This is a genomic window from Streptomyces mabaensis, from assembly GCF_053763515.1.
Genome location: NZ_JBSOPZ010000022.1, coordinates 1 through 115,343, shown reverse-complemented (window position 1 = coordinate 115,343; position 115,343 = coordinate 1). Strand labels below are relative to the sequence as shown.

Sequence of the window (115,343 nt, the reverse complement as noted above, 5' to 3'; positions counted from 1 at the left end):
CACGCCGAGCGTGAAGCGCCCGCCGGACGTCAGGTGCAGCAGCGCTGCCTGTTCGCCGACCGCCACGGGATGCGCGCTCGGCAGTACGCTCACCGCAGTCCCGACCCGGATCCGCCGCGTGCGGCCGAGGAGCAGCGCGGCCAGCGTCACGGCGGACGGGCAGACGCCGTACGGAACGAAGTGGTGCTCGGCGAGCCACACCGAATCCAGCCCCGACTCCTCGGCCAGGTCGGCGGTCCGCACCGCCCGGTGCAACGCCTCCCCGTGTCCCTGGCCCGGGAACTGGGCGGCCAGTACAAAAGCTCCAACGCGCATCGCCTTCTGCCTCCTTGCGGCCGACGCGGCACTCCCCTCATACGGCAATAACGTCTGACACGTGCCAAAGGCACGGCCGGACGGGGAAGTTATTGAGATTGTCGGGGAATCGTCCCTCGGGGCGCTGTTGGCCCCGGTCGTCACCATGCGCGTACCCGAGGCGCCTGCGCGTAGGCTGAAGCGAAACCGTCCGGACCGCCCGCCGAGTGAGGTATACGTGTCACCGCGCCGCAACCGCCCCCGTGGCGGCGAGAATCCGACCGAGCGCGAGACCGGTGCGGGCGGCGGGGACCGCTACGGACTGGAGCGCACCGAGGACTGGCAGGGCGAGGACTGGCTGGTCCGCCAGGTCAGCGGGGCAAGTGCCGCCGGCAAGCGCTACCGCTGCCCCGGCTGCGACCAGGAAATCCCGCCGGGGGTGCCGCACGTGGTGGCCTGGCCGCAGTACGGCGGCGGGGTGGACGACCGCAGGCACTGGCACAAGGCCTGCTGGAACGCGAAGGACCGCCGCACCACGCGGGTGCAGCGGTCCCGTAACGCGCCGAAGTACTAGACGTCCCGCTTCTCCAGCAGGGCGAACGATCCGGCCATCGCGACGGCCGTGACCACGGCCAGCAGCGCGAGCTGCTTCATGCCGTTGCCGTCGTCGCCCGTCATCGGCAGAGTGAAGATCGCGGACAGCGAGTTCGGGGCGTTGTACTCCATCACCTTCTCGGCCACCCCGCGGGTGCTCTCCCAGATGAAGAGGAACGCCGGCATGATCGCCGGGACCAGCACCACACCCAGCATCGTGGTGATCGCCCCCGCCGAGTGCCGCAGCATCGAGCCGACGGCGAGCCCGAGCATGCCGAGCAGGGTGACGTACAAACTGCCGCCGAGCACGGTCCGCGCCCACTCCCCGCCGGTGGTCGCGCGGGCGTCGGGGCCGCTGTGCAGGCCCGCCGTGACCAGGCCGACAAAGGCGATCGCGACGGCGGTGACGACGAAGGTGAGCAGGAAGAAGACCACGAACTTCGCGGCCAGTACACGCCAGCGCTGCGGCGAGGCGGTGAAGGTGGTGCGGATCATGCCGGTGCCGTATTCGGACGACACGACCAGCACGCCGAGGGTGATGACACAGATCTGGCCGAGCAGCAGTCCGAAGAGCGCGGGCACGGTGTACGGCGTGTCCGCGAAGTCGGAGTCACTGGTCTGGAACGCGGCCAGCAGCCCGATGCTGATCACCAGGAGCAACAGGATGCCGATCGTCCACATCGTCGAGCGGACCGACTTGATCTTCGTCCACTCGGAGGCGAGAGCATGGCCGAGGTGGGCGGACGTCACCGGGATCGGCGAGGTGTAGCCCGGCCCCGTCGGGGCCTGCTGCTGGTACGGGGTCGTCATCGGGCGTCCTCGTTGTCACTCTTGGTCAGGTACGGGTTCTCGCCCGGGGCGGGCGCCGAGGGCATCGCGGGCGGGGGTACCCCCGGGCCGGGCATCCCCGGGCCGGGCATCCCCGGGCCCGGCATCGCGAACGCCTGACCGCCGGCCTGCGGGGGCGGCGGTGCGTACCAGCCCTGCTGCGGGACCTCGGGCGGCAGCATCTGGGGGGCGTACCCCGGCGGCACGGGCTGCTGGAGGCCGGCCCGCAGGTCGGTGGTCGAGCGGTAGTCCACGGCGCCCTGCGTCATCCGCATGTACGCCTCCTCCAGCGAGGCCTGGTGCGGGGAGAGTTCCCACAGTCGTACGTCCGCGTCGTGCGCCACGTCGCTGATCCGCGCCAGCGGCAGTCCGGTGACCCGCAGCGCCCCGTCCGGCTCCGGCATGACCTGCCCGCCCGCCTCGGTGAGAGCGGCCGTCAGCTTCTCGCGCTGCTGCGGTTCGGTCTGCGGCGTCCGCACCCGGGCGAAGTCCGCGGAGTTGTGCGAGATGAAGTCCTTGACGCTCATGTCGGCCATCAGCTGACCGCGGCCGATCACGATCAGGTGGTCGGCCGTCAGCGCCATCTCGCTCATCAGATGCGAGGAGACGAAGACGGTACGGCCCTCGGAGGCGAGCTGCTTCATCAGGTTGCGGACCCAGAGGATGCCCTCGGGGTCGAGGCCGTTGACCGGCTCGTCGAAGAGCAGCACCTGCGGGTCGCCGAGCAGCGCGGCGGCGATGCCGAGCCGCTGGCCCATACCGAGGGAGAAGCCCTTGGACCGCTTCCTGGCCACGTCCTGGAGCCCGACCACGCCCAGGACCTCGTCCACCCGGCGCGCCGGGATGCCGGACAGCTGCGCGAGGCACAGCAGGTGGTTGCGGGCGTGCCGGCCGCCGTGCACGGCCTTGGCGTCCAGCAGGGCGCCGACCTGGCGGGGCGCGTTGGGGAGCCGGCGGAAAAGATGGCCGCCGATGGTCACATGGCCCGCGCTGGGCTGGTCCAGGCCCAGGATCATCCGCATCGTGGTGGACTTGCCGGATCCGTTGGGGCCGAGGAATCCGGTGACGGACCCCGGCCGCACCTGGAAGGAAAGGTTGTACACGGCCGTCTTGGCGCCGTAGCGCTTCGTCAGGCCGACTGCCTCGATCATTCTCCGCCCCTCGCCAGGCTGGGGCGGCCGTCGCCCCATAAGGGTTAGGAGGATATCCGGCCGTTGACGGTTCCGTTCTCGCACCGATTTTCGAAGATCGGAATCCCCTTGATCATTCCGGGCGGAAATCCTTTCGACCTGCGGCCGCGCGCACGCAAAGCCCCCCGCTCCGACAAGGGGGGCGGGGGGCTTCGGCCGCGAACGGGCGGGGATCAGGCGCGCAGGAACCAGCGCACCCGGTCCGGTGCCCGGGCTAGCGGGTCTGCTGTGCCGGGACGCCGCGCGAGATCGGCTCGTCGTCGGCCGGGGAGCCGGCCGCCGCGACGGCCGCACCGGTCAGCGTCGCGAGCATCTCGCGGACGTTGGTCAGCTGGGCGTTGATGGAGTCGCGGCGGTTGGTGAGCGCCGCCAGCTCGCGCTCGGATTCGCTGCGGATCCGGTCGGCCTTGGCGTTCGCGTCGGCCACGATGTCCTCGGCCTGGCGCTGCGCCGTCTCCACCGTCTGGCGGGCCCGGCGCTCCGCGTCGGTGCGCAGCTTCTCGGCCTCGAGGCGCAGCTGCTCGGCGCGGTGCTCGATCTCCGCCAGACGCTTCTCGGCCTTGGCCTGACGGGACGCCAGGTCGCGCTCGGACTGCTCGCGGCGCTTGGCGAGGTTCGTCTCGAAGTCCGCGGCGGCCTGGGCGGCCTTGGCGCGGGTCTCCTCGAAGAGCGCGTCCGCCTCCTCACGCTTGGACGCGGCGTCCTTCTGCGCCTCGCTGCGCAGCGAGGACGCCTCGCCCTTCGCCTTCTCGACGATCCGGACGCCCTCGTCCTCGGCCTTCGCCTTGCGCTCGGCGGCGAAGGACTCGGCGTCGTTGCGCACCTGCTGGGCGGCCGACTCGGCCAGCTCGCGGTGCTGCTCGGCGGCGCGACGGGCCTCCTCGCGCAGGTCCTTGGCCTCCTCCTCGGCGAGCCGGAGGATCTTCTCGACACGCGCGCCGAGGCCGGCGTACGACGGCTCGGCGTCGTTGACCTGGGCCTGGGCGTTCTGCGTCTCGAGGTGCAGCTCCTCGATGCGCTTTTCCAGAGAGGTGATACGGGACAGGGCGCTGTCACGGTCGGCGACGAGCTTGGTAATGCGGTCATCCACCTGACCGCGGTCGTAACCACGCCGCACGAGCTCGAAGCCGAAGGGGGAGGAAGTGTCGCTCATGGGGTTCCTGTCGAATGAGACCGGTGAGGTGATAGGGGGAATCCTAGGGGCCCAAGCGGCGTGTCATCGAGCCAATGCCCGTTTGATCTGGAGAATGAGACTCCTTTCGGGTGGCGAAACGCCGGAGCGCTTGCCACTCGTAAGGCTGAATGTGCTTGTTGTGCACACGGGGTGGGTCACTGGCTAGCCCTCAGACGTCTTGCCACTCGAACGAGTTGCCCCGGCTGCCGCACCCGCCTTGACCCCGCCCGCGGCGGAGCCGCTGTTGGACGCTGTCGTACCCCCTGCGGGCGCCTCGAACGACTCCAACGCCTCAAGTACGTCCTGGACGCGGGAAATCTCCGCCTGGATGTCCTCACGGCGGCGTACCAGCACATCGAGTTCGCGCTTGCCCTCCTCGACCGTGCGCTTCGCCTCGGCCTCCGCCTCGCGGTGCAGCCGCTCGGCCTCCCGTACCAGCTCGGCCTTCTTCTGCTCGGCCTCCTTGAGCAGCGCCTCCGCCTTCTTCACGGCCGCGATCCGGACCTTGCTCGCCTCGCTGCTCGCCTCGGACACCAGCTGCTTGGCCTTCGCCTCGGCCTCGGCCTGCTGCTCGGTGGCGGCCTTCACCAGCTTGTCCACGCGCTCGCCCGCCGCCTTCATCTGCTCGGCGGACTCACGCCGGGCGCGGTCGTGCAAGTCCTCGATCTCGCCCTCGATACGGGTACGCAGCTCCTCCGCCCGGTCCCTGATGGCGGTGGCGTCCCGGCGGGCCCCGACCAGCAGTTCGTCGGCGTCCGTCCGGGCCTTCTCCACCAGGGAGTTGCCCTGGACCGTCGCCTCGGAGGTGATCCGCACGGCCTCCTTGCGGGCCGCGCCGACCATCGTGTCGGCCTGCTCCTCCGCGGCGGTCGCCGCGGCGTGCGCCGCCTGCTGGGAGTCGGAGGTGAGCTTCTCGGCCTCCGCCGCGGCCTCGCCGACCAGCCGGTCGACCTGCTCGGCCGCCTCCGAGCGCCGCTTGTTGGCCTCCTGCCGGGCCTCGTCGAGCGTGCGCTCGGCCTCGGCGCGCGCCTCGGACCGCAGCCGCTCCGCCTCCGCCGCGGCCTCCGCCTTGACCCGCTCGGACTCGGAACGGGTCCGGGCGGCGTGCTCCTGCGCGGAGCCCACGGTCTCGGCGGCCTCGGCGCGCAGCCGCTCCGCCTCGCCCGCGGCCTCGCCGATCGTGCGGTCTGTCTTGGACCGGGTCTCCGCCTCCAGCCGCTCGGCCTCGGCAATGGCCTCGGTGAGCAGCCGGTCGGCCTGCTCGGCCGCCTCCGCCCGGAGCCGGCCGCCCTCGGCGCGGGCCTCGTCGACCGTCGCGGCGGCGTCCCGCTCGGCGTCGGCCAGCGCGGCCGCCGCGCCGGCCGTGAGCCGTTCGGCCTCCGCCGTCGCCTCGCCGACCAGCCGGTCGGCCTGGCTCGCGGCCTCCGAACGGATGCGGTTGGCGTCCTCGCGGGCCTCCGCGCGGGCCCGGGAGGCGTCCCGCTCCGAGGCCGCCAGCGCGTCGGAGGCCTCGGTACGCAGCCGCTGGGCCTGCTCCGAGGAGTCCGCGCGCAGCCGCTCGGCCTCCGCGATCGCCTCCCCGACGGTGTGTTCCGCCAGCGCCTTGGCGGCGTCCGTCTCCTCCCGCGCCTCGCGCCTGATGCGGGACGCGTCCTCGCCGGCCAGCTCGCGTTCGGTGTAGGCGTCGGCGCGGACCCGGTCCGCCTCCTCCTGCGCCTCGCTCTTCGTCCGCTCCGCCACATGCTCGGCCGCGTTGCGCAGCCCCGCGATCTCCTGCTCGGCCTGGTCCTGGAGACCGGCCACGGAGTCCCGTACCGCCTGCGCGGTCTGCTCGGCGGCGCCCACCAGATCGGTCGCCCGGCGGTCCGCCTCCTCGACCAGCCGCTGCGCCTCGGTCTGCGCCTCCGCCACGCGGTTGCGCGCGGACGCGAGCAGCTCCTCGCTCTGCTCGCGGGCCTGGCGACGCTCCTGCTCGGCCTCCTCACGGCCCGCGTGCAGCGTCTCCTCCGCCTCGCGGCGGCGGCGCGCGGCCTCCTCCTGGGCGGCGGCCAGCGTCTCGGCGGCCTCGGTGGCAAGCCGCTCGGCGGCGGTCCGCGCCTCCGCGCGCACCCGGTCGGCCGTCTCCTGCGCCTCGGTGCGCAGCCGCTCCGCCTCGGCGGCCGCCTCGCTGCGCAGCCGTACGGCGACGGACTCGCCCTCGGCACGCGACTGCGACGCGTCGGACGCGGCCTCGGTGCGCAGCCGCTCCGCCTCCGCCTCGGCCTGCGCCTGGAGCGTACGGATGCGCTCCGCCGCCTCGCCGCGCAGCCGCTCGCTCTCCTCGGCCGCCTCGCGGCGGATCCGCTCGGACTCGCCGCGCGCCTCGCCCAGCGCCTGCTCGGCGGTCTCGACCCGCTGCTCGGCCTCGGTGTGCAGCCGGGTGAGTTCACCGGCCGCCTCGGCCTGGCGCGCAGCCACCGCCCGCTCGGTCTCCTCGCGGCGCTCCCGGGCGGCTTCCTCCGCCTCGGCGCGGCTGCGCTCCGCCTGCTCCTCGGCCTCGGCACGCAGCCGGTCGGCCTCGGCGCGGGTGCGCTCCAGGGTCTCCTCGGCCTGCTTGCGCAGTGTCGTGGCCCGCTCGATGGCCTCCGTACGGACGCGCTCGCTCTCGGCGGTCGCACCGCTGCGCAGCTCGTCGGCGTCGGCCTTTGCCTTGGTCAGCAGCTCCTCGGCGGTCTTCGCCGCCTCCTCGATCTGCTGGACGGCCTCCCGGCGGGCCTCGCCGCGGATCCGCTCGCCCTCGGCGACCGCCTCGGAGCGCAGCTGCTCGGCCTCGCCGCGCAGCCGGCGGGCGTCCTCCTGGAGCTCGACCGTCCTGGCCCGGTACTCCTTGGTGTCGTCCTTGGCCGCACCCTTGAGCTCGTCGGCCTGCTCGGCCGCCTCCCCGCGGAGCCGGTCCGCCTCGGCCTCGGCCTCGCCGCGGATCCGCTCGGCCTCCTCGGCGGCCTTGCGGGTGGTCGCCCTGGCGTCCTCGGACGCCTTGTTGAGCACCTCTTCGGCGGTACGGGCGGCCTTGGCGAGCTGCGCCGCGGTGTCCTCGGCGGCGGACGTACGGGCCTGGTCGCCGGCCTCCGCGACCAGCCGCTCGGCCTGGGTCCGGGCGTCGGCGAGGGCCTGCTCGGCCTCGGCCTTGAGCGCCTCGGCCTCCGTGGTGGCCTCGCCGACCAGCCGGGCGATCTCGGCCTTGGCGGTCCGGGTGCGCTGCTCGTTGACGGACTCCGCCGAGGTCAGCTGCTTGGCCGCGGACTCCTTGGCCTCCGCGAGCACCTTCTCGGCCTCGGCGCGGGCCTCGCGCAGCGCGGATTCCGCCTCTTGCATCCGCTGCTCGGCGGACCGGCTCAGCTCGGTGGCCTGCCGCCGGGCCTGGTCCGACTCGCTGACGGTGCTGGTACGGAGCTGCTCCGCGTGGTCGGTTGCCTCCTGCGCCTGCGTGGAGGCAGCGTTCAGCAGCCGCTCGGCGTCCTTGCGGGCGCGCAGCAGGATCGCTTCGGCCTCGGAGCGGGCCGACTCGGCCTCGGAGCCGAGCCGCTGACGGGCCTCCTCGGCGAGCCGGGTGGCCTCGGCGCGGGCGGCGGCGAGCGACTGCTCGGCCTCGGCGCGGGACTCGTCGAGCAGCCGGCGGGCCTGCGACTCGGTACGGGCGCGGAGCTGCTCGGCCCAGGCGACGTTCTCGTTGACGTGCGCCTCGACGGTCTGCCGGCGCTCGGACAGCTCCTGGTCCAGGCGCTGGCGCCGGCTGACCGCCTCGGCGTGCAGTTCGGCCTGGAGCCGGGCCTGGTGCTCGGCGTGCTCCTGGAGGATCCGCTGGGTCTGCGCCCGGACGTCGCGCAGCTCGCGCTCGGCGTCGTTGCGCAGCTGGTCGGCCTGGATCTGGGCGTTACGGAGCAGCTGCTCGGCCTGGTAGCCGATGTCCGCCGCGTCGAACGAAGGGCGGGTGGCCAGATTGCGGCGCGCCTCGTGGAGCTTGGCGCGCAGCACTTCGACCTGGTAGCCGAGATCCTCGGCGTGCTGGACGGCCTTCTCCCGCTCGGTCTTCAGCCGGTCCATCTCGGCCTCGAACCGCGAGAGGTGGTCGGCCTCAGCCTGGTGGCTCTCCTGGCGTTCGTAGCCCCGCACTGCGCGGTCCCATCCGTCCCCTGGTCGCAAGACTCTCCCAACGGGCTCCGTCCGCCCGCTGAACGGCGCCCCCGGTGAATGGTGTCAGATCAACGCCGGGGTACGGCGCACAGTCCCCGACCCCGGCACAGCACCAACCCCCGGCCGAGCCGATCGCCACTCTACCGGCCGGGGAATCCGGAGGTCAGTGCTCCGTGTTGGACGTGACGAGTTCGGTCAGGACGCCATGGCAGTCCTTGGGGTGCAGGAACGTGATACGGGAGCCCATCGAACCGATGCGCGGCTCGTCGTACAGAACCCGTACCCCCTTGTCGCGGATGGCCTGGGCGTCGCCGTCGACGTCCGCCGTGCCGAAGGCGATGTGGTGGACGCCCTCGCCGTTCTTGGCGAGCCACTTGCCCACCGCCGAGTCGTCCCGGGTGGGCTCGAGAAGCTGCAGGTAGGAGGCGCCTCCGTCGGACGTTTCGTTGATCTTGAGCATGGCTTCGCGCACGCCCTGTTCCTCGTTGATCTCCGTGTGGAAGACCTCGAAGCCGTATGTCGCACGATAGAACTCGACAGTCTTGTCGAGGTCGAAACAGGCGATCCCGATGTGGTCGATTCGAGTCAGCATGGGTCCAGTGCACCGCTCACACAGGTGGTTACGCAACGTGCGCGCGATCACACCCGCCGACCGATGACCCGAGCGCGTACCGCTCAGTACATTGAGGTAAACCCTCGTTCACTCCTCATCATCCAAGGGGCCGTGCCTCATGTCTGGAACGAACAGCACCACTTCCGTGATCGTCGCCGGCGCCCGTACCCCCATGGGTCGGCTGCTCGGTTCCCTGAAGTCCTTCTCCGGCGCCGACCTCGGCGGCTTCGCGATCAAGGCGGCCCTCGACCGGGCCGGGATCGGCGGCGACCAGGTCCAGTACGTGATCATGGGGCAGGTGCTCCAGGCCGGCGCCGGCCAGATCCCCGCCCGCCAGGCCGCGGTCAAGGCCGGCATCCCGATGAACGTCCCGGCGCTGACCATCAACAAGGTGTGTCTCTCCGGGCTCGACGCCATCGCGCTGGCCGACCAGCTGATCCGCGCCGGTGAGTTCGACGTCGTGGTCGCGGGTGGCCAGGAGTCCATGACCAACGCCCCGCACCTGCTGCCCAAGTCCCGCGAGGGCTACAAGTACGGCGCGATCGAGATGCTCGACGCCATGGCGTACGACGGCCTGACCGACGCTTTCGAGAACATCGCGATGGGCGAGTCCACCGAGAAGCACAACACGCGCCTGGGCATCGACCGCGCCCCGCAGGACGAGTTCGCCGCCCAGTCCCACCAGCGTGCCGCGGCAGCGCAGAAGAACGGCGTGTTCGAGGCCGAGATCACCCCGGTCGAGATCCCGCAGCGCAAGGGCGAGCCGGTCGTCTTCGCCAAGGACGAGGGCATCCGCGCCGAGACCACCGCCGAGTCCCTCGGCAAGCTGCGCCCGGCCTTCGCCAAGGACGGGACGATCACGGCGGGCACCTCCTCGCAGATCTCCGACGGTGCGGCAGCGGTCGTGGTGATGAGCAAGGCCAAGGCCCAGGAGCTCGGCCTGGAGTGGATCGCCGAGATCGGCGCGCACGGCAATGTGGCGGGTCCCGACAACTCGCTGCAGTCGCAGCCGTCGAACGCGATCCAGCACGCGCTGAAGAAGGAGGGCCTGGACGTCGCCGACCTCGACCTCATCGAGATCAACGAGGCGTTCGCGGCGGTCGCGGTCCAGTCAATGAAGGACCTCGGCGTGTCCTCCGAAAAGGTGAATGTGAACGGTGGCGCGATTGCCCTGGGCCACCCGATCGGCATGTCCGGCGCCCGTGTGGTGCTCCACCTCGCGCTGGAGCTCAAGCGGCGCGGTGGCGGTGTCGGCGCGGCCGCGCTGTGCGGTGGCGGCGGCCAGGGTGACGCGCTGATCATCCGGGTCCCGTAGTCCTACCTACACACGAGTCATAAGGAGCGCAGCACGCATGGCGGTGGACGTCCCCCAACTGGTCGCCCAGGCACGTGAGGGCCGACCGCGGGCCGTGGCCCGGCTGATCTCACTGGTGGAGGGGGCGTCCCCGCAGCTGCGCGAGGTGATGGCCGAGCTGGCGCCACTCACCGGCGGCGCGTACGTGGTCGGTCTGACCGGCTCGCCGGGTGTCGGCAAGTCGACCTCGACGTCGGCACTGGTGTCGGCGTACCGGCGGGCCGGCAAGCGGGTCGGCGTCCTGGCCGTCGACCCCTCGTCCCCGTTCTCCGGGGGCGCGCTGCTGGGTGACCGGGTCCGGATGTCGGAGCACGCCTCCGACCCCGGTGTCTACATCCGCTCGATGGCGACCCGCGGCCACCTGGGCGGGCTCGCCTGGGCGGCCCCGCAGGCCATCCGGGTCCTCGACGCGGCCGGCTGTGACGTGGTGCTGGTGGAGACGGTCGGGGTCGGCCAGTCGGAGGTGGAGATCGCCTCCCAGGCCGACACCTCGGTGGTGCTGCTGGCGCCCGGGATGGGCGACGGGATCCAGGCCGCGAAGGCGGGCATCCTGGAGATCGGCGATGTGTACGTGGTCAACAAGGCCGACCGGGACGGCGCCGACGCGACGGCACGCGAACTCAACCACATGCTCGGCCTCGGGGAGTCCCGTGGCGCGGGCGACTGGCGGCCGCCGATCGTGAAAACGGTCGCCGCGCGGGGCGAGGGCATCGACGAGGTTGTCGAGGCGCTGGAGAAGCACCGCGCGTGGATGGAGGAGCGGGGCGTACTCGCCGAGCGCCGGGTTCGGCGGGCCTCCCACGAGGTGGAGACCATCGCGGTCACGGCGCTGCGCGAGCGGATCGGCGACCTGCACGGCGACCGCAGGCTGGGCGCGCTGGCCGAACGCATCGTGGCGGGCGAACTGGACCCGTACGCGGCGGCGGACCAGCTGGTGGAGGACATCACGGCCACGACGACGGCCTGACGCCGCGCCGCGCCCACGCCGCCGGTTGGGACCGCTCCCAGGACCTGCCCGGGCACGGCCCTCACCGGCGGCGATATACCCCCCAGACGCGCTACTGCTTGCCGCGGCGGCCGCGCAGGTGTTCCGCCACCGGAGCGAGTGACTCGCGTAGATCTGCGAGAGCCTCGGGGGAGAGCAGGTCGATGAAGTGCCGTCGCACCGACGCCACATGGTGCGGGGCGACCTCCTTCATCGTCTCCATACCCTGGTCGGTCAGCACCGCGTACAGCCCGCGGCGGTCGGACTCGCAGTTCTCGCGGCGCACCAGCCCGGCGTTCTCCATGCGGGTGATCTGGTGGGAGAGGCGGCTCTTCGACTGCAGGGTCGACGTGGCGAGGTCACTCATCCGCATCCGCCGGTCCTCCGACTCCGAGAGGTTGACCAGGATCTCGTAGTCGTTGTTGGTCAGGCCGAACGGCTGGAGGTCCTTCTCGAGCTGGTGCATCAGCAGTCTGCTGACGTCCAGGTGGGTGCGCCATGCGCACTGCTCGGAATCGCTCAGCCAGCGGGTGGGCGTCTCGGTCTCCATGTATGGATTCTACCTAAGAAGTTGAAAGCCGGACGAAATGTGGGGGTGTGACGCCGGACGTCCGTACGAAACAACGTACAGAACAACAAGGGCGCAGACGTTCGACGTCACACTCCGCAGACTACCGCTCACAGGCCGAAGCGACGCTGGAGGTCCCCCAGTTGACCGGGAAGGCGGGGTGCGGACCCCGGCTGACCTGGGCTTCCCTGTCCGCCGGGGACTCCCGGATGGCCAGGAACCGCGCCTACGGCCTGTTCGGCCATCAGCAGCTCGGTCGACTGCAGCAGCACCGTGCCAGCTCCGACGAACTCGAACTGGTGCTCCTCGCCGGACGCACCGCCGACCCCCGTCATCGCCCGCAGCCCGCCCATGACGCCCCGCATGTACCCCAGGTCGTAGTGGTGGCAGGGAGAGGGGCAGTCCGCCCAGCCCACCAGTGCCTGCGGGTCCACCCGGATCGGCGGCTCCATGAAGACCACCGGCCCGTTGGACGCGGCCACGAACTTTCCGGTTCCGATCAGCGTCAGAAAGCCCGGCACGATCGACTGCTTCAGCGCGAGCGTCGGCTGATAGGCCAGCAGGTTGCCGGAGCGGATGGTCAGGTTGCCGTTGTCGAGGTCGTACGAGTTGACGTCGAAGGCGCGGTCGGCGAGCAGCATCTTGCCCGAGCCCTCCGCCACCACCCAGTCGCTCGCGTGCAGCGGCGAATGGAAGCTGGTGCGCAGCAGTCCTTCGAACCGGCCGTGGCCGATGCCGTTGAAGTCGATGCGCCCGTAGTAGGCGATCATCTTCCCCTTCTGCAGGAACCACTGGCTGCCCTTGAGTTCCACGCAGAAGGTGTACGGATTGACGTTGTCGTCCGACGGCAGCGTGTGCGGGTCGAACACGACAGGACCAGTCACAGCTTCTCCTCCGAGGCCTGTACGTACACCGCGCCGTTGCCCGACAGCTCCAGCTGGAAAGCCTCGCCCGAGCCGCGCCCCACCATGTCGCGCCAGCCGAGCGCGGTGGAGAGCTTGTTGCGTACGTCGCCGTGGTGGGCGACATAGGCCTGCGGATCCACATGCACCGGGCGCTGCGGGGTGATGGGGAGTTCGATCACGCCGCCGTGCGCCATGACGGCGACCGCACCGTGACCCTTCAGGGTCGTGGTGAACAGGCCCTGGCCGGTGACCTGGCCGCGCACCATGCCCATGACGCCGCCCTGCGAGCCCATGAACATCGTGCCCTGCTGGAGTGTGCCGTCGAAGGCGAGCAGCCGGTCGGCCTCGACGTACAGCGTGTCGCCGGCCAGATTGATCACCTGGATGTGGTGGCCGCCGTGGCCGAACATCACGGTGCCGGCTCCCTCGACCGTCATCAGCGGGGTGGCCTCGTTGGCGACCCGCCGGCCGATCATGGACATCACGCCGCCCTGGCCGCCCTGGATGTTCGGCGTGAAGCTGACGTCGCCCTTGTACGCGAGCATGGCGCCGCGCTGGCTGTACATCTTCTGGCCGGGCAGCACCTGCGCCTCGACCATCCTCGAGTTGATCTCGCGGAAGGGCATCAGACGTCGCCCCCGATCGTGTTGCGCTCGCTGGGCTGCACGTACACGAGCCCCTCGCCCTCGAACCGGATCTGGAACGCCTCGCCCGAGCCCTCGCCGATGAAGGTGCGGAAGTTCACGCCGGACTGGAAGTGCTGCTGGAGGTTGCCGGTGTGCGCGACGTACGCGCCCGGGTCGACCTGCAGCGGGTACTGCGGGCTGACGCGCAGCACGACCGCCGGGCCGTCCGACATGATCGCCGCCTGCCCGGTGCCCTCCACGGTGGTGGTGAACAGGCCGTTGCCCGTCGCCCCGCCGCGCAGGCCGGTGAAGGTCGTGCCGGTCCGCAGGCCGCCGTCGGTGCACAGCAGATTGCTGGACTCGACGTACAGCTTCTCGCCGCGCAGGGCGACGAGGTTGATCTCGGTGGCACGGTCGGCGAAATAGCAGGTGCCGTGCCCCTTCACCTCCATCATCTCCATCTGCTCGCCGGTGAGGCGCCGGGTCACCATGCCGCGGATGCCCTCACCACCTCCGGACATCTTCTTGAAGGCCATCTGGCCGTCGTAGGCGACCATCGCGCCGTTCTTCGCCTTGACGGCGTCGCCGGTCATGTCGACGGCCAGCACCTTGCTGCCTTGGAGTCTGAACTGAGCCACGGGGTCGACGTTATCCGTCCGAAGCCGCCGAGTCCGCACCCTGCGCAAAAGATCGGTAAAGGCCGGTGCCACAATGGGACGAGCTTGTGCCCCCATTCACAAACGCCCCTAGCGAAGGTGCCCCCGTGGACATCAAGACCGCCTCTGCCGTCCGACGCCTGCGACTGGTGTCCGCCGTCGAAGCAGTGTCCTTTCTGCTGCTGCTCGTCTGCTCCGTGCTCAAGCGCACGACGGAGTTCAATGCGGTACCGGTGATGGGTGCCGTCCACGGTGTGCTCGTGGTCCTCTTCGTGCTCTTCCTGGCCGACGCGTGGAACCGGACCAAGTGGCCGGTCAAGCGCCCGCTGATCCTCTTCGTGCTGTCGCTGATCCCGTTCGGCGGCTTCTACGCGGAGAAGACGCTGCGCGCGGAGGAGCAGGACCAGGTCGCCGCCGCGCGGGTGCTCAAGGAAGAGGCGGCGACCGCGTAGCAGGCACCGCCCGCTCCCGCGACCCCCGGCCCCGGTGGCCGGGGGTCTTTTCTCGGGCTGCGACTTGAGCGACCGCTCAAATCCCGGTAGCTTGCGGTTGAGCGACCGCTCAAAAGCGTCGCCGAGCTGGGGGGTTGCCCATGAGGCTGTACATCGAGACGCAGATCTGCGCCGATCTGGACCTGATCTGGGAGCGCACCCAGGACCCGTCCCAGCATCAGCGCTGGGACCTGCGGTTCACCGAGATCGGCTACCTGCCGCGGGCGGAGGGCGAGCCGCAGCACTTCCGGTACGCGACCCGGGTGCTGCCCTTCCTGACCGTCGCCGGCACCGGGGTCTCGGCGGGGGAGAAGCTCCGGACCGGCGGCCCCCGCACCTCGGCTCTGCGGTTCGCCTCGCCCGATCCGCTCTCGCTGATCGAGGAGGGCCGCGGCTACTGGCGCTACGTTCCGACGCCCGACGGCAAGGTCCTCTTCCTTACGGGGTACGACTACCGGCCGCGCTGGGGCTGGTTCGGGAGAGCCGTCGACCGTGTCGTCTTCCGGCCGCTCATGGGGTGGGCCACCGCCTGGTCGTTCGACCGGCTGCGGCTCTGGTGCGAGCGCGGCACCACCCCCGGCCACTCGCTCGCGTACGCCCTGGCCGAACTCGCCGTCCGGTGCGCGCTCATCGCCTGCGGCCTGCTGTTCCCGTACGAGATGTTCTCCTTCGCCGGATACGGGTTCCCGCTCGTCGGCCTGGTCTGCATCGCGGCCGTCCTCTTCCTGCCGCCGCTGCCGGTCACCCCGGCCGCCCGGCGCTGCCGGCGCACGCCCCCGGGCTATGTGACGGAACCCAAGCTCCTCACCACCCTGGAGTGGTCATGACCTCGATCTTCCAGGCCGTCATGGGGGCTGACTTCGACCGCCTCCACCCGCAGATCCGGCGCCGCTTCTCCGTCGGGCTCGCGAGCGGCGAGGCGTGCGTCGGGCGCGGCACCATGGACCGGATCTGGCACGGACGCCGCTTCGTCAAGCCGTTCCTCGCGCTCGGCGGCAGCCGCAACATCCTGCTCCCGCGAGTCGGCCGGAACGTCCCCTTCACCATCGAGAACGTCCCCTACACCGACTCCCACGGGCGGGAGACCGTCACCTTCGTACGGACCTTCGGCCTGCCCGGCGGGCCGCGCCGCTTCGACGCGACCATGATCCACAGCCCGCGGCGGGGCTGCATCCTCGACTACCTCGGCACCCATCAGCACCTCGCCAGCGACCTTCACCTGAGCGCCGACGCCGACGGCGGGCTGGTCATCCGCTCCGGCGAGCACCGCTTCCGGGAGGGGCCGGTCGACGTACGGGTACCGGAGCTCATCGGCGGCGACGCCGAGGTCAGGGAGACGTACGACGAGGCGACGGGCCGGTTCCGGATCAGCGTCCGGGTCACCAACCGCCGGTTCGGACCGCTCTTCGGCTACGAGGGGTCCTTCACCGCGGAGTACGTCGACGTCCGCGCATGCGGCGTACGTCCCGGCCTGCGCCCGGTCCGGGAAGAGGTGCGCGCATGAGTGCGGACACCAAGGAGAAGCTGCTCGCGGGGGCCCTGCGCACGCTCGTCGAGCAGGGCATCGCCAAGACCTCGGCGCGCTCCATCGCCGCGACCGCCGGAGTGAACCAGGCGCTGGTGTTCTACCACTTCGGTTCGGTGGACGAACTGCTCGCCGCCGCCTGCCGGTTCGGCGCCGAGCAGCGGGTCGCCCGCTACCGCGAACGGCTGGCCGCGATCGGCTCGCTCGCCGAACTCCTGGAGTTCGGCCGGCAGATGCACGAGGAGGAACGGGCCGGCGGCCATGTCGCCGTCCTCGGGCAGCTGCTGGCCGGTGCGCAGACGCAGCCGCGCCTCGCGCCCGCCACGGCCGCCGGGCTCGCCCTGTGGATCGAGGAGATCGAGACGGTCCTGATCCGGGTGCTGTCCGCGACCCCCCTCGGCGAGTTCGCCGACCCCGCCGGGCTCGCGCGTGCCGTCGCCGCCTCGTTCGTCGGGATCGAGCTGTACGAGGGGGTCGACGAGGCGGGGGCGCGGCGCGCGCTGGACGCCCTGGAGCAGCTGGCCGTACTGGTGTCGGTGGTCGAGGAACTCGGTCCGCTGGCCCAGCGGGCGGTCCGCCACGGCCTGCGGCGGGGCACGAAGCGCTGACCGCTGCAGGGCCTGTCGTTTGGATCAGGCCGGATCAGGGAGCGGGTTCTGGTGCCGTGCATCGCAAGGCGGAGGAGGGAGCCATGGCGGAGCCCTGGCGACTGACGACAACGCGGCGAGGTGCGGTGCCAGGGCCCGCGAGCCCGGCAAGATCCAAACGACAGGCCCTACGCCGCGCCGCCCGTTGCCAGCGCGATACCGAGGGGCGTCCGCTCGTACAGCACCTGGTGCCCGTAACGGCGCGAGGTCAGCAGACCCGCGCCGCGCAGCGCCGACAGATGGGCCGAGACGGAGGAGGGGGCGAGGCCGAGCCGGTGCGCGAGCGCGGTCGTCGCGGCCGGCTCGTCCAGCGCGCACAGGACGTCGGCCCGCACCCGGCCCAGCAGCCGGCCGAGCGCCTCGGGCGTCCGGCTGCCGGCCTCGGTCCACAGCCCGCCGATGCCGCGCGCCGGATAGACGACGGTCGGCTGCCACGGCGGCTCGAAACCGCTCACCACGTCCGGCCAGCAGAACACGCTGGGCATCAGGACCAGGCCCTGGCCGTCCAGTGCGCGGACGTGGTCACCGGACCTCTCCAGGGTGAGCGTGCCGTCGCGCCACACGACCTGCGGATGCAGTTCCGCGAGCAGCCCCTCCAGGCCCCCCTGGGCGAGCCGCCGGGAGTGGAAGGCCACGTCCGCCTCCAGCAGGGCACGCAGCCGTGGCCAGTCGGGCGCGACCAGTGCCTCCCAGGCGCGCTCGATCAGGTCCGCCAGTTCGCCCACGGCGCGGGCCGGGTCCGCCAGCATGGCCCGCCCGGCCGGGGTCCGGGCCGCGCCCGGCGTGCACGCCAGCGATTGTGCGAGGTCATCACGTGCGGCGGCCGGGTCGACCGCCCGTACGGCGGCGATCTCCTCCTCGAACGGGACGGCCGGCCCGATCGGCGGCGGCCCGAGGAAGTCCGGGCTGTGCCCGCGCTGCGGCATCAGCAGCCACAGCGGCGCGAGATCGAGCCGGGCGGCGGCCGTGCGGATGCGGCGCAGCCAGGGCAGGTGGTATCCGTGCCGCTCGGGGCGCGCGAGGGTGCGCACGGCCTCCTGGGTCTCCCACAGCGGGGAGACGGCGAACCGGCAGCGCAGCAGGTCGCTCTCGCCGAAGTGCAGATGAAACGGCATGCGGGCGCCTTCCCGTCGGGGTCGGGGCGGGAGATTCGGCTGGAGCCGAAAGTCTAGGGCGCCCCGGTACCGGGCCAGCAGCCTGAATGCCATGCCCACACCTCATGACCCCACCCTCGACCCGCCCGCCCCCGCCCCGGACATCGCGCCGGCACCCCCGCCCGCCGAGCCGGCCCTCGCAGACCTGCCGACGGGCCCACCCGGTACCGGACCTGCGGCCGGCACGGGAGCCGGATACCGGGGCGTGTTCGGTGTGCGGGAGTTCCGTGCCGTCTTCGCCGCGCACCTCATGTCCATCCTCGGGGTGGTCGTCGCCGAGATCTCGCTGACCGTCCTCGTGTACGACCTCACCGGCTCACCCCTGCTGAGCGCCCTCACCTTCGCCCTCGGATTCCTGCCGTACCTCCTCGGCGGGACGCTGCTCGCCGGCGTCGCCGACCGGTACCCCGCCCGGCGGGTGCTCGTCGTGTGCGACCTGGTCTGCGCCGGCTGCGCCGTGCTCATGGTGCTGCCCTGGACGCCCGTCGCCGGTCTGCTCGTCCTGCGGTGTGCCGTCGCCGCCGTCTCGCCCGTCTTCAACGGCACCCGGGCGGCGTCGCTCGCCGACATCCTCGGCGAGGGCGACCTCTTCGTCCTCGGCCGGTCACTGCTGCGCATCGTCGCGCAGAGCGCGCTGCTCGTCGGATTCGGGGTGGGCGGGCTGCTGCTCGCGGTCGTGCCGGCCCGCGGAGCCCTCACCATCACCGCCGGTACGTTCCTGTGTTCCGCCGCGCTGCTGCGGTTCGGCACGCGGCGCCGGCCGGCCCGGACCGGCGGCCGGAGCGGCGCGCTGCTGCGCGACTCCCTCGCGGGCGCGCGGCTCGTCCTCGGCGACCGCCGGCTGCGCGCGCTGACGCTGATGTTCTGGGTGCCGCCCCTGTTCGTCGTGGCCCCGGAGGCGCTGGCCGTCCCGTACGCGGACCGGATCGGGGCGGGCACGGCGGCGCTCGGGCTGCTGATGTGCGCCATGCCGGCCGGGCACATCGCGGGGGAGCTGTGGGCCGGCTCGGCGCTGAGCCCGGCCGCCCGCTCCCGGATCGTCGCTCCGGTGGCCGCGGTCTGCCTGCTGCCCCTCGGCCTCTTCGCGGTACGGCCCGCCGTGCCCCTGGCGCTGGTCGCGCTGGTACTGACCGGGCTCGCGAGTGCGTACACCCTCGGCCTGGACCAGTGGTACGTCGACGCGCTGCCCGAGGAGCTGCGTGGCCGGGCGATGACGCTGATGACGGCGGGGATGATGACCGTCCAGGGCGTCGGGATGGCCCTGGCGGGCGTCGCCGCCGAGTTCCTGCCGGTGCACCTCGTGGTCACGGGCTTCGGGGTCCTGGGCACGGTCTGCGTGCTCGTACTCCTCGCGGAGGTACGGCGGACGAAACCGACCGAAGTGCGAGACGGGGCTGACCAGCATATGACCGGCCGGTAGTGTCGTGGCCGTGCCGAAGCCGCTCAGCCTCCCCTTCGATCCCATCGCCCGCGCCGATGAACTGTGGCAGCGGCGGTGGGGGCCCGTGCCCTCGATGGCTGCCATCACCTCGATCATGCGGGCGCACCAGATCCTGCTGGCGGAGGTCGACGCGGTCGTCAAGCCGTACGGACTGACCTTCGCCCGCTACGAGGCGCTGGTGCTCCTCACCTTCTCCAAGGCGGGCGAGCTGCCGATGTCGAAGATCGGCGAGCGGCTGATGGTCCACCCGACCTCGGTGACGAACACCGTGGACCGCCTGGTCAAGTCGGGTCTCGTCGCCAAGCGGCCCAACCCGAACGACGGGCGCGGCACGCTCGCCTCGATCACCGACAAGGGCCGGGAGGTCGTGGAGGCGGCCACGCGCGACCTGATGGCGATGGAGTTCGGACTCGGCGCGTACGACGCGGAGGAGTGCGCGGAGATCTTCGCGATGCTCAGGCCCCTGCGGGTGGCCGCGGCCGACTTCGACGAGAAGTGACCCCCGCGTAGATCGCGCAAATCGGGCCGTTACGCTCGTCTGCATGAAGAAGAGCGTGCTGACCCGCTACCGGGTCATGGCCCTTGTCACCGCTGTGATGCTGCTCGTGCTGTGCACCTGCATGGTCTTCAAGTACGGCTTCGACACCGGCGAGGACGTCACCTTCGTGGTGTCCCAGACCCACGGCCTGCTGTACATCGTCTACCTGGTCGTTGCCTTCGATCTGGGCTCCAAGGCGAGGTGGAAGTTCGGCCGGCTGCTGTGGGTACTGCTCTCCGGCACCATTCCGCTGGCCGCCTTCTTCGTGGAGCGCAAGGTCGCCCGGGAGATCGAGCCGCTGATCGCGAACGGCACCCCGGCCGTCGCCAAGGTGTAACAGTTTCGGCCGCGGCACAGCTCGCGGCCGTCTCCCATCGACATTTACTAGGACGTCCTAGTAAATTCGAAGGTATGGACGCTGACGCCATCGAGGAAGGCCGCCGACGCTGGCAGGCCCGTTACGACAAGGCCCGCAAGCGGGACGCCGACTTCACCACGCTCTCCGGGGACCCGGTCGAGCCGGTCTACGGGCCGCGGCCCGGCGACAACTACGAGGGCTTCGAGCGGATCGGCTGGCCCGGCGAGTACCCCTTCACCCGCGGGCTGTATCCCACCGGCTACCGGGGCCGTACCTGGACCATCCGGCAGTTCGCCGGCTTCGGCAACGCCGAGCAGACCAACGAGCGCTACAAGATGATCCTGGCCGCGGGCGGCGGCGGGCTCTCCGTGGCCTTCGACATGCCGACCCTCATGGGCCGCGACTCCGACGACCCGCGCTCGCTCGGCGAGGTCGGGCACTGCGGTGTCGCCATCGACTCCGCCGCCGACATGGAGGTCCTGTTCAAGGACATCCCGCTCGGCGACGTCACCACGTCGATGACCATCAGCGGCCCGGCCGTCCCGGTCTTCTGCATGTACCTGGTGGCCGCCGAGCGGCAGGGCGTCGACCCGGCAGTGCTGAACGGCACGCTCCAGACCGACATCTTCAAGGAGTACATCGCGCAGAAGGAGTGGCTCTTCCAGCCGGAGCCGCATCTGCGCCTCATCGGCGACCTGATGGAGCACTGCGCGCAGGGCATCCCCGCGTACAAGCCGCTCTCGGTCTCCGGGTACCACATCCGCGAGGCGGGCGCGACGGCCGCGCAGGAGCTCGCGTACACGCTGGCGGACGGCTTCGGGTACGTCGAACTGGGCCTCTCCCGCGGGCTGGACGTCGACGTCTTCGCGCCGGGTCTGTCCTTCTTCTTCGACGCGCACCTGGACTTCTTCGAGGAGATCGCCAAGTTCCGCGCGGCGCGCAGGATCTGGGCGCGCTGGATGAAGGAGGTGTACGGCGCGCAGACCGACAAGGCGCAGTGGCTGCGCTTCCACACCCAGACGGCGGGTGTCTCGCTGACCGCGCAGCAGCCGTACAACAACGTGGTGCGTACGGCCGTGGAAGCCCTGGCGGCGGTCCTCGGCGGCACCAACTCCCTGCACACCAACGCGCTGGACGAGACCCTCGCCCTGCCGAGCGAGCAGGCGGCGGAGATCGCCCTGCGTACGCAGCAGGTGCTGATGGAGGAGACCGGCGTCGCCAATGTGGCCGACCCGCTGGGCGGTTCCTGGTTCGTCGAGCAGCTGACGGACCGGATCGAGGCGGACGCCGAGAAGATCTTCGACCAGATCCGGGAGCGGGGCCTGCGGGCGCATCCGGACGGGCAGCACCCGATCGGCCCGATCACGTCCGGGATCCTGCGCGGTATCGAGGACGGCTGGTTCACCGGCGAGATCGCCGAGTCGGCCTTCCAGTACCAGCGTTCGCTGGAGAAGGGCGACAAGCGGGTCGTGGGTGTCAACGTGCACCACGGCTCGGTCACCGGCGACCTGGAGATCCTGCGTGTCAGCCACGAGGTGGAGCGCGAGCAGGTGCGGGTCCTGGGCGACCGCAGGGCGGCCCGGGACGACGCGAAGGTGAAGGCGTCGCTGGCCGCGATGCTGGCCGCCGCGCGGGACGGCGGGAACATGATCGAGCCGATGCTGGACGCGGTCCGGGCGGAGGCGACGCTGGGCGAGATCTGCGGTGTCCTGCGCGACGAGTGGGGCACGTACACCGAGCCGCCGGGCTTCTGATCCGGCACGCGGACGAGGTACCCGCGGGCGAGGCACCGCGCGGACGACGCAGCGGAAGACGCTGCGGATGACACAGGGGAGGCCGGGCCGTCGCGCCCGGCCTCCGCCGGTTGTGCCCCGCCCCGGCCGCCGCCGGTTCCATGCACGCCCGGCCCGCGTCAGGACTGTGCGACCGCCCGCAGGCCCGCCACCAGCAGTGCCGTGAACGTGCGGGCCCAGTCGGTGTCCACCGGCTCGGCGCTGACCAGCGCCCGGTGCACCACCGCGCCCGCGATCACGTCGAAGATCAGGTCGGCGCTGCGGGCCGCCGCCACCGGGTCTTCCTCGTACGGGAGTTCGCCGCGGGCCTGGGCGCGTGCCCGGCCCTGGAGCACCAGCCGTTTCTGCCGGTCCACGATCGCCGAGCGGATCCTCGCGCGCAGGGCGTCGTCCCGGGTCGACTCGGCAACCACCGCCATCAGGGACGACTTCGTCTCCGGCCGTTCGAGCAGCGCCGCGAACTGCAGGACCACGCCCTCGATATCGGCTTCCAGGGTTCCCCGGTCGGGGAGTACCAGCTCGTCGAAGAGGACCGCGACGGCGTCGACGACCAGCTCGTTCTTGCCCGCCCAGCGGCGGTAGAGCGTGGTCTTGGCGACGCCCGCGCGCGCGGACACGTCGCTCATGGTGAGCTTGCTCCAGCCCAGTTCCACCAGCGCGTCCCGGGTGGCACGCAGAATCGCCGCGTCCGCCTCGGCGCTGCGGGGGCGGCCGGCGGCGCGTGCCGTGCCTGTCGGTCGGGAACACATGGCGGTGACCATACCCGCGAGTAAGGAAGATGCCGCCGGGCGGCGAGTGTGGGGCAGATCACCGGGCGGCGAGGGCGGCGAGCAGATACGCTACGGGTCGTAGCGTAAAGAGTGACAACCACAGAGCGGCAACCACTGGCGCCCGGGTGGGGACCCTGCGCCGAACCCGTTTCCCCCAGGGGGAACACCGGGCTGTGTCCCGTTCGTTGGCCCCGCACACCGGCGGTGGACCGCGGACGGGCGCGGTTCATGTACGGACGGTTTCACCGTGTTTTCGTGTGCGCGCGCGGAAGGGGGAGGATGTACGCATGCAGCCTAGGAACATGTCCATGAGCGGCGTCGTCGACCTCGCCGCGGTGAAGGCAGCCGGCGAAGCCCGGCAGAAGGCGGAGCAGGCGCGCGCCGAGGCCGCCCGGCAGGGTGGCGGCGGTGCCGTGTCCCCCGCCGGTCTGGTGATCGATGTCGACGAGGCCGGCTTCGAGCGAGACGTCATCCAGCGGTCCACCGAAGTCCCGGTCGTCATCGATTTCTGGGCCGAGTGGTGCGAGCCGTGCAAGCAGCTCGGCCCCCTGCTGGAGCGACTGGCCGTGGAGGCCGGCGGCCGGTTCGTGCTGGCCAAGGTCGACGTCGACGCCAATCAGATGCTGATGCAGCAGTTCGGGATCCAGGGCATCCCGGCGGTCTTCGCGGTGGTGGCCGGGCAGGCGCTGCCCCTCTTCCAGGGCGCGGCCCCCGAGCAGCAGATCCGCGAGACGCTGGCCCAGCTGATCCAGGTCGCCGAGGAGCGCTTCGGGCTCACCGGGATCGCCGTCGACCCCGACGCCCAGGGCGGGCCCGCCGAGGCCGCGGAGGCCGCCGAGGCGCCCCCCGGCCCGTACGACGCCCTGCTCGAAGCGGCCGTCCAGGCGCTGGACGCCAATGACTTCGCCGGCGCCGTCCAGGCGTACAAGAACGTCCTCGCCGACGATCCGGGGAACAGTGAGGCGAAGCTGGGCCTGGCCCAGGCCGAGCTGCTGGCCCGGGTGCAGGGCGCCGACCCGCAGCAGGTGCGCAAGGACGCCGCGGAGAACCCGGCCGATGTGCGGGCGCAGATCGCGGCGGCCGACCTGGACCTGGTCGGCGGCCATGTGGAGGACGCCTTCGGACGGCTGGTCGACACGGTCCGGCTCACCGCGGGAGAGGACCGGGAGGCCGCACGGGTGCGGCTGCTGGAGCTCTTCGAGGTCATCGGTGCGGACGATCCCCGAGTGACGGCGGCGCGGAGCGCGCTGGCCAGGGTGCTCTTCTGACGGGCACCCGCACCGGGTTCCCGGACCCGCCGCCGACCAGTCACTAAACCCGGGAGGGTGTGGAGGCTCGGCGGAGGATTTGGCGACAGAACGACATACGGCGGCCGCGCTTTACCAAAACTTGGTAATCGCGGCCGCTGTTACTTGCAGTAAATCGAAGGCCGGATTCTGTCCGGTTTAAGGCCTCAATAAACCCTTCTGTCACGTCACTCCGTGGCACCCAGCGCGACCACCCGATACCGGGCGGTCGCGCTTCGGTTATCGCCCCGTTACTAGCGAGTAACGAACCCCCTTGTGCCCCGGCCGTGAATGGACCACGATCGGCCGCACTCGGTCCAAACTCCGCAGCCCGACACCCACTCGGGGCAGCGGTTCTGGGTCCCCACCGAGTCGGCCGGTGCAGTGCACCGGCCGTGGACAGGGGGGTCCTTGCCGTCCGGCAGGGCCTGTCCGGAGGTTGCGCGAACGCGTGGCCAGTGGTTGTCGCTCGGGGGTGATCGCCGGTGGATCGGATGCGATGTCCGCGTCCGGCGCGGGCGCTCTCCTTCCCGAGGACGTAGCACTTCTCCCATCCCAGGACGGGTTGTCGACCCGTACCGGAGATGTACGTCCGAGAAGGAGGAAACATGCAGTCCCTTATTCGTGGCGGGACCAGATGGCGCCGTTTCGCCGTCGTCATGGTGCCCAGCGTGGCCGCAACGGCCGCGATCGGCGTGGCGATGGCGCAGGGCGCGCTCGCCGCTTCGTTCAGTGTCTCCGGGCAGAGCTTCAAGGTTTCGGCCGACAAGCTCGTCGGTGAGGACTTTGTCCAGTACGGCAGTCTGGCCGAGGGGCACGACCTCAAGGGCAACAAGACGCTCCACCCGGTGGCGGTGTCCGGTTTCAGCAAGGCCACGATCAGCAACATGTGCCAGTCGGTGGTCACACCGAACGTGCCGATCTTTGGCAACGTCAGCCTTGAGCTGCGTGCGGGTACCGATGCCAAGAAGCCGGTCGAGGCGACCAACATCTACCTCGATGTCGCGCAGCTCGAGGCCGATGCCTACTTCGAGCAGATCGACATCGGCGTCGCGGCCGGCGACCTCAAGAACCCGGGCATCCAGCCTGACAGCAAGGTTCCCGTCAACACGAACGGCTTCGCGCAGCGCGCCAAGAAGGCCACGCTGACCGACGTGAAGCAGACGGCGTGGGCCACCACGGCCGGCACCTTCAAGCTCAGCAACCTGAGCATGAAGCTGCACAAGGGTGTCAAGGAGTGCTACTAGGCACTCGCCCGGGCGGGCGGGGAGCATACGCGGCCCCGCCCGCCCGACCTTCTCTTCTTCTCACAGCAACACCGGTTCCAGGGAGCTGTTTTCCATGAGCGCCGAGTCACCGGGGCAGAACGAGCATTACCTCCGCGTCTTTCGGCGCCGTTTCCGCGCCTGGAGAGGTGCCCGGCCCTTCTGGGCGGGTCTGTTCACCGCACTGAGCGGTGTGCCGATCGCTTACTTCCCGTATGCCCAGCTCAAGTTGGGCCACCTGACGCTGGCCATGGCGACCACGGCGGGAGCGGGCTCGCTGATCATCGGCGTGCTCCTGTTCACCCTCGGGATGACCATGTGGTTCCACCACATCGTCCGGGTGTTCGCCGGCGTCGCCACGATCCTGCTGGCGCTGGTCTCCATCCCGGTGTCCAACCTCGGTGGCTTCCTCATCGGCTTCCTGCTCGCCCTCGTTGGCGGAGCGCTGTCCATCGCCTGGGTGCCGGGCACCCCCGCGGCGGAGCCGGCCGGCCCGGCAGGCGGTTCGCCGAAGCAGGGCCCCGAGTACGACACCTTCCCCGGGCCCCGCGTGGACCAGGATCCGGACGCGTTCGATTCGACTGTTGACGCCAATGGCGGGAGGAACAGTGCGGGGTGACGAGACGCAACTGACTACGGCCGGAGGCGCACAGTCCCGTGAAAGAAAGGGGCCGCGTCACGCGGCCCCCCGCAAGTCGCTGCTGACCAAGTTGCAGATACCCGCCGGCAAGGCGATGGCACTGGCCGCGATGCCCACGGCCGTGTTCGTCGGGATGAGCCTGACGCCCAAGCTCGCGGTCGCCGACGACCAGCTGGAGAACCCCTTCGCGCCCGGTCCGTGCGTCACCCGCTCGGACGAGCCCGAGCCCGAGACGTCGGAGTCGCCCGTCGAGTCGCCGTCCGCCTCGGAGTCCGCGGAGCCCTCGGCCACCCCGAGCCCGTCCGCCGGTACGGACCAGGACGAGGACGGGGAGTCGGCGACGGCCGAGCCCGGGCCGGCCGAGACGCCGTCGGCGCAGGGTGCGGCCAAGCCGCAGGCCGAGGCGCCGAAGCCCGACCCGGTGCCGGTCCCCTCGGAGACCGAGACCAAGAACCCGCTGGACCCGCTGGGTGTCGGCGACGCGCTCAAGGACCTCTTCGACGGGCCGGACAAGGAGCCGACGGCGACCCCGTCGCCCAGCGCCACCGCGTCGACGCCCGCGCCCGCACCGAGCACCAGCGCGCCCGCTGCGAAGCCGCAGCCCGAAGACCCGGGCAAGGACGAGCAGGCCGACGACAAGCCGGCCGGAAAGCCCGCGGAGCAGCCGGCCGACAGCGCGCTGGACAAGGCCAAGGACGAGATCAAGGACGCGGCCGACAAGGTCGGCGCCGAGGTCGAGGAACTCGACGAGAAGGCCAAGGACGAAGCGGTCAAGGACGAGGCGGCCGAGGACAAGGACGGCAAGGAGCCGTTCCCCTGCCCCACCGCCGACCCCGAGGCACTCGCCGCGGCCGATCTCGAGCCGGGCATCCCGGCGCTGCCGGACCAGCCGTGGATCCTCGAAAGCTCGATGCTCACCCTGCGCGGTCTCGACTACGAGGGCATCGTCAAGGTGCGCACCAGCAGCGGCAAGATCAAGAACGTCCTGAAGTTCACCGCCAAGGAAACCGACATCAAGGACCTGCACCAGCTGGTCGTCGGCCCCAACGGCACGACCGCCCACGTCACGTCGGACCCGGGTTCCACCTCGACCCTGCGCGACGGCACGGTCACCATGTACACGGAGGAGCTGAAGGGCAACCTCTTCGGCCTCATCCCGGTGACGTTCAGCCCGGAGACCCCGCCCCCGCTGAATGTCCCGGTCGCCTTCTTCACCAAGGTCAAGGTGACCCAGGCCGGCCAGTTCGGCGGCACGCTCACGGTCCCCGGCCTGTCGAACTACTACACCAAGTAGTTCTCCCCGGACCAACGGCTGTGGCCCGCACCTTCGAGGTGCGGGCCGCAGCCGTTTCGTACATCTGGGTCAGCCGGCCAGGTGGTGGACCCGGACCATGTTCGTCGTGCCCGGGACGCCGGGGGGCGAGCCGGCCGTGATGATCATGATGTCGCCCTCGTTGTAGCGCTGGAGCTTGAGCAGCTCGGCGTCCACCAGGTCGACCATCGCGTCGGTGTTGTCGACGTGCGGGACGACGTACGTCTCGATGCCCCAGCTCAGTGCGAGCTGGTTGCGGGTCGACTGGTCCGTGGTGAAGGCCAGGATCGGCTGCGTCGTGCGGTAGCGCGACAGCCGGCGGGCCGTGTCGCCGGACTGGGTGAAGGCGACCAGCGACGTGGCGCCCAGGAAGTCCGCGATCTCGCAGGCGGCGCGGGCGACCGAACCGCCCTGCGTACGCGGCTTCTTGCCCGGCACCAGCGGCTGGAGGCCCTTGGACAGCAGTTCCTCCTCGGCCGCCTCGACGATCTTCGACATCGTCTTGACCGTCTCGATCGGGTAGGCGCCCACGCTGGACTCGGCGGAGAGCATGACCGCGTCGGCGCCGTCCAGGATGGCGTTGGCGACGTCGGAGGCCTCGGCGCGCGTCGGCCGCGAGTTGGTGATCATCGACTCCATCATCTGGGTCGCGACGATCACCGGCTTGGCGTTGCGGCGGCACATCTCGATGAGCCGCTTCTGCACCATCGGGACCTTTTCGAGCGGGTACTCGACGGCCAGGTCACCGCGGGCGACCATCACGCCGTCGAAGGCCGCGACGACGGCCTCCATGTTGGCGACGGCCTGCGGCTTCTCGACCTTGGCGATGACGGGGACCCGGCGGCCCTCCTCGTCCATGATCTTGTGGACGTCCTTGACGTCGTGGGCGTCCCGGACGAAGGAGAGCGCGACCAGGTCGCAGCCCATCCGCAGGGCGAAGCGCAGGTCGTCGATGTCCTTCTCGGAAAGGGCCGGCACGTTCACCGCGGCACCGGGCAGGTTGATGCCCTTGTGGTCCGAGATGACACCGCCCTCGATGACGATGGTCCGCACCTGCGGGCCGCTGACCTCGGTGACCCGCAGCTCTACGTTTCCGTCGTTGATCAGGATCTGGTCGCCCTTGGACACGTCGCCCGGCAGACCCTTGTAGGTGGTGCCGCAGATCGACTTGTCGCCGGGAACGTCGTCGGTGGTGATGGTGAACTCGTCACCGCGCACCAGCTCGACCGGTCCCTCGGCGAAGGTCTCCAGACGGATCTTGGGGCCCTGGAGGTCGGCGAGCACGCCGACCGCGCGCCCGGTGTCCTCGGCCGCCTTACGGGTGCGGTGATACCGCTCCTCGTGCTCAGCGTGGGACCCGTGGCTCATGTTGAATCGGGCCACGTTCATACCGGCCTCGATGAGCGCTTTCAGCTGCTCGTACGAGTCGACGGCGGGGCCCAGTGTGCAGACGATTTTGGAACGGCGCATGAGCGGATCCTATCCGTTTGTTTCGTAGCGGAATATTCCGTCTGGTGGAAAGTCCAAGTGACTAACCGGTAACCAGCGCGTACGCCTGGGTGGCGATCTCCAGTTCTTCGTCGGTCGGGACCACGGCGACCGCGACACGCGCGTGCGCGGGCGAGATCAGCCGCGCCTCGTCCGCCCGCACGGCATTGAGCCCGCCGTCGACGACCAGGCCCAGCTGCTCCAGGCCGTCGGTCGCGGCCTCGCGCACCGCGGCGGCGTTCTCACCCACGCCCGCCGTGAAGGCCACCGCGTCCACCCGGCCGAGGACCGCGTAGTACGCCCCGATGTACTTCTTCAGCCGGTGGATGTAGATGTCGAAGGCGAGCCGCGCCTGCTGGTCGCCCTCGTCCATCCGGCGGGTGATCTCGCGCATGTCGTTGTCACCGCACAGACCGACCATGCCGCTCTTCTTGTTGAGCAGCACGTCGATCTCGTCGGCGGACATCCCGGCGACCCGCATGAGGTGGAAGGTCACCGCGGGGTCGATGTCACCGGAGCGGGTACCCATCACCAGCCCCTCCAAGGGCGTCAGACCCATCGAGGTGTCCACGCACCGCCCGCCGCGCACCGCCGAGGCCGAGGCGCCGTTCCCCAGATGCAGCACGATGACGTTGGTGTCCTCCGGCGCCCTGCCCAGCAGCCGGGCCGTCTCCCGGGAGACGTACGCGTGCGAGGTGCCGTGGAAGCCGTACCGGCGGATGCGGTGGGCGTCGGCGGTCGCGACGTCGATCGCGTAGCGGGCCGCGTACTCCGGCATGGTCGTGTGGAAGGCGGTGTCGAACACGGCCACCTGCGGCAGGTCGGGGCGCAGTGCCCGCGCCGTGCGGATGCCGCTGATGTTCGCCGGGTTGTGCAGCGGGGCGACCGGGATCAGCCGCTCGATCTCCGCCAGCACCTCCTCCGTCACCACGGTCGGCGCGGTGAACTCCCGGCCGCCGTGCACCACGCGGTGGCCGACGGCGGCCAGTTCGGGCGAGTCCAGACCCAGCCCGTCCGCGGCCAGTTCGGCGGCGACGGCCTTCAGCGCGGCACCGTGGTCGGCGATCGGACCGGTCTGCTCGCGCTTCCCGCCCCGGCCGGCCGGCGGGGTGTGCACCAGCCGGGAGTTCTGCTCGCCGATCCGCTCGACCAGGCCGACCGCCAGCCGGGAGTGGTCGCGCATGTCGAGCAACTGGTACTTCACCGACGAGGAGCCGGAGTTGAGGACGAGTACGCGCGTGGGGGTCACTGATCGGGAGCCTTCTGCCGGGGTGGTCGTCGTGGTCATGCGGTGCCGCCCTGCGCCTGGATGGCCGTGATGGCCACCGTGTTGACGATGTCCTGGACGAGCGCGCCGCGCGAGAGGTCGTTGACCGGCTTGCGCAGGCCCTGGAGCACCGGGCCGACGGCGACCGCGCCGGCCGAACGCTGCACGGCCTTGTAGGTGTTGTTGCCGGTGTTCAGGTCCGGGAAGATCAGCACGGTCGCCCGCCCGGCCACCGCCGACCCGGGGAGCTTGGTCGCCGCGACCGACGGCTCGACCGCCGCGTCGTACTGGATCGGGCCCTCGATCAGCAGGTCGGGCCGACGTTCGCGGACGATCTCGGTGGCCTTGCGCACCTTGTCGACGTCCGCGCCGGAGCCGGAGGTGCCGGTCGAGTACGAGAGCATCGCGATCCGCGGCTCCACGCCGAACTGCGCGGCGGTGGCGGCGGACTGGACGGCGATGTCGGCGAGCTGCTCGGCGTTCGGGTCCGGGTTGACTGCGCAGTCGCCGTACACCAGGACCTTGTCGGCGAGGCACATGAAGAAGACGGAGGAGACGATCGCGGCGTCCGCCCTTGCCCTCCCGTCGCCCACCACCGCCCTGCCTGACGCGCTTCGCGCGGCCCCCTTGGTTCTTATGACCTCGAAGGCGGGTCGGATGGTCGCCGCCGTCGAATGCACCGAGCCGGAGACCATGCCGTCGGCCAGGCCCTCCTGGACCATCAGCGTGCCGAAGTAGTTGACGTCGGCCACGACGTCGTGGGCGAGTTCGACGCTGATCCCCTTGTGGGCGCGCGCCTTCGCGTACAGCTCGGCGAACCGCTCGCGCAGCGGGGAGGTGTGCGGGTCGGTGATGTCCGCGCCGGTCAGGTCGACGCCGAGGTCAGCGGCCTTCTTGCGGATGGTCTCCGCCTCGCCGAGCAGCGTCAGGTCGCAGACGTCGCGGCGCAGCAGTACGTCGGCGGCGCGCAGCACCCGGTCCTCGGTGCCCTCCGGCAGGACCACCCGGCGGCGCGCCGAGCGGGCCTGCTCCAGCACCTGGTGCTCGAACATCATCGGGGTGACCCGGCCGCTGCGGGCCAGGGAGATACGGTTCAGCAGGCCGGCCGTGTCCACATGGCGTTCGAACAGGCCGAGCGCGGTCTCCGCCTTGCGTGGCGTGGCGGCGTTCAACTTGCCTTCCAGCGCGAAGAGTTCACCGGCGGTGGGAAAGCTGTTGCCGGCCACCGAGACGACCGGGGTGCCGGGCGCGAGCCGTGACGCGAGCGTCAGGATCTCGCCGGGCGGCCGCTCGTTCAGCGTCAGGAGGACGCCCGCGATGGGCGGGGTGCCCGCGGTGTGCGCGGCGAGTGCGCCGACCACCAGGTCGGAGCGGTCGCCCGGGGTGACGACCAGGCAGCCGGGGGTCAGCGCGTTCAGGAAGTTCGGCAGCATGGCCCCGCCGAAGACGAAGTCCAGGGCGTCCCGGGCCAGCCCCGCGGCGTCGCCGAGCAGCACCTCGCCGCCGAGGGCGTGGGTGATCTGGGCGACCGTCGGCGCGGCGAGGGCGGGCTCGTCCGGCAGGACGTAGCAGGGCACCGGGAGGCGGGCGGCCAGCCGCTCCGCTATGAGCTCGCGGTCCTCGGCGGCCACCCGGTTCACCACCATCGCGAGGACGTGGCAGCCCAGGGCCTCGTACGCGCGGTGGGCGTTGCGCGCCTCGGCCCGTACGGACTCGGCGGTCTGGTTCTTGCCGCCGACCACCGGGAGGACCGAGGCGCCGAACTCGTTGGCCAGGCGGGCGTTGAGCGCCAGCTCGTCGGGCAGCTGGGTGGCGGCGTAGTCGGTGCCGAGGACGAGGACCGCCTCGTAGTCCCGGGCCACCCGGTGGAAGCGGTCGACGAGCCGTGAGACCAGTTCGTCGGTGCCCCGCTCGGCCTGGAGCGTGGACGCCTCGTGGTAGTCCATGCCGTACACGGACGCCGGGTCCTGCGACAGCCGGTACCGTGCGCGCAGCAGCTCGAACATGCGGTCGGGTCCGTCGTGGACCAGCGGACGGAACACTCCGACGCGGTCCACATGCCGGGTCAGGAGCTCCATGACTCCCAGCTCGATGACCTGCCGGCCGTCCTTCCGGTCGATCCCGGTCACGTACACGCTCCGCGCCACGCGTGCTCTCCGTCCCTCGTGAAAAAACTTCCGCCGGTATGGGCTTGTCCTCTTGACAATACCTCTGCGGGTAGATTACGACGCCCGCCAGAATGAGCGCCTTCCCGGCCGCCCGTGGGACAATCGCACTGGATCACCTGTAGCTCACACGTACCGCAAGGACGGGAGAGACAGCACGATGCGCATCGGAGTTCTCACGGCAGGCGGCGACTGCCCCGGCCTGAACGCAGTGATCCGGTCGGTCGTGCACCGGGCCCTGACCGGTCACGGCGACGAAGTCATCGGCTTCGAGGACGGGTTCAAGGGCCTGCTCGACGGCCACCTCCGCCCGCTCGACCTCAACGCGGTCAGCGGCATCCTGGCGCGCGGCGGCACGATCCTCGGCTCGGCCCGGCTGGAGCGCGACCGGCTGCGCGAAGCCGCCGAGAACTGCGCGGAACTGGCTCGCCGTTACGGCCTCGACGCCCTCATCCCGATCGGCGGCGAGGGCACGCTGACCGCCGCCCGGATGCTGTCGGAAGCCGGGATGCCGGTCGTGGGCGTCCCCAAGACCATCGACAACGACATCTCCGCCACGGACCGCACCTTCGGCTTCGACACCGCCGTCACGGTCGCCACCGAGGCCATCGACCGGCTGAAGACCACCGCCGAATCGCACCAGCGCGTGATGGTCGTCGAGGTCATGGGCCGCCACGCCGGGTGGATCGCGCTGGAGTCCGGCATGGCGGGCGGCGCGCACGGAATCTGCCTGCCCGAGCGGCCGTTCGAGGTCGACGACCTGGTGAAGATGGTCGAGGAACGCTTCGCGCGCGGCAAGAAGTTCGCGGTGGTGTGCGTCGCGGAGGGCGCGCATCCGGCCGAGGGCTCGATGGCGTACGAGAAGGGCGCGATCGACAAGTACGGGCACGAGCGGTTCGCCGGGATCGGCACCCGGCTCGCCATCGAGCTGGAGAAGCGGCTCGGCAAGGAGGCCCGGCCGGTCATCCTGGGACACGTCCAGCGCGGCGGCGTCCCCACCGCGTACGACCGGGTCCTCGCGACCCGCTTCGGCTGGCATGCGGTGGAGGCCGTACACCGGGGGGACTACGGGATGATGACCGCGCTGCGCGGCACCAGCATCACCATGGTGCCGCTGGCGCACGGCGTCACCGAGCTGAAGACCGTCCCGCACGACCGGGTGTACGAGGCCGAGTCGGTCTTCTGACCCGGGGCCCACGGGACTCCGGTAGCCCCGCCTAGTAGTCCCGCTCCGTCCCGCGCGCCAGGTCCCAGAAGCGGGCCACGATGCTCGCGAGGAACTCGCGGCCCGCGTCGCCGCTGCCCGCCTCGCCGCCACCGCCGCCCCAGCTGAGCGTGGCCACCATCCGGGACTGGTAGTCGGTGTGGAGCTGTTCGAGGATGTCCTCGAGGTGGTGCTTCGGGACGGGCAGCAGCTTCGCCAGCGGCCGCAGGTACGCCTGCCAGCGCGTCGTCACCGCGTTGCGCAGGACGTCCGCCAGCGCGTCCTCCTTGCCGGTCGCGGTGACGAACTCGGGCAGCGAGAGCGACAGCACCTCGGCGAGCGTGGCCGACTGCCGCTCGTTGCCGCGCCAGCGGCCCGACTCCTCCATCTTCAGGTACGCGGACGCGTCCATACCCACCCGCCGGGCCAGCTCGTCCGCGGCGAGGCCGTTCGAGATCCGGTGCTCGCGCAGCGTGGTCGCCCGCGCCAGCAGCTCGCCCGGCGAACACCACAGCACACCGGCCAGCGCGGTCAGCTCGTTCGAGGTCGGCGACATGTCGCCGCGCTCCCAGGCGATGACCGTTTCCGGGGTGACGGGAAGTCCGTACTGGGCGCGCAGCCCGTAGGCGACGTGGCCCGGGGCCATGCCCAGGGCAGCGCGAAGCCTGCGTGCGGCGGGGGCGTTGAAGGGTGGGGTCTGGTGCACGGGCCCACGCTAAAGCGCGGAATCTCCGGCGACTACGGTGCGTTCCCCCAGGCTCACATATTGTAGGAAAGTCCTAGTGCGCACGACTGATCAACCCGTCGCCCGCACGACCGTTCAGTAACCCGCTGCGAACCCTACCCGGCGAACCGCGGTTCCGGGAGGGCTTCACGATTTCTCCGCGATCATGGCGATCATGGCCCGGCCAGCCACCGGTACTGCAGCTCCGGCCGGCCGACCTGCCCGTACTGCGGGCTCCGCCCGGCGCGGCCCGCCGTCACCAGGTGTTCCAGATAGCGCCGCGCGGTGATCCGGGAGATCCCGACCACCGCGCCGGCCTCACCGGCCGTGATCCCGTCCGGCGCGTCGCGCAGCGCGCGCGTCACCGCCTCCAGCGTCGGGCCGGTGAGCCCCTTGGGCAGCGCGGCCGGCTGCGGCGCCCGCAGGGTGGCGAGCGCGCGGTCCACCTCGTCCTGGCCGCTGGCCTCCCCGGCCGACGCGCGGAACTCGGCGTACCGGGTGAGCCGGTCACGCAGGGTGGCGAAGCTGAAGGGCTTCAGTACGTACTGGACGACGCCGAGGGACACGCCTTCGCGGACCACCGCGAGATCGCGGGCCGAGGTCACGGCGATGACGTCGACGGAATGGCCCGCCGCGCGCAGCGACCGGACGAGGTGCAGCCCGTGCCCGTCGGGCAGGTGCAGGTCGAGCAGCAGCAGGTCGACCGGTATCCGGTCGAGCATGCGGGCGGCCTCGACCCGGGAGCGGGCCACCCCGACCGCCGTGAAGCCGGGCACCCGGTCCACGTACAGCCGGTGCGCGTCGGCCGCGACGGGATCGTCCTCGACGACCAGGACGCGGATGCCGGTGGCGGGGCCCGTCACGCCGGGGCCGGACCGGTCGGGGTCCGTCACGCCAGGGCCCGTCATGCCGTGGTCCGTCATGCCGGGGCCTCCTTCCGCAGCGGCAGCCGTACGGTGAACTCGGCCCCGCCGTCCGGGCCTTCGGCCAGCGCCACCGTACCGCCGTCGCGCCGGACCGTCTGCTGGACCAGCGCGAGCCCGAGGCCCCGGCCCGCGCTCTTGGTCGACCAGCCGCGCCGGAACACCTCGTCGGCGTCGGCGGGGTCGATGCCGGCGCCGGTGTCCGCGACGCGCAGCAGCAGCTCGCCGTCGGCGGCGCTCGCGGTCACGGTGACGCGGGCCCGCTCGCTGCCCTGGGCCGCGTCGACGGCGTTGTCGATCAGATTGCCCAGGACCGTGACCAGGTCGCGGGCCGGCAGGGTGTCGGGGAGCAGGCCGTCGTCGATACGGCTGTCCTCGGCGAGGACCAGCTCCACCCCGCGCTCGTTCGCCTGGGCCGCCTTGCCCAGCAGGAGAGCGGCCAGTACCGGTTCCGCGACGGCGTCGACCACCTGGTCGGTCAGGGCCTGGGCGAGTTCCAGCTCGGCCGTGGCGAACTCCACCGCCTCGTCCACCCGGCCCAGCTCGATCAGCGAGACCACGGTGTGGAGGCGGTTCGCCGCCTCGTGGGCCTGGGAGCGCAGAGCCTGGGTGAAGCCGCGCTCGGAGTCCAGCTCGCCGGAGAGCGCCTGGAGTTCGGTGTGGTCCCGCAGGGTGACGACGGTGCCGCGCCGCCCGCCGCTGGAGACCGGCCGGGTGTTGACGACCACGATCCGGTCGGCGGTCAGGTGCAGCTCGTCCACCCGAGGCTCGCCGGCCAGCAGCGCACCGGTGAGCGCAGCCGGCAGGCCCAGGTCAGCCACCCCGCGGCCGACCGCGTCGGGCGGCAGCCCGAGGAGCTCCCGGGCACCGTCGTTGACCAGAGCGATCCGGCGCCGCCCGTCGAGCATCAGCAGCCCCTCACGCACCGCGTGCAGGGTGGCCTGGTGGTAGTCGTGCAGCCGGCTCAGCTCGGCCGCGTTCATGCCGTGGGTGTGTCGCCGCAGCCGGGCGTTGATCACGTACGTACCGGCTCCGCCCAGGGCCACTGCGGCGAGGGCGACGCCGAGCAGGGCGGCCAGCTGGCGCCGGACCTGCGCGTCGATCCGCTCGACGGTGATGCCCGCACTCACCAGACCGATGATCTTCCGGCCGTCCTTGACCGGGGTGACGACCCGCACGGAGGGGCCGAGGGTGCCGGTGTAGATCTCGGTGAAGGTCTCCCCGGCCAGTGCGGGAGCGGTGTTACCGAGGAACTCCTCGCCGATGCGGCCCGGGTCGGGGTGCGTCCAGCGGATGCCCCGCGGATCCATGATCGTGACGAAGGCGACCGCGGAATCGCGGCGCACCTGCTCGGCGTACGGCTGGAGGGCGGCCGACGGATCCGGCCCCAGGATGGCGGAGCGTACGGACGGTGCGTACGCCACCGCCCGCGCGACCGCCGCCGCCTGCCGCCGTGCCGACTCCTCGGCCTGGCGGTGGGCGGTGAGGTAGCCGAACACCGCGCAGCCCGCCACGACAACGGCCACCAGCACGACCTGCATCGCGAAGAGCTGGCCGGCCAGGCTGCGGGGACGGGGGACGCGCACGCCTCCAGTGTGCCTGTCGTACGTGGCGTGAACTCAATGCACGTAAGGGTGACCACGATCACAGCCCGTTGGATAGTCACCGGGACCGACCAGGACGTGAGCCGCACGTACTGCGCGTATCCGACGTATCGAGTCGAGGAGGCCCCCGTGACTGCCACTGTGTCCGCGAAGCGGGACCGTACCCACTATCTGTATCTGGCCGTGATCGGCGCGGTGCTGCTCGGCATCGCTGTGGGGTTCGCCGCCCCGGGGGTCGCCGTCGAGCTGAAGCCGATCGGGACCGGCTTTGTGAACCTGATCAAGATGATGATCTCCCCGGTCATCTTCTGCACGATCGTGCTGGGCGTCGGCTCGGTCCGCAGGGCCGCCAAGGTCGGCGCGGTCGGCGGTCTGGCCCTCGGCTACTTCATGCTGATGTCGACCGTCGCGCTCGCCATCGGCCTGGCGGTCGGCAACCTGCTCGACCCGGGCTCGGGCCTGCACCTGACCGACGCGGCCCGCAGCGCCGGCGAGCAGCAGGCCGACGGCGCGGCGGCCTCCACCGAGGAGTTCCTGCTCGGCATCATCCCGACCACGCTCGTCTCCGCGCTCACCGGCGGCGAGGTGCTGCAGACCCTGCTGGTGGCGCTGCTCGTCGGCTTCGCGCTGCAGGCCATGGGCGAGACGGGCGCCCCGGTGATCCGGGGGATCGAGCACGTCCAGCGGCTGGTGTTCCGCGTGCTGGCCATGATCATGTGGCTGGCCCCGGTCGGCGCGTTCGGCGCGATCGCGGCGGTGGTCGGCCAGACCGGCATCGACGCGCTCAAGTCGCTGGCCGTCATCATGATCGGCTTCTACGTCACCTGCGCGCTCTTCGTCTTCGTCGTCCTGGGCGCCATCCTCCGGCTGGTGGCGGGGGTGAACCTCCTCTCCCTGCTGAAGTACCTGGGCCGGGAGTTCCTGCTCATCCTGTCCACCTCCTCGTCCGAGTCGGCGCTGCCGCGTCTGATCGCGAAGATGGAGCACCTGGGCGTCAGCAAGCCGGTCGTCGGCATCACCGTGCCGACCGGCTACTCCTTCAACCTCGACGGCACGGCGATCTATCTGACGATGGCGTCGCTCTTCATCGCCGAGGCGATGGGCAACCCGCTCTCCGTGGGTGAGCAGATCTCGCTGCTCCTCTTCATGATCGTCGCCTCCAAGGGCGCGGCGGGCGTCACCGGGGCGGGGCTCGCGACTCTCGCCGGCGGGCTGCAGTCGCACCGTCCCGAGCTGGTCGACGGTGTGGGCCTGATCGTCGGAATCGACCGCTTCATGAGTGAGGCGCGTGCCCTCACCAACTTCGCGGGCAACGCGGTGGCGACGGTCCTGGTCGGTACCTGGACGAAGGAGATCGACAAGGCACGGGTGGGCGAGGTGCTGGCCGGCCGGGTGCCCTTCGACGAGCGCACGCTGCTGGACGACGGACACGGCCCCGCAGTCCAGGACGTACCGGCGCAGCGCGAGGAGACCGAGAAGACGTCGGTCTCGGCCTGATCCCGCGCGGGTTGTTCCCGGCCGGGGGACTCCGGGTGGTCGGACGGCGCGCGGTGCCCAAGGCTGAACGTGACCGCACCGGCGGAACATCGCGAGAACGGGAGAGTCGGATGCCGAAGTACCTGGTCCAGGCGAGCTACACCGCGGAGGGAGCCAAGGGGCTGATCGCCGAAGGCGCGAGCGGCCGCCGCTCCGCGGTGGAGAACGTGGTCGCGTCGTGCGGCGGCACACTCGAATCGATGTACTTCGCGTTCGGCGACGACGATCTGTACTGCCTCCTCGACATGCCCGACGACGTGTCGATGGTCGCCACCGCCCTGGCGACCCGCGCCGGCGGAGCCGTCCGGTCCAGGATCGTCCCGCTGATCACGGTCGAGGACATGGACGCGGCCGCCAGGAAGAAGGTGGACTACCGGGCCCCCGGCGCCTGACCGTGGCGGACGGGGGCCGCGACGACGGGACCGTGGGGATGGTCCCGTCGCCGCGCTGCCTGTGGTCCGGCCCGGACAGGCACCCCTCCGGTCAGCCGAAGGGGATGCGTACGACGGACTGGTTGCCGATGCCGACGGTGCTGGCGCCGTTGCCGATGGCGTTCCAGACCTCGACGCGGACCCTGCCGTTCACCAGGTCGCCGTGCGAACCGGTGGACGACTTCAGGCCTCTGCCCTGGGTGTAGTGCTCATAGCCGGGCACGGGATCGGTGGCGAAGTAGTGGAACGTCTCCGTACGATCCCAGCTGCCGTCCCCCGTCCGGTCGTAACTGATCCTGATTTGCTGCCCGTTGGCGACCGTCGAGCCCGCGTCCACGAACAGATCGAACTCGCTGGTCCCGCCGGTGTACTTCCCGGTGATCCCGGCGGAGGTGAAGGTCTGCGGGCTGTGCGGGGTCCCGTCGTGGTTGGCGCCGCCCGCCGAGGAGAGCGTCGCCGTCGAGGCCGACGCGGCCGCCGCACCCAGCCCGCCGCCGGAGCGGAGGTTCAGCGTGGCGGAGCCGGAGGGCGGGTCGGTCGGGTCAGGCGGGTCGGTGGGGTCCGGCGGGTCGGTCGGGTCGGTGCTGCCGCCGCCCCTGGTCCAGACGGCCACGTAGTCGACGAGCATCGGGTGGCCCGGGACGGTCGCGGCGGTCGGGGTACGGCCGGCCAGCGCGTCCGGGAAGGCGCCGCCGATGGCGACGTTGAGCAGGATGAAGTACCCGGCGTGGCTGGTCATGTTGTTCCAGGTGGCCGCGTCGAAGCGGTCCTGGCTGAGGCTGTGGAAGAGCTGGTCGTCCACGTACCAGCGCAACTGGTTCGGGGTGACGGCGCGGTCCCACTCGAAGCGGTAGGTGTGGAAGGCCGACTGGCAACTGGCGCCGGGACAGGGCCGGCTGTTCGCGAGGCCGCTGGTCTCGTTGCACGGACCGCCCGGGTTCACGCCGCAGTGCAGCACGCCCCAGACGGAGTTGAGCCCGTTGACGTTCTCCATGATGTCGAACTCGCCGATGGCCGGCCAGTTCCAGTAGTTCCCGCGGTACGGGGAGCCCAGTGCCCAGAAGGCCGGCCAGTAGCCGAGAGCAGCGTCACCGGTGACGTTGGGCATCTGGATGCGGCCCTCGATACGCAGGGTGCCGCCGGCCGGTGCCTTGAAATCGGCCCGCCTGGTCTCGATCCGGGCGGACGTCCAGTTGCCCGCGGCGTCCCGGAGCGGGGTGATGCGGAGATTTCCGTTGCCGTCGACGCTGAGGTTGCCGGGGGACGCGGTGTAGTTCTGGATCTCGCCGGTGCCCCAGTTTCCGGGGCCGCCGGGGTAACCGTGGCCAGTGTCGATCTGCCAGTCGGCGGCGGAGGGCAGGCTGCCGTTGGCACCGGTGAAGTCGTCGCTCCACTGGAGATTCCAGCCGGGGGCCGGGGGTACCGCGCCGCGCGCGGGGCCGGCTGTCATCAGCGCGGCCAGCCCGGCGAGGGCGGCGGCCACCGCGACAAGTGCGGCGAGGAGGGGATGTCTGCGGCTCGTGCTCAAGGAACACCTCCGGTGGGGGGTCGGGGTGGTGCGTGAGAGCGCTCCCATGGTTTTGTAGATGCACTCACCGGAGTCGTCAATGGCTTGAACCGCTTAACTTCTTGAAGGCACCGCGGAGGTCAACTCCGCTGCTCGGCCTTCTTCGCGCAGCTCTGGGCGACGGTGTCGGCGAAGGCACGGGCGAGCGGGGTGAGGGCGTCCCAGCGGCGAACGGCCCAGCCGACCTGGAGCGGGGGAAGCGCGGGGATGGGGACCAGGCGGAGGGGGCCGTCGTTGCCGGGCATCGGCCAGCCGGGCAGGGCGGGTACGACGGCGTGGCCGAGGCCGAGTTCGGCGAGCAGCAGGGCCGTGTCCCAGTCGGCGACGCTGGTGTCGGAGCTGGCCCGGATGCCCAGCTCGGCGAAGGCCGCATCGAGCCGGGTCCCGGAGGTGGAGTTCTGCGGCAGCCGTACGAGGCGGATGTCCGCGAGGTCGGCCACATCGATGCGCCGCCGGCCCGCGAGCGGGTCGTCGGCGCGGACGGCCAGCACCCAGGGCAGGTCGACGACAGGCCGTTGCTCGATGCCGCGCACCGTGCCGCCGATGGTGATCCAGGCCAGGTCCAGATTGCTGGCGATCAGGGCGTCGAAGCAGCTGCGGCTGGAGTTCTCGGTCTGGAACTCCAGGCTCACCTTCGGGTAGCGCCGGCGGAACCCGGCGACCGCCTCGGCCATGAAATGCCGGACCGTTGTCGCGCCGGTCGTGATCCGCACGGAACCGTTCTCCCCGCTGACGAGATCCCCGAGGCGCCGCAGCGCGAGGTCCAGACCGGCGATCCCGTCGGCGGCGGCGTCGCGCAGGATGCGGCCCGCCGGGGTGGGCACGACCCCCCGCGGCTGACGCTCCAGCAGGCGCAGCCCGGTCTCCCGCTCCAGCCGCTTCACATGCTGGCTCACCGCCGACTGCGTACAGTCCAGGTCCCGGGCCACGGCACTGAGGCTCCCGGCCCGGCACACGGCCACGAACACGCGCAGGTCATCCAGAGTCATACCCCAAGCTACAGCTTGGAGTTCGCGAGAAATCCCCAGGATTGACTGGGGTCCCCCGCTCCACGAAGATCGACGCAGGGCCCAGGCGGCAACCCGTCCGGTGTCTTCGCCCGGGTCCGGACTCAGGCGAAGACACCGGACGGGTGCCGACCGCGCCTCGCGGCGGTTCTCGCGGCGGTTCAGTGGATGAAGGAGTAGCTCCGCCACGGCGGAGTGCCCGGGGCAGTGGTGTCGGACAGCCTCGTGGCCACGTACGTCCCGCCGTCCTCCGTCACCCTCTTGCAGTCCGGGGTCCGGTACAGCACGAGGTCGACCAAGGTGTTGTTGACCACGTGCGTGGCCCCCCTGGCTCCGAGGGACTGGCACCCCTTCACGGGAGGGTTGCTGATCGTGATGGCGTGCTCCTCCTCGCCGGCGTTCATGGTGCCCACCGCGGTCCGGCCGAGCCCCGAACAGCCGGTGGCGGCGAGCAGCAGCAACGCGGCCCCGGTGACGACGCCGAGACGCCGGTGATGTCGATCGGACATGGGCGGTCCTCGTCTCTGCGGAGCGGTCCTGCCCCCACGCTGCCGCGTACGGCCTCACGCGGCATCCGATGCGCACCCAGTCGGATGAATCGCTTCACGCCGGCCGGAGCCAGACCGTCGCCAGCGGCGGCAGCGTCAGCTGGAGGCTGACCGGGCGGCCGTGCGACGGTACCGATTCCGGCTTGAGCGGGTCCGGGTTCAGGACGTCGCTGCCGCCGTACCGCGCGGCATCGGTGTTGAGGACCTCCGTCCAGGCGGGGGACTGCTCCGGTACGCCGAGCCGGTACTCGTGCCGCACCACCGGCGAGAAGTTGCTGACGGACAGCAGCGGCGCGCCGTCCTTGGCGAAGCGCAGGAACGCGAAGACGTTGTCCTCCGCCGCGTCGCCGTCGACCCAGGCGAAGCCCTCGGGAACGGTGTCCCGCTGCCAGAGCGCCGGCGAGGCGGTGTACGCGGTGTTGAGATCACGGAGCAGGTCGCGGACACCCCGGTGGTCGGACTCGGCCGAGTACGACGGATCGAGCAGCCACCAGTCGGGCCCGTGCCCCTCCGACCACTCCGCGCCCTGTGCGAACTCCTGCCCCATGAACAGGAGTTGCTTGCCGGGATGGGCCCACATGAAGCCGAGATACGCCCGGTGGTTGGCGCGCTGCTGCCACCAGTCGCCGGGCATCTTGCTCACCAGCGCCTGCTTGCCGTGCACGACCTCGTCGTGGGAGATGGGCAGGACGTAGTTCTCGCTGTACGCGTACACCATCGAGAACGTCATCTCGTGGTGGTGGTACTTGCGGTGCACGGGCTCCTTGGAGACGTACTCCAGCGAGTCGTGCATCCAGCCCATGTTCCACTTCAGGCCGAAGCCGAGACCGCCGAACCCGCCCGGTCCGACATGGTGGGTGGCGCGGGTGACCCCGTCCCAGGCCGTGGACTCCTCGGCGATCGTGACGACACCGGGGCACCGGCGGTAGACGGTGGCGTTCATCTCCTGGAGGAACGCCACGGCGTCCAGGTTCTCCCGCCCGCCGTGCACGTTCGGCGTCCACTCGCCGTGCTCACGCGAGTAGTCGAGGTAGAGCATCGACGCGACCGCGTCCACGCGCAGCCCGTCGATGTGGAACTCCTGGCACCAGTAGACCGCGTTGGCGACCAGGAAGTTGCGGATCTCCTTGCGGCCGTAGTCGAACTCCAGGGTGCCCCAGTCCGGGTGGGCGGCCCGCCCCGGGTCCGTGTGCTCGTACAGCGGCCGGCCGTCGAACTCGGCGAGCGCCCAGTCGTCCTTGGGGAAGTGCGCCGGCACCCAGTCGACGATCACGCCGATTCCGGCCCGGTGCAGCGCGTCGACGAGGTACCGGAAGTCGTCCGGGGTGCCCATCCGGGACGTCGGGGCGTAGAAGCCGGTCACCTGGTAGCCCCAGGAGCCGCCGAACGGGTGCTCGGCGACCGGCATCAGCTCGACGTGCGTGAACCCGAGGTCCTTGACGTACGCGGGGAGTTGGGCGGCCAGCTGCCGGTAGGTGAGACCGGGCCGCCAGGATCCGAGATGGACCTCGTAGACGGACAGCGGCGCCTCGTGCACCGGCACCTCCGCGCGCCTCGCCATCCAGTCGCCGTCGTGCCACACATGGTGGGAGGCGGTGACGACAGAGGCATTCGCCGGCGGCACCTCGGTGCGGCGGGCCATCGGGTCGGCGCGCATGGTGTGGCTGCCGTCCGGGCGGGTGATGTCGAACTTGTACAGCGCGCCCTCGCCCACCCCGGGCACGAACAGCTCCCACACGCCGGAGGCGCCGAGCGAGCGCATCGGCAGACCGGTGCCGTCCCAGTAGTTGAAGTCCCCGGCGATCCTGACTCCGCGGGCGTTGGGCGCCCAGACGGTGAAGCGCGTGCCGGTGACGTCCTGGTGGACCATGGGCTCGGCGCCCAGCGCCTGCCACAGCTCCTCGTGCCGGCCCTCCCCGATGAGGTGCAGGTCCAGTTCGCCGAGGGAGGGCAGGAAGCGGTACGGGTCGTGCAGCTCCACCTCGTTGTCGTCGTAGGTGACGAGGAGTTTGTACTCCGGGACGGCCCGCAGGGCCGGCAGGACCCCGGAGAACAGACCGTCGCCCTCGTCGTGGAGCTCGGCACGCAGCCCCTTGGCGACGACGACGACCCCCTGGGCGTACGGACGCAGGACTCGGATCGCGACACCGCCGCGCACGGTGTGCGCACCGAGGATCGCGTGCGGATCGTGGTGCGCGCCGGCGAGCAGCCGGTCCCGGTCCTCCTGCGCGATCGGCGGCGCGGGCCGCACCCCCCGGCTCGCGGTACGCCGCGGCCGGACCTTGGCGGGCGGTGCGGACGAAACCGTCTGCGCTAGCGGCGCGGACTGCTCGGACGGGTCGGGCTGACTGCGGGACGGCTGACGGGCGGTCACGGGTGCGGCCTCCTCGGGGGGCTCTGAGCGGGGGCGGGGGCGGTGGGGGTGGCGGACACCGGCTCGGCGAGGCGGCGGACCGCCGCCATGGGAACCGGCAGCCAGTCGGGGCGGTGCCGGGCCTCGTAGAGCACCTCGTACACCGCCTTGTCGGTTTCGTACGCGCGCAGCAGCTCGCCCTCGTCGCGCGGGTCGGTGCCGGAGGACTCGGCGTACCCCTCGCAGAACGCGGCGCGGCAGTGCACCGCCCACTGCGGGTCCCACGGCTGGTGGGAGCGGGCGGCGTAGTCGAACGAGCGGAGTATGCCGGCGACGTCGCGCACCGCCGGCTGCGGGCGGCGGCGCTCGGCGAGCGGGCTGGCCGGCTCGCCCTCGAAGTCGATCAGGGCCCACCGGCCGCCTCCACCGCCTTCGCCGGGGGAGGCGCCGCCGGCGGCCCGCAGGGTCTGCCCGAGGTGCAGGTCGCCGTGGACGCGCTGGGCCGGCCAGGCGCGGCCGCTGCCGCCCAGCGCGGCGAGGGCGTCGAAGGCGGTCCGCAGGCCGGGCTCGTACGGCCGCAGGGCCGGGACGGCCTGTGCGGTGGCGGCGAGGCGGGCGGTCATCTCGGCGGCCAGCTGCTCGGTCTGCTGCCGCCGCAGAGTGACGGTGGGCAGGGCGGCGGCGAGCGCGAGGTGCACCTCGGCGGTGGCCCGGCCCAGTGCGCGGGCCTCGGCGCTGAAGTCGAGTCCCGCGCGCAGCATGCGCAGCGCGAGCTGCCAGCCGTCCTCCGAGCCGCGCAGATAGGGCTGGAGCACGCCGAGGGTGAGCGGTTCGCGCCCGTCGTCGTCGGCCTCGTACCAGGCGACCGGCGCGGGCACGCGTGCGCAGCCCTCCCGGGCGAGCGCGAGCGGCAGTTCCAGGTCCGGGTTGATGCCGTGGCCGACCCGGCGGAAGATCTTGAGGATGTACGAATCCCCGTAGATCAGTGAGGAGTTGGACTGCTCCACCGAGGCGAGCCGGGGCGCCAGCCCGGCCGGGATGGCGGCCGCCGGGGCGCGGTCGAAGCGCAGCGTGCCCAGCGTGCCGGGGGTGCGCAGGCGCTCCAGCAGCAGCGCGGCGAGGCGCGGATCGTGCAGGGCCTCGTAGACGGTATGCCCGGCCAGCGGCCCGTCCGGGACATGGCCGATGAGCGCGGACGCGAGTGACGGGGGCAGCGTCGGCCGCACGCCCAGCAGCAGCTGGTAGCAGTCGGCCGGCGGGTGCCCGCTCTGTCCGGGAAGCACCGGCTGCTGGGTCTGGACGAGCAGGTGTACCAGCCCGGGGGACGCGTGGACCGGCAGCAGTTCGGTCGCCGAGACCAGGGTGAACCCGGCGATGGGGCGGCCCTTCCCGGCGAACCACCGCTGCCGGGGCAGCCATTCGCGCAGGAGGGGAGTGAGCGAGGGCAGAAGGGCGGGTGAGGGTCGCGGCGCCCGGGTCGCGGGTCGCGCGCTCGTGCGACCCCGGGTGGATGCAGCCTCCGACATGGCATCGCGTCCTTTCCCCGGGCACACCACAGGATGCGCAGAGTGTCCCGGATTGCGGCAATGGCTGTCCGGCCGTGCGGGACGTGTCGGGTGAGGATGGTCCGTACAGGGAGAGTCGTTGACCCATTCGCGGCACGGTGTTTCGGCGAGCTGTTCAGTTCAGTCGCGGTATTCAGGATGAGTGCCCAGGGTGGGGCGGAGGAAACCGGCCCGCCCCGGGCATGTCCTGATGTGGCTGCCTGATGTGGCTGCCGCATACGGCTGCTGATGTGACGTCAGGACGGTGGAGGGCCCTCCGGTGGTGAGCCTGTCGACGATGATGCGGCCCTCGGGGATACCGTCTTCGGCGAGACGGCCTTCGACGGTGCGACCTTCGGTGTCTTGCGCAGCCGGAACCAGTAGAAGCCGTGGCCCGCGAGGGTCAGCAGATAGGGCCACTCGCCGATGGCGGGGAACCGCACTCCGCCGATGAGCTCCACCGGGTGGCGGCCGTTGAAGGCCCGCAGATCCAGCTCCGTCGGCTGCGCGAACCGCGAGAAGTTGTGCACGCACAGGACCAGATCGTCCTTGTACTCGCGGAGGAACGCGATCACCGCCGGGTTGGAGGACGGCAGTTCCGTGTACGAACCCAGCCCGAACGCCGGGTTCTGCTTACGGATCTCGATCATCCGCCGGGTCCAGTGCAGCAGCGAGGACGGCGAGGACATCGAGGCCTCGACGTTGGTGACCTGGTAGCCGTAGACCGGGTCCATGATGGTCGGCAGGTACAGCCGTCCCGGATCGCAGGACGAGAAGCCCGCGTTGCGGTCGGGCGTCCACTGCATCGGGGTCCGCACCGCGTCCCGGTCGCCCAGCCAGATGTTGTCGCCCATGCCGATCTCGTCCCCGTAGTAGAGGATCGGCGAGCCGGGCAGCGACAGCAGCAGGGCGGTGAACAGCTCGATCTGGTTGCGGTCGTTGTCCAGCAGCGGGGCGAGTCGCCGGCGGATGCCGATGTTGGCGCGCATTCGCGGGTCCTTGGCGTACTCCGCGTACATGTAGTCGCGCTCTTCGTCCGTGACCATTTCGAGCGTCAGCTCGTCGTGGTTGCGCAGGAAGATGCCCCACTGGCAGCCGGATGGGATCGCCGGTGTCTTGGCCAGGATTTCCGAGACCGGGTAGCGGGACTCCCGCCGTACGGCCATGAAGATCCGCGGCATCACCGGGAAGTGGAACGCCATGTGGCACTCGTCGCCGCCCTCGCGGAAGTCACCGAAGTAGTCGACGACGTCTTCCGGCCACTGGTTGGCCTCCGCGAGCAGCACGGTGTCCGGGTAGTGCGCGTCGATCTCGGCGCGGACGCGCTTGAGCAGGTGGTGGGTGCGCGGCAGGTTCTCGCAGTTGGTGCCCTCCTCCGCGTACAGGTAGGGCACCGCGTCCAGCCGGAAGCCGTCGATGCCGAGGTCCAGCCAGAAGCGCAGCGCGGAGATGATCTCCTCCTGCACGGCGGGGTTCTCGAAGTTGAGGTCCGGCTGGTGGGAGAAGAAGCGGTGCCAGTAGTACTGCTTGCGCACCGGGTCGTAGGTCCAGTTGGAGGACTCGGTGTCGACGAAGATGATCCGGGCGTCCTGGAACTGCTTGTCGTCGTCGGCCCACATGTAGTAGTCGCCGTACGGGCCGTCCGGGTCGGACCGCGACTGCTGGAACCACTCGTGCTGGTCGCTGGTGTGGTTCATCACGAAGTCGATGATCACGCGCATGCCGCGCTGGTGTGCGGCGTCCACGAACTCCACGAAGTCGGCGAGGTCGCCGAACTCCGGGAGCACGGCGGTGTAGTCCGAGACGTCGTAACCCCCGTCCCGCAGCGGCGACTTGAAGAACGGCGGCAGCCAGAGGCAGTCGACGCCCAGCCACTGCAGATAGTCGAGCTTGGCGGTGAGGCCCTTGAGGTCACCGACGCCGTCACCGTTGCTGTCCTGGAAGGAGCGCACGAGGACTTCGTAGAAGACCGCCCGTTTGAACCAGTCGGGATCACGGTCCTTGGCCGGTGTGTCCTCGAACTTGTCGTGGACAGGCTCATTGACGATCATGATGTGGGTGACCCTCCGATCGGCGGGGACGGTCGCAGGACCAGGACGTGCGCGGGCGTGACACCCGGCTCGAGGCGCACATAGTTGGCCCTGCCCCAGTGGTAGGTCTCGCCGGTGAGCTCGTCGCGCACCGGGACGGTCTCGTGCCATTCGAGGCCGAGATCCGGCATGTCCAACGAGACCGTCGCCTCCTGGGTGTGGTGCGGGTCGAGGTTGACGACCACCAGAACGGTGTTCGAACCCGACCTCTTCGAGTACACGATCACCGCCTCGTTGTCGGCGTGGTGGAAGTGGAGGTCGCGCAGCTGCTGAAGTGCCGGGTTGCGGCGCCGCAGCCGGTTGAGCGTGGTGATCAGCGGAGCGATGGTGCGGCCCTCGCGCTCGGCCGACTCCCAGTCGCGCGGCCTCAGTTGGTACTTCTCCGAGTCCAGGTACTCCTCGCTGCCCTCCCGTGCCGGGGTGTTCTCGCACAGCTCGTACCCGGCGTAGACACCCCAGGCGGGGGAGAGGGTGGCGGCGAGGACCGCCCGTACCTCGAAGGCCGGCCGGCCGCCCTCCTGGAGGTAGGCGTGCAGGATGTCCGGCGTGTTCACGAAGAAGTTGGGCCGCATGTACGAAGCGGACTCGCCGGACAGCTCGGTGAGGTAGTCGGTCAGCTCCTGCCTGGAGTTGCGCCAGGTGAAGTACGTGTACGACTGCTGGAAGCCGACCGCCGCCAGGGCGTGCATCATCGCGGGGCGGGTGAAGGCCTCGGCCAGGAAGACGACATCGGGGTCGGTCCGGCCGATGTCCGCGATCACCTTCTCCCAGAAGACCACCGGTTTGGTGTGCGGATTGTCGACCCGGAAGATCCGGACCCCGTGGTCCATCCAGAAGCGCAGCACGCGCACCGTCTCGGCCACCAGGCCGGGCATGTCCCGGTCGAACGCGATCGGGTAGATGTCCTGGTACTTCTTCGGCGGGTTCTCGGCGTACGCGATGGTGCCGTCGGCCCGGTGGTGGAACCACTCCGGGTGCTTCTCCACCCAGGGATGGTCGGGGGAGCACTGCAGGGCGAAGTCCAGCGCCACCTCCATCCGCAGGTCGCGGGCGCGGGCGACGAAGTCGTCGAAGTCCTCGATCGTGCCCAGGTCGGGGTGTACGGCGTCATGGCCCCCGGCCGGCGAGCCGATCGCCCACGGCACTCCCACGTCCCGCCGCCGGGCGGAGAGCGTGTTGTTGGGTCCCTTGCGGTGCGTGGTCCCGATGGGGTGGATGGGTGGCAGGTAGACCACGTCGAAGCCCATCGCCGCGACCGCCGGCAGCCGCTCGGCCGCGGTCCGGAAGGTGCCGCTGACCGGCGGCTTCCCCTTCTTCAGCACCGCGCCCTCGGAGCGCGGGAACAGCTCGTACCAGGAGCCGTACAGGGCCCGCCGGCGCTCGACGAGCAGCGGCAGCGGGCGGGAGGAGCTGACCAGTTCGCGCAGCGGATGGCGGACGAGCGCCGCCGTCGCCTCGGGGGCCAGCGCCGCGGCCAGCCGGGCGGCGGCCGGGCGGTCCTCGTCGCGCAGGGCGTCCACCGCGGCGAGTACGGCCTCGCGGCCCTCGCTCTTGGGCACCCCGGCGGCCGCGCGCTCGTACAGCTCGGCGCCCTCCGCGAGGACGAGCGCGGTGTCGAGTCCGGCCGGGATCTTGATCTGCGCGTGGTGCCGCCAGGTGGCGACCGGGTCGCTCCACGCCTCGACGGCGTACGTCCAGCGCCCCTCGGCGTCCGCGGCCACCTCCGCCCCCCACCGGTCGGTCCCCGGCGAGAGCTCGCGCATCGGCGTCCAGGGGCCGGGCCGGCCCGCCGGATCGCGGAGCACCACATTGGCGGCCACCGCGTCGTGGCCCTCGCGGAAGACGGTCGCCGTGACCTGGAAGACCTCACCCACCACCGCCTTCGCCGGCCTTCTGCCGCAGTCGACGAGGGGACGGACGTCCAGGACGGGAATGCGACCGATCATGGAATCACCTGATGGCTCTGATGCGGGCGCGGCCGATTGGCCACGTTTGGGAGGTTTGCCTCTTTCTAGCTGCTCCGTTGGCGACTGACGGGCTACGGGCATGGCCGCTCCTGTCCGCGTTCACTCGGGTGGCGGGAATCAGGGTGCGCTGGGTGCGTGCTTCGGTGCGTACCGGAGGAGCCTTCCCCGGCAGTTCGGCGCCCAAATCCGGTGCTTCGTTAACTACCGGTGCGTAACGGTTCCGCCCGGCCAACGGGGGCGCACCGGCAGACCCAGGGGGTGTCTTCCGGGTCATGCCGGGCCGGCGACGCCTGGCACCGCGCCTCGCCGCGTTGTCGTCGGTCGCCGACGCTCCGCGTCGACTCCCTCCTCCGCCTTGCGATTCACGGCCCCAGACGCCGCCGGCTGATCCGGCCTGACCCGGAAGACACCCCCTCGCTGCGCCCCTGCGCCGTGGTTGCCCCGGCCCGTCGCCGCTAACGTCGGGGGGTGAAGCCCGGGTGCACATCGTGGTGCGTCCGCTGTGATTCGTACTTCCCCTGCAAAGGTGGACACGTGAAGGCCATTCGTCGATTCACCGTGCGCCCCGTCCTGCCGGAATCCCTACGACCCCTCAGCGACCTCGCGCGAAACCTGCGCTGGTCCTGGCACGCCGAGACCCGCGAGCTGTTCCAGTCCGTCGACCCCGAGGGCTGGCAGACAGCGGGCGGCGACCCCGTACGACTCCTCGGAGCCGTGCCCGCCGCACGGCTGCGCGAACTCGCGCAGGACCGCCGCTTCCTGCGCAGACTGACCGCCGCCGCCGACGACCTGGACGACTATCTGCGCGGCAGCCGCTGGTACCAGTCCCAGGACGCCACCGGCGCCGAACTCCCCGCCGCCGTCGCCTACTTCTCGCCCGAGTTCGGAATCACCGCGGCCCTGCCCCAGTACTCCGGCGGACTCGGCATCCTCGCCGGCGACCACCTCAAGGCGGCCAGCGACCTCGGCGCCCCGCTCATCGGCGTCGGACTGCTCTACCGTCACGGCTACTTCCGCCAGTCGCTGTCCCGCGACGGGTGGCAGCAGGAGCACTACCCCGTCCTCGACCCGAACGAGCTGCCGGTCTCCCTGCTCCGGGAGGACGACGGCACCCCCAGCCGGGTCTCCCTCGCCCTCCCCGGCGGCCGCTCGCTGCGCGCCCACATCTGGCACGCCCGCGTCGGCCGGGTCCCGCTGCTCCTCCTCGACTCGGACGTCGACGACAACGACCCCGGCGAGCGCGACGTCACCGACCGGCTCTACGGCGGCGGCAGCGAGCACCGGCTGCTCCAGGAAATGCTGCTGGGGATAGGGGGTGTCCGCGCGGTACGCACGTACTGCAGGCTCACCGGCCACCCCGCGCCCGAGGTCTTCCACACCAACGAGGGCCACGCCGGCTTCCTCGGCCTGGAACGCATCCGCGAACTGTCCGGGGACGGGCTCGACTTCGACCCCGCCCTGGAGGCGGTCCGGGCCGGGACCGTCTTCACCACGCACACCCCCGTTCCGGCCGGCATCGACCGCTTCGACCGCGAGCTGGTCGCCCACCACTTCGGTGACGACGGCGAGCTGCCGGGCGTCGACGTCGAGCGGATCCTTCAGCTCGGCATGGAGACCTACCCCGGCGGCGAGCCCAACCTGTTCAACATGGCGGTCATGGGCCTGCGGCTCGCCCAGCGCGCCAACGGCGTCTCCACCCTGCACGGAGCCGTCAGCCGGGAGATGTTCGCCGGCCTCTGGCCCGGCTTCGACCCCGCGGAGGTCCCGATCACCTCCGTCACCAACGGGGTGCACGCGCCCACCTGGGTGGCCCCGGAGATCTTCCGGCTCGGCGCCCGGCAGATCGGCGCCGGCCGGGCCGAGGACGCCCTCTCGGTGGGCGGCTCGCAGCGCTGGGACGCGGTCGCCGACATCGCCGACGGCGAGATCTGGGACGTGCGGCGGGTGCTGCGCGAACAGCTGGTGCACGAGGTACGGGACCGGCTTCGGGCGTCCTGGCGGCAGCGCGGCGCCGGCTCCGCCGAGCTGGGCTGGATCGACGGGGTACTGGACCCGGACGTCCTCACCATCGGCTTCGCGCGCCGCGTCCCCTCGTACAAGCGGCTCACGCTCATGCTCCGGGACAAGGACCGGCTGATGGACCTGCTGCTCCACCCGACGCGGCCGGTCCAGATCGTCGTCGCGGGCAAGGCCCATCCGGCGGACGACGGCGGCAAGCGGCTTGTGCGCGAGCTGGTGCGGTTCGCCGACGACCCGCGGGTCCGGCACCGGATCGTCTTCCTGCCGGACTACGGCATGGCGATGGCGCAGCGGCTGTACCCGGGCTGCGACGTCTGGCTGAACAACCCGCTGCGCCCGCTGGAAGCCTGCGGCACCAGCGGAATGAAGGCCGCGCTCAACGGCTGCCTCAACCTGTCCGTCCTGGACGGCTGGTGGGACGAGTGGTTCGGTCCCGACTTCGGCTGGGCGATCCCGACCGCCGACGCCGCCGGAACCGACGACGACCGCCGGGACGACCTGGAGGCGCATGCCCTGTACGAGCTGATCGAACAGCGGGTCGCCCCCCGCTTCTACGACCGCGCCGACAGCGGCCTGCCGGAGCGCTGGATCGAGATGGTCCGTCAGACACTCGCCTCGCTCGGCCCGAAACTGCTGGCCGGACGCATGGTGCGGGAGTACGTGGAGCGGCTGTACGCCCCGGCCGCGCGCGCCCACCGCGCCCTGGACCCGGAGGCGGCCCGCGAGCTGGCCGCGTGGAAGGTCCGGGTGCGTGGCGCCTGGCCGCGGGTCGCGGTCGACCATGTGGAGGCGCTGGCGGCGACCGCAGTCAACGGCACGGCCGAACTCGGATCGACGCTGGCCCTGCGGGTGCGGGTCGCGCTCGACGGGCTCCAGCCCGAGGACGTCGAAGTGCAGGCCGTCGCCGGCCGGGTCGACACCGCGGACCACATCACGGACGCGCAGACCTTCCCGCTCAAGCCGGCCTCCGGCCCCGACCTGGAGGGCAACTGGCTGTACGAGGGCCCGCTCGCCCTCGACCGTACGGGCCCGTACGGCTACACGGTCCGGATCCTGCCGGCTCATCCGCTGCTGGCGACGAGCGCCGAACTCGGACTGGTCGCCGTGCCGTCCGAGGCGACGGGGGAGGCGGCGGGCGTACTGATGCGGTGACGCGCGCCGCTGACGGACTGGAACTGCCCGGGGGAACGGTGATCCGTTCCCCCGGGCAGGGTCTTTTGTCGGGTCGGTCAGGCAGGTCAGGTGGGTTGGTGGGGTCGGGTCAGAAGGTCAGCTTCCAGCTGTTGATGTAGCCCGTGTCCTGGGCGTACACGTCCTGCACCCGCAGCTTCCAGGCGCCGCTCGCGGCCTCCGAGGAGGCGTTGACGGTGTAGGTCGCGACCACGTTGTCCGCGGAGTCCGAGGAGCTGGAGTTCTTCAGCCGGTAGGCCGTCCCGTCGGGCGCCAGCAGGTCGATGACCAGGTCACCGCGCCAGGTGTGGACGATGTTGACATCGACCTTCAGCGTGCTCGGGGCGTTGCCCGCGCGGCTGACGTTGATCGTCGAGGTGCCGGTGCCCCGGTCGGGGATGGCGACGTCCGTGGTGTTCTCGAAGACGTTGCCGCCACCGACGGGGTTGATGGTCCACGCGAAGGTCGCCGTACCGGTCTTGTTGGCCGAGTCGGTCACCGTGACCGTGGTGTTCGAGGTGCCGGCCGTGGTCGGGGTGCCGGAGATCAGGCCGGTGGAGGCGTTGATCGACAGGCCGGCCGGGAGGCCGGTCGCCGCGTAGCTCAGCGCGCCCGTGTTGGAGCTGCTGGCCTGGATCTGCAGGCTGGCGGCGGTGCCGACGGTGCCCGTCTGGGCGCCCGGGTTCGTGACGCTGACGCCGTCCGCGACCCGGCTGCCGACGTTGATCGCGGCCCACGCGTTGGCGGTGTTGTTGTACGTCGTCGAGCCCATGCCGTACAGGTCGGCGGCGGCCTGGAGGGTGGCCGTACGGGCGGCCGCGTAGTTGGTGTTGGAGGTGAACAGGCCGGTGGTCAGCGCCCGGAACCAGATCTTCTCGGCGGCGGCGCGGCCGATCGGGGTCACCGGGAGGCCGTCGGAGGTCGGGGAGTCGTAGGAGACGCCGTTGACGACCTTGGGGCCGCTGCCCTCGGAGGCCAGGTAGAACCAGTGGTTGGCCGGGCCCGAGGAGTAGTGGACGTCGATCGAGCCGATGCCCGAGTACCAGGCGTCCTTGGACTTGCCGTCGCGGCTGGGCTTGTCCATGTAGCGCAGCGGGGTGCCGTTGCCGTTGATGTCGATCTTCTCGCCGACGAGGTAGTCGCCGACGTCCTGGGAGTTGTTGGCGTTGAACTCCACGGCGGCGGCGAAGATGTCGGAGGTGGCCTCGTTCAGGCCGCCGGACTCACCGCTGTAGACGAGCTTGGCGGTGACCGAGGTCAGACCGTGCGTCATCTCGTGCGCGGCGACGTCGATCGAGGTCAGCGGCTTGGCGTTGCCGGCGCCGTCGCCGTACGTCATGCAGAAGCAGGAGTCCTGCCAGAAGGCGTTGACGTAGTTGTTGCCGTAGTGGACCCGGGTGTAGGGGGCCACGCCGTCGTTGCGCAGGCCGTTGCGGCCGTGCACGTTCTTGTAGTAGTCCCAGGTCAGCGCGGCGCCGTAGTGGGCGTCGGCGCCCGCGGTCTCCAGGTTGGACGGCTGGCCGTTGCCCCAGATGTCGTCCGGGCCGGAGAAGAGCGTTCCGGTGCCGGAGGTGCCGCGGTTGAGGTTGTACGTCCTGTGGTTGCCGCGGCCGGCGTCGGTGAGCGTGTAGTTGCTGCCGGACTGCGAGGTCCCCAGCGTGACCTGGCCGCTGTACTGGGTGTTGCCCGTGCCGTTCGCGACCGCCTGGTACTCGTACAGCTTCGCGCCGGTCTCGGCGTGCGTGATGACGTGCAGTTCGTTGGGCGTGCCGTCGTGCTGGAGGCCGCCGACGACGGTCTCGTACGCGAGGACCGGCGTACCCTGTGCGGCCCAGATGACCTTGCGCGGGGCGCGGGTGGCGTCGGTCGCCCTGGAGCCCTCGGCCTTGGCCGAGGAGAGCGCCTGCTTCTCGGCGGTCGCGGCGGCGACGGCCGGGGAGGTGTCGGCGACCTTGATCTGACGCTGGTTGGCCCTGTTGACGAACTCCGTCCGCCCGGCCTTCGTCTCATGGACGGTCAGGTCACCGCCGAGGACGGGCAGGCCGTCGTACGTGCGCTCGTAGAAGGTGTGCGTCGACCCGTCGACGTCCTGGGTCACCTCGCGGACGACGAGCCGCTCCTTGGCCCCGAGGCCGAGTTCCTTGGCGGTCTGCGCCTTGGTGGCGTTGGCCTCGGCTATGAGGGCCGCCCGCTGGGCGGGGGTGAGCTTGGCGGGCAGGGCGCCGGGGTTGGGCTCGGCGGCGGCCGGTGCGCGGCCCGACGGGTTGTCGGCGGTGGCGGTGCCGGCCTGGATGCCGACGGCGAGCATGGCCGCGGCGGCGACGAGCGCGCCGATGGCGGTGCCGCGCCGATGGGGGGTGGGTCTCAACGCAGACTCCTTCAAAGGGGGGTTCCGGATGGCTGGGTGGGCCTCCGGTCAGATCAGGCAGTGCGGAGAATCGGGAGAAGAGTCCCACCCGTATTGACCTGATGTCAGGAGCGCGTCAAAGGATTGGCCGGAAATCGTCCGTTGTCCGAATAGCCGCGTCCGCTATGCGTACGGGGTGGGCGCGGGGTGGGGGGGTGGGGGGGGGCGGTGCCCGGGGGCGGGAAGTGGGCCAAAACCCGGGGCCGCCCGGTTTGTGAGTATGGCGGGCCGCGTCTGCCTGTAAAGGGCGCTCCTGCGTCGCGTCGCTGCGCGATGGCCTCCGGCCCCCCTTGACAGCCAGCCGCGTCCCGCTGCTTGCGCTTTGTTGTCGGGCGGCCCCGGGAGCGGGGCCCCACCTGAGCCCCGGGAGTGGCGCGCGTTGCACGGTGGCCTCAGCCCGGTGGGTAGGGGCAAGACACGCGGCCACTTCGAGGGCTGCTGGCCCCGGCTTAGCGGCCGACGGCCGTCTGTTGGCCAACGGCAACGCCCAATCCGAGGTGGATTGACATCAAGCGGCCGAGGGGGCCCGCAGGCAGGCCACAAACCCCGTCAAATCGGACAGGATTGAGGCTTGGTGGACCCCTCATGCCGCCTGATGTCGCCACACCTCGGCCAGACCGGCCTGCCGACCGCATAGCGGGGGCCAAGACCCTCCCGGGCCTGCCGCGCGGCAATAACCCACCGGCCTGCGGCAGCTGAGCCGGGCCGGGCCCCGCGAGAAGATGCCGCCCGGCCCACCGGCCTGCGGCAGCTGAGCCGGGCCGGGCCCCGCGAGAAGATGCCGCCCGGCCCACCGGCCTGCGGCAGCTGAGCCGGGCCGGGCCCCGCGAGAAGATGCCGCCCGGCCCACCGGCCTGCGGCCGCTGAGCCGGGCCGGGCCCCGCGAGAAGATGCCGCCCGGCCCACCGGCCTGCGGCCGCTGAGCCGGGGCCGGGCCCATTCCGAGGCGATCGCGCACCACCCACTACCCGGTGGCCGCTGAGCCGGGGCCGGGCCCATGCCGAGGCGATCGCGCACCACCCACCACGCGGTGGCCGCTGAGCCGGGGCCGCGCCCATGCCGAGGCGACCGCGCACCACCCACCACCCGGTGGCCGCTGAGCCGGGGCCGGGCCCATCCCGGAGAGACCGCGTCCCGTAACCGCCCACCGGCCTGCGGCCGGGGGCCGGCCCGGGCCAATCGACCAGCAGTCCCGGGGCCCCGCTCCGGGGGCCGCCCCCTCAACAAGCAGTAGCGGTGGAGGGACGGGGGTCAAGGGTGGGCGCAGCCCATCGCGCAGCGACGCGACCGCAGGGAGCGCCCTTGACGCCCGGCCCGGAGCCGCCATCATCACCAACCGGGCGGCCCCCTCCCCGCGCTGCTCGCTCCCGGGCACGGATGTCACCCACCGGCCCGCGGCCGGCAGCGGACCGGGACCAACCGATAGGCGGCCCCCCACCCGAACCACCCGCTCCTGGATCAGAGGTTCCCCCTACACCACGCTCTCCCGCCACGCCCTGTGCAGCCCCGCGAAGCGGCCCGTACCCCCGATCAGTTCCGCCGGGGTTCCGTCCTCCACGATGCGGCCGCCCTCCATCACCAGGACCCGGTCCGCGATCTCCACCGTCGACAGGCGGTGGGCGATCACCACCGCCGTCCGGCCGCGCAGCACCGTGTGCATCGCGCGCTGCACCGCCTGCTCGCCCGGGATGTCCAGCGAACTCGTCGCCTCGTCCAGGATCAGTACCGCCGGGTCGGCGAGCAGCGCCCTCGCGAACGCCACCAACTGCCGCTGACCGGCCGAGATCCGGCCGCCCCTCTTGCGTACATCCGTGTCGTACGCCTCCGGCAGCGCGCTGATGAAGTCGTGCGCGCCGATCGCCTTCGCCGCCTGCTCGATCTCCTCGGCCGTCGCGTCCGGCCGGCCGATCGCGATGTTCTCGGCGACCGTGCCGGAGAACAGGAACGCCTCCTGCGTCACCATCACCACCCCCCGCCGCAGCTCCGGTACCGCCAGATCCCGCAGGTCCACCCCGTCGAGCAGGACCCTCCCCTCCGTCGGGTCGTAGAACCGCGCCAGCAGCTTCGCGAGCGTCGACTTGCCCGCGCCCGTCGACCCGACCACCGCGACCGTCTGCCCGGCCGGCAGGGTCAGACCGAACCGGGGCAGCACCTCCCCTCCCCGCCGGTACGCGAAGCGCACGTCCTCGAAGACCACCTCACGGCCCGGATGATCCGCACCGTGCGGCGGCAGCTGCTTCGGCGCGGCCGGCTCCGGGACGGTCGGCGTCTGCGCCAGCAGGCCGGCGATCTTCTCCAGCGACGCGCTCGCAGACTGGTACGAGTTGAGGAACATCCCCAGCCGGTCGATGGGGTCGTACAGCCGCCGCAGATAGAGCACCACGGCCGCCAGCACGCCGAGCGCGAGCGTCCCGGACGCGACCCGGTGCGCACCCCACAGCACGATCCCGGCGACCGCCGTGTTCGCGACCAGCCGGGAGCCGACCACATAGCGCGCCATCTCCAGCATGCCGTCGCCGTTGACCCGCTCGTGGTAGCGGTTGAGCGTACGGAACTCCGCGTCGTTCGCCCGCTCGCGGCGAAACGCCCGTACCGGCCGGATGCCGTTCATCGTCTCCGCGAACTTCACGATCACCGAGGCGATCGCAGTCGACCGGCTGCTGAACACCACCCCGACGCGCCGCTGATAGAGCCGCACCAGCAGATACAGCGGCACGAACGACACCACCGCCAGACCCCCCATGCCCAGATCCAGCCACAGCAGCATCGCCGAGATGTAGACGAACGCCAGCACCACCGCGATGAGTTCCTGGAGCCCCTCGCTGAGCAGTTCCCGCAGCGACTCCACATCCGTGGTGGAACGGGAGATCAGCCGGCCCGAGGTGTACCGCTCGTGGAAGTCCACGCTCAGCGCCTGCGCATGGCGGAAGATCCGCCCGCGCAGATCGAGCAGCACATCCTGGTTGACCCGCGCGGAGGTCCGGATGAACGCGTACTGGAACGCCCCAGAGCCGATCGAGCAGACCGCGTACCCCACCGCCACGGCGATGAGCGGCCCGTAGTCGTCGCGCCGCAGGGCCGGTACGCCCCGGTCGATGGCGTACGCGACGAGCAGCGGCCCCGCCTGCGCCGCGGCCTGTTGCAGCAGCAGGAGCAGCGCGGTCAGGCCGACCCGGGCGCGGCGCGGGCGGAGCAGCGAGCGCAGCAGCGCGCCGGTCGCGCCTTTCGGCGCGGGCAGCGCGTCCTGGTCGAACGGATCGCCCGCGGCCCGGCCGGCACCGCCGCCGCCGTGGGCCGGGTCCGGTTCCGCGCCGGCCGGCCGTTCGTCCTCCACCGTGGTGCTCATGCGTCCCCCTCGTCCTCGGCGCCGATGCCGGACCCCAAGCCGGACCCGGCGCCGGACATCAGCCGGGCGTACTCGGCATTGCCGCGCAGCAGTTCGTGGTGCGTGCCGACGGCGGCGATCCGGCCGCCGGAAAGCAGCGCGACGCGGTCGGCGAGCAGTACGGTCGACGGGCGGTGCGCCACGACCAGCGCGGTCGTGTCGGCCAGAACGCGCCGCAGCGCGGCCTCGACCAGCGCCTCGGTATGCACGTCCAGCGCGGAGAGCGGATCGTCCAGTACGAGGAAACGCGGCCGCCCCACGACCGCCCTGGCCAGCGCGAGGCGCTGCCGCTGCCCGCCGGACAGGCTCAGCCCCTGCTCGCCGACCTGGGTGTCGACGCCCTGCGGCAGCCGGTCGACGAATCCGGCCTGCGCGATGTCCAGCGCGCGCCCCAGCTCGGCGCCGTCGGCCCCACCGGAGGCACCGGCACCCATCAGGACGTTCTCCCCGACGCTCGCGGAGAAGAGAGTCGGCTCTTCGAACGCCACCGACACCAGCTCGCGCAGCCGCTCGCGCGGCATCGCCGCGATGTCCGCACCGTCCAGGGTGATCCGGCCCCCGGTCACCTCGTGCAGCCGCGGCACGAGCGCGGTGAGCGTGGTCTTGCCGCTGCCGGTGGCCCCCACGAGGGCCATGGTCTCGCCGGGCCGGATCCGCAGATCGATCCGCGCGAGTACGGGCGGGGAGTCGCCGGGAGCGTCGGGATACCGGAACCGGACCCCGTCGAAGACGAGTCCGTCCTCGGACCGGTGACCACCGGCCCCACCAGCCGCGTTTCCAGACCCCGAGTCCTGTTCCTCCTCCGCTTCCTCCTCCGCGTCCATGACCTCGAAGTACCGCTCCGTCGCCGTCGCCGCCTCCTGCGTCATCGCCAGCAGGAAGCCGATCGACTCCACCGGCCACCGCAGCGCCAGCGCCGTCGACAGGAAGGCCACCAGCGTGCCTGCCGAGAGGGAGCCGTCCGCGACCTGGATCGTGCCCAGGACCAGCGCCGCGCCGATGGCCAGCTCCGGCAGCGTCATGATCAGGCCCCAGATGCCCGCCAGCAGCCGGGCCTTGCCCAGTTCCGTCGCACGCAACCGCTCCGACAGGGCGCGGAAGGCGAGGGCCTGGCTGCGGTGGCGGCCGAAGCCCTTGATGATGCGGATACCGAGCACGCTCTCCTCGACGACGGTCGTCAGATCACCGACCTGGTCCTGCGCCTTCCGCGCGACCAGGAAGTACCGGCTCTCGAAGAGCGACAGGAGAATCACCAGCGGCACGACGGGCGCCAGTGTGACCAGCCCGAGGGTCCAGTCCTGGGTGACCAGGATGCCGAACCCGACCAGGATGGTCACCGCGTTGACCAGCAGGAAGGTCAGCGGGAAGGCGAGGAACATCCGGACCAGCATCAGGTCCGTCGTCCCCCGCGACAGCAACTGCCCCGACGCCCATCGGTCGTGGAAAGCCACCGGCAGCCGCTGCAGATGCCGGTAGAGGTCGGCCCGCATCCCCGCCTCGACGCCCGCCAGCGGCCGTGCGACCAGCCAGCGCCGGAGCCCGAAGAGGGCGGCCTCCGCGATGCCGAGCAGCAGCAGGAAGAGCGCCCCCAGCCACACCCCGCCGGGATCTCCCTCCGCGACCGGGCCGTCCACCATCCACTTGAGGACGAGGGGGATGACCAGGCTCAGGCAGGAGGCGAGGATCGCGGCAAATGCCGCGCTGAAGAGCCGCGTTCGTACCGGTCTCACGTAGGGCCACAGGCGCAGCAGGGAACGTACGGCCGACCGGTCTCTGGGGGCTGAGCGTGTTTCGGGCATCAGGTGCGAGCCTAGAGTTCACCACTGACACAGCCCACCGAATTTCCGCGCCGCAGGCACCACCGGGATCAACACCAGGAGAGACTCCCTCACCCCCTCACCTTCAGCAGCAGCACCGACCGCGCCGGCACCGTCACCGTCTCGCCGCCCCGGTGGACCGTTCCCGGAGCCGTGGACTGGTCCTCCCGTGAGGTGTCGACGACGAGTTCGTACGCCTCCGCCCACGGCGCGCCCGGCAGGACCCAGCTCACCGGCCGGTCCGCCGCGTGCAGGACCGCCAGGAAGCTGTCGTCCGTCACCTGCGCACCCCGCGCGTCCCGGCCCGGGATGTCCCGCCCCGACAGATACAGCCCCAGGGTGGCGGCCGGTGCGTACCAGTCCCGCTCCGTCATCTCCGTGCCCCCCGGCGTGAACCACGCCAGATCGCGCAGCCCGTCCGCGCCCTGCTGCCGGCCCGAGAAGAACGCGCGTCTGCGCAGCACCGGATGGGCGTGGCGCAGCCCGATCAGCCGGGACGTCAGCTCGAACAGGGGCCGCCAGTCCGGGTCGTCGAGCAGGGTCCAGTCCAGCCAGCTGGTCGCGTTGTCCTGGCAGTACGCGTTGTTGTTGCCGCCCTGCGTACGGCCCAGCTCGTCGCCCGCGACCAGCATCGGCACACCCGTCGACAGCAGCAGCGTCGTCAGCAGGTTGCGCAGCTGGCGGCGGCGCAGCGCGCCGATCCGGGCGTCGTCCGTCTCGCCCTCCGCGCCGCAGTTCCAGGACCGGTTGTCGTTCGTGCCGTCCCGGTTGCCCTCCCCGTTGGCCTCGTTGTGCTTGCGCTCGTACGAGACCAGGTCGCGCAGCGTGAACCCGTCGTGCGCGGTGATGAAGTTGACGGAGGCGTACGGCCGACGGCCGCCCCACGCGTACAGGTCGCTCGACCCGGACAGCCGGTACCCCAGGTCCCGTACGTCCGGCAGCGCGCCCCGCCAGAAGTCCCGTACGGCGTCGCGGTAGCGGTCGTTCCACTCGGTCCACAGCGGTGGGAAGGCGCCGACCTGGTAGCCGCCCGACCCGACGTCCCACGGCTCGGCGATCAGCTTGACCCGTCGCAGCACCGGGTCCTGGGCGATCACGGCCAGGAACGGGGAGAGCATGTCGACGTCGTGCATGGAGCGGGCCAGCGCGGCGGCGAGGTCGAAGCGGAAGCCGTCGACGCCCATCTCGGTGACCCAGTACCGCAGCGAGTCCGTGATCAGGCGCAGCACGTTCGGCTGGACGACGTGCAGGGTGTTCCCGCACCCCGTGTAGTCGGCGTAGCGCCGGGCATCGGACTGCAGGCGGTAGTAGCCCCGGTTGTCGATGCCGCGCAGCGACAGCATGGGCCCCAGCTCACCCGCCTCGGCCGTGTGGTTGTAGACGACGTCGAGGATGACCTCGATGCCGGCCGCGTGCAGCGCGCGCACCATCCGCTTGAACTCGCCGACCTGCTGGCCCGCCGTGCCCGACGCGGAGTACCCCGCGTGCGGCGCGAAGTAGCCGATGGAGTTGTAGCCCCAGTAGTTGCGCAGGTCCCGGCGCAGCAGATGGTCCTCGTGCGCGAACTGGTGCACCGGCAACAGCTCGACCGCCGTCACCCCGAGCCGGACGAGATGGTCGATCGCCGCCGGATGCGCCAGACCGGCGTACGTCCCGCGCAGCTCCTCGGGGATGCCGGGGTGGAGCTTGGTGAAGCCGCGCACGTGCAGCTCGTAGATGACCGAATCGGCCCACGGCGTCTTGGGGCGGCGGTCGTCCATCCACTCGTCGTCGGCGGCGTCGTCGTGGACGACCACGCCCTTGGGCACGAACGGCGCCGAGTCCCGGTCGTCGCGCACGGTGTCGGCGACATGCTGCTGCGGCCAGTCCCGGACATGCCCGTACACCTCGGCGGGCAGCACGAAGTCTCCGTCGACCGCCCGTGCGTACGGGTCGAGCAGCAGCTTCGCCGGGTTCCAGCGGGCCCCCGTCCACGGGTCCCAGCGCCCGTGCACCCGGAAGCCGTACCGCTGGCCGGGCTGTACGCCAGGGATGAAGCCGTGCCAGATCTCGTGCGTCAGTTCGGTCAGCGGGCACCGTGTCTCGGCGCCCCGGTCGTCGAAGAGGCACACCTCCACGGCCTCCGCGCCGCCCGCCCAGAGTGCGAAGTTGGTGCCGGCCACCCCGTCCGGGCCGACCCGGAACCGGGCGCCCAGCGGGGTCGGCGCCCCCGGCCACACGGGTGCCCGGGGCGTGCCCGGCGACCTGCGGTGACCGTTGGTCCCGGCCGGTGCGTGCCGTTCCCCGTTCAGGGCGGACTGCCCGCCCCGTACTGCCTCCTGCTCGGCTGCGCTCGACACCTGCCGGCCTCCCGCGGCTCGTCGGGACCGCCGATTCGGGGGCGCGCGGCGTCCCGGCCACGGCTCCCCTCGTACGGTCCTCCCACCTGTTCTTCCCTCAACAGCGCCCGCACTCACGTTTCCCCGGGCGGGGCCCGATCGTTGGGACACTCGTGAGAGACGTGACGAGGCGGGCAGGGGCGGGCTTGGCCGCCGTACTGGCATGGGCGGGACTACTGGCGGGGCTGGCGGGATGCACCGGTGGAGTCGAGGTGCAGCTGCCGGGGAAGGCGAGGGCGCCACACGAAGCGATCCGCGTTTCGCCGGCGGACGGCGCGAAGGACATCGGGGCGCAGGGGCCGCTCCTGGTGTCGGTGCCGGACGGGCGGCTGGAGCGGGTCAAGGTGACCAGGATCGAGGACGCACAGGACGAACAGGTCAAGGGCCGGATCTCGGAGGACGGCCTGAGCTGGCGGCCGGACGAGGCGAAGCTGTCGCTGGCCGCCAAGTACGCAGTCGACGCGGTGGCCGTGGACGGCCACGGGCGCCGCCAGGCCCGGCACACGACGTTCACCACGTATGTACCGGAGGAACGCTTCATCGGCTACTTCAAGCCGGAGAATCGATCCACCGTCGGCACCGGGATGATCGTCTCCTTCACCTTCAACCGGGCGATCGAGAACCGGGCCGGCGTCGAGAAGGCCATCCGGGTGACCTCGAAGCCGCCGGTGAAGATCGTGGGCCACTGGTTCGGCAAGGAGCGCCTGGACTTCCGCCCCGCCAAGTACTGGAAGCCGGGCACCGAGGTGACCGTCGACATGCGGCTGCGCGATGTGGAGGCGTCCCCGGGCTCGTACGGCATCCAGCAAAAGACCGTCCGCTTCACCATCGGCCGGCACCAGATCTCCACAGTGGACGTGGAGGCGAAGACCATGGTGGTGCGGCGAGGCGGCGCGGTGCTGTCGACCATCCCGATCACCGCCGGGAAGCCCAAGACGACGACGTACAACGGGAAGATGGTGGTGAGCGAGATGTTCGACGTGACGCGGATGAACGGCGCCACCGTCGGCTTCACGGACAAGAACGGCAAGAGCGAGTACGACGTCTCGGACGTCCCGCACGCGATGCGGCTCACCGCCTCGGGGACCTACCTGCACGGCAACTACTGGGCCAAGCCGGAGTGGTTCGGCTCCGCCAACATCACCCACGGCTGTGTGGGGCTGCGTGATGTGCGGGGCGGCGATCCGGAGTCCCCGGCGGGCTGGTTCTTCGACCGGACCCTGATCGGGGACGTGGTCGAGGTGGTCAAGTCCCATGACAAAACGGTCGCTCCGGACAACGGCCTGGGCGGCTGGAACATGAAGTGGGACCTGTGGAAGGCGGGGTCCGCGATCGGCTGAAATCCCTCTCGCAGCACGGCCCGTGCCCCGGGTGCCCAGTTGGGACTGAACAGTGACATTGCAGGGGAGATCGGGACCCGTCCGGTGTGATTATCTATCGCCATGCGCGCGAGTCCAGCGCGAGGGAGTGCGGGCCATGGCGGGGCCGGGCCGTGCGAGGGGAGAAGACCATCTTGAACGTGGAGCCGATTTCGGGGGCATCGGCCGGAGCACGGCGGAGGCGCGGGGGCGCCGGCCTGCTGGCACCGGTACTGGGGGCGGTGCTCCTCCTGGTGACGGCCTGCGGCGGGGGCGGGGATTCCGGCAGCGGGGGCGGGAGCGACAAGGGGAAGAACGGCTCGGGCAAGGCGGACACCGTGGCCTCGCAGGCCGTGGTGACCATCGCACCCAAGGACGGGGCGAAGGAGGTCGCGACGAGCGGGGCCCTGAAGGTCTCCGCCACGGGCGGCAAGCTGACCACCGTGACCGTCGCCGACACCAAGGGCAACAAGGTCGACGGCAAGATATCCGCCGACGGCGTGAGCTGGGTGCCGGAGCGTCACCTCGGCGCCGCGACCCAGTACAAGGTCCACGCGGTGGCGAAGGACGGCGAAGGGCGTGAGTCCGCGAAGGACGCCACCTTCACCACGCTGACCCCGAAGAACACCTTCATCGGCCACTACACGCCGGAGAACGGTTCCACCGTCGGCGTCGGTATGCCGGTCTCGATCAGGTTCACCCGGGGCATCACCAACCCGGAGGCCGTGGAGAAGGCCGTCACGGTGACGGCCGAGCCGTCCGTGCCCGTCGAGGGCCACTGGTTCGGCAACGACCGGCTCGACTTCCGTCCCGAGCAGTACTGGGCCGCGGGCACCAAGGTCACCGTGAAGCTCAACCTCGACGGCGTCGAGGGCCGGCCCGGGGTGTACGGCAAGCAGACCCGCACCGTGAAGTTCACGATCGGCCGTTCGCAGGTCTCGACCGTGGACGCCAAGTCCAAGCAGATGCAGGTCGTGCGGGACGGCAAGGTCCTCAAGAACATCCCGATCACCGCGGGCGCGCCGTCGACCACCACGTACAACGGTCAGATGGTCATCAGTGAGAAGTACGAGGTGACCCGGATGAACGGCGCCACCGTGGGCTTCGGCGGCGAGTACGACATCAAGGACGTGCCGCACGCGATGCGCCTGTCCACCTCCGGCACCTTCGTCCACGGCAACTACTGGGCGTCCTCGGGGACCTTCGGCTCGGCGAACGTCAGCCACGGCTGTGTGGGCCTGCGTGACGTGCGGGGCGGCTGGGACGGGAAGGCTCCGGCGGCCTGGTTCTACGACAACTCGCTCATCGGCGACGTGGTCGTGGTGAAGAACTCCAAGGACAAGCAGATCGCCCCGGACAACGGCCTCAACGGCTGGAACATGTCCTGGGCGGAGTGGACCAAGTAACTCGTCCGGTTGGACGTGGGACGGCCCGGTGCTGTGACACAGAGCACCGGGCCATCCTGCGTTAACCGGCACTAACCTGCTCCCATGACCGTGAATCTCGAAGTCTCCGAAGGCGTCGGCACCATCCGCCTGGACCGCCCTCCGATGAACGCGCTGGACATCGCCACCCAGGACCGGCTCAAGGAGCTTGCCGAGGAGGCGGCCCGGCGCGACGACGTCCGCGCCGTGATCCTGTACGGCGGCGAGAAGGTGTTCGCGGCCGGTGCGGACATCAAGGAGATGCAGGCCATGGACCATACGGCGATGGTCGTACGGTCCCGGCCCCTGCAGGACTCCTTCACCGCCGTGGCCCGTATCCCCAAGCCCGTCGTCGCCGCGATCACCGGTTACGCCCTCGGTGGCGGTTGCGAGTTGGCCCTGTGCGCCGACTTCCGGATCGCCGCGGACAACGCCAAGCTCGGCCAGCCCGAGATCCTGCTCGGCCTGATTCCGGGCGCCGGCGGCACCCAGCGGCTCTCCCGCCTGGTCGGCCCGTCCAAGGCCAAGGACCTCATCTTCACCGGCCGCATGGTGAAGGCGGACGAGGCGCTCACCCTCGGGCTGGTGGACCGTGTCGTGCCCGCCGCCGAGGTGTACGAGCAGGCGCACGCCTGGGCCGCGAAGCTGGCTCAGGGCCCGGCGCTCGCGCTGCGCGCCGCCAAGGAAACGGTCGACGCGGGCCTGGAGACGGACATCGAGACCGGCCTCGCCCTCGAACGCAACTGGTTCGCGGGTCTGTTCGCCACCGAGGACCGCGAGCGGGGTATGCGCAGCTTCGTCGAGGAGGGGCCGGGCAAGGCCAAGTTCCTCTGAGGGCTGTTCGGTTGAGGGGCCTGTCCTTCGTGTGAGTGGATTAGCCAGGCCTTAACAGAACCTTAAAGAGGCCGCCGCCCGGAACTCCTGGTGATGAGTTGTAAGCGGGACGTCATGGCAGCTCAGCGGGTCATGCGGAGGTATCTCCTGCCTCTGACATATGCCAAACGACCTCCCCGGAACCGGTGCTTCCGGCGGCGGATTCCTCCAGAACGGCTCCGTGGCGCGCCCCGGGCGGCCATGATGGGGGCATGGCGGGCCTGGAGGGTGTAGAGCAACCGCGGCAGCGCAGCAGCGTTCTGGCCGCACGGCCGGCGCCGGCCGTCGAGGACGAACAGGCGCTCAAAGCGCTGGAGTTGTTCGGGAATCCGGCGGAGGCGGAGGTTCCGCTGCCCTCCCGCCCCGAATCGGCGGGCACGGCCCGGCGGCTCACCCAGAGTGTGGTGCTGCGCCAGTGGGGACTCTCCGCGCAGACCTCGGAGTACGCGGTGCTGCTCGTCTCGGAGCTGGTGGGCAATGCCGTACGGCACACGGGCGCCCGGGTGTTCGGGCTGCGCATGCTGCGCCGCAGGGGCTGGATCAGGATCGAGGTACGCGACCCGTCGCGCGGACTGCCCTGTCTGATGCCCGTTCACGAGCTCGACACCAGTGGCCGCGGCCTCTTCCTGGTCGACAAACTCTCGGACCGCTGGGGTGTGGATCTGCTGCCACGCGGCAAGACGACGTGGTTCGAGATGCGCGTCTGACGACACCCGTCCCGACAAGCAGAGCGCCGTGGATCCGAAGGGGTGTGATCCACGGCGACTGTGAACGACCTGGCCCGGGTCAATGGGGGTCGCGTCCTCGACTATGGCAGACGGGGAGCCGTGATGCCAAAAGGCCGCGCGCAATGAATCTAAGGTAAGTCGGCGTACTCACCTCGCAAGTATTGATCAGCCATGCGCCCATGCGAGTGATTCCTTGATCAGTTCGGCCCGGCGGCGCATGGACCACGCGACCCGCGATCATGTGAAATTGGGTCAATCGTTATTTTTTGGGCATGGCGCCCCTTAAATGGTCGAATGCTCTGCTTCCCCGGGGGTCACCCCCCGACTCCCCGAGCGACCGGCCGTCGCGGCGTACTGCGCGCCGGCGCCGCGGCCCTCGTCGCGGGGGCCTTCGCCGCCGGCTGTACGGCAGGCAGAGCCGCTCCGCCCGGTGGTCCTGCCGCCCCCGCCGGCCCCTCGCCGCGCGCCACCCCCACTGCCCCGGCGAAGCCGCCCGGCCGCGGGCCCGCACCCGGCCCCCGCTCCTGTGCCGGGCAACCGGTCCAGATCGCGCACGGCCCCCGCGAGCATCCGCGTGTCGCACTCACCTTCCACGGCGGCGGCGACCCGGCCACCGCCCGGGCCGTCCTCGCCGAGGCCGAGCGGGCCGGCGCCCGGGTGACCGTACTCGCCGTCGGCAGCTGGCTCGACGCGCACCCGGAGCTGGCCCGCCGGATTCTCGACGGCGGCCATGAACTCGGCAACCACACCCAGCGCCATCAGACCCTCGCGGAGATGACCGAGACGCAGGCTTACGCCGAGATCACCGACTGCGCCCAGCGGCTGCGCAGGCTCACCGGTTCCATCGGCACATGGTTCCGGCCCTCGCGCGCCCGGTACGCGACCCCCCTCGTCCAGCGGCTGGCCCGCCGGGCCGGCTACCCGCACGTCCTCTCGTACGACGTCGACTCCCTCGACTTCACCTCGCCCGGCGCCGCGGCCGTCATCCGTAACGTCACCGGGCCGATCCGCAACGGATCAGTGGTGAGCCTGCATTTCGGCTACGCGGACACGGTCGCCGCCATGCCCGACCTCCTCGATCAACTCGCCCGCCGCGAACTGCGCGCGGTGACCACCACGGAGCTGCTGACCCCATGACCCCCACGCCGTCCCTCACCACCAAAGCCGCCGCACTGCTCGCCGGTGCCGTCCTCGCCGCGCTGGCCGGCTGCGGGACGTCCGCAGACAAGAGCGGGAAGGAAGCACCCGGCACCAACGGCGCTCCACTGCCCCACGGGAAGCAGACCGCGCCCGCGGGCCTTCCCGGTATGCCGCCGGTGCTCGATCCCGAGGACGTCTACGCCGCCGACCGGCCGGGCATGCTGTCGCCGGTCGTCAAGGACTTCCCGTCCCGGGTGTACGTGCCGAACACCAACTCCAACACCGTCTCCGTCATCGACCCCGCCACCTACCAGGTGATCGAGACCATCCCGGTCGGCGTCCAGCCCCAGCACGTCGTGCCGTCCTGGGACCTGAAGACCCTCTGGGTCAACAACAACCGCGGCCACACCCTCACGCCGATCGACCCGGCGACCGGCAGGGCGGGCAAGCCCGTGGAGGTGCACGACCCGTACAACCTCTACTTCACGCCCAACGGCAAGTACGCCGTCGTGATGGCCTCCCTGGACAAGGAACTCGTCTTCCGCGATCCGCACACGATGAACCGGGTCAAGACCCTCCCCGTCTCCTGCTTCGGTGTGAACCACGCGGACTTCTCGATGGACGGCCGGTACTTCATCGTCTCCTGCGAGTTCTCCGGCGAGCTGCTCAAGGTCGACACCGAGAAGATGGAGGTCATCGCGCAGCAGAAGCTGCCGTTCCAGGGCGCGATGCCCCAGGACGTGAAGATCTCGCCCGACGGCAAGACCTTCTACATCGCCGACATGATCGCGCACGGTGTGTGGGTCCTCGACGGCGAGAAGTTCACCGCGCCGAAGCTGATGCCCACCGGCAAGGGCGCCCACGGCCTGTACGTCAGCCGCGACTCCAAGGAGATGTACATTCCCAACCGCGGCGAAGGCACCATCTCGGTCTTCGACTTCGCCCAGAACAAGCTCACCAAGAAGTGGCTGCTGCCCGAGGGCGGCAGCCCCGACATGGGCGGCGTCTCGGCGGACGGCAAGGTGCTGTGGCTGTCGGGCCGGTACGACGCCGAGGTGTACGCCATCGACACGGCCACCGGGAAGCAGCTCGCCCGGATCCCGGTGGGCAGCGGCCCGCACGGCCTCGCGGTGTACCCGCAGCCCGGCCGGTACTCGCTCGGGCACACCGGCGTCTTCCGCTGACCGCTGCCGCTGGGCCAGGACCTCACCGCGATCTCCTCGCCTACGACAGCGCCCCGGGAGCCGGTGCGGGCTCCCGGGGGCGCTCCCTGGTCAGGGGCGCGGCCTCACCACGCGACCGGCAGCCGCTCCGGCAGCCGCTTGATGAATCCGGTACGCCACACCAGCTGCTCGGCGGGGACGGCCAGACGCATGTCCGGCAACCGCTCGACCAGGGCGGTCAGCGCGATCTCCGCGTGGGCGCGGCCGAGCGCCGACGCCGGGCAGAAGTGGCGGCCGGCACCGAACGACAGGTGCGGGTTGGACGTCCGGTCCAGGTCCAGCCGCTCGGGGTCGGTGAACACCGCCGGGTCGAAGTTCGCCCCCTCGACCAGCACCAGCACCAACTCGCCCTTCTTCACTAGGACGTCGCCGACCTGGATGTCGTCCATGGCCAGCCGCGGCAGCCCGTCACCGATGGACAGGTTCCAGCGGAGCAGCTCGTCGACGGCCCGTCCGATGCGCTCGGGGTGCGTGCGCAGGTACCCGATCAGCTCGGGCCGCTGGAGCAGGGCGAGGACGGCCAGTACCAGGAACGCGGAGGTGGACACCGCGCCCGCGCCGAACAGCGACACCGCGACCGTGGCGAGCATCTCGTCGGTCAGGTGCGCCGACTCCGGGTCCTCCCGCAGCGCGGCCAGCTTGCCCAGCAGGCCCGAACGCCGGCCTTCCGGAGCGTTGAGCTGCTCCACCATGTAGCCGAGGTCCTTGTACCAGTTCAGTGCCGAGCCGTCGAAGGTCTCGGCACTGGTCATGAAGGCGATGTCCAGCCCCGACATCAGCCGGCGCCAGTCCGCGAACGGCACTCCGATGACCTTGCAGTGCAGCGCCGCCGAGAAGGGGTCGGCGAACCCCGCCCGGAGGTCGGCCGGCGGGCCCTCGGCGAGGAGGCCGTCGATCAGCTCGTCGGCCGCCCCCCGGAGCCACTCCTGCAGTCCGTCGGCGCGCGGGTTCAGTGCCTTCATCACCGCGCTGCGCAGGCCCGCGCTGTTGATGTTGCCCATGTTGTTGACGACCTCGGGCGGGATCGTCAGGGCGTACTGCCTCGGCACCCCGGCGTTCGCCGTGTCCTTGAGGCTGAACCGCTCGTCCTCCAGGACCTGTTTGGCCAGTGCGTAACTGCTCACCAGCCAGGCGCTGTCGCCGGTGAGGGTACGGACCCGGGTCACCGGCCGCTTCACGCGCAGCCAGGTGCACTCCTCCGGGAGGACGTCGCCGCGGCGGGACAGCGGAAAGTCGAGGAGGTCTCCGTGTTCAGGCTGCGCGTCGGACATCGACATCATTCCTTCCGGTTTCTCCGGGACGCACCACGGCATAGGCCTGGTTGCGCGTCGCACGGAGGCCGCCACCGCGCCCGTAGAGCACGTCGGTCAGCGGCATTCGTACGTGGTAACAGGACACCGAGGACGGCACGTCCAGAATGCTCGGGGTGTCCAGGAAGAACGGAAGCTCCGCCGCCATGTAGTCGAAACAGACCTGCCGCTGTTCCTCGGTGATGGACTGTCCGTCGTCGAGTTTGGTGCCGAGGAAGAACTCGGCCATCTCCTCGCAGCCCTTCCGGAATTCATCGTCCGTTTCGATGAAATGGCGGACGCGTCGGTGGAGGAGTTGATAGACGCGGTTTCCGGAGAACTCCGAAAGCGCCCTCACCCGGGTGTCCCCGAGTGGGGGGCCGGCCTCCTCTACGCCCCGCAGCATCCGTCGGCGTACGGCCTTGATCTCCTTGGCCGCGCGGCGGGCCGCGTGCTCCTGGGTGTAGCCGAAGGAGGCGAACATCCGGTCCACGTGGAGATCGGCATAGACGAAATCGACCTGGGCGAAGCGGGAGTTCGCCCAGCGGGCGAGAGAGGTGATGCGCTCCGCGCTGAAGTAACTGTTGCCCGGGCTTACGCCGATGAGTACGTGGTCGCCCTCGTCCCAGATGCTGCGGCAGGCGGGGGTGAAGGGCAGAACTTCGAATGAGTCAGCTGTGATCGTCACTTTTGTGATCGCCCTTGAGGCCGCTTGTCCCTGGGAGCCCTGCGCTCCTGGTGTGGCGGCAACGGCATGAAGTTATCGGTCGTCGGCGGAGCGTGACAAGAGCGTCATGAGATTGGCTGGAATTGAGCTTGTGGGCGATTCTGTGTCACTTCCGCATTACGGAACGGTAATTGAATTCATGCCTTTGTGCCGCCCGGGATGTCGCCGCTCTCGCGCGCCGCCGCCATGTCCGTCAGCTCGGCGAGCGCCTCCTCCAGCCACTCCAGCCAGAACTTCTCCAGCGCGACCCCGCCGTGCAGCACCAGACGGCGCAACCGGTCCTCGTCCGCGTTCCGGCCCGGCGGGAAGTCGCGCTCCTCGATGGCCGCGTACGTCGCCGACTGCCTGCGGTGCAGGGCGAGATGCCGCCGCACCTCGGCCTCCAGCCCGTCGGCCCCGACCACCGCCGCGGCGCGCAGCCGCAGCAGCAGCGGGTCCCGGATGGGCTTCGGGTCCTGGCTCTCGCCGACCCAGCGGGCGAGTTCCGCGCGGCCCGTGGGCAGTACCTCGAACTCCTTCTTCTGCCCGCGTGCGGGCTGCTCGGAGGGGAGGGCCCGGATCAGGCCGGCCTGCTCCAGCTTGCCCAGCTCCCGGTAGATCTGCTGATGCGTGGCCGACCAGAAGTACCCGATGGACCGGTCGAACCTGCGGGTCAGCTCCAGCCCCGACGACGGCTTTTCGAGCAGGGCGGTGAGGATCGCGTGCGGGAGTGACATGGAGGCATCTTAGGTACCGCGCGCTCAGGGCCGGTCCGGCGGATCAGGGCCCGACAGGCCCCGGCAGGTCCGGCGGGTGCGGGCCGATCAGGTCCCCCGTACCGCCGTCGCCCAGCCACCGAGCTCCTCCGGGGTGCGCGGCCCGGCGTCCGTCCCGCCGAGCAGTCCGTGCGCCCGCAGCACCTCCGCGGCCGCCATACCCCACGGCCGGCGCAGCCGGGCGGCGTCCAGCAGCCCCTGGTCGGCGAGCACTTCGGCGACGGGCCCGGTGTGCAGCCCGTCCGGGGCCAGCACCGCCGCGTCGTCCGCCCAGCGCAGCGCGAGGTCCACGTCGTGCGTCGCCATGACGACGGTGGTGCCGAGTTCGCGCAGCCGCTCCAGCACCTCCAGCAGCCGTTCCTGGCCGTGCGGGTCCAGACCGGCCGTGGGCTCGTCGAGGATCAGCACCCGCGGCCGCATCGCCACGGCGCCCGCGATCGCCGCCCGCTTGCGCTGCCCGTACGACAGCAGGTGCGTCGGCCGGTCCCGCAGGGCCACGATGTCCAGGGCCTCCAGCGCCTCCGCCACCCGGTCGCGTACCTCGGCCTCCGGCAGGCCAAGGTTCATCGGACCGAACGAGACGTCCTGGCCGACCGAGGCGGCGAACAGCTGGTCGTCCGGGTCCTGCACCACCAGCTGAACGGTCGTCCGCAGCCGGGTCAGTCCGGCCCGGTCGTACGCCACGGGCGCACCCTCCAGCCGCAGTTCGCCCGACGCGCAGTGCAGTCCGCCGCTCAGCAGCCGCAGCAGCGTGGTCTTGCCACTGCCGTTGCGGCCGAGCAGGGCCAGCGAACGGCCCTCGCGGATCCCGAAGTCGACGCCGCTCAGTACGGCCGGGCCGTCCTGGTAGGCATAACCAGCCGCGAGGAGCTCCACGACGGGCGCCCCCACGGCGGGCCGTGCGGACGCTGTGGTCACTCTGGTCACAGGGAGAGCCTTTCGAGTACGAGCGTGAGGGCGGTGACCCCCGCCAGCAGCGCGCCGCTCGCGGCCAGGAACCGCCAGGAGAGCACCGCCGGCGGGACCAGGACGCGCAGGGTGCCGTCGTAGCCGCGGCCCGCCAGCCCCGACTGAAGGCGCTCCGCCCGGTCGAAGGCCCGGACGAAAGCCGTCGCGCCCAAGCCGGCGAGCGAACGCCAGGTGGCCGCCCTGGTGGTGTGGCCCAGCCGGGCGGCCTGCGCCTGGCGTATCCGGGTGATGGCGTCCAGGAGCAGAAAACTGATCCGGTACATCACCAGGGCGACGTCCACCACGGGCGCGGGGACGCCCGCGCGTACCAGCCGCGGCAGCACATCGGAGACGGGAGTGGTGAAGGCGAACAGCAGCACGCCGAGCGAGGCCGCCGAGGTCCGCAGCAGCAACTGCCCGGCGTGCGCCGCGCCTTCGGGTGCGAGGGTCACGAGGCCGCCCGTACCGCCGACCTGGAACAGCAGCGGTACCGCGCCGGTGACGCAGAACCCGAGCGGAATGCGGTACGCCCGCCACAGCTGGCGGGGCGCGACCCCGGCCGGGCCGAGCAGCACGGCGAGCGTGGCGGCGCCGACGATCACCGCACCCGGCCAGGGCGGCAGGCAGACCGCCGAAACGGTCAGCCCGAGACCGAGGACGGCCTTTTCCAGCGGATGGCGGCGGCGCCAGCGACTGCTGTGCGCCGCCGCGTCGATCGGCAGCATCCGCCGGTTACGACGTCGGGCCGGCGGGCCGGCGGGCGGGCTGCTCGCCCGGCTCCCCGGCCGTGGCTGCCGCCGCTCCCGTGGCTGCCGCCGCGCGGGCTTCGCCCTGCTTGCGGCCCTTGCGCAGCCCGAAGTAGTAGGCCAGTACGCCCGCGCCGAGCGCCGCCTGCAAGGAGAACAGCGCCGACTCGATCTCACCGGACGGCGGCTCGTACAGCGGGGTGAACCACGGCTCGTAGTCCGGCTGGATCTCGGTGATGGCGGCCTCCGCCTGCCCGTCGGCTCCGGCGAACGGCTCCTCCTTGCCGTCCCCGAGGCCGAGCGCGAGCGGCAGTACGGCGAGTGCGGCCACGATGAGCAGCAGCAGTGAGTTGATCTTCGCGTTCCGGCTCATCAGGCCACGGCCCCCTTCTTCTGCCCGGGCTTCTTCTGCCCGGGCTGCGCGCCCTGGAGCAGGACCCCGAGCCGTGTCAGCTCGCCCTTGCTCGACTGGATCAGCAGCCGCATGACGAGCACGGTCAGCAGACCCTCGCTGACCGCCAGCGGAATCTGGGTCACGGCGAAGATCCCGCCGAACTTGGCCAGTGCGCCCAGGAGTCCGGTCGCCGGGTCGGGGAAGGCGAGCGCCAGCTGCACGCTGGTGACGCAGTACGTGCTCAGGTCGGCCACGAAGGCACCGAAGAACACGCTGACCATCAGCGGCACGTCGAAGCGCCGCAGCAGCCGGTACACCCCGTAACCCGCCCAGGGCCCCGCGATGGCCATCGAGAAGACGTTGGCCCCCAGCGTGGTGAGTCCGCCGTGGGCCAGCAGCAGGGCCTGGAACAGCAGGGTGATGGTGCCCAGCACCGCCATGATCGGCGGTCTGAACAGGATCGCACCCAGACCGGTTCCGGTGGGGTGGGAGCAACTGCCCGTGACGGAGGGCAGTTTGAGCGCGGACAGAACGAACGTGAAGGCGCCGGAGGCACCGAGCAGCAGGGTGCTCTCGGGGTTGGCCCTGACCTCACGGGTCAGGGCCCTGACTCCGTGGACGACGAACGGAGCTGACGCGGCGCCCCAGGCGGCCGCGTGCAGCGGGGGCAGAAACCCCTCGGCTATATGCATGGTTGGGTAGACCCTCTCCAGCACCTCGTGGATGGACAACGCGCCCTGGCCGGTCTCCTGGCTGACGGGGGGTCCTGGGGTCCACCCCGGACTGGCAATGTGCCGTCCGACTCCGCCTTCCCGGACTCCGCGGTCTCCCGCGGTGGTCCAGTGGCTCCCCGGAGGGTGGAGTCGGACTACCCGATCACAGTGGCGAGGGCCGCACCGGTACCGCACCGGTTTCCCGAACACCAAGGCCCTGTGACCTTAGTGGGCGTGACGACCTGCGACAACCCGCGCACGGGCGCACGACAAGGGCGCGCCTGACGGGGATCGGGTCAAACATTCACGTGTTCACATGTCCAGATGATCATGCGTTCAGGCGTTCACGGGATCACGCGCCGAGGTGTGGCTGACGGGTCCGCTGTCGCGCGTCGCTCAGCATTCGATGACGTTGACGGCGAGGCCGCCGCGGGCGGTCTCCTTGTACTTGACCTTCATGTCCGCGCCGGTCTCCTTCATGGTCTTGATGACCTTGTCGAGGGAGACCTTGTGGCTGCCGTCGCCGCGCATCGCCATCCGCGCCGCGGTGACCGCCTTGACCGCCGCCATGCCGTTGCGTTCGATGCACGGGATCTGCACCAGGCCGCCGACCGGGTCGCAGGTCAGGCCCAGGTTGTGCTCCATGCCGATCTCCGCGGCGTTCTCCACCTGCTCCGGGGTGCCGCCCAGCACCTCCGCCAGCGCGCCGGCCGCCATCGAACAGGCCGAGCCGACCTCACCCTGGCAGCCCACCTCGGCACCCGAGATGGAGGCGTTCTCCTTGAACAGCATGCCGATGGCGCCCGCGGCGAGCAGGAACCGCACCACGCCGTCCTCATCGGCGCCGGGCACGAAGTTCATGTAGTAGTGCAGGACGGCCGGGATGATCCCGGCGGCGCCGTTGGTCGGGGCGGTCACCACCCGGCCGCCGGCCGCGTTCTCCTCGTTCACGGCCATCGCATACAGGGTGATCCACTCCATCGCGAGGGCGGTCGGGTCGCCCTCGGCGCGCAGCTTGCGGGCCGTGGTGGCCGCCCGGCGGCGGACCTTCAGCCCGCCGGGCAGGATGCCCTCGCGGGACATGCCGCGTGCCACGCACGCCTGCATGACCCGCCAGATCTCCAGCAGGCCCTCGCGGATCTCCTCCTCGGTGCGCCAGGACTTCTCGTTCTCCAGCATCAGCGCGGAGATGGACAGACCGGTCTCCGAGGCCAGCCGCAGCAGCTCGTCACCGGTGCGGAAGGGGTACTTCAGCACGGTGTCGTCGAGCTTGATCCGGTCCTCGCCCACCGCGTCCTCGTCGACGACGAAGCCGCCGCCCACCGAGTAGTACGTCTTCTCCAGCAGTGGTGTGCCCGACGCGTCGTACGCGAACAGGGTCATGCCGTTCGCGTGGTACGGGAGGGAGCGGCGGCGGTGCAGGATCAGCTGGTTCGGCTCGTCGAACTCGATCTCGTGCGCCGCGCCGATCTCCGCGCCCAGCAGGCGGAGCCGGCCGGTCTGCCGGATCCGTTCGACCTCGTCGTCCGCCGTCTCGACGTTCACCGTGCGGGGCGAGTGGCCCTCCAGGCCCAGCAGCACCGCCTTCGGGGTGCCGTGACCATGCCCGGTGGCGCCCAGCGAGCCGAACAGCTCCGCCCGCACCGCGGCGGTCTGCGCGAGCAGACCGTCCTTCTTCAGCCGGCCGACGAACATCCGCGCCGCCCGCATCGGACCGACCGTGTGCGACGAAGACGGACCGATACCGATGGAGAAAAGATCGAAGACGGAGATGGCCACGGTGGCGGACTCCCTTGTCTGCTCGTGGTGGGCGGTGCGGGTGCGGGTGCGGTGCGGTAAGGAGTGTTTGTAGAAGACGAGCCTAACGCGAATGGGTGACGGGCATGCCTCGGCCGAGTGTCGGGGAGGTACCGCTGTCCGTCCGGTCATACGAATGGCCCGGCCTGTGGACAACTCAGGCCGGGCCATCGCGTCGCCGCCCTACGGTGAATCCGTCAGATCAACGGGCTCGTGCGGGGCTCATGGCGACGGGGGTCGAGCAATGTCACCGATTCACAGTGACGGGTACAGCGGGTGCTTGGCGGCGAGGGCCGTGACGCGGGCCTTGAGGGAGGTGCTGTCGTATGACGGCTTGAGTGCTTCGGCGATGATGTCGGCGACTTCGGTGAAGTCCTCGGTGCCGAATCCGCGGGTGGCCAGGGCCGGCGTGCCGATCCGCAGGCCGGAGGTGACCATCGGCGGCCGGGGGTCGTTCGGGATGGCGTTGCGGTTGACCGTGATGCCCAGTTCGTGGAGCCGGTCCTCGGCCTGCTGGCCGTCCAGTTCGGAGTTGCGCAGGTCGACGAGCACCAGGTGGACGTCCGTGCCGCCGGTCAGGACGGAGACGCCGTGCTCGGTGACGTCGGGCTGTACCAGGCGCTCGGCGAGGATCCGGGCGCCGTCCAGGGTGCGCTGCTGGCGCTCCTTGAACTCGTCGGACGCGGCGACCTTGAAGGAGACCGCCTTGGCCGCGATGACGTGTTCCAGGGGGCCGCCCTGCTGGCCGGGGAAGACCGCGGAGTTGATCTTCTTGGCCAGTTCCTGGGTGGAGAGGATCACGCCGCCGCGTGGGCCGCCGAGGGTCTTGTGGGTGGTGGTGGTGACCACGTGGGCGTGCGGTACCGGGTTGGGGTGCAGGCCCGCGGCCACCAGGCCGGCGAAGTGGGCCATGTCCACCATCAGGTAGGCGCCGACCTCGTCGGCGATCCGGCGGAAGGCGGCGAAGTCCAGCCGGCGCGGGTAGGCGGACCAGCCGGCGACGATCAGCTTCGGCCGGGATTCCTTGGCCAGCCGTTCGACCTCGGCCATGTCGACCTGTCCGGTGGTCTCCTCGACGTGGTAGGCGACCACGTTGTAGAGCTTGCCGGAGAAGTTGATCTTCATGCCGTGGGTCAGGTGCCCGCCGTGGGCCAGGTTCAGACCCATGATCGTGTCGCCCGGCTTCAGCAGCGCGAACATCGCGGCCGCGTTGGCCTGGGCGCCGGAGTGGGGCTGGACATTGGCGTGCTCGGCGCCGAACAGTGCCTTGATGCGGTCGATCGCGATCTGCTCGACCACGTCGACGTGCTCGCAGCCGCCGTAGTAGCGGCGGCCGGGGTAGCCCTCGGCGTACTTGTTCGTCAGAACGGAGCCCTGGGCCTCCATGACCGCGACCGGAGCGAAGTTCTCCGAAGCGATCATTTCGAGGGTGGACTGCTGACGGTGGAGCTCGGCGTCGACAGCGGCGGCGACGTCCGGGTCCAGCTCATGGAGGGAGGTGTTCAGAAGCGACTTCGAAGACATCACGGTCCCTGGGGGTCTCAGTTGCCGGAGAGGGCGGCGTACTCGTCGGCGGAGAGCAGATCGTCCGGCGCGTCGGAGACGCGCACCTTGAACAGCCATCCCTCCTCGTACGGGGCGGTGTTCACGAGCGACGGGTCGTCAACGACGTTCTGGTTGATCTCGGTGACCTCACCGGAGACGGGGGAGTACAGGTCGCTGACGGACTTGGTCGACTCCAGCTCGCCGCAGGTCTCGCCGGCGGCAACGGTGTCGCCCACCTCAGGCAGCTGGGCGAAGACGACGTCGCCGAGCGCGTTCGCGGCGAACTCCGTGATGCCGACCGTCGACACGCCGTCCTCGACGGCCGACAGCCACTCGTGCTCCTTGCTGTAACGAAGCTGCTGGGGGTTGCTCATGGCCTGATTCTCCTGGATGCGGGGGAGTGATGTTGGACTGATGTCTTGAAGAGTGAGACGCGCGTGTGCGAGGTCACTTCTGGCGCTTGTAGAAGGGGAGCGCCACGACCTCGTACGGCTCATGGGTACCGCGAATGTCGACGCCCACGCCGGAGGTGCCGGGCTCGGCGTGTGCGGCGTCCACGTACGCCATGGCGAGCGGCTTGCCGAGCGTCGGGGAGGGCGCGCCCGAGGTGACCTCGCCGACGACCTTGCCGTCGGCGACAACGGCGAAGCCGGCACGGGGCACCCGGCGGCCTTCGGCGATCAGGCCGACCAGCTTGCGCGGGGGCTTGGTCGCGGCGCGCTCGGCGGCGGCTTCCAGGGCCGCCCGGCCCACGAACTTGCCGTCGTTGGAGGTCTTCTCGAACTTGACGACCCGGCCGAGGCCCGCGTCGAACGGCGTCAGCGCGGTGGTCAGCTCGTGCCCGTACAGCGGCATGCCCGCCTCCAGGCGGAGCGTGTCGCGGCAGGACAGTCCGGCCGGGACGAGGCCGACGGGGGTGCCCGCCTCGGTCAGGGCCTGCCACAGCTTCTCGGCGTGCTGCGGGTCGACGAACAGCTCGAAACCGTCTTCGCCGGTGTAGCCCGTACGGGCGATCAGCGCGGGGACACCGGCGACCGTGCCGGGCAGGCCGGCGTAGTACTTCAGCCCGTCCAGGTCGGCGTCGGTCAGCGACTTCAGGATGCCGGGGGACTCGGGGCCCTGGATGGCGATGAGCGCGTACGCGTCACGGTCGTCGCGGACCTCGGCGTCGAAGTCCTCGGCGCGGGCGGTGATCGCGTCCAGCACGGTCTGGGCGTTGGAGGCGTTGGCGACGACCATGTACTCGGTCTCGCCGAGGCGGTAGACGATCAGGTCGTCGAGGATGCCGCCGTCCTCCTGGCAGATCATCGTGTAGCGGGCGCGGCCCACGGCGACACTGCCGATGTTGCCCACCAGGGCGTAGTCCAGGCAGTTCGCGGCTTCGGGGCCGGTGACCGTGATCTCACCCATGTGGGAGAGGTCGAAGAGACCGGCCTTGGTGCGGACCGCGTTGTGCTCGTCGCGTTCGCTGCCGTACCGCAGCGGCATGTCCCAGCCCGCGAAGTCGGTCATGGTCGCGCCCAGCGCGCGATGCACGGCATCGAGGGCGGTCAAACGGGGGGTGTTCGTCATGGGGGTGGCTCCCAGGGCATGGCCGATGAGGACTTTCCTCCCCATCTGTCATCGGAACCTGAGAGGTTCACCACGACCTGTACGTACAGTCGGCTGTACGCAGTCGTGACTTGCACCTTGGGTGGAGCCACCTGGCAGCGGCCCGCTTTTCAGATGTGCCTCGCCCGCGCGGTACGGGGCCTGAGAGATTCAAGGGAGGGACTTGCTCCTTCGGCGCCCGGCACACACAGGTGGCCGGGACTCTCCCGCGCAGGTTCAAGCGGCCTTTATGCAGTTGGCGCGGACATCATTGCACGCATCGGAGCAGAACGGGGGCCCGGCCCCGAACCCGGCGCGAACGGCAAAACGCTTGTGCCTCATTACCGCTTCTTTACACTCGGTGACAGGGTAGGTGTGAACCCGAACCGGGGGAGGACGATCAATTTGACGAGGCCTGGGGCGTATGCGACGACCGCGGGGGTCGCGCAGGGCGCGGTCACCGCGCAACCAGGCGTGCCCGTGCCCGGGGAGGCCCTCGGGCGGCCCGAGCCCCTGGTCCGCGACCTGCGGGACCGGCCCGGCCGCGGCCCGCGCGGCCTCGACTTCGCCGCGGGAGACGTGGTGGTCGTCTCGGGCCTGCCGGGCAGCGGCAAGAGCACGCTGATCAAGCGCACCGCGGCGACGCGCAGCATCGACTCCCAGGACGTCCGGGAGCGCTGGGAGGCCCGGATGCCCGGCTTCCTGCCGTACGCGGTCTACCGCATCCTGGTGCGCGTCGCGCACTACGCCGGGCTGTGGCGGGCACTCCGCTCGGGCGAGAGCGTCGTCGTGCATGACTGCGGGACGCAGGCGTGGGTGCGGCGGCTGCTGGCCCGCGAGGCCCGGCGCCGGGGGAGCGCGCTCCATCTGGTGCTGCTCGACGTCACCCCCGAGACCGCCCTGGAGGGCCAGGCCGAGCGGGGCCGCGGCGTCTCCGGGTACGCCTTCTCCCGGCACCGGCGGGCGGTCGGCCGGCTGGTGGGCGACGCGGAGAACGGCCGGCTGCCGGCCGGCTGCGCCTCGGCCGTCCTGCTGGACCGGAGCGCGGCGGGCGCCCTGCACCGGATCACCTTCACACCGGCCGACGGCCGCGCCGAGTGACGGTTTAGGGTTCCCGCAGGTGGCGCGGCAGCGTGGCGGGAAGGGATCACGGTGAACATGGACATTCCGGCGCAGGGCGCTCCGTACGGCGGCTGGCCGGTCAACGAGCTCGAAGAGGTGCTGGCCGCCTCGGTCGGGAACCCCGCCGCCGGAGGCCGGCTGATCGAGGTGCTCGGGCGCAGCCATGTCTGGGTGCCGCTGCCCAACGGGGGCGGTCCCGACAGCCCGAATCTCGACCTGCCCACCATGGACATCCACGGCGCCGCGTACGTGCCAGTCTTCAGCTCCGAGCAGCAGTTCCTGCACTGCGCGGGTTCGCACATGCCGTTCACCGTCGCGCCCGCCCGGGAGTTCGCCCGCGGCCTGCCGCCGCAGCTGGGCATCGCGGTGAACCCGGACGGCACGGTGGGCGTCCCACTGCCGCCCGAGGCCGTCGCCGAGCTGTGCCGGGTCGGCCGCACGCCGCTGGACGGCCCCGCGAGCGGCGGCCGGGTGCGGCTCTTCGAGCCGGACTGGCAGGACGACCCGGTCGACTTCCTGGCGACGGCGTCGGAGGAGTTCGCGGCGTCCGGCGTGGTGCGTTCCGCCCGGCGCTGCCTGGCCAGCATCGAGGGCGACGCCCCGGTGCTGTTCGTCGGCGTCGAGTTGCTCGCCTGGGAGCCTGCCGAGCGCAACGCGCCGATGGACGCCCTGGGCCGGGCATTGGGCCGGGCCCAGGTCCCCTGGCCGGTCAACCTGGTGCTGCTCGATGTGGCTCAGGACCCGGTGAGCGAATGGCTGCTGGAGCGGGTGCAGCCGTTCTACCGGCGCGAGCCCTAGCCGACCGCGGCCGCAGCCGTGCCCGCGTGCGCGAAGTCATGCGTCAAGGCGGTGTCAGGACTGCCGCTTAAGCTGGTTTGATGACCTGGCCGCACGCGTGTGCACCGCAGGCGGCCGTCGGCCCCGTGACCGCGGGCCGGCACGGTGGACGGAAGAGGGGCGGGTCCCAGGTGAGTGCGTCAGGCACGGCGGCGGCCGGGCAGGTCGAGCACATGCTCCGCCAGGTGACGCCGGGGCGCTACGACGCCTACGAGGCGCTGCTGCACGCCCTCGCGGACGGCCAGGTCTGGATGCTGCTCTGGCAGGGCCAGGCCGGCTCACCCGACGCGCAGTACGGGAACATGGACGTCGACGGACACGGTTACGCGCCCTGCGTCACCTCTACCCAGGAGCTCGCCGCCAGCGGCTGGAACCGTGCCTGCGAGGTGACCACCGGCCGTGACATCGCCTGCGCCCTCTACCCCGACGGCTGGGGGATCTGGCTCAACCCGCACGCCCCCGGCGGCGGCGTGGGCATCCCGTGGGCCGACCTGCGCCGGATCGCCACCGGCCTGGAGCGGATGCCCGCCGGACCGCTGCGGCTCTCCGAACCCGCCATCGAGATCCCGCAGTTCTACGCCCAGCTCACGCAGAACGCCCATCGCACGGGCCCGGTCCGCGCATTGCGCCGCGCCTGGGTCCAGCCGGCGGTCGGTACTCCGTACCTGGCCATCGGCCTCGATCTCTACGACACGACCGCGCCGTCGGTGGAGGCGGCCCGCACGATGATGCGGCAGTCCCTCGGCGCCGTCCCGGAGGGGCTGCCTGTCTCCACGGTCGCGATGTCCGACGAGTACGACCCGGTCGTGATGTGGCTGCGGGCGAACGCCCGGCCGTTCTACGACCGCGAGGCCCACCAGCCCGCCGCGGCGCCCCCGGCGGCCTCGGGGTACCAGGGCACGTACTGACCCCGAGGGCGGCGGCCCCTTCCGGCCCTCCCCGGCCCTTCCCCCGGCCCCGTACCCCGCCCCCTCGGCCCGGCTTCTGTCACCTTCCGGGCAATTCCCGTGTATCCAGCACACGTTGACTTACGTGTCCGATCCGGGCGATACGGGCCGTCTTGCTCCGCTGAGCCGATCACCGCGTCCGCATAACGGAAGCCTCCTGGCCACATCACGGTTGCGCATCCATTCCCCGCCAGGTCTGGCGGGTGATCGCGGCAGCGTTGAAGACTCCCGCAACAAGGACCCGACGGTCCTGCGTACCAGCTGCTCCATCGAGCAATTTACGCACCACGCGCACCATTTGCACCATTGATGGAACGAAGCCGCTACAGCGGCGGGCATGGGCCGGCCACCGTCGGCCGAGAGGGGTCCCCACACCGATGACGGCACCACTGCACGACACGAGCGCGGCCGAGACCGCAGCTGTCGACGTCGCCGCCGATGTTCCCCAGAAGGCGATCGAGGGACGGTCCCCGTGGAAGATCGCCTGGATCCGGCTGAAGCGCGACAAGATCGCTCTGGCCGGCGGCGTCGTGGTGCTTCTGCTGGTTCTGGTCGCGATCTTCGCCCCGCTGATCGTGAGCCTGTTCGGTCATCCGCCGGAGGAGCTGCACGAGGACCAGATCGACCCGCTCCTCGGCACCCCGATCGGCTCCTGGGGCGGCATCAGCTCCGAATTCCTGCTGGGAGTTGAGCCGGTCAACGGCCGCGACGTGTTCAGCCGGATCGTCTACGGCGCCCGGATCTCCCTGCTGGTCGCCTTCCTCTCCGCGTTCGTCGCGGTCTCGCTCGGCACCATCTTCGGCGTCGTCGCCGGCTACTTCGGCGGCTGGGTCGACGCGGCGGTCAGCCGGGTGATGGACCTGCTGCTCGCCTTCCCGCAGCTGCTCTTCATCATCGCGCTGATCTCGGTCACCCCGAACGCGCTCTTCGGCTTCTCCGGCTCGGGCCTGCGGATCGCGGTGCTCGTGCTCGTGATCGGCTTCTTCGGCTGGCCGTACATCGGCCGTATCGTCCGCGGCCAGACGCTCTCGCTGCGTGAGCGAGAGTACGTCGAGGCTGCGCGCAGCCTGGGTGCGGGACGGGCGTACATCCTCTTCCGTGAGCTGCTGCCGAACCTGGTGGCCCCGATCACCGTCTACGCGACGCTGATGATCCCCACCAACATCCTGACCGAAGCAGCCCTGAGCTTCCTCGGCGTCGGCGTCAAGCCGCCCACTCCGTCGTGGGGCGAGATGCTCCAGACAGCCGTGCGCACCTATGAGGACGACCCCGTCTTCATGATCATCCCCGGTCTGGCGATCTTCGTCACCGTCCTCGCCTTCAACCTCTTCGGTGACGGCGTACGGGACGCGCTGGACCCCAAGGGATCCCGCTGACCCCCCACGCCCCACACGTCCCTGCGGACACCCAGCCCCTGCCGACCAGTCAGGAGCGACAGCCAAGAACCACGGCCCCGAAAAGACCGTGACTACAACGGAGGTTGCGAGCATCGTGACAACCCATCGCACGTCGAAGCGCAGGCTTGCCGCAGGCACGGCTGTCGTGCTCGCGGCCCTGCTGTCCACCACCGCATGTGGCGGCAACGGCAAGGACGACGAGCAGGACGGTGCCGGCAAGGCGCCCGGATTCAACGCGGGCATCGGCAAGGTGGCCAACCCGTCCGACAAGAAGGGCGGCACCCTGAAGTTCGTCGGCACGCAGGACGCCGACTCGTGGGACCCGCAGCGCGGTTACTACGGCTTCATGTGGGACTTCGCCCGCTACTACACCCGCCAGCTCGTCAGCTTCAAGGCGGAGCCGGGCCAGGCCAGCACCGAGCTCGTGCCGGACCTCGCGACCGCCAACGCCGAGATCTCGGACGGCGGAAAGACCTACAAGTACACCCTCAAGGACGACGTGACCTGGGAGGACGGCACGCCCGTCACCTCGCAGGACATCAAGTACGGCATCGAGCGCACCTGGGCCCAGGACGTCATCTCCGGCGGCCCGGTCTACCTGATGCAGGTCCTCGACCCGAAGACCGAGTACAAGGGTCCCTACAAGGACACCACGCCGGACAAGCTCGGCCTGAAGGCCATCGAGACGCCGGACGCGAAGACCATCATCTTCAAGCTCCCGAAGCCGAACGGCGACTTCGAGCAGATGCTCGCCATGCCGGCCGCCTCCCCGGTGAAGAAGGAGAAGGACACCGCGGCCAAGTACGGCCTGAAGCCCTTCTCCAACGGCCCGTACAAGATCGACTCGTACGCGCCGAACAAGTCGATGACGCTGTCCCGCAACACCAACTGGAAGCAGTCCTCGGACACCATCCGCAAGGCGCTTCCGGACAAGATCACGGTCACCTTCATGACCAACGCGGACGACATGGACAAGCGCCTGATCAAGGGCGACTTCGACGTCGACATCAACGCCACCGGCATCGGCCAGGCGGCCCGTACCACGGCTCTGCGCGAGCACAAGGCCAACCTGGACAACGGCCAGACCGGCTTCATCCGCTACGCGGTGTTCCCGCAGACGGTCAAGCCGTTCGACAACGTCGAGTGCCGCAAGGCCGTCATCTACGCCGCCGACAAGAAGTCGCTGCAGACCGCCCGCGGCGGCCCGCAGGCCGGCGGCGACATCGCCCCGAACATGCTCCCCACGGGCATCAAGGGCGCGGACCCGAAGTACGACCCGTACGAGGTCCTGCAGAACGACGGCAAGCCGAACCTCGAGAAGGCCAAGGCGGCGCTGAAGGCCTGCGGTCAGCCGAACGGTTTCAAGACCACCATCGCGGTGCGCAACAACAAGCCGGTCGAGGTGGCCACCGCCGTCTCGCTGCAGAACGCGCTGAAGCAGGTCGGCATCGACGCCCAGGTCGACCAGTTCGACGGTGCCCAGACGTCCGGCATCATCGGTTCGCCGAAGGTCGTCAAGGACAAGGGCTACGGCATCATCATCATGGGCTGGGGCGCGGACTTCCCGACCGGCCAGGGCTTCTCGCAGCCGCTGGTCGACGGCCGGTTCATCCTGCCGAGCGGTAACAACAACTTCTCGGAGCTGAACGACCCCGCGATCAACAAGCTCTTCGACGACGCCATCGCCGAGACCGACCCGGAGAAGGCCGGCGAGATCTACAAGCAGATGAACCAGAAGGTCTCCGAGGCCGCTGTCTACCTGCCCTTCGTCTACGACAAGACGATCACGTGGCGCAGCAGCCGACTGACCAACGCCTACACCGCGGACGCCTACAACGGCCGCTACGACTACGCCTCGCTCGGCGTCGTCAAGTAAAACCCAGTCAGTTCACGTTCCAGTGCCACACCCGCTAGGCACGAAGGGCAGGTGATGGCCGCGAGCGGTGGCCCGGAGCCCTCTCCACGAGAGAGGGCCCCCGGGCCGCCGTCGGGCCGAGCGCAGTGCTTGCATATCTCATCAGGCGAATCTTCGCCGTCGTCGTCATGCTGATGGTCATCACGCTGGTGACCTTCGGAATCTTCTTCCTCTTCCCCAAGATGATCGGGACGGACCCGGCGCTGTACTTCGTCGGCAAGCAGTCCGACCCCGCCGCCATCGAGGGCATCAGGCAGAAGATGGGCCTGGACGACCCGATCCTGGTCCAGTTCGGGAAGTTCGTGGTCGGGCTGGTGGCGGGGCGTACGTACGCCAACGGCACCGACGTCACGCAATGCGCCGCGCCCTGCTTCGGGTATTCGTTCAAGACCGAGCAGGAGGTCTGGCCGCTGCTGCTCGAGTGGCTGCCGGTCACCTTCTCGCTCGCCCTGGGTGCCGTGGTGCTGTGGGTGATCGGTGGCGTCGCCACCGGCATCATCTCGGCCCTCAAGCGTGGTACCCCGCTGGACCGTTCGGCGATGGGCATTGCTCTCGGCGGTGTCTCCCTGCCGATCTACTTCACCGGCATCCTGTCCCTCGCGCTCTTCTCCGACCAGCTGGGCTGGTTCGAGCGCCCGGACGCGGAGTTCAGCGATGATCCGGCGGCCTGGTTCAACGGCATGGTGCTGCCGTGGGTCACCCTCGCCTTCCTGTACGCGGCGATGTACGCCCGCCTCACCCGGGCCACCATGCTGGAGGTCCTCAACGAGGACTACATCCGCACGGCCCGTGCCAAGGGCCTGACGGAGCCCGTGGTCATTGGCAAGCACGCGATGCGGTCGACCATGACCCCGATCCTGACCGTCCTCGGCCTGGACCTCGGCGCCCTGGTGGGCGGCGCGGTCCTCACCGAGAGCACCTTCTCCCTGCACGGCCTCGGCTATAACGCGGTGAAGGCCATCAGCGACCACGATCTGCCGGTGATCCTCGGAGTCACCCTGATCTCGGCCTTCTTCGTCGTCCTCGCCAACCTCGTCGTGGACCTCATGTACGCAGTGATCGACCCCCGAGTGAGGCTCTCATGACGGATCTTGTGAAAACCGGCGCCGTCGGCGAGCCGGTCGCCGGCGGTTCGGTTCCGTCCACCGCCTTCCTCGAAGTACGCGATCTCCAGGTGCACTTCCCGACCGACGACGGTCTGGTGAAGTCCGTCGACGGCCTCTCCTTCCAGTTGGAGAAGGGCAAGACCCTCGGCATCGTGGGCGAGTCCGGTTCCGGCAAGTCGGTGACGTCGCTCGGCATCATGGGCCTCCACCGCGTCGGCCAGTACGGCCGGCAGAAGGCGCACCTCTCGGGTGAGATCTGGCTGAACGGCAAGGAACTGCTGTCCGCCGATCCGGACGAGGTACGCCGGCTGCGCGGCCGCGACATGGCGATGATCTTCCAGGATCCGCTGTCGGCCATGCACCCGTACTTCACCATCGGCAAGCAGATCAGCGAGGCGTACCGGGTCCACCACAAGGTGGACAAGAAGGTCGCCCTCAAGCGGGCCGTCGAGCTGCTCGACCGGGTGGGCATCCCGGAGCCGCACAAGCGGGTCGACAGCTACCCGCACGAGTTCTCCGGCGGTATGCGCCAGCGCGCGATGATCGCGATGGCGCTGGTCAACAACCCCGAACTGCTCATCGCGGACGAGCCGACCACCGCCCTCGACGTCACCGTCCAGGCGCAGATCCTCGACCTGATCCGGGACCTGCAGAAGGAGTTCGGCTCCGCGGTCATCATCATCACCCACGACCTCGGCGTCGTCGCCGAGCTGGCCGACGACATCCTGGTGATGTACGGCGGCCGGTGCGTCGAGCGCGGTCCCGCCGAGAAGGTGTTCTACGAGCCCCAGCACCCCTACACCTGGGGCCTGCTGGGCTCGATGCCGCGGATCGACCGCGACCAGACCGAACGCCTCATCCCGGTCAAGGGTTCGCCGCCCAGCCTGATCAACATCCCGAGCGGCTGCGCCTTCCACCCGCGCTGCCCGTACGCCGATGTACCCAAGGGCGGGATCACCCGGACCCAGCGTCCCGACCTCCGTGAAGTCGGCAGCCGGCACTTCTCCGCCTGCCACATGTCACAGGAGGACCGGACCCGGATCTGGACCGAAGAGATTGCGCCGAAGCTGTGAGGGACCAGGCTGTGCCGGAGACGAACGTGACGATCCCCCCGCAGGCGGACGGCTCGACCGCACCGCTGCTCAAGGTGTCCGGGCTGGTCAAGCACTTCCCGATCACCAAGGGAGTGCTCCGCCGGCAGGTCGGCGCCGTGAAGGCGGTCGACGGCATCGACTTCGACGTGCGTCCGGGGGAGACCCTGGGCGTGGTGGGCGAGTCCGGCTGCGGCAAGTCGACGATGGGCCGGCTGATCACGCGTCTGCTCGAACCGAGCGGCGGGAAGATCGAGTTCGAGGGCAAGGACATCACGCACCTCGGTGTCGCGGGCATGCGCCCGATGCGCCGGGATGTACAGATGATCTTCCAGGACCCGTACGGCTCGCTGAACCCGCGCCACACGGTGGGCACGATCGTGAGCGCCCCGTTCAAGCTCCAGGGAGTCACGCCCGAGGGCGGGGTCAAGCAGGAGGTCCAGCGGCTGCTGAGCCTGGTGGGCCTCAACCCCGAGCACTACAACCGCTACCCGCACGAGTTCTCCGGCGGCCAGCGCCAGCGCATCGGCATCGCCCGAGCACTCGCGCTGAAGCCGAAGCTGGTCGTGGCGGACGAGCCGGTCTCCGCGCTGGACGTGTCGATCCAGGCGCAGGTGGTCAACCTGCTGGACGACCTCCAGGACGAGCTGGGCCTCACGTACGTGATCATCGCCCACGACCTGTCGGTCATCCGCCATGTCTCGGACCGTATCGCCGTGATGTACCTCGGCAAGATCGTCGAGCTGACCGACCGCAAGTCGCTGTACGAGGCGCCGATGCACCCGTACACCAACGCGCTGCTCTCCGCGGTGCCGGTGCCGGACCCGCGGCGGCGCGGTGTGAAGAGCGAGCGCATCCTGCTCAAGGGCGATGTCCCCTCGCCGATCTCGCCGCCGAGCGGCTGCCGGTTCCACACGCGGTGCTGGAAGGCGACGGAGATCTGCAAGACGCAGGAACCGCCGTTGCTGGCGCTGAAGTCCGGCCACCAGGTGGCCTGCCACCATCCGGAGAACGCTCCGGACCAGGCGGTGGGTGACAAGGCGCTGGAGTCGGCGCGCGAGGCGATCGAGGTCGTCGCGGTGACGAAGTCGCCGGCTCCCGACCCGGCTCCCGAGTCCGCCGAGTCCGCCAAGGAAATCGGAAAGCAGTAGAACCGGCACAATTGCCGGGTGCTCCACGAACTCTTCACCCCCTCCGTCCAGCACGGGCTCGACGTCGCCGGGATCTTCGTCTTCGCGATCTCCGGCGCGCTGCTCGCCGTACGCAAGAACTTCGACGTCTTCGGCATCGCCGTGCTCGCCGAGGTCACCGCGCTGGGCGGGGGGCTGTTCCGTGATCTGATCATCGGGGCGGTGCCGCCGGCCGCCTTCACGGATCTGGGGAATTTCGTCACCCCCCTGCTGGCGGCGGCCCTCGTCTTCTTCCTGCACCCGCACGTCGAGCGGATCAACGGCGCGGTCAATGTCTTCGACGCGGCCGGTCTCGGCCTGTTCTGTGTGGCGGGGACGACCAAGGCGTACGAGTACGGCCTCGGCCTCACCGCGTCCGCGGCGCTGGGGCTGGCCACCGCCGTGGGCGGCGGCGTCCTGCGTGACGTGCTCGCCAACGAGGTGCCGTCGCTGCTGCGCTGGGACCGCGACCTGTACGCCGTGCCGGCCATCGTGGGGTCCGTGATCGTCGCCCTGTGCATCCGGTTCGACTCGCTCAACGGGCTGACCAGCGGGATCGCCGTGGTGACGGCGTTCGTCCTGCGGCTGCTCGCGATGCGCTTCCACTGGCGCGCACCGCGCGCGTGGCACCGGCGCTCGGAGGCTGCCGAGGAAGTCGGCTGAGGCGGAAAGCTACCGCTTAGTAGCGGACCGGTGTACCGTGCATCCCATGGCACAGGCAGCGGAGATTCAGGCAACCATCGGGGACAGCGAGTTCGATCGCGACACCACTGTCGTTCCGCGTGGTCCCGGAGAGCCGGGCGTCTACGACGCGGAGCTCTCCGCGGGCTGGACGATCATCCAGGCCGTCAACGGCGGCTACCTCCTCGCCCTGCTCGGCCGCGCCCTCGGTGACGCGCTGCCCCACCCGGACCCTTTCACGGTCTCGGCGCACTACCTCACCCCCTCGCACCCCGGCCCGGCGGTGATCCGCACCCAGGTCGTCCGCACCGGACGGACCCTCTCCACCGGCCAGGCCTCCCTCTTCCAGCTCGACGAGCACGGCGCGGAGATCGAGCGGATCCGCGTGCTCGCCTCGTACGGGGACCTGGACGCGCTCACCGAGGACGTACGGACGACCGCGACCGTGCCCGTCATGCCCGCCTTCGAGCACTGCCTCGGCCCCGAGGACGGTCCCGCGCCCATCCCCGGCAGCTCCGCGATCACCGAACGGCTGCGGCTGAAACTCGACCCCGCGACCGCCGGCTGGGCCATCGGCGCGCCGTCCGGCAAGGGGGAGATGCGGGCCTGGTTCGGGCTGGCCGACGGCCGTGACGCCGACCCCTTCTCGCTGCTGCTCGCGGTGGACGCGCTGCCGCCGACCGCCTTCGAGCTGGGGCTGAAGGGCTGGGTTCCGACGGTAGAGCTGACCACGCACATCCGTCGCCGCCCGGCGCCGGGGCCGCTGCGGATCTCCATCACCACGCGCAATCTCGCCGGTGGATTCCTGGAGGAGGACGCCGAGGTCTGGGACAGTGCGGACCACCTGGTGGCCCAGTCCCGCCAGCTGGCCCGCGCCCCGCGCTGACTCTTTCCGGGCCCGGCCGGACCGGACCGGGCCGGGCCGGACCGGGCTACGGCTCGGCCAGGCCGAGCTGGATGCGCTGCGTCAGTGCGTCGTAGTAGACCGCGCCGTCGATGACCTTGCCCTGGTCGTCGTAGTGGAGGACCTCGCAGAACGGCACGTCCATCCGCTTGTGCGTCGCGGGTATGTCGTCGTCGAGTGGACCGTCGTTGATGCCACGGCCCTGGAACAGGGCGATGGTGGTGTCGCCGCCGTTGATGTAGCGGATCTGCTCGGCGCGGGCGTCCGAGAACGCCCTCACCCACTCCTGCATCAGGGTCAGCAGCTCCTGCGCGCCCTTGGACGTGGTACCGCGCGCCTGGTCGGCGTACGTCACCTCGGGATGCAGCAGTCGCGTCACCGTGTCCCAGTCGCGTTCGTTGAAGGCGCGCGTCATGGCCTTGTGTGTGGCGATGTTGTGCATGTCGCCTCCGTGGGTGGCTGGTGCGGAGGTCCGGCAGCGGGCTCATTCCAGAATGGCACCGGGGGTACGGCAGTCAAGTCCTGGCGCACGCCCGGCACCGCAGGCCCGGTGCACCCCCGCGCCGGGTCCGCGCCCTCGCCGCGGCTCGTAGAATCGTGACCACCATGGCCTACCTCGACCACGCCGCGACCACTCCGATGCTGCCGGAGGCGGTCGAGGCGATGACCGCCCACTTCGCCGTCACCGGCAACGCCTCGTCCCTGCACGCTGCCGGCCGCCGGGCGCGCCGTACCGTCGAGGAGGCCCGCGAGGCCCTCGCCGACGCGCTGGGGGCGCGGCCGAGCGAGGTGGTGTTCACCGCGGGCGGCACCGAGGCCGACAACCTCGCCGTCAAGGGGCTCTACTGGGCGCGGCGGGACGCGGACCCCGCCCGGACCCGGGTGCTGGCCAGCCCCGTCGAGCACCACGCCGTACTCGACGCGGTGCACTGGCTCGGCGAGCACGAGGGCGCGACGGTGGAGTACCTGCCGGTCGACGCGTACGGCAGGGTGCACCCCGAAGCGCTGCGCGCGGCGATCGAGCGGAACCCCGCCGACGTTGCGCTGGCCACCGTGATGTGGGCGAACAACGAGATCGGTACGGTCCAGCCGGTCCGGGAACTGGCCGCCGTGGCAAGCGAGTTCGGCGTTCCGCTGCATGCCGACGCGGTGCAGGCCGTCGGTCAGCTCGAGGTGGGTTTCGCGGATTCGGGGCTCGCCGCCATGACCGTGAGCGGCCACAAGATCGGTGGCCCCTACGGCATCGGCGCGCTGCTGCTCGGCCGCGAGTACAGCCCCGTACCCGTCCTGCACGGCGGCGGGCAGGAGCGGCACGTCCGCTCCGGCACGCTCGACGTGCCCGCGATCGCGGCCTTCGCGGTTGCCGGGGTACTGGCCGCCGAACGGCGCGAGCAGTTCGCCCGGGAGATCGGCGGCCTGCGCGACGAGCTGGTCAAGGCGGTACGCGCGGCCGTTCCGGACGCGATCCTCGGCGGCGACCCGGACGACCGGCTGCCCGCGAACGCGCACTTCACCTTCCCCGGCTGTGAGGGCGACTCGCTGCTGCTCCTGCTGGACGCCCAGGGCATCGAGTGCTCGACCGGCTCCGCCTGCACGGCCGGCGTGGCCCAGCCCAGCCACGTCCTCCTCGCCACCGGCACGGATCCGGACCTGGCCCGCGGCACTCTCCGCTTCTCGCTCGGCCACACCTCCACCAAGGCGGACATCGACGCCGTGGCCGAGGCGATCGGCCCGGCGGTGGAGCGGGCCCGCACGGCTGGCCTCAGCTGAGGACCTTGCGGGCCTGGGCCACCAGCTGCAGATAGCGGTCCCAGTCCCAGTGCGGTCCGGGGTCGGTGTGGTCCGTCCCCGGCACCTCCACGTGCCCGATGATGTGCTCCCGGTCGACGGGTATCCCGTACCGCGCGCATATCCCCGCCGCCAGCCGCGCCGAGGAGCGGTACATCGCGTCGGTGAACGAGGCCGGCCGGTCGACGAAGCCCTCGTGCTCGATACCGATGCTGCGCTGGTTGTAGTCCCGGTTCCCTGCGTGGTACGCCACGTCCAGCTCGCGGATCATCTGCGCGACGTGCCCGTCCTTGCGCACGACGTAGTGCGCCGCCGCCCCGTGCCCCGGGTCCTTGAACACCTTGAGCGCGACCGGGTAGCTGCCCTGGACGACATGGATGACCACCCGGTCGACGGTGTAGTCGTCGGGCCGGTCCGCGCGCCGCCAGTTCGCCGGGGAGGCGGCCGTCCACTCCGCCCCCGCGTGGTCCAGCTCGCCCTCCTTGCGCGGCTTCTCGACGCCCGGCACCCGCCACCAGACGCGCTTCAGCTCATCCCTCGCCAGGATGCCCGCTCCCGCCGCGGCGCCGAGGCCACCGATCAGCAGCGCCCGGCGGCCGACACCGCGGCTCGTGTCCTTCCCCACTCTCCCCATGCGATCCACAACGGTTACGCCCAAGCGATCAGTTCCCCGGGACACGTACCCTGTTTGGTGCTATGACTCAGACTCCGCAGCAGACCCCGCAGCGCCCCCTCCGTATCCTCGCCGCCATGTCCGGCGGCGTGGACTCCGCCGTCGCCGCCGCCCGCGCCGCCGAAGCCGGGCACGACGTGACCGGCGTCCACCTCGCGCTCTCCGCGAACCCGCAGTCCTTCCGGACGGGCGCGCGCGGCTGCTGCACGATCGAGGACTCCCGCGACGCCCGCCGGGCCGCGGACGTCATCGGCATCCCCTTCTACGTGTGGGACCTGGCCGAGCGGTTCCGCGAGGACGTCGTCGAGGACTTCGTCGCGGAGTACGAGGCCGGCCGCACCCCCAACCCGTGCCTGCGCTGCAACGAGAAGATCAAGTTCGCCGCGCTGCTCGACAAGGCGCTCGCGCTCGGCTTCGACGCCGTCTGCACCGGCCACTACGCGACGGTCGTCCTGAACGAGGACGGCACCCGTGAGCTGCACCGGGCCAGCGACATGGCCAAGGACCAGTCGTACGTCCTCGGTGTGCTGGACGAGAAGCAGCTCGCGCACGCCATGTTCCCGCTGGGCGACACCCTGACCACCAAGGACGAGATCCGCGCGGAGGCGGAGCGCCGGGGCCTGGCGGTCGCCAGGAAGCCGGACAGCCACGACATCTGCTTCATCGCGGACGGCGACACCCAGGGCTTCCTGGCGGACCGGCTCGGCCGGGCGGAGGGCGACATCGTCGACGAGTCGGGCGCCAGGCTGGGCACGCACGACGGTGCCTTCGGCTTCACGATCGGCCAGCGCAAGGGCCTGCGCATCGGCCACCCCGCGCCGGACGGCAAGCCGCGCTATGTCCTGGACATCTCGCCGGTGAACAACACCGTCACTGTGGGCCCCGTCGAGGCGCTGGACGTGACCGGGCTGACGGCGATCAAGCCCCGGTGGTGCGGCGCGCCCCCGGCCGGCCCCGGTACGTACACCGCGCAGCTGCGCGCCCACGGCGGTGAGACCGAGGTGTCGGCGGAGCTGGTCGACGGCGAGCTGCGGGTCACCTTCGGCGAAGCGGTACGCGGGGTGGCGCCGGGCCAGGCGATCGTGCTGTACGACGGCACCCGGGTCGTCGGCTCGGCGACCATCGCGACGACCCAGCGGGCGGCCGCGGTCGCCTGACCCCGGCCGCTACGCGGGCCACCCGTGAACGCCCCGGACGCCCGCCGGTCAGACGACCTCGGTGTCGTAGAAGCAGAAGTGGCCCCTGATCGCGGCGACATCGGGCTTCGGGTCCGGGTACGCCCATACGAGATCCGCCGCGCCCGGCACCGACCAGTAGTCGGCGTCTCCCTTGAAGGGACAGTGGGTGTGGGTGTCCGAGCGCGTCAGCAGATCGGTGCGTACGTCCTCGGGCGGCAGGTAGTACCTCACCGGGCACCCCGTCTCGCGCAGCAGCAGCGGCCGCCGGCTCTCCGCGAGGACCTGCCCGTCGCGCACGACGCGTACGTGCGCGGTGCCCTGCTCGATGGTGATGCGGTGTCCTTGGGTCATACCGACCTCAGCACCGGGGCGGGCCGACTTCTTCCCTTCCGGTGATGCGAGCATGGCCGGTATGGCTATCCATCTGATCACCGGTGCCGGTTCAGGGATCGGCGCGGCCGTCGCGCGCCGGCTCCACGAGCGGGGCGACGAGCTCGTCCTGCTGGCCCGGGACGCCGGCCGGGCCAAGGAGCTCGCCGCCCGCTTTCCCGGCGCCCGCACGCTCGTTGGCGACCTCGCCAACCCGGACCGGCTGTCCTGGGCCTTCGACAAGCAGGCCCTCCCCGGTCAGCTCGACTCGCTGCTGCACATCGCGGGCATCGTCGACCTCGGCCCGGTCGGCGATCTGCGCCCGAAGACCTGGCACGAGCAGCTCAATGTGAACCTGATCGCGCCGGCCGAGATCACCCGCCTCGTGCTGCCCCAACTCCGCGTCTCCCACGGCCATGTGGTCTTCGTCAACTCCGGCGCCGGCCTCGCCGCGCACGCCGAGTGGGGCGCGTACGCCGCCTCCAAGCACGGCCTGAAGGCCCTCGCCGACGCGCTGCGCCACGAGGAGAAGCCGAACGGCATCCGCGTCACCTCGGTCTACCCGGGCCGCACCGCGAGCCCCATGCAGGCCAAGGTGCACTCCCAGGAGGGCAAGGAGTACGACCCCGCGCGCTGGATCGACCCGGAGTCGGTGGCCACGACGATCGTGATGGCCCTCGACCTGCCGCGCGACGCGGAGGTCCACGACCTGACGGTGCGGCCGGGACGATGAACAAGATCACGTGGGGCGGAGCCACGGGTGTCGGGTCGCTGCCCGGCGGCGACGCCCGCGAGGCCGCGAAGACCGCCATCGGGTCCTTCGAGGACTTCCCGTTCCTGCCGGAGTTGCCGGCGCGCGGCCCAGGCGCGGACATGATCGGGCGGACCATCGGGCTGCTCGTGGAGATGTACGCGCATGTCGAGCCCAGCGGCTGGCGGATCAGCGACCGGCCCGGGCGGGACACCCGGCGCGGCCGGTCCTGGCTGGGCGAGGACCTCGACGCGCTGGAGGAGTTCACCCAGGGCTACGAGGGTGTGCTCAAGGTGCAGGCGGTCGGCCCGTGGACGCTGGCCGCGGCGCTGGAGCTGCGCGGCGGCGAGGCCGCGCTCGGCGACCCGGGCGCCTGCCGGGACCTGGCCGGCTCGCTGGCCGAGGGGCTGCGGGACCACCTCGCGGAGGTGCGACGCCGGGTGCCGGGCGCCGAGGTGGTGCTCCAGCTCGACGAGCCGTCGCTGATCGCCGTCCTGCGCGGGCACGTCAGGACCGCCAGCGGATACCGGACGCACCGGGCGGTGGACCGCCAGGTCGTCGAGGCGACGCTGCGGGAGGCGGTCGGGGTGACCGACGGTCCGGTGATCGTGCACTCGTGCGCGCCGGACGTGCCGTTCGCGCTGCTGCGGCGGGCCGGTGCGGCGGGTGTCTCGTTCGACTTCGGCCTGCTCACCGAGCGTGACGAGGAGGCGGTCGGCGAGGCGGTGGAGGGCGGCACGAAGCTCCTCGCCGGCATCGTGCCGGGCACCGACGGCCCATTGTCGGACCCGGCCGGTAGCGTCATGGGTGTCAGGACGCTGTGGCGCAGGCTGGGGCTGTCACCGGGGACTCTCGCCGAGTCCGTGGTGATCACTCCGTCGTGCGGGCTCGCGGGGGCGTCGCCCGCGTACGCCCGCGCGGCACTCGCGCACTGCGCCCGGGCGGCGAGGTCTCTCGCGGACAACCCTGAGTAACGGGAGGACAGACGGTGGCTGGCGAACAGGACGCAGTGGTGCCCGCGGAGGCACGGGAGAAGCACGCGCTCCTCGCTGAGCAGGTCGAGGAGCACCGCTTCCGGTACTACGTGAAGGACCAGCCGGTCGTCAGCGACGCGGAGTTCGACATACTGCTGCGCGAGCTGGAGGCGCTGGAGGAGGAGTACGCGGAGCTGAGGACGCCCGACTCGCCCACCCAGAAGGTCGCCGGGGCGTACGAGACGGAGTTCACCGCGGTGCAGCACCGCGAGCGGATGCTCTCCCTCGACAACGCCTTCGACGAGCAGGAGCTGACCGGGTGGGCCGAGCGCCTCGCCCGCGAGGTCGGCACGTCGACGTACCACTTCCTGTGCGAGCTCAAGGTGGACGGCCTCGCGGTCAACCTCACGTACGAGCACGGGCGGCTGACCCGCGCCGCGACCCGCGGCGACGGCCGCACCGGCGAGGACATCACGCCCAACGTCCGGACGATCGCGGAGATCCCGGACCGGCTGGCGGGCGACCGGATTCCCGAGCTGGTGGAGATCCGCGGCGAGGTCTACTTCCCGATGGCGAAGTTCGAGGAGCTGAACGCGCGGCTGGTGGAAGCCGGGGACAAGCCGTTCGCCAATCCGCGCAACGCCGCCGCCGGATCGCTGCGGCAGAAGGACCCCAAGGTCACCGCGACGCGTCCGCTGCACATGGTGGTGCACGGCATCGGCGCCCGGGAGGGCTTCGAGATCGACCGCCTTTCGCAGGCGTACGGCCTGCTGCGGGAGTGGGGCCTGCCGACCGCGCAGCACAACAAGGTGGTCGGCTCGCTCGACGAGGTGCGGGAGTTCATCGCGTACTTCGGCGAGAACCGGCACTCCGTGGCGCACGAGATCGACGGCGTGGTCGTCAAGCTGGACGAGATCCGGCTCCAGGGACGGCTGGGTTCCACCTCGCGGGCGCCGCGCTGGGCGATCGCCTGGAAGTACGCGCCGGAGGAGGTCAACACCAAGCTGGTGAACATCCGCGTCGGCGTGGGCCGCACCGGCCGGGTCACGCCGTACGCGCAGGTCGAGCCGGTCAAGGTGGCGGGCTCGGAGGTCGAGTTCGCCACCCTGCACAACCAGGCCGTGGTCAAGGCCAAGGGCGTCCTCATCGGCGACACGGTGGTGCTGCGCAAGGCGGGCGACGTGATCCCGGAGATCCTGGGGCCGGTCGTCGATCTGCGGGACGGCACCGAGCGCGAGTTCGTGATGCCGGCCGAGTGCCCCGAGTGCGGTACGGAGCTGCGGCCGATGAAGGAGGCCGACATCGACCTCCGCTGCCCCAACTCCCGCTCCTGCCCGGCGCAGCTGCGCGAGCGCCTGTTCTATCTGGCCGGCCGCAAGTCGCTGGACATCGAGAACTTCGGCTATGTCGCGGCGGTCGCGCTGACCCAGCCGCTGGAGCCGGCCGAGCCGCCGCTGCGGGACGAGGGCGACCTGTTCGACCTCACCGTCGAGCAGCTGCTGCCGATCAGGTCGTACGTACGGGACCAGGACAGCGGGCTGCCCAAGCGCGACCCCAGAACGGGCGAGGAGAAGATCGTCACCTTCTTCGCCAACCAGAAGGGCGAGCCGAAGACCAACACCCTGGCGATGCTGAAGAACATCCAGGCCGCCAAGGAGCGTCCGCTGGCGCGGATCATCACCGGTCTGTCCATCCGTCATGTGGGGCCGGTGGCGGCCGAGGCGCTGGCCCGCGAGTTCCGCTCGCTGGAGCGGATCGAGCAGGCGACGGAGGAGGAGCTCGCGTCCACCGAGGGCGTCGGCCCGACCATCGCGGCCTCGCTCAAGCAGTGGTTCGCGGAGGACTGGCACCGGGAGATCCTGCGCAAGTGGCGGGCGGCCGGGGTCCGGATGGAGGAAGAGGGCGGCTGGAAGGACGAAGGACCGCGTCCGCTGGAGGGCCTGACCGTGGTGGTGACGGGCACGCTGCAGAACCACACGCGAGATGGCGCGAAAGAGGCGCTCCAGAGCCTCGGAGCGAAAGTGACCGGTTCCGTTTCCAAGAAGACCGCTTTCGTCGTGGTGGGTGAGAGTCCTGGCTCGAAGTACGACAAGGCGGTCCAGTTGAAGGTGCCCGTGCTGGACGAGGAGGGCTTCGCCGTCCTGCTGGCACAAGGCCCCGACGCCGCGCGCGAAGCCGCCGTGCCCGTCGGGGAGTAGCCGTGCCGGCCGGGACGAAGAGGGGGGCGGACATCACCCGTTCGACGCATACCAGATGGATAAGGGTGGCCAGGTCGCATTCGGGCAACCCCCGCCGACCGCTGCCCGTGGACGCCTTCCGCGGCCTACTGTTGAGGGGTGCGCCTGTCGTGCGCGGCTGTGTGGTGGGCACTCGGCCGTGGTGGCATGACAACGGGGCCACCACGTGGCACGGGCACCGCCGGCAGTGAGAGGGACGGGCATGAAACCGACCGAGAGCGCCGCCCCTGACCCACGCCTGCGCAGGTTCGGGGGCCTGGTCCCCGGCTCCCCGGCACAGCCCCCGCACGACATGGCGGCCAGGCTCATCCGCGCGCTGCCCGGCGCCGTCATGGCGGTCGCCGGCCTGATGCTGGCCGGCGGCGTCTTCAGCACACTGAGCGACGGGCGCGCCCTGTTCCCCGGCGCAGCCGTCGGCTGGTCCCTCGCCCTGCTCACCGGGATCATCGTCGGCCACCTGGTGGCCCTCGGCCGCGGCAGGTGGTGGGGCGGCACCGGCTCCGGTGCGGCGCTCACCCTCTCGGTACTCCTGCTGTACGGATGGCTGCCGGCCGGGCTGGTCAGTCTGGCCGTCATCGTGCTCGTCGGGCCGGCCCGCAGGCGCCGCTGGCGCCTGGGCGTCCTGCACGGCGCGGTGGACATCGTGGGCATCGGCGCGGGCGCGCTGGTCCTCGCGGCGTTCGGGGTCGTACCGACCGTCGAGCAGCCCTGGCAGCCGCTGGACTGGGGCATCGAGGCCGTCCCCCAGGTGGCCCTGGCCGCCGGCGCGTACCTCGGCGTCACCCGGGTGCTCCTCTGGTACGCCCTCGCGCAGCACGGCGGGCTGCCCACCATCGCCCGTACGGCCCTGCTCAGGCAGGCGCTGGTCGCCGGCGCCCTGCTCGGCATCACGCCGCTGATCTGCGTGGTCGCCGTATCGGTGCCGGTGCTGCTGCCGCTCTTCGCCGTCCCGCTGATCGCCCTGGACTCCACGCTGTGGATCGCCCGGGCGCGGGCGGAGGAGCAGTTGCGCGATCCGCTGACCGGGCTGCCCAACCGGCAGTGGCTGCTGGAGCGGACCTGGTCGGCGCTGGACGAGGCCGAACGGCTCGGCTCCCGGGCGGCCCTGGTCCTGATAGACCTCGACCGGTTCCGCTCGGTCAATGACACGCTCGGGCATCTGGCGGGCGACCGGCTGCTGCTGCAGATAGCGGAGCGGCTGCAACTGGCGCTGCCCCGTGGTGCGGAGGCGGCCCGGCTGGGCGGCGACGAGTTCGCCGTACTGCTGCCCACCACCGACTCCACCACCAGCGCACAGCGTGTCGCCCGCCACCTGGTCGCCGAACTCAGCTCACCACTCGACCTGGACGGGCTCACCCTCGTCCTGGAGGCCAGCGCGGGCCTGGCCGTCTTCCCCGAGCACGCGCTCGACGCGGAGGGGCTGCTGCGGCGCGCGGACGTGGCGATGTACCAGGCCAAGCGGGACCGCACGGGTGTCGAGGTCTACGAGTCCAAGCGCGACAGCAACACCCCCGACCGGCTCGGACTGCTGGGCGACCTGCGCCGGGCGCTCGACGCGGGCGAGGTCGAGCTCCACTACCAGCCCAAGGTCCGCTTCGACGGCCAGGTCGCCGGGCTCGAAGCGCTCGTGCGGTGGGTGCACCCGGAGCGGGGCCGGGTCTCGCCCGACGAGTTCATCGCCATCGCCGAGTCCTCCGGACTGATGCCGCACCTGACCGAGTACGTGCTGGAGACCGCGCTGGCCCAGGTCGCGCGGTGGCGCGCGCAGGGGCTGTACGTACCGGTGGCCGTCAACGTCTCGCCGCGCGACGTCCACACCCCCGGCTTCGCCGGCGCGGTGGCGGCCCGGCTCGCGCGCCACGGTGTCCCGGCCGGCGCCCTCCAGCTGGAGATAACGGAACACGTACTGCTGGAGGACCCGCAGCGGGCCGCCGACACCATGGCGGGCCTCACCGGCCACGGCGTGAAGATGTCCCTGGACGACTTCGGTACGGGGTACTCCTCCCTGGTGCACCTGCGCCGGCTCCCGGTGAGCGAACTCAAGATCGACCGCTCGTTCGTGGCCCGGCTCGCGGTCGACACCGAGGACGCGGAGATCGTCCGGTGCACGGTCGACCTCGCCCACTCACTCGGCCTGCTCGTCGTTGCGGAGGGCGTCGAGGACGACGAGACCTGGGAGCGCCTGCGCGACCTCGGGTGCGACGCGGTGCAGGGGTGGCTCGTCGCCGCCGCGATGCCTCCGGAGGAGGCGACGGCCTGGCTGCTGGCCCGCGGCGAACACGGCTGGCGCCGGCCGGCGGAACTGGCGGCGGCCTCCACCGCGGACCCCGCCCCGAAGGAGGCGGACGCCCCGTCCGGCCAGGTGCTGAACTAGGGCCTCTCGTTTGGATCAGGCCGGATCAGGGAGCGGGGTCTGGTGCCGTGCATCGCAAGGCGGAGGAAGGAGCCATGGCGGAGCCCTGGCGACTGACGACAACGCGGCGAGGTGCGGTGCCAGGCCCCGCGAGCCCGGCAAGATCCAAAAGAGAGGCCCTGGGGGGATGTCCGGGGGCCGGGGGCGCCCCGGTTTCGGGCCGGGGCGAGGCCGGGGAAGGACCCCCGGATCGCGCCCCGCCAAACCGTTTCGTGGCCGGGGGCCCGAGCCCCATAGGATTGGGCCCGAAACTACACACTCACCACCCCCAGAGGATCGCTGCATGCCTGGCATCACGCGCGAGGAGGTCGCCCACCTCGCTCGGCTGGCGCGTCTGGAGCTGAAGGCCGAAGAGCTCGACCACTTCGCCGGACAGCTCGACGACATCATCGGCGCGGTCGCCCGCGTATCCGCGGTAGCCGACCAAGACGTTCCGCCGACCTCCCACCCGCTCCCGCTGACGAACGTCATGCGAGCGGACGAGGTCCGTCCGTCGCTCACCCCCGAGCAGGCGCTCTCCGGCGCCCCCGCCCAGGAGCAGCAGCGTTTCAAGGTGCCGCAGATCCTGGGGGAGGACTAATCACCATGACAGCCACCAACAAGAACGAGCACTGCATCAAGCTCACCGCCGCCGAGATCGCCGGGAAGATCGCTTCCGGCGAGCTGACGGCCGTCGAGGTCACCGAGGCCCACCTGGCCCGGATCGTGGCCGTCGACGAGAAGGTGCACGCCTTCCTGCACGTCGACCGCGAGGGCGCCCTCGCGCAGGCCCGTGCCGTCGACGCCAAGCGTGCGGCGGGCGAGAAGCTCGGCCCGCTGGCCGGCGTCCCGCTGGCGCTGAAGGACATCTTCACCACCGAGGGCATCCCGACCACCGTCGGCTCGAAGATCCTCGAGGGCTGGATCCCGCCGTACGACGCCACGCTCACCAAGAAGCTCAAGGCCGCCGACGTCGTCATCCTCGGCAAGACCAACATGGACGAGTTCGCCATGGGGTCCTCGACCGAGAACAGCGCTTACGGCCCGACCGGCAACCCGTGGGACCTCACCCGCATCCCCGGCGGCTCCGGCGGCGGTTCGTCCGCCGCGCTCGCCTCCTACGAGGCCCCGCTCGCCATCGGCACGGACACCGGCGGCTCCATCCGCCAGCCCGCCGCCGTCACCGGCACCGTCGGCGTCAAGCCCACGTACGGCGGCGTCTCCCGCTACGGCATGGTGGCGTTCTCGTCCTCCCTCGACCAGGGCGGCCCCTGCGCCCGTACGGTCCTGGACGCGGCCCTCCTGCACGAGGTCATCGCCGGACACGACCCGCTCGACTCGACGTCCATCGACGCCCCGGTCCCGCCGGTCGTCGAGGCCGCCCGCAACGGCTCCGTCGCCGGTATGCGCGTCGGTGTCGTCCAGCAGTTCCGCGGCGAGCACTACCAGGCCGGCGTCATGCAGCGCTTCGACGAGTCCGTCGAACTGCTGCGGGAGCTGGGCGCCGAGATCGTCGAGCTGGACTGCCCGTCCTTCGACCTCGCCCTCTCCGCGTACTACCTGATCGCCCCCTCCGAGTGCTCCTCCAACCTGGCCCGCTTCGACGCCATGCGCTACGGCCTCCGGGTCGGCGACGACGGCACGAAGTCGGCCGAGGAGGTCACCGCGCTCACCCGCGAGGCCGGCTTCGGCGACGAGGTCAAGCGCCGGATCATGCTCGGTACGTACGCACTCAGCTCCGGCTACTACGACGCGTACTACGGCAGCGCCCAGAAGGTGCGCACCCTCATCACCCGCGACTTCGAGAAGGCATTCGAGCAGGTCGACGTCATTGTCTCGCCGACCACGCCCACCACCGCCTTCCCGATCGGTGAGCGCGCCGACGACCCGATGGCGATGTACCTCGCCGACCTGTGCACCATCCCGACCAACCTGGCCGGCAACGCCGCCATGTCGCTGCCCTGCGGCCTGGCGCCGGAGGACGGCCTCCCGGTCGGACTCCAGATCATCGCCCCCGCCATGCAGGACGACCGGCTCTACAAGGTCGGCGCCGCGGTGGAGGCGGCGTTCGTCGCCCGCTGGGGACACCCGCTGCTCGAGGAGGCACCGTCACTGTGAGCGCTCTGACCAAGGCCATGGGGTTCAAGAAGTCCCGCACCGGCCTGTACCTGTCCATCGGAACCACCGCGTTCGGCGCGCTCAGCGTGGCCAAGCAGGCCCGGAAGGCCCGCACCGAGAGCGACACGCTCCTGCTGCTCGACGCCGTCGTCTCCGCCGCCGCCGTCGCCACCGGCCTGGCCATGCTCTTCCGTGAGCTGAAGCGCCTGGGCGACGACGACGTCCTGCTGGGCTGAGAGGGAAAGTCTCACCGTGACCGTCACTGAACTCCTGTCGTACGAGGCGGCCCTCGCGACGTACGACCCCGTCATGGGCCTTGAGGTCCATGTCGAGCTCGGCACCAGGACCAAGATGTTCTGCGGGTGCTCCACCGAGCTGGGCGCCGCGGCCAACGCGCAGACCTGCCCCATCTGCCTCGGCATGCCCGGCTCGCTCCCGGTCGTCAACGGCACCGCCGTCGAGTCGGCCATCAAGATCGGCCTCGCGCTGAACTGCGAGATCGCCGAGTGGTGCCGCTTCGCCCGGAAGAACTACTTCTATCCGGACATGCCGAAGAACTTCCAGACCTCCCAGTACGACGAGCCGATCGCCTTCAACGGCTTTCTGGACGTCCAGCTGGAGGACGGCGAGGTCTTCCGCGTGGAGATCGAGCGGGCCCACATGGAGGAGGACACCGGCAAGTCGACGCACGTCGGCGGCGCCACCGGCCGTATCCACGGCGCGTCCCACTCCCTGCTGGACTACAACCGGGCCGGCATCCCGCTCATCGAGATCGTCACCAAGCCGATCGAGGGTGCGGGCGAGCGCGCTCCCGAGGTCGCCAAGGCGTATGTCGCCGAGCTGCGCGAGCTGATCAAGGCGCTCGGCGTCTCGGAGGCCCGCATGGAGCAGGGCCAGATGCGCTGCGACGTCAACCTCTCGCTGCGCCCGCACGGGCGCGAGAAGTTCGGCACGCGCTCCGAGACCAAGAACGTCAACTCGCTCCGCTCGGTGGAGCGTGCGGCCCGTTACGAGATCCAGCGCCACGCGGCGGTCCTCTCGTCCGGCGGCACGATCATCCAGGAGACCCGCCACTTCCACGAGGACGACGGCTCCACGACGTCGGGCCGGGTGAAGGAGGAGGCCGAGGACTACCGGTACTTCCCCGAGCCCGACCTGGTGCCGGTGGCACCGACCCGCGAGTGGGTCGAGGAGCTGCGGGCCACGCTGCCCGAGCTCCCGCGGGTGCGCCGCAACCGGCTGCGCGAGGAGTGGGGCATCTCGGAGCACGAGATGCAGTCCGTCCTCAACGCCGGTGCGATCGACCTGATCACCGCGACGATGGACGCGGGCGCGGATGCCGCGTCCGCCCGTAAGTGGTGGATGGGTGAGCTGGCGCGCCGTTCGAACGAGGACGGCGTGGAGCTCGCGGCGCTGCCGATCACACCGGAGCAGGTCGCCCGGCTCACCGCGCTGGTCGCGTCCGGCGACCTCAACGACAAGCTGGCCCGTCAGGTCATCGAGGGTGTCCTCGCGGGCGAGGGCGGTCCGGACGACGTGGTCGAGAAGCGCGGCCTGAAGGTCGTCTCGGACGAGGGCGCGCTCGGCACGGCCGTGGACGAGGCGATCGCCGGCAACCCGGGGATCGCGGACAAGATCCGCAGCGGCAAGGTCGCGGCGGCGGGCGCGCTGGTCGGGGCGGTCATGAAGGCCACCCGGGGCCAGGCGGACGCGGCGCGCGTGCGTGAACTGATTCTCGAGCGGCTGGGCGTCGAGGGCTGACGCGGTTCGTACGTACGCCAAAGGGGCGGCCGGCACCGAGAGGTGCCGGCCGCCCCTTTCCCGTACCGGAGCACTCAGGCGGCCTCGCGCGGTCAGGATCCTGCGTAACCCAGGCGCCGGCAGCTTGGACATTTCGAGTCGTCCTGTTGGACGTTCACCGATGGGCCGTCCGTACGCCTTCCCCGGGTCACCCGGCCTCAGTACCGTCCCGGCCGGAACACCTGACTCGGGAGGATCACTTGGCCACGGACATCTCACGTCGACGCCTGCTCGCCCTCGGCACCGGCACGCTCGGCGCCGCGGCGGCCGGTTCGCTGCTGCCGCCGTCGCTCCGGGCCGCACTCGCGGCCGAGCCGGCCACCGGCGGGCTGCGCGCCGTCAAGCACGTCGTGATCCTCATGCAGGAGAACCGTTCGTTCGACCACTACTTCGGCACCCTCCGCGGCGTACGCGGCTTCGGTGACCGCAACGCCATCGAGCTGCCGTCCGGCAAGCCGGTCTTCGAGCAGCCGGGCCCGCTCCGCACCGTGCTGCCCTTCCCCGTCCGGGAGGCCGCCGAGACCCAGCAGAAGGACCTCCAGTACATCGGCGACCTCGACCACTCGTGGAACGGCGGCGCCAAGGCCTGGAACAACGGCTGGATGGACAACTGGGTGTCCGCCAAGTCCGCGGCCACCATGGCCTACTACGACCGCCGTGACCTCCCGCTGCACTACGAGCTCGCGGACACCTTCACCATCTGCGACGCCTACCACTCGTCGATCCACACCTCGACGAGCCCGAACCGGAACCACCTCGTCAGTGGCTGGACGGGGTACGAGGCCGACGGCAAGCGGGCCGTCTCCAACGCCGCGTACGCGGAGGGCACGCACCCCGGGTACGGCTGGACCACCTACCCCGAGCGGCTGGAGGAGGCAGGCCGCAGCTGGAAGACGTACCAGGAGTGGGAGAACTTCACCGACAACAACCTGGAGTTCTTCGCGACCTTCAAGGCGATCGCCCGCAAGGCACTCGCGAAGGCCGGCGACTTCACGTACATGGAGGCCTTCTACGCCAAGGTGCGCGACACGCAGGACACCGCCGAGCGCGAGCGGCTGCTCGCCGCGCTGGAGGAGGGCGTCGCCACCCTCACCCCGGCGGAGCGCAGCCTCTTCGAGCGCGCCCTGCGCCGCGAGAAGACCGGCAGCCTCGCGGAGAACTTCCGCGCCGACGTCGCGGCCGGCAAGCTCCCCGAGGTCAGCTACCTGGTGCCGTCCGCGCTCGACTCCGAGCACCCCGGCGCCTCCTCGCCGATCGCCAGCGCCACCCTCGTCTACAAGGTCCTCGACGCGCTGGGCTCGCACCCCGACGTGTGGCGGCACACCGTCGTACTGATCAACTACGACGAGAACGACGGCTTCTTCGACCACGTCCCGCCGCCCGTCCCGCCGGCCGAGAACACCGACGAACGCTGGCAGGGGCGCCCCACCGGCCTCGGGATCCGCGTGCCGCTGCTGGTCGTGTCCCCGTGGACCGTCGGCGGCTATGTCTGCTCGGAGGTGTTCGACCACACCTCGACCCTGCGCTTCCTGGAGAAGTGGACGGGCATCGAGGAGCCGAACATCACCCCGTGGCGGCGCGCGGTCACCGGCGATCTGACCTCCGCGTTCGACTTCCGGCGCGGCCGCCCGCAGCCCGACGTCGAGCAGCCAGGCGCCGTCCCGCCGTTCACCGGCCGCTGGCGGCCCGTCCCGCCGGCGGTACAGCGGATGCCCGTACAGGAGGAGGGCACGCGGCCCGCGCGCCCCCTGCCGTACCAGCCGGATGCGTACGGCAAGGCCGACGGCGGCGTGTTCCGGGTCGCCCTGCGCAACGCGGGCCGCGCGAGCGCGCACTTCGCGCTGTACCCGTACGCCGGCGAGTTCCCGGTCCCGCAGCACCGGGACGTCAAGGGCAAGGCGCAGTGGGACGTACCGCTCGCCGGTGACGCCTACCGCTTCACCCTCACCGGCCCGAACGGCTTCCGCCGCGAGTTCGCCGGTACGGCCGCGGCCACCGCGGGCGCGGAACTCTCCTCGCACATCGATCACGAGGACCGCGACCTGCATCTGACGCTCCGCAACCGCGGGACGAAGCCGCTCACCTTCACCGTGCGTCCGCTCGGTTATGTCGACGAGGCGGATCTGCGCGACTGGACCCGGGAGATCACCGTCAAGCCGGGCCGCAGCCGTACGGTCGTGCACTCGGCGGCCGACGCGCACGGCTGGTACGACCTCCAGGTCACGGCCGAGGGCGACAGCGCCTTCCGCCGGCGCCTGATGGGCCACATCGAGAACGGGCGCGCGAGCGTCTCCGGCTGACAGCCGCCGCACACCACGGGGAGCGCGGGGTCCGGGGCGAGCGCCCCGGGGCCCCCGCGCGCCCCTGTGACGATGCCCACGAAAGGGGCAAACGATCAGTCTCGACTGCGACAGTTGCTATCAGTAGGTCATGTGCTCTTTGCAGGGTGTTTCCGGTAAAGATCCAAGAACCACCCAAGGAGCAGGTCCGTTGGCAGCCATAGCACGGTGGTGCGTCCGTCACCGCCTCGTCGCCGTCCTGCTCTGGCTCCTCGCACTCGGCGGCACCGCTGCCGCAGCGGCCTCCGCGGGCTCCGCGTACTCCAACGACTACGAGGTCCCGGGCACCGAATCCGGGCAGGCCACCGACCTGCTCCGGCAAGGGTTCGCCGACCAGGGCGGTGACCGCGACACCCTCGTATGGCACACGGACAGCGGCACGGTCCGCGCCGCAGGCGTCGAGCAGCGCATGACCGCAGCGCTCGACCGGATCGCCGGTCTCCCGGGCATCGCCGCCGTCACCGGCCCGTACGAGGACGGGAACTCAGGACAGAACTCAGGACAGATCAGCGAGGACGGACACACCGCCTACGCGACCGTCACCTTCGCCCAGCAGGCCGACGCCATCACCCCGGAGCAGGCACAGGCGGTCGTCGACGTGGCGAAGTCCGCGGAACGCGACGGCCTCCAGGTGGAACTGGGCGGCAGCGCCATCGCGCTCACCGAGGCACCGACCGGGCACCTCAGCGAGATCATCGGCGTGGCCGTGGCCGCCGTCGTCCTCTTCCTCGCTTTCGGATCCCTTGCCGCGAGCCTGCTGCCCATCGCCACCGCCCTGGTCGCCGTCGGCACGGCGTACGCGGGCATCGTCCTGCTCGGCCACGTCATGACCGTCGCCGACTTCGCGCCGATGCTCGGCCTGTTGATCGGGCTCGGCGTCGGCATCGACTACGCGCTGTTCATCGTCACCCGGCACCGCAAGGGGCTCAAACGCGGCCTGTCCGTGGCCGACGCCGCCGAGACCGCGATCGCCACCACCGGCCGTGCGGTCGTCTTCGCCGGCGCCACCGTCTGCATCGCCCTACTGGGCATGCTGATCCTGCGTCTGAACTTCCTGGGCGGCGTCGCCATAGCCGCATCGCTCACGGTCGTACTCACCGTCGTCGCCTCGGTGACCCTGCTGCCCGCCCTGCTGTCCCTCATCGGCACGCACGCACTCTCCCGGCGCGAACGGCGCCGGCTCGCCGCGGACGGCCCCCGGCCGGAGGCGGTCACCGGCTTCGCCGCACGCTGGTCGCACTTCGTCGAACGCCACCCCAAACTGCTCGGCGCGGTCGCGGCCGTCGTGATGCTCGTCCTCGCGCTGCCGACGCTCTCGCTCCATCTGGGGACCTCCGACCAGGGCAACAATCCGGCCACCTCCACCACCCGCCAGGCCTACGACCTGGTCGCCGAAGGCTTCGGCCCCGGCGTCAACGGCCCGCTCACCCTGGTCGCGCGCCTCGACGGGGCCGACGACCGGCTCGCCCTCGACGGCCTCGCCGACACCCTCCGTACCACCGAGGGCGTCGCCTCGGCCGGGCGCGCCACCGTCAACCGCAGCGGCGACACCGCGGTCATCACCGTCGTACCGGAGTCCGCACCCCAGGACCGGGCCACCAGCGACCTCGTGGACCGGCTGCGCGCCGACGTCCTGCCACGGGCCGAGGCGGGCACCTCGCTGGAGGTGTACGTCGGCGGAGTGACCGCGAGCTACGACGACTTCGCCGAGATCATCGTCGGCAAACTGCCGCTGTTCGTCGGCGTCGTCATCGGCCTTGGGTGCCTCCTGCTGCTGGTCGCCTTCCGCTCCATCGGCATCCCGCTCAAGGCCGCCGCGATGAACGTCGCCGCTGTCGCCTCCGCCTTCGGGGTCGTCGTCGCGGTCTTCCAGTGGGGCTGGGGGAGCGAGCTGCTGGGACTCGGCAGCGCGGGGCCGATCGAGCCCTTCCTGCCGGTCATCATGGTCTCGGTGCTCTTCGGCCTTTCCATGGACTACCAGGTCTTCCTGGTCAGCCGGATGTACGAGGAGTGGCTGGAGACCCGGGACAACCGGCGGGCGGTGCGGGTCGGGCTCGCGGAGACCAGCCGCGTGATCAACTCCGCGGCGGTTATCATGATCACCGTCTTCCTGGCTTTCGTGCTCAGTGGGGACCGTGTCATCGCGATGTTCGGCATCGCGCTCGCCGCGGCGGTCGCCCTGGACGCGTTCGTCCTGCGTACCCTCCTGGTGCCCGCGCTGATGCACATGCTCGGCGGGGCGAACTGGTGGCTGCCGGGGTGGCTGGACCGGTGGCTGCCGCGGATCAGCATCGAACCGACCGACGGCGGACGGGGGCGCGGGCGCCGACGTGGACGCCGACGTGGACCCGGACATGGACGTGGACGTGCGAAGATCGCCGGTGAACTGCTGAGCGAGGAGAGCCCGGCGGCGGGCCACGAGCCGGCCGCCGAACCGGCCCCGGACCAGAACCCGGAGCCGGCCGCGCTCGTCAAGTGACCCGACCCGGCGACAGGACCTGACCCGCATGTTCTCCATATCCCTCGGCGGATCCTTCGGTGACGACCTCGGTGCTGATGCCCGGCTGGGCCCGCTGGAGCCCTGGCAGGCCGAGGAGTACCTCGCCCACATGGACCGGGCGCGCGACTACGTGGGCGAGCACATCGGCCTGGCGGAGCGCGCCACGGACCTCGCCTCGGCGCGGGAGTTCCTGACCGGATACGCGCAGAAGCAGGCGGCGGACACCGGGCGGATCTACGGCATCCGGCTGGACGGCACGCTGGTCGGCGGAGTCCTCTTCCGGACCTTCGACGCCGCCGCCGGGAACTGCGAGGTCGGCTGCTGGCTGGAGCCGGCCGCGGCGGGGCGCGGGCTGGTGACGGCGGCGTCGCGGTGCCTGATCGACTGGGCGTTCGGGGAGCGCGGTATGCACCGGGTCGAGTGGATCGCCTCCGCGGCGAACGCGCGGAGCCTGGCTGTCGCCAAGCGGCTCGGGATGACCCGGGAGGGCACGATGCGCGAGAGCCACCTGTACCGGGGCGTCCGCCGGGACCTGGAGATCTGGTCGGTACTGGCCACGGAATGGCAGCGGGCGTAACTCTGCGCGTTCTCAGCGGGCTCTCAGAAACGGTCCGTACGGTGCGACGTATGGATACCAAGAAAGCCGCCGCACCCGACACGCAGGCCGAGGAGACCGGCCGGGAGGAGACCGGCCCGGAGGAGACCAAGGCCGCTGCTCCTGTGGATGCCGTGCAGGGGGATGCCGACCGCCGCCCGGACAACACCGACGCGGACGCAGCCGCTGACGACGACGCCGGCCACGGGGACGACTCCGCCGGCGCGCGCACCGGCATTGGCGCGGGCGCCGCGGCCGTCGCCGGTGCCGGCCTCGGTGTCGCGTCCCTCACCGGTACCTGGGTGGGGCGGGTGGCCGCCGAGCGGCAGACGCTCATCGGCCAGCTCGAAACCCCGCAGGGCGCCGACCCCGGGCAGACGATCTCCGCCCTCTACGGCGCCGCCTGGGACATGACGGCCCTCGTCAACGGCGCCTTCGCGGTACTGGCCCTGCTCGTCGGCGTCTTCGTCCTGGTCCGCCCGGCCTTCGGCACCCCGGGGCGGACACAGCCCGTCTGGGTCCGGTCGTTCGCGTGGGCAGCCGTCGCTCTCGGAGCCCTCGGCCTGCTGATCGCTGGTGTCATGTACTCCGGCGCACTCGTGGGCCCGCCGCAGGCCGGCTCCTGACTACGGCCCGTAAGGGCGACAGCTCCTAAGGCTGTCCGCGGTCGGTCTAAGGACCTGCGGGCCGGGGAGATGCGGCACTCTCCCGATGTGGTGGGGCCCCCTGGGGCGCGAACCTTGGATCACGCCGACGAACCGTCGGCCGTCCGAGGAAGTGCCACCAGGGAGAACGAGATGTTCGAGTACGAGATCCAGAAGCTCCGCCACGACCAGCTGATCGGCGAGGCGGCCACCGCCCGCAAGGCCCGGCAGGCCGCCAGGGCGCGCCGGGCGGCCCGTGCCGCCGTGCGCTCCGGCCGGCATGATCACGAAGGGACGGTGAGCGCCCTGCGGTCCCGGTTCGCCCGAGCCGCATGATGCCGGGCGGTACGCGCCCGGGCCGCTTGACGCCGGGGACGCCGGGACACATGAGCCTGGGCCGTACGACCTCGGGGCACCTGAGCCCCGGCCGTACGAGCCCGGGCTCCGTCGGTTCCGGGGCGGCGGTCGTCCTCCGTACCGCTGCCCCGGCGCCGGACGTCTGTGCGATGCTCGGCGACGTGGAAACCAGGTCTGTCAGCCCCGTGTTCGTCGGCCGCGCCGACGAACTCACCGTACTCACCGACGCGCTCACCCTCGCCGCCGCGGGAGAGCCGCAGGCGTTGCTCGTGGGCGGTGAGGCGGGCGTGGGCAAGACCCGGCTCGTCGAGGAGTTCCTCTCGGAGGCATGCCGCCGGGAGGCCGTGGTGGCGGTGGGCGGCTGTGTCGAAATCGGCTCCGAGGGGCTGCCGTTCGCACCGTTCTCCACCGCCCTGCGCGCCCTGCGCAGGGCGATGCCGCAGGAGCTGGCCGCCGCGGCCGCCGGCCAGGAGGACGAGCTGGCCCGGCTGCTGCCGGAACTCGGCGACGCTCCCAGGGGCCCGCACCAGGAGGAGAGCACGGCCCGCCTCTTCGAGCTGACCGTCCGGCTCCTGGAACGCCTCGCCGTGGACCGTACGGTCGTACTCGCGCTCGAGGACCTGCACTGGGCGGACGCCTCCACCCGCCATCTGCTCTCCTACCTCTTCCGCACCCTGCGCCGCGGCCGGCTCGTCGTCGTCGCCACCTACCGGGCGGACGACATCCACCGGCGCCATCCGCTGCGGCCGCTGCTCGCCGAACTCGACCGGCTGCGCACCCTCAAGCGCATCGAACTGGCCCGCTTCAACCGCACCGAGGTCCGCCGGCAGCTGGCCGGAATTCTCGCCGCCGAGCCCGAACAGGCGCTGGTGGACGATGTCTTCAGCCGCTCGGACGGCAACGCGTTCTTCGTCGAGGAACTCGCCTGCTGCATCGGCACCACCACCTGCCGGACGGGTCTGAGCGACTCGCTGCGCGACCTGCTGCTCGTACGCGTCGAGGCGCTCCCCGAGGATGCCCAGCGGGTCGTCCGGATGGTCGCCGAGGGCGGCTCGACCGTCGAGTACCCGCTGCTGCTCGCCGTCGCGCGACTGAGCGAGGACGAACTGATCGAGGCGCTGCGCTCCGCCGTCGGTGCCAACATCCTGAACGCCACCCCGGACGGCGACGGTTACCGCTTCCGGCACTCCCTCGTCCGCGAGGCCGTCAGCGACGATCTGCTGCCGGGCGAGCGCTCCCGGATCAACCGCCGGTACGCAGAGGCGCTGGAGGCCGACCCCGCGCTCGTACGGGCCGACGAGCGGCCCATCCGGCTGGCCAGCTACTGGTATTACGCGCACGACACGGTGAAGGCGCTGCCGGCCGTGCTGGAGGCGTCGGTGGCGGCGCGCAGGCGGCACGCGTACTCCGAGCAACTGCGGCTGCTGGAACGGGCGATGGACCTCTGGGAGGACGTTCCGGCCGCGGTCCGGCAGGAGTTGCGCCCGCTGGACTACGCGGAGGCGTACCCGCCGTGCGGCTGTGATCCGGCGACCACCCCGCTTCGCTACCTGGACCTCCTGGCGGAAGCCGCCGTCGCGGCGCGCTTCGGCGGCGAGCGCGAGCGGGCTCTGACGCTCACCAAGAAGGCGCTGCGGCTGCTGGAGGGCGAGAACGACGCGCTGCGCGCCGCGTGGTTCTGGACGGAGCGCTCGAAGCTGGTGCAGAGCCTGGCGCGCGGCGACGGCTGGGCGGAACTGGGCACCGCGCAGGAGCTGGTCCGGGGCCTGCCGCCGTCGGCGGTACACGCCGGGGTGCTGGCGAGTGTGGCGAGCTGGGGACACCGGCACGCGCCGGGACCGGACAGCCTGACGGCGGCCGAGCGGGCCGTGGAGTACGCGCGGCTGGTCGATGCCGAGGAGATCGAACTGACCGCCAGACTCACGGTCGGTGGCCTGCGCACCGACTCCGGCGACATCGAGGGCGGTCTCGCCGAGATGTACGCGGTCAAGAAGCGGGTGGTCGAGCTGGGCATGGTCAGCCAGATCGGCCGCAGCCATGTGAACCTGCCGTCCGTCCTGGAGTCCGTCGGCCGCTCCCGGGACGCCGTGCGGGTCGCTACCGAGGGGGTCGCGCTGGCCGCGAAGTACGGCCTGCGGGACGTCGAGGCGTGGGCGCTCGGCAATATGAACGACTCGCTCCTCGCCCTCGGGCGCTGGGACGAGGCGGCCGGCCACGTCGGGCGCATCCAGGAAGCCGCTCAGACTGCCAAGCCGCGCGGGACGGCGGCGCTTCAGCTGGCGGAACTGGCGCTCGCCCGCGGGGAACTGGCCGAGTCGCGGCGCCAGTTGGCTGCCGCCCACGAGCACTACGGCACCCATGATCCGATGCCGCAGATCACCCTCCCGCTGTCCCGGCTCGCCCTCGGCCTCGCGGCCGCGGAGGGCCGCATCCTCGACGCGCGTGCCGAGCTGGAGCGCGCCCTCGAAGCGGGCTTCGCTCCCGGCACCCACCGCTACGGCTGGCCGCTGCTGCTCGCAGCCGCCCGTGCGGAGGCGGATGCGCGCGGGCTGCCCGCGGCGGAGGCGGGGCGGCCCGGAGCCCTGGCCCGGATCCGTGCGGCGGCCCGGCGACTGGCCACCCCGGTGCCGCTGTGGGTGGCGTACTCACTGTGCGTCGCGGCCGAACTGGAACGCGCGGAGGGCCGGAACTCCGTGGACCACTGGGCGGAGGCGGCCACCGCGTTGGGGCCGCTGGAGCGCCCGTACCTGCTGGCCCAGGTGCGTCTGCGGCTGGCGGAGGCGCTGGTGGCGGGGGCGGGTGGTTCGGACCGTGCTTCCGGTTCTGGCCCTGACGTGCTGGAAAATGGGCGGGAGGCCGCCGCCCGGTTGCTGCGAGAGGCCTGTGAGACGGCCGGGCAGTTGCGCGCCCGCCCCCTGCTGGAGGACATTGCGCTGCTCGCCCGGCGCGCCAGGCTGTCGCTGGCTGCCACGCCCGAAGCGGCCGAACCGTCGGCCGACCTGGCTGACCCGGCCGAGGAGCTCGGCCTGACCAGCCGGGAGAGGGACGTCCTGCGCTTGGTGGCGGTGGGGCGTACCAACCGCCAGATAGCCGAGGAACTCTTCATCTCGCCGAAGACGGCGAGCGTGCACGTGTCCAACATCCTGGCCAAGCTCGGCGTGGCAAGCCGCGGCGAAGCGGCGGCACTTGCGCACCGGCTTCGGCTGTTCAGCTCGGGGGTGGGGACGGGGACGGAAGTGGCGGCGGAGGCGGTGTGACGGGCGGACGTGCCCGGGGGTGGGTGGTGCGGGAAGGACAGGCCCGCGCCCGGGGTCGGGTGGTTCGGGTGGGGGGCCGCCGGGTTGGTGATGATGGCGGCTCCGGGCCGGGTGTCAAGGGCGCTCCCTGCGGTCGCGTCGCTGCGCGATGGCCTTCGGCCACCCTGGACTCCCGTCC

The 115,343-nt window shown here is 71.1% G+C and carries 94 protein-coding genes and 3 riboswitches (1 of these 97 running past the window's edge); of the genes, 51 read left to right on the top strand and 43 right to left on the bottom strand.

The window, feature by feature from the left end; translation table 11 throughout:
* Positions 1-315 carry the beginning of an LLM class flavin-dependent oxidoreductase gene (locus tag ACWV17_RS20810; protein WP_455360928.1) on the bottom strand. It extends 738 nt beyond the left edge of the window, so 315 of the gene's 1,053 nt are visible here — the first part of the coding sequence; it begins with the start codon at positions 313-315; its stop codon lies beyond the left edge, outside the window.
* Positions 316-532: 217 nt separating this feature from the next.
* Between ACWV17_RS20810 and ACWV17_RS20805 the strand changes: the two genes are divergently transcribed.
* On the top strand, positions 533-868 hold the full coding sequence (locus ACWV17_RS20805) for an ATP/GTP-binding protein (protein WP_455354163.1): 336 nt from the start codon (positions 533-535) through the stop codon (positions 866-868).
* Here ACWV17_RS20805 and ACWV17_RS20800 read toward each other — a convergent pair.
* The 5 genes from ACWV17_RS20800 to mce all read right to left on the bottom strand — a co-directional run bounded on the left by ACWV17_RS20800 (position 865) and on the right by mce (position 8,845).
* Positions 865-1,698 (bottom strand): ABC transporter permease, encoded by an 834-nt coding sequence (locus ACWV17_RS20800; RefSeq protein ID WP_455354164.1) that lies wholly within the window; start codon positions 1,696-1,698, stop codon positions 865-867. The two genes, ACWV17_RS20805 and ACWV17_RS20800, sit on opposite strands and share 4 nt — an antisense overlap.
* A complete protein-coding gene (locus ACWV17_RS20795) occupies positions 1,695-2,867 on the bottom strand; it encodes an ATP-binding cassette domain-containing protein (RefSeq protein WP_455360927.1) in 1,173 nt (390 codons plus the stop codon). The genes ACWV17_RS20800 and ACWV17_RS20795 overlap by 4 nt, the downstream gene beginning before the upstream one ends.
* A gap of 253 nt (positions 2,868-3,120) precedes the next feature.
* The gene (locus ACWV17_RS20790) at positions 3,121-4,059 is read right to left on the bottom strand and encodes a cellulose-binding protein (protein ID WP_455354166.1); all 939 of its coding nucleotides are present in this window, start codon (positions 4,057-4,059) and stop codon (positions 3,121-3,123) included.
* A 183-nt stretch (positions 4,060-4,242) separates the two neighbouring features.
* The gene (gene scy / locus ACWV17_RS20785; protein ID WP_455360926.1) at positions 4,243-8,232 is read right to left on the bottom strand and encodes a polarized growth protein Scy; all 3,990 of its coding nucleotides are present in this window, start codon (positions 8,230-8,232) and stop codon (positions 4,243-4,245) included.
* A 184-nt stretch (positions 8,233-8,416) separates the two neighbouring features.
* Positions 8,417-8,845: a methylmalonyl-CoA epimerase gene (gene mce, locus ACWV17_RS20780; protein ID WP_455354168.1), complete on the bottom strand. Its 429-nt coding sequence runs from the start codon at positions 8,843-8,845 to the stop codon at positions 8,417-8,419.
* 139 nt (positions 8,846-8,984) lie between these two features.
* On the opposite strand from mce, the gene ACWV17_RS20775 reads away from it, so the two are divergent.
* The gene (locus ACWV17_RS20775) at positions 8,985-10,181 is read left to right on the top strand and encodes an acetyl-CoA C-acetyltransferase (RefSeq protein WP_455354169.1); all 1,197 of its coding nucleotides are present in this window, start codon (positions 8,985-8,987) and stop codon (positions 10,179-10,181) included.
* Positions 10,182-10,218: 37 nt separating this feature from the next.
* Positions 10,219-11,187: a methylmalonyl Co-A mutase-associated GTPase MeaB gene (gene meaB / locus ACWV17_RS20770; RefSeq protein WP_455360925.1), complete on the top strand. Its 969-nt coding sequence runs from the start codon at positions 10,219-10,221 to the stop codon at positions 11,185-11,187.
* Between the two features lie 91 nt (positions 11,188-11,278).
* Here meaB and ACWV17_RS20765 read toward each other — a convergent pair whose 3' ends face one another.
* The 4 genes from ACWV17_RS20765 to ACWV17_RS20750 form a co-directional block, all read right to left on the bottom strand.
* On the bottom strand, positions 11,279-11,755 hold the full coding sequence (locus ACWV17_RS20765) for a MarR family winged helix-turn-helix transcriptional regulator (protein WP_455360924.1): 477 nt from the start codon (positions 11,753-11,755) through the stop codon (positions 11,279-11,281).
* 128 nt (positions 11,756-11,883) lie between these two features.
* Complete coding sequence (locus tag ACWV17_RS20760; RefSeq protein WP_455354172.1) at positions 11,884-12,657, bottom strand: AIM24 family protein; 774 nt, start codon at positions 12,655-12,657, stop codon at positions 11,884-11,886.
* On the bottom strand, positions 12,654-13,304 hold the full coding sequence (locus ACWV17_RS20755) for an AIM24 family protein (RefSeq protein WP_455360923.1): 651 nt from the start codon (positions 13,302-13,304) through the stop codon (positions 12,654-12,656). The genes ACWV17_RS20760 and ACWV17_RS20755 overlap by 4 nt, the downstream gene beginning before the upstream one ends.
* Positions 13,304-13,942 carry an AIM24 family protein gene (locus ACWV17_RS20750; protein ID WP_455354174.1) on the bottom strand — a complete coding sequence of 213 codons (639 nt, stop codon included), beginning with the start codon at positions 13,940-13,942 and terminating at the stop codon, positions 13,304-13,306. The genes ACWV17_RS20755 and ACWV17_RS20750 overlap by 1 nt, the downstream gene beginning before the upstream one ends.
* Positions 13,943-14,067: 125 nt before the next feature.
* Between ACWV17_RS20750 and ACWV17_RS20745 the strand changes: the two genes are divergently transcribed.
* The 4 genes from ACWV17_RS20745 to ACWV17_RS20730 all read left to right on the top strand — a co-directional run bounded on the left by ACWV17_RS20745 (position 14,068) and on the right by ACWV17_RS20730 (position 16,584).
* On the top strand, positions 14,068-14,412 hold the full coding sequence (locus ACWV17_RS20745) for a DUF3817 domain-containing protein (RefSeq protein ID WP_455360922.1): 345 nt from the start codon (positions 14,068-14,070) through the stop codon (positions 14,410-14,412).
* 140 nt (positions 14,413-14,552) lie between these two features.
* On the top strand, positions 14,553-15,278 hold the full coding sequence (locus tag ACWV17_RS20740; RefSeq protein ID WP_455360921.1) for a hypothetical protein: 726 nt from the start codon (positions 14,553-14,555) through the stop codon (positions 15,276-15,278).
* Positions 15,275-15,955, top strand: a complete 681-nt coding sequence (locus ACWV17_RS20735; protein ID WP_455360920.1) for a DUF4166 domain-containing protein — start codon at positions 15,275-15,277, stop codon at positions 15,953-15,955. The genes ACWV17_RS20740 and ACWV17_RS20735 overlap by 4 nt, the downstream gene beginning before the upstream one ends.
* Entirely contained in the window at positions 15,952-16,584 is a 633-nt protein-coding gene (locus ACWV17_RS20730; protein WP_455354178.1) for a TetR/AcrR family transcriptional regulator, read from the top strand. The genes ACWV17_RS20735 and ACWV17_RS20730 overlap by 4 nt, the downstream gene beginning before the upstream one ends.
* Positions 16,585-16,751: 167 nt before the next feature.
* Here ACWV17_RS20730 and ACWV17_RS20725 read toward each other — a convergent pair whose 3' ends face one another.
* Entirely contained in the window at positions 16,752-17,738 is a 987-nt protein-coding gene (locus ACWV17_RS20725; RefSeq protein WP_455360919.1) for a DUF5937 family protein, read from the bottom strand.
* A gap of 91 nt (positions 17,739-17,829) precedes the next feature.
* Between ACWV17_RS20725 and ACWV17_RS20720 the strand changes: the two genes are divergently transcribed.
* From ACWV17_RS20720 to ACWV17_RS20705, 4 genes are all read left to right on the top strand, one after another.
* Positions 17,830-19,197 (top strand): MFS transporter, encoded by a 1,368-nt coding sequence (locus tag ACWV17_RS20720; RefSeq protein WP_455360918.1) that lies wholly within the window; start codon positions 17,830-17,832, stop codon positions 19,195-19,197.
* 10 nt (positions 19,198-19,207) lie between these two features.
* Positions 19,208-19,717, top strand: a complete 510-nt coding sequence (locus ACWV17_RS20715) for a MarR family winged helix-turn-helix transcriptional regulator (protein ID WP_455354181.1) — start codon at positions 19,208-19,210, stop codon at positions 19,715-19,717.
* Between the two features lie 43 nt (positions 19,718-19,760).
* Positions 19,761-20,093, top strand: a complete 333-nt coding sequence (locus ACWV17_RS20710) for a DUF3817 domain-containing protein (protein WP_455354182.1) — start codon at positions 19,761-19,763, stop codon at positions 20,091-20,093.
* A 74-nt stretch (positions 20,094-20,167) separates the two neighbouring features.
* The gene (locus tag ACWV17_RS20705; protein WP_455354183.1) at positions 20,168-21,868 is read left to right on the top strand and encodes an acyl-CoA mutase large subunit family protein; all 1,701 of its coding nucleotides are present in this window, start codon (positions 20,168-20,170) and stop codon (positions 21,866-21,868) included.
* Between the two features lie 158 nt (positions 21,869-22,026).
* Here the strand turns inward: ACWV17_RS20705 and ACWV17_RS20700 are convergent, their stop codons facing one another.
* Positions 22,027-22,668: a TetR/AcrR family transcriptional regulator gene (locus ACWV17_RS20700; RefSeq protein WP_455360917.1), complete on the bottom strand. Its 642-nt coding sequence runs from the start codon at positions 22,666-22,668 to the stop codon at positions 22,027-22,029.
* Between the two features lie 296 nt (positions 22,669-22,964).
* On the opposite strand from ACWV17_RS20700, the gene ACWV17_RS20695 reads away from it, so the two are divergent.
* The 4 genes from ACWV17_RS20695 (at position 22,965) to ACWV17_RS20680 (ending at position 27,162) form a co-directional block, all read left to right on the top strand.
* A complete protein-coding gene (locus tag ACWV17_RS20695) occupies positions 22,965-23,945 on the top strand; it encodes a tetratricopeptide repeat protein (RefSeq protein ID WP_455360916.1) in 981 nt (326 codons plus the stop codon).
* Positions 23,946-24,571: 626 nt separating this feature from the next.
* Entirely contained in the window at positions 24,572-25,210 is a 639-nt protein-coding gene (locus ACWV17_RS20690; RefSeq protein WP_455354186.1) for a DUF6230 family protein, read from the top strand.
* A gap of 94 nt (positions 25,211-25,304) precedes the next feature.
* Positions 25,305-25,847, top strand: coding sequence for a DUF6114 domain-containing protein (locus ACWV17_RS20685; RefSeq protein ID WP_455360915.1), 543 nt, complete (start codon positions 25,305-25,307; stop codon positions 25,845-25,847).
* Positions 25,837-27,162 carry a hypothetical protein gene (locus tag ACWV17_RS20680; RefSeq protein ID WP_455360914.1) on the top strand — a complete coding sequence of 442 codons (1,326 nt, stop codon included), beginning with the start codon at positions 25,837-25,839 and terminating at the stop codon, positions 27,160-27,162. Before ACWV17_RS20685 ends, ACWV17_RS20680 begins: the two co-directional genes overlap by 11 nt.
* 69 nt (positions 27,163-27,231) lie before the next feature.
* Here the strand turns inward: ACWV17_RS20680 and pyk are convergent, their stop codons facing one another.
* From pyk to pta, 3 genes are all read right to left on the bottom strand, one after another.
* Positions 27,232-28,650: a pyruvate kinase gene (gene pyk / locus ACWV17_RS20675; RefSeq protein ID WP_455354189.1), complete on the bottom strand. Its 1,419-nt coding sequence runs from the start codon at positions 28,648-28,650 to the stop codon at positions 27,232-27,234.
* A 61-nt stretch (positions 28,651-28,711) separates the two neighbouring features.
* Positions 28,712-29,956 (bottom strand): acetate kinase, encoded by a 1,245-nt coding sequence (locus tag ACWV17_RS20670; RefSeq protein WP_455360913.1) that lies wholly within the window; start codon positions 29,954-29,956, stop codon positions 28,712-28,714.
* Positions 29,953-32,082, bottom strand: coding sequence for a phosphate acetyltransferase (pta, locus tag ACWV17_RS20665; protein WP_455360912.1), 2,130 nt, complete (start codon positions 32,080-32,082; stop codon positions 29,953-29,955). Before pta ends, ACWV17_RS20670 begins: the two co-directional genes overlap by 4 nt.
* 178 nt (positions 32,083-32,260) lie before the next feature.
* Between pta and ACWV17_RS20660 the strand changes: the two genes are divergently transcribed.
* The gene (locus ACWV17_RS20660) at positions 32,261-33,286 is read left to right on the top strand and encodes an ATP-dependent 6-phosphofructokinase (protein ID WP_455360911.1); all 1,026 of its coding nucleotides are present in this window, start codon (positions 32,261-32,263) and stop codon (positions 33,284-33,286) included.
* Between the two features lie 31 nt (positions 33,287-33,317).
* Here ACWV17_RS20660 and ACWV17_RS20655 read toward each other — a convergent pair whose 3' ends face one another.
* From ACWV17_RS20655 to ACWV17_RS20645, 3 genes are all read right to left on the bottom strand, one after another.
* The gene (locus ACWV17_RS20655) at positions 33,318-34,010 is read right to left on the bottom strand and encodes an XRE family transcriptional regulator (protein WP_455354193.1); all 693 of its coding nucleotides are present in this window, start codon (positions 34,008-34,010) and stop codon (positions 33,318-33,320) included.
* Between the two features lie 191 nt (positions 34,011-34,201).
* The gene (locus ACWV17_RS20650; RefSeq protein WP_455354221.1) at positions 34,202-34,936 is read right to left on the bottom strand and encodes a response regulator; all 735 of its coding nucleotides are present in this window, start codon (positions 34,934-34,936) and stop codon (positions 34,202-34,204) included.
* Between the two features lie 11 nt (positions 34,937-34,947).
* The gene (locus ACWV17_RS20645; protein ID WP_455360910.1) at positions 34,948-36,537 is read right to left on the bottom strand and encodes a sensor histidine kinase; all 1,590 of its coding nucleotides are present in this window, start codon (positions 36,535-36,537) and stop codon (positions 34,948-34,950) included.
* Positions 36,538-36,684: 147 nt separating this feature from the next.
* Between ACWV17_RS20645 and ACWV17_RS20640 the strand changes: the two genes are divergently transcribed.
* Both ACWV17_RS20640 and ACWV17_RS20635 read left to right on the top strand, forming a co-directional pair.
* Positions 36,685-38,052 carry a cation:dicarboxylate symporter family transporter gene (locus ACWV17_RS20640; protein ID WP_455360909.1) on the top strand — a complete coding sequence of 456 codons (1,368 nt, stop codon included), beginning with the start codon at positions 36,685-36,687 and terminating at the stop codon, positions 38,050-38,052.
* Between the two features lie 110 nt (positions 38,053-38,162).
* Positions 38,163-38,483 carry a GYD domain-containing protein gene (locus tag ACWV17_RS20635; RefSeq protein ID WP_455354196.1) on the top strand — a complete coding sequence of 107 codons (321 nt, stop codon included), beginning with the start codon at positions 38,163-38,165 and terminating at the stop codon, positions 38,481-38,483.
* A gap of 91 nt (positions 38,484-38,574) precedes the next feature.
* On the opposite strand, the gene ACWV17_RS20630 is transcribed toward ACWV17_RS20635, so the two are convergent.
* From ACWV17_RS20630 to ACWV17_RS20600, 7 genes are all read right to left on the bottom strand, one after another.
* A complete protein-coding gene (locus tag ACWV17_RS20630) occupies positions 38,575-40,098 on the bottom strand; it encodes a glycoside hydrolase family 16 protein (RefSeq protein ID WP_455360908.1) in 1,524 nt (507 codons plus the stop codon).
* Positions 40,099-40,169: 71 nt separating this feature from the next.
* Positions 40,170-41,078, bottom strand: a complete 909-nt coding sequence (locus tag ACWV17_RS20625) for a LysR family transcriptional regulator (protein ID WP_455360907.1) — start codon at positions 41,076-41,078, stop codon at positions 40,170-40,172.
* A gap of 179 nt (positions 41,079-41,257) precedes the next feature.
* Complete coding sequence (locus ACWV17_RS20620; protein ID WP_455354198.1) at positions 41,258-41,605, bottom strand: hypothetical protein; 348 nt, start codon at positions 41,603-41,605, stop codon at positions 41,258-41,260.
* 94 nt (positions 41,606-41,699) lie between these two features.
* The gene (glgB, locus tag ACWV17_RS20615) at positions 41,700-43,895 is read right to left on the bottom strand and encodes a 1,4-alpha-glucan branching enzyme (RefSeq protein WP_455360937.1); all 2,196 of its coding nucleotides are present in this window, start codon (positions 43,893-43,895) and stop codon (positions 41,700-41,702) included.
* A 119-nt stretch (positions 43,896-44,014) separates the two neighbouring features.
* Positions 44,015-45,523 (bottom strand): maltokinase N-terminal cap-like domain-containing protein, encoded by a 1,509-nt coding sequence (locus ACWV17_RS20610; RefSeq protein WP_455360906.1) that lies wholly within the window; start codon positions 45,521-45,523, stop codon positions 44,015-44,017.
* Positions 45,524-45,798: 275 nt separating this feature from the next.
* On the bottom strand, positions 45,799-47,592 hold the full coding sequence (treS, locus tag ACWV17_RS20605) for a maltose alpha-D-glucosyltransferase (protein WP_455354200.1): 1,794 nt from the start codon (positions 47,590-47,592) through the stop codon (positions 45,799-45,801).
* Positions 47,589-49,577 (bottom strand): alpha-1,4-glucan--maltose-1-phosphate maltosyltransferase, encoded by a 1,989-nt coding sequence (locus tag ACWV17_RS20600; RefSeq protein WP_455354201.1) that lies wholly within the window; start codon positions 49,575-49,577, stop codon positions 47,589-47,591. Before ACWV17_RS20600 ends, treS begins: the two co-directional genes overlap by 4 nt.
* Positions 49,578-50,132: 555 nt before the next feature.
* Here ACWV17_RS20600 and glgP point away from each other — a divergent pair.
* Complete coding sequence (gene glgP, locus ACWV17_RS20595; protein ID WP_455360905.1) at positions 50,133-52,769, top strand: alpha-glucan family phosphorylase; 2,637 nt, start codon at positions 50,133-50,135, stop codon at positions 52,767-52,769.
* 109 nt (positions 52,770-52,878) lie between these two features.
* Here glgP and ACWV17_RS20590 read toward each other — a convergent pair whose 3' ends face one another.
* The 4 genes from ACWV17_RS20590 to glgX all read right to left on the bottom strand — a co-directional run bounded on the left by ACWV17_RS20590 (position 52,879) and on the right by glgX (position 62,735).
* The gene (locus ACWV17_RS20590) at positions 52,879-55,155 is read right to left on the bottom strand and encodes a M4 family metallopeptidase (protein ID WP_455360904.1); all 2,277 of its coding nucleotides are present in this window, start codon (positions 55,153-55,155) and stop codon (positions 52,879-52,881) included.
* Positions 55,156-56,665: 1,510 nt separating this feature from the next.
* Positions 56,666-58,540 carry an ABC transporter ATP-binding protein gene (locus tag ACWV17_RS20585; RefSeq protein ID WP_455360903.1) on the bottom strand — a complete coding sequence of 625 codons (1,875 nt, stop codon included), beginning with the start codon at positions 58,538-58,540 and terminating at the stop codon, positions 56,666-56,668.
* Positions 58,537-60,378, bottom strand: a complete 1,842-nt coding sequence (locus ACWV17_RS20580; protein ID WP_455360902.1) for an ABC transporter ATP-binding protein — start codon at positions 60,376-60,378, stop codon at positions 58,537-58,539. Before ACWV17_RS20580 ends, ACWV17_RS20585 begins: the two co-directional genes overlap by 4 nt.
* Before the next feature lie 89 nt (positions 60,379-60,467).
* The gene (gene glgX, locus ACWV17_RS20575; protein ID WP_455360901.1) at positions 60,468-62,735 is read right to left on the bottom strand and encodes a glycogen debranching protein GlgX; all 2,268 of its coding nucleotides are present in this window, start codon (positions 62,733-62,735) and stop codon (positions 60,468-60,470) included.
* A 152-nt stretch (positions 62,736-62,887) separates the two neighbouring features.
* On the opposite strand from glgX, the gene ACWV17_RS20570 reads away from it, so the two are divergent.
* The 6 genes from ACWV17_RS20570 to ACWV17_RS20545 all read left to right on the top strand — a co-directional run bounded on the left by ACWV17_RS20570 (position 62,888) and on the right by ACWV17_RS20545 (position 69,481).
* Entirely contained in the window at positions 62,888-64,114 is a 1,227-nt protein-coding gene (locus ACWV17_RS20570) for an Ig-like domain-containing protein (protein WP_455360900.1), read from the top strand.
* Between the two features lie 173 nt (positions 64,115-64,287).
* Positions 64,288-65,538, top strand: coding sequence for a L,D-transpeptidase (locus ACWV17_RS20565; protein ID WP_455354208.1), 1,251 nt, complete (start codon positions 64,288-64,290; stop codon positions 65,536-65,538).
* Positions 65,539-65,622: 84 nt separating this feature from the next.
* Positions 65,623-66,390: an enoyl-CoA hydratase/isomerase family protein gene (locus ACWV17_RS20560; protein WP_455360899.1), complete on the top strand. Its 768-nt coding sequence runs from the start codon at positions 65,623-65,625 to the stop codon at positions 66,388-66,390.
* Positions 66,391-66,641: 251 nt separating this feature from the next.
* A complete protein-coding gene (locus ACWV17_RS20555; RefSeq protein WP_455356833.1) occupies positions 66,642-67,136 on the top strand; it encodes an ATP-binding protein in 495 nt (164 codons plus the stop codon).
* 315 nt (positions 67,137-67,451) lie between these two features.
* Positions 67,452-68,294, top strand: coding sequence for a polysaccharide deacetylase family protein (locus ACWV17_RS20550; RefSeq protein WP_455360898.1), 843 nt, complete (start codon positions 67,452-67,454; stop codon positions 68,292-68,294).
* Positions 68,291-69,481 carry a YncE family protein gene (locus ACWV17_RS20545; RefSeq protein ID WP_455360897.1) on the top strand — a complete coding sequence of 397 codons (1,191 nt, stop codon included), beginning with the start codon at positions 68,291-68,293 and terminating at the stop codon, positions 69,479-69,481. The genes ACWV17_RS20550 and ACWV17_RS20545 overlap by 4 nt, the downstream gene beginning before the upstream one ends.
* Before the next feature lie 104 nt (positions 69,482-69,585).
* Here the strand turns inward: ACWV17_RS20545 and ACWV17_RS20540 are convergent, their stop codons facing one another.
* The 11 genes from ACWV17_RS20540 to gcvT all read right to left on the bottom strand — a co-directional run bounded on the left by ACWV17_RS20540 (position 69,586) and on the right by gcvT (position 80,006).
* The gene (locus tag ACWV17_RS20540) at positions 69,586-70,791 is read right to left on the bottom strand and encodes a cytochrome P450 (protein WP_455360896.1); all 1,206 of its coding nucleotides are present in this window, start codon (positions 70,789-70,791) and stop codon (positions 69,586-69,588) included.
* Positions 70,772-71,497 (bottom strand): tRNA-dependent cyclodipeptide synthase, encoded by a 726-nt coding sequence (locus ACWV17_RS20535; protein ID WP_455360895.1) that lies wholly within the window; start codon positions 71,495-71,497, stop codon positions 70,772-70,774. The genes ACWV17_RS20540 and ACWV17_RS20535 overlap by 20 nt, the downstream gene beginning before the upstream one ends.
* A 176-nt stretch (positions 71,498-71,673) precedes the next feature.
* Complete coding sequence (locus tag ACWV17_RS20530) at positions 71,674-72,252, bottom strand: PadR family transcriptional regulator (RefSeq protein ID WP_455360894.1); 579 nt, start codon at positions 72,250-72,252, stop codon at positions 71,674-71,676.
* Positions 72,253-72,339: 87 nt separating this feature from the next.
* Positions 72,340-73,209: an energy-coupling factor ABC transporter ATP-binding protein gene (locus ACWV17_RS20525; protein ID WP_455360936.1), complete on the bottom strand. Its 870-nt coding sequence runs from the start codon at positions 73,207-73,209 to the stop codon at positions 72,340-72,342.
* Positions 73,210-73,214: 5 nt separating this feature from the next.
* The gene (gene cbiQ / locus ACWV17_RS20520) at positions 73,215-73,964 is read right to left on the bottom strand and encodes a cobalt ECF transporter T component CbiQ (RefSeq protein ID WP_455360893.1); all 750 of its coding nucleotides are present in this window, start codon (positions 73,962-73,964) and stop codon (positions 73,215-73,217) included.
* Positions 73,965-73,971: 7 nt separating this feature from the next.
* On the bottom strand, positions 73,972-74,358 hold the full coding sequence (locus ACWV17_RS20515) for an energy-coupling factor ABC transporter substrate-binding protein (RefSeq protein WP_455360892.1): 387 nt from the start codon (positions 74,356-74,358) through the stop codon (positions 73,972-73,974).
* Complete coding sequence (locus ACWV17_RS20510; protein WP_455360891.1) at positions 74,358-75,071, bottom strand: energy-coupling factor ABC transporter permease; 714 nt, start codon at positions 75,069-75,071, stop codon at positions 74,358-74,360. Before ACWV17_RS20510 ends, ACWV17_RS20515 begins: the two co-directional genes overlap by 1 nt.
* 30 nt (positions 75,072-75,101) lie before the next feature.
* A riboswitch (cobalamin riboswitch) is annotated at positions 75,102-75,321 on the bottom strand.
* Between the two features lie 167 nt (positions 75,322-75,488).
* Positions 75,489-76,871, bottom strand: coding sequence for an L-serine ammonia-lyase (locus ACWV17_RS20505; protein ID WP_455360890.1), 1,383 nt, complete (start codon positions 76,869-76,871; stop codon positions 75,489-75,491).
* 273 nt (positions 76,872-77,144) lie between these two features.
* Positions 77,145-78,413, bottom strand: coding sequence for a serine hydroxymethyltransferase (glyA, locus tag ACWV17_RS20500; protein ID WP_455360889.1), 1,269 nt, complete (start codon positions 78,411-78,413; stop codon positions 77,145-77,147).
* A 17-nt stretch (positions 78,414-78,430) separates the two neighbouring features.
* Positions 78,431-78,808, bottom strand: a complete 378-nt coding sequence (gene gcvH, locus ACWV17_RS20495) for a glycine cleavage system protein GcvH (protein ID WP_455360888.1) — start codon at positions 78,806-78,808, stop codon at positions 78,431-78,433.
* Between the two features lie 73 nt (positions 78,809-78,881).
* Positions 78,882-80,006, bottom strand: coding sequence for a glycine cleavage system aminomethyltransferase GcvT (gene gcvT / locus ACWV17_RS20490; RefSeq protein WP_455360887.1), 1,125 nt, complete (start codon positions 80,004-80,006; stop codon positions 78,882-78,884).
* 35 nt (positions 80,007-80,041) lie between these two features.
* Positions 80,042-80,165: riboswitch (glycine riboswitch) on the bottom strand.
* A riboswitch (glycine riboswitch) is annotated at positions 80,166-80,264 on the bottom strand.
* Between the two features lie 159 nt (positions 80,265-80,423).
* Here gcvT and ACWV17_RS20485 point away from each other — a divergent pair.
* The 10 genes from ACWV17_RS20485 (at position 80,424) to ACWV17_RS20440 (ending at position 91,175) form a co-directional block, all read left to right on the top strand.
* The gene (locus ACWV17_RS20485) at positions 80,424-81,125 is read left to right on the top strand and encodes an AAA family ATPase (protein WP_455356836.1); all 702 of its coding nucleotides are present in this window, start codon (positions 80,424-80,426) and stop codon (positions 81,123-81,125) included.
* A gap of 57 nt (positions 81,126-81,182) precedes the next feature.
* On the top strand, positions 81,183-81,944 hold the full coding sequence (locus tag ACWV17_RS20480; RefSeq protein WP_455360886.1) for an enhanced serine sensitivity protein SseB: 762 nt from the start codon (positions 81,183-81,185) through the stop codon (positions 81,942-81,944).
* Between the two features lie 170 nt (positions 81,945-82,114).
* Entirely contained in the window at positions 82,115-82,891 is a 777-nt protein-coding gene (locus ACWV17_RS20475; protein WP_455356819.1) for an enhanced serine sensitivity protein SseB C-terminal domain-containing protein, read from the top strand.
* Between the two features lie 416 nt (positions 82,892-83,307).
* A complete protein-coding gene (locus ACWV17_RS20470; RefSeq protein WP_455356818.1) occupies positions 83,308-84,306 on the top strand; it encodes an ABC transporter permease in 999 nt (332 codons plus the stop codon).
* 115 nt (positions 84,307-84,421) lie between these two features.
* Entirely contained in the window at positions 84,422-86,203 is a 1,782-nt protein-coding gene (locus ACWV17_RS20465; RefSeq protein WP_455360885.1) for an ABC transporter substrate-binding protein, read from the top strand.
* 125 nt (positions 86,204-86,328) lie between these two features.
* The gene (locus tag ACWV17_RS20460) at positions 86,329-87,327 is read left to right on the top strand and encodes an ABC transporter permease (protein ID WP_455356816.1); all 999 of its coding nucleotides are present in this window, start codon (positions 86,329-86,331) and stop codon (positions 87,325-87,327) included.
* On the top strand, positions 87,324-88,421 hold the full coding sequence (locus tag ACWV17_RS20455) for an ABC transporter ATP-binding protein (protein ID WP_455356815.1): 1,098 nt from the start codon (positions 87,324-87,326) through the stop codon (positions 88,419-88,421). The genes ACWV17_RS20460 and ACWV17_RS20455 overlap by 4 nt, the downstream gene beginning before the upstream one ends.
* A 26-nt stretch (positions 88,422-88,447) precedes the next feature.
* Positions 88,448-89,590, top strand: coding sequence for an ABC transporter ATP-binding protein (locus ACWV17_RS20450; RefSeq protein ID WP_455360884.1), 1,143 nt, complete (start codon positions 88,448-88,450; stop codon positions 89,588-89,590).
* An 18-nt stretch (positions 89,591-89,608) separates the two neighbouring features.
* A complete protein-coding gene (locus ACWV17_RS20445; RefSeq protein WP_455360883.1) occupies positions 89,609-90,271 on the top strand; it encodes a trimeric intracellular cation channel family protein in 663 nt (220 codons plus the stop codon).
* Between the two features lie 46 nt (positions 90,272-90,317).
* The gene (locus ACWV17_RS20440) at positions 90,318-91,175 is read left to right on the top strand and encodes a thioesterase family protein (protein ID WP_455360882.1); all 858 of its coding nucleotides are present in this window, start codon (positions 90,318-90,320) and stop codon (positions 91,173-91,175) included.
* 46 nt (positions 91,176-91,221) lie between these two features.
* Here the strand turns inward: ACWV17_RS20440 and ACWV17_RS20435 are convergent, their stop codons facing one another.
* On the bottom strand, positions 91,222-91,635 hold the full coding sequence (locus tag ACWV17_RS20435; protein ID WP_455360881.1) for an ester cyclase: 414 nt from the start codon (positions 91,633-91,635) through the stop codon (positions 91,222-91,224).
* A 164-nt stretch (positions 91,636-91,799) separates the two neighbouring features.
* Between ACWV17_RS20435 and ACWV17_RS20430 the strand changes: the two genes are divergently transcribed.
* On the top strand, positions 91,800-92,963 hold the full coding sequence (locus ACWV17_RS20430) for a cysteine desulfurase family protein (RefSeq protein WP_455360935.1): 1,164 nt from the start codon (positions 91,800-91,802) through the stop codon (positions 92,961-92,963).
* Here ACWV17_RS20430 and ACWV17_RS20425 read toward each other — a convergent pair.
* On the bottom strand, positions 92,956-93,615 hold the full coding sequence (locus ACWV17_RS20425; RefSeq protein WP_455360880.1) for an N-acetylmuramoyl-L-alanine amidase: 660 nt from the start codon (positions 93,613-93,615) through the stop codon (positions 92,956-92,958). The two genes, ACWV17_RS20430 and ACWV17_RS20425, sit on opposite strands and share 8 nt — an antisense overlap.
* Before the next feature lie 62 nt (positions 93,616-93,677).
* Between ACWV17_RS20425 and mnmA the strand changes: the two genes are divergently transcribed.
* A complete protein-coding gene (gene mnmA, locus ACWV17_RS20420; protein WP_455360879.1) occupies positions 93,678-94,811 on the top strand; it encodes a tRNA 2-thiouridine(34) synthase MnmA in 1,134 nt (377 codons plus the stop codon).
* Positions 94,812-94,859: 48 nt separating this feature from the next.
* Here the strand turns inward: mnmA and ACWV17_RS20415 are convergent, their stop codons facing one another.
* Positions 94,860-95,237 carry a DUF427 domain-containing protein gene (locus ACWV17_RS20415; RefSeq protein ID WP_455360878.1) on the bottom strand — a complete coding sequence of 126 codons (378 nt, stop codon included), beginning with the start codon at positions 95,235-95,237 and terminating at the stop codon, positions 94,860-94,862.
* Here ACWV17_RS20415 and ACWV17_RS20410 point away from each other — a divergent pair.
* The 14 genes from ACWV17_RS20410 to ACWV17_RS20345 all read left to right on the top strand — a co-directional run bounded on the left by ACWV17_RS20410 (position 95,236) and on the right by ACWV17_RS20345 (position 115,165).
* The gene (locus ACWV17_RS20410) at positions 95,236-95,934 is read left to right on the top strand and encodes an SDR family oxidoreductase (protein ID WP_455356807.1); all 699 of its coding nucleotides are present in this window, start codon (positions 95,236-95,238) and stop codon (positions 95,932-95,934) included. The two genes, ACWV17_RS20415 and ACWV17_RS20410, sit on opposite strands and share 2 nt — an antisense overlap.
* Positions 95,931-96,926 carry a methionine synthase gene (locus tag ACWV17_RS20405; protein WP_455360877.1) on the top strand — a complete coding sequence of 332 codons (996 nt, stop codon included), beginning with the start codon at positions 95,931-95,933 and terminating at the stop codon, positions 96,924-96,926. Before ACWV17_RS20410 ends, ACWV17_RS20405 begins: the two co-directional genes overlap by 4 nt.
* A 14-nt stretch (positions 96,927-96,940) precedes the next feature.
* Positions 96,941-99,124 carry an NAD-dependent DNA ligase LigA gene (gene ligA, locus ACWV17_RS20400; RefSeq protein ID WP_455360876.1) on the top strand — a complete coding sequence of 728 codons (2,184 nt, stop codon included), beginning with the start codon at positions 96,941-96,943 and terminating at the stop codon, positions 99,122-99,124.
* Positions 99,125-99,365: 241 nt separating this feature from the next.
* Entirely contained in the window at positions 99,366-101,537 is a 2,172-nt protein-coding gene (locus ACWV17_RS20395; protein WP_455360875.1) for a putative bifunctional diguanylate cyclase/phosphodiesterase, read from the top strand.
* A gap of 322 nt (positions 101,538-101,859) precedes the next feature.
* Complete coding sequence (gene gatC, locus ACWV17_RS20390) at positions 101,860-102,156, top strand: Asp-tRNA(Asn)/Glu-tRNA(Gln) amidotransferase subunit GatC (protein ID WP_455360874.1); 297 nt, start codon at positions 101,860-101,862, stop codon at positions 102,154-102,156.
* A 5-nt stretch (positions 102,157-102,161) separates the two neighbouring features.
* Entirely contained in the window at positions 102,162-103,673 is a 1,512-nt protein-coding gene (gene gatA, locus ACWV17_RS20385; RefSeq protein ID WP_455360873.1) for an Asp-tRNA(Asn)/Glu-tRNA(Gln) amidotransferase subunit GatA, read from the top strand.
* A gap of 17 nt (positions 103,674-103,690) precedes the next feature.
* The gene (locus ACWV17_RS20380) at positions 103,691-103,909 is read left to right on the top strand and encodes a hypothetical protein (RefSeq protein WP_455360934.1); all 219 of its coding nucleotides are present in this window, start codon (positions 103,691-103,693) and stop codon (positions 103,907-103,909) included.
* 16 nt (positions 103,910-103,925) lie between these two features.
* On the top strand, positions 103,926-105,434 hold the full coding sequence (gene gatB / locus ACWV17_RS20375; protein WP_455360872.1) for an Asp-tRNA(Asn)/Glu-tRNA(Gln) amidotransferase subunit GatB: 1,509 nt from the start codon (positions 103,926-103,928) through the stop codon (positions 105,432-105,434).
* A gap of 239 nt (positions 105,435-105,673) precedes the next feature.
* Positions 105,674-107,773: a phosphocholine-specific phospholipase C gene (locus ACWV17_RS20370; RefSeq protein WP_455356800.1), complete on the top strand. Its 2,100-nt coding sequence runs from the start codon at positions 105,674-105,676 to the stop codon at positions 107,771-107,773.
* Positions 107,774-107,963: 190 nt separating this feature from the next.
* Entirely contained in the window at positions 107,964-110,291 is a 2,328-nt protein-coding gene (locus ACWV17_RS20365; RefSeq protein WP_455360871.1) for an MMPL family transporter, read from the top strand.
* 28 nt (positions 110,292-110,319) lie between these two features.
* Positions 110,320-110,889, top strand: a complete 570-nt coding sequence (locus ACWV17_RS20360; RefSeq protein WP_455360870.1) for a GNAT family N-acetyltransferase — start codon at positions 110,320-110,322, stop codon at positions 110,887-110,889.
* Between the two features lie 50 nt (positions 110,890-110,939).
* On the top strand, positions 110,940-111,533 hold the full coding sequence (locus tag ACWV17_RS20355) for a hypothetical protein (RefSeq protein ID WP_455360869.1): 594 nt from the start codon (positions 110,940-110,942) through the stop codon (positions 111,531-111,533).
* Between the two features lie 171 nt (positions 111,534-111,704).
* Positions 111,705-111,887, top strand: a complete 183-nt coding sequence (locus ACWV17_RS20350; RefSeq protein ID WP_455356796.1) for a hypothetical protein — start codon at positions 111,705-111,707, stop codon at positions 111,885-111,887.
* 170 nt (positions 111,888-112,057) lie between these two features.
* Positions 112,058-115,165 carry an ATP-binding protein gene (locus ACWV17_RS20345; protein ID WP_455360933.1) on the top strand — a complete coding sequence of 1,036 codons (3,108 nt, stop codon included), beginning with the start codon at positions 112,058-112,060 and terminating at the stop codon, positions 115,163-115,165.
* The last annotated feature ends 178 nt before the right edge of the window (positions 115,166-115,343 follow it).

Excerpts from the sequence above, each read along its gene's own strand:
- ACWV17_RS20800 (WP_455354164.1), bottom strand. The coding sequence starts at position 1,698 with ATGACGACCCCGTACCAGCAGCAGGCCCCGACGGGGCCGGGCTACACC.
- ACWV17_RS20795 (WP_455360927.1), bottom strand. The coding sequence starts at position 2,867 with ATGATCGAGGCAGTCGGCCTGACGAAGCGCTACGGCGCCAAGACGGCC.
- ACWV17_RS20790 (WP_455354166.1), bottom strand. The coding sequence starts at position 4,059 with ATGAGCGACACTTCCTCCCCCTTCGGCTTCGAGCTCGTGCGGCGTGGT.
- mce (WP_455354168.1), bottom strand. The coding sequence starts at position 8,845 with ATGCTGACTCGAATCGACCACATCGGGATCGCCTGTTTCGACCTCGAC.
- ACWV17_RS20775 (WP_455354169.1), top strand. The coding sequence starts at position 8,985 with ATGTCTGGAACGAACAGCACCACTTCCGTGATCGTCGCCGGCGCCCGT.
- meaB (WP_455360925.1), top strand. The coding sequence starts at position 10,219 with ATGGCGGTGGACGTCCCCCAACTGGTCGCCCAGGCACGTGAGGGCCGA.
- ACWV17_RS20765 (WP_455360924.1), bottom strand. The coding sequence starts at position 11,755 with ATGGAGACCGAGACGCCCACCCGCTGGCTGAGCGATTCCGAGCAGTGC.
- ACWV17_RS20755 (WP_455360923.1), bottom strand. The coding sequence starts at position 13,304 with ATGCCCTTCCGCGAGATCAACTCGAGGATGGTCGAGGCGCAGGTGCTG.
- ACWV17_RS20740 (WP_455360921.1), top strand. The coding sequence starts at position 14,553 with ATGAGGCTGTACATCGAGACGCAGATCTGCGCCGATCTGGACCTGATC.
- ACWV17_RS20735 (WP_455360920.1), top strand. The coding sequence starts at position 15,275 with ATGACCTCGATCTTCCAGGCCGTCATGGGGGCTGACTTCGACCGCCTC.
- ACWV17_RS20730 (WP_455354178.1), top strand. The coding sequence starts at position 15,952 with ATGAGTGCGGACACCAAGGAGAAGCTGCTCGCGGGGGCCCTGCGCACG.
- ACWV17_RS20725 (WP_455360919.1), bottom strand. The coding sequence starts at position 17,738 with ATGCCGTTTCATCTGCACTTCGGCGAGAGCGACCTGCTGCGCTGCCGG.
- ACWV17_RS20720 (WP_455360918.1), top strand. The coding sequence starts at position 17,830 with ATGCCCACACCTCATGACCCCACCCTCGACCCGCCCGCCCCCGCCCCG.
- ACWV17_RS20710 (WP_455354182.1), top strand. The coding sequence starts at position 19,761 with ATGAAGAAGAGCGTGCTGACCCGCTACCGGGTCATGGCCCTTGTCACC.
- ACWV17_RS20705 (WP_455354183.1), top strand. The coding sequence starts at position 20,168 with ATGGACGCTGACGCCATCGAGGAAGGCCGCCGACGCTGGCAGGCCCGT.
- ACWV17_RS20700 (WP_455360917.1), bottom strand. The coding sequence starts at position 22,668 with ATGGTCACCGCCATGTGTTCCCGACCGACAGGCACGGCACGCGCCGCC.
- ACWV17_RS20695 (WP_455360916.1), top strand. The coding sequence starts at position 22,965 with ATGCAGCCTAGGAACATGTCCATGAGCGGCGTCGTCGACCTCGCCGCG.
- ACWV17_RS20690 (WP_455354186.1), top strand. The coding sequence starts at position 24,572 with ATGCAGTCCCTTATTCGTGGCGGGACCAGATGGCGCCGTTTCGCCGTC.
- ACWV17_RS20685 (WP_455360915.1), top strand. The coding sequence starts at position 25,305 with ATGAGCGCCGAGTCACCGGGGCAGAACGAGCATTACCTCCGCGTCTTT.
- pyk (WP_455354189.1), bottom strand. The coding sequence starts at position 28,650 with ATGCGCCGTTCCAAAATCGTCTGCACACTGGGCCCCGCCGTCGACTCG.
- ACWV17_RS20670 (WP_455360913.1), bottom strand. The coding sequence starts at position 29,956 with ATGACCACGACGACCACCCCGGCAGAAGGCTCCCGATCAGTGACCCCC.
- ACWV17_RS20660 (WP_455360911.1), top strand. The coding sequence starts at position 32,261 with ATGCGCATCGGAGTTCTCACGGCAGGCGGCGACTGCCCCGGCCTGAAC.
- ACWV17_RS20650 (WP_455354221.1), bottom strand. The coding sequence starts at position 34,936 with ATGACGGGCCCTGGCGTGACGGACCCCGACCGGTCCGGCCCCGGCGTG.
- ACWV17_RS20635 (WP_455354196.1), top strand. The coding sequence starts at position 38,163 with ATGCCGAAGTACCTGGTCCAGGCGAGCTACACCGCGGAGGGAGCCAAG.
- ACWV17_RS20630 (WP_455360908.1), bottom strand. The coding sequence starts at position 40,098 with ATGGGAGCGCTCTCACGCACCACCCCGACCCCCCACCGGAGGTGTTCC.
- ACWV17_RS20625 (WP_455360907.1), bottom strand. The coding sequence starts at position 41,078 with ATGACTCTGGATGACCTGCGCGTGTTCGTGGCCGTGTGCCGGGCCGGG.
- ACWV17_RS20620 (WP_455354198.1), bottom strand. The coding sequence starts at position 41,605 with ATGTCCGATCGACATCACCGGCGTCTCGGCGTCGTCACCGGGGCCGCG.
- ACWV17_RS20610 (WP_455360906.1), bottom strand. The coding sequence starts at position 45,523 with ATGTCGGAGGCTGCATCCACCCGGGGTCGCACGAGCGCGCGACCCGCG.
- treS (WP_455354200.1), bottom strand. The coding sequence starts at position 47,592 with ATGATCGTCAATGAGCCTGTCCACGACAAGTTCGAGGACACACCGGCC.
- ACWV17_RS20600 (WP_455354201.1), bottom strand. The coding sequence starts at position 49,577 with ATGATCGGTCGCATTCCCGTCCTGGACGTCCGTCCCCTCGTCGACTGC.
- ACWV17_RS20585 (WP_455360903.1), bottom strand. The coding sequence starts at position 58,540 with ATGAGCACCACGGTGGAGGACGAACGGCCGGCCGGCGCGGAACCGGAC.
- ACWV17_RS20580 (WP_455360902.1), bottom strand. The coding sequence starts at position 60,378 with ATGCCCGAAACACGCTCAGCCCCCAGAGACCGGTCGGCCGTACGTTCC.
- ACWV17_RS20560 (WP_455360899.1), top strand. The coding sequence starts at position 65,623 with ATGACCGTGAATCTCGAAGTCTCCGAAGGCGTCGGCACCATCCGCCTG.
- ACWV17_RS20555 (WP_455356833.1), top strand. The coding sequence starts at position 66,642 with ATGGCGGGCCTGGAGGGTGTAGAGCAACCGCGGCAGCGCAGCAGCGTT.
- ACWV17_RS20550 (WP_455360898.1), top strand. The coding sequence starts at position 67,452 with ATGCTCTGCTTCCCCGGGGGTCACCCCCCGACTCCCCGAGCGACCGGC.
- ACWV17_RS20545 (WP_455360897.1), top strand. The coding sequence starts at position 68,291 with ATGACCCCCACGCCGTCCCTCACCACCAAAGCCGCCGCACTGCTCGCC.
- ACWV17_RS20540 (WP_455360896.1), bottom strand. The coding sequence starts at position 70,791 with ATGTCCGACGCGCAGCCTGAACACGGAGACCTCCTCGACTTTCCGCTG.
- ACWV17_RS20530 (WP_455360894.1), bottom strand. The coding sequence starts at position 72,252 with ATGTCACTCCCGCACGCGATCCTCACCGCCCTGCTCGAAAAGCCGTCG.
- cbiQ (WP_455360893.1), bottom strand. The coding sequence starts at position 73,964 with ATGCTGCCGATCGACGCGGCGGCGCACAGCAGTCGCTGGCGCCGCCGC.
- ACWV17_RS20515 (WP_455360892.1), bottom strand. The coding sequence starts at position 74,358 with ATGAGCCGGAACGCGAAGATCAACTCACTGCTGCTGCTCATCGTGGCC.
- ACWV17_RS20510 (WP_455360891.1), bottom strand. The coding sequence starts at position 75,071 with ATGCATATAGCCGAGGGGTTTCTGCCCCCGCTGCACGCGGCCGCCTGG.
- glyA (WP_455360889.1), bottom strand. The coding sequence starts at position 78,413 with ATGTCTTCGAAGTCGCTTCTGAACACCTCCCTCCATGAGCTGGACCCG.
- gcvH (WP_455360888.1), bottom strand. The coding sequence starts at position 78,808 with ATGAGCAACCCCCAGCAGCTTCGTTACAGCAAGGAGCACGAGTGGCTG.
- gcvT (WP_455360887.1), bottom strand. The coding sequence starts at position 80,006 with ATGACGAACACCCCCCGTTTGACCGCCCTCGATGCCGTGCATCGCGCG.
- ACWV17_RS20480 (WP_455360886.1), top strand. The coding sequence starts at position 81,183 with ATGGACATTCCGGCGCAGGGCGCTCCGTACGGCGGCTGGCCGGTCAAC.
- ACWV17_RS20470 (WP_455356818.1), top strand. The coding sequence starts at position 83,308 with ATGACGGCACCACTGCACGACACGAGCGCGGCCGAGACCGCAGCTGTC.
- ACWV17_RS20455 (WP_455356815.1), top strand. The coding sequence starts at position 87,324 with ATGACGGATCTTGTGAAAACCGGCGCCGTCGGCGAGCCGGTCGCCGGC.
- ACWV17_RS20440 (WP_455360882.1), top strand. The coding sequence starts at position 90,318 with ATGGCACAGGCAGCGGAGATTCAGGCAACCATCGGGGACAGCGAGTTC.
- ACWV17_RS20435 (WP_455360881.1), bottom strand. The coding sequence starts at position 91,635 with ATGCACAACATCGCCACACACAAGGCCATGACGCGCGCCTTCAACGAA.
- ACWV17_RS20430 (WP_455360935.1), top strand. The coding sequence starts at position 91,800 with ATGGCCTACCTCGACCACGCCGCGACCACTCCGATGCTGCCGGAGGCG.
- ACWV17_RS20425 (WP_455360880.1), bottom strand. The coding sequence starts at position 93,615 with ATGGGGAGAGTGGGGAAGGACACGAGCCGCGGTGTCGGCCGCCGGGCG.
- mnmA (WP_455360879.1), top strand. The coding sequence starts at position 93,678 with ATGACTCAGACTCCGCAGCAGACCCCGCAGCGCCCCCTCCGTATCCTC.
- ACWV17_RS20410 (WP_455356807.1), top strand. The coding sequence starts at position 95,236 with ATGGCCGGTATGGCTATCCATCTGATCACCGGTGCCGGTTCAGGGATC.
- ACWV17_RS20415 (WP_455360878.1), bottom strand. The coding sequence starts at position 95,237 with ATGCTCGCATCACCGGAAGGGAAGAAGTCGGCCCGCCCCGGTGCTGAG.
- ACWV17_RS20405 (WP_455360877.1), top strand. The coding sequence starts at position 95,931 with ATGAACAAGATCACGTGGGGCGGAGCCACGGGTGTCGGGTCGCTGCCC.
- ACWV17_RS20395 (WP_455360875.1), top strand. The coding sequence starts at position 99,366 with ATGAAACCGACCGAGAGCGCCGCCCCTGACCCACGCCTGCGCAGGTTC.
- gatC (WP_455360874.1), top strand. The coding sequence starts at position 101,860 with ATGCCTGGCATCACGCGCGAGGAGGTCGCCCACCTCGCTCGGCTGGCG.
- gatA (WP_455360873.1), top strand. The coding sequence starts at position 102,162 with ATGACAGCCACCAACAAGAACGAGCACTGCATCAAGCTCACCGCCGCC.
- ACWV17_RS20380 (WP_455360934.1), top strand. The coding sequence starts at position 103,691 with ATGGGGTTCAAGAAGTCCCGCACCGGCCTGTACCTGTCCATCGGAACC.
- ACWV17_RS20360 (WP_455360870.1), top strand. The coding sequence starts at position 110,320 with ATGTTCTCCATATCCCTCGGCGGATCCTTCGGTGACGACCTCGGTGCT.
- ACWV17_RS20355 (WP_455360869.1), top strand. The coding sequence starts at position 110,940 with ATGGATACCAAGAAAGCCGCCGCACCCGACACGCAGGCCGAGGAGACC.
- ACWV17_RS20350 (WP_455356796.1), top strand. The coding sequence starts at position 111,705 with ATGTTCGAGTACGAGATCCAGAAGCTCCGCCACGACCAGCTGATCGGC.
- ACWV17_RS20345 (WP_455360933.1), top strand. The coding sequence starts at position 112,058 with ATGCTCGGCGACGTGGAAACCAGGTCTGTCAGCCCCGTGTTCGTCGGC.